104 protein-coding genes (1 of these 104 running past the window's edge) are annotated in these 115,343 nt (G+C 52.9%); 54 read left to right on the top strand and 50 right to left on the bottom strand.

The features are described 5' to 3' along the window. On the top strand, window positions 1-1,227 hold the 3' portion of the coding sequence (locus BMZ14_RS11825) for a DUF927 domain-containing protein (protein ID WP_074797916.1). The gene continues 540 nt to the left of window position 1, outside the view; the window shows 1,227 of its 1,767 coding nt (coding positions 541-1,767); its start codon lies off the left edge, out of view; the stop codon is at window positions 1,225-1,227. Window positions 1,228-1,894: 667 nt separating this feature from the next. Here BMZ14_RS11825 and BMZ14_RS11820 read toward each other — a convergent pair. From BMZ14_RS11820 to BMZ14_RS11805, 4 genes are all read right to left on the bottom strand, one after another. Next, complete coding sequence (locus tag BMZ14_RS11820) at window positions 1,895-4,198, bottom strand: hypothetical protein (RefSeq protein ID WP_143071981.1); 2,304 nt, start codon at window positions 4,196-4,198, stop codon at window positions 1,895-1,897. Continuing rightward, window positions 4,195-5,286: a hypothetical protein gene (locus tag BMZ14_RS11815; protein WP_143071980.1), complete on the bottom strand. Its 1,092-nt coding sequence runs from the start codon at window positions 5,284-5,286 to the stop codon at window positions 4,195-4,197. The genes BMZ14_RS11820 and BMZ14_RS11815 overlap by 4 nt, the downstream gene beginning before the upstream one ends. Before the next feature lie 214 nt (window positions 5,287-5,500). Further along, window positions 5,501-5,857 carry a hypothetical protein gene (locus tag BMZ14_RS11810; protein WP_143071979.1) on the bottom strand — a complete coding sequence of 119 codons (357 nt, stop codon included), beginning with the start codon at window positions 5,855-5,857 and terminating at the stop codon, window positions 5,501-5,503. Between the two features lie 325 nt (window positions 5,858-6,182). After that, window positions 6,183-6,407, bottom strand: coding sequence for a hypothetical protein (locus BMZ14_RS11805; protein ID WP_074797793.1), 225 nt, complete (start codon window positions 6,405-6,407; stop codon window positions 6,183-6,185). A 1,685-nt stretch (window positions 6,408-8,092) separates the two neighbouring features. On the opposite strand from BMZ14_RS11805, the gene BMZ14_RS11800 reads away from it, so the two are divergent. Continuing rightward, window positions 8,093-9,439 carry a cytochrome P450 gene (locus BMZ14_RS11800; RefSeq protein ID WP_074797790.1) on the top strand — a complete coding sequence of 449 codons (1,347 nt, stop codon included), beginning with the start codon at window positions 8,093-8,095 and terminating at the stop codon, window positions 9,437-9,439. Between the two features lie 211 nt (window positions 9,440-9,650). Here BMZ14_RS11800 and BMZ14_RS11795 read toward each other — a convergent pair whose 3' ends face one another. Together BMZ14_RS11795 and BMZ14_RS11790 are read right to left on the bottom strand one after the other, a co-directional pair. Next, on the bottom strand, window positions 9,651-11,294 hold the full coding sequence (locus BMZ14_RS11795; RefSeq protein ID WP_074797789.1) for an esterase/lipase family protein: 1,644 nt from the start codon (window positions 11,292-11,294) through the stop codon (window positions 9,651-9,653). An 836-nt stretch (window positions 11,295-12,130) separates the two neighbouring features. After that, window positions 12,131-13,123, bottom strand: coding sequence for an isoaspartyl peptidase/L-asparaginase family protein (locus tag BMZ14_RS11790; RefSeq protein ID WP_074797788.1), 993 nt, complete (start codon window positions 13,121-13,123; stop codon window positions 12,131-12,133). A 150-nt stretch (window positions 13,124-13,273) separates the two neighbouring features. Between BMZ14_RS11790 and BMZ14_RS11785 the strand changes: the two genes are divergently transcribed. Then, entirely contained in the window at window positions 13,274-14,611 is a 1,338-nt protein-coding gene (locus tag BMZ14_RS11785) for an amidohydrolase family protein (RefSeq protein ID WP_074797786.1), read from the top strand. 73 nt (window positions 14,612-14,684) lie between these two features. On the opposite strand, the gene BMZ14_RS11780 is transcribed toward BMZ14_RS11785, so the two are convergent. After that, window positions 14,685-15,368: a zinc metallopeptidase gene (locus BMZ14_RS11780; RefSeq protein WP_074797785.1), complete on the bottom strand. Its 684-nt coding sequence runs from the start codon at window positions 15,366-15,368 to the stop codon at window positions 14,685-14,687. 596 nt (window positions 15,369-15,964) lie between these two features. Between BMZ14_RS11780 and trbK the strand changes: the two genes are divergently transcribed. Then, window positions 15,965-16,153, top strand: a complete 189-nt coding sequence (trbK, locus tag BMZ14_RS11775) for an entry exclusion lipoprotein TrbK (RefSeq protein ID WP_074797783.1) — start codon at window positions 15,965-15,967, stop codon at window positions 16,151-16,153. A 220-nt stretch (window positions 16,154-16,373) separates the two neighbouring features. Beyond that, window positions 16,374-20,033 (top strand): trifunctional transcriptional regulator/proline dehydrogenase/L-glutamate gamma-semialdehyde dehydrogenase, encoded by a 3,660-nt coding sequence (gene putA / locus BMZ14_RS11770; RefSeq protein ID WP_218145030.1) that lies wholly within the window; start codon window positions 16,374-16,376, stop codon window positions 20,031-20,033. Between the two features lie 63 nt (window positions 20,034-20,096). Here putA and BMZ14_RS11765 read toward each other — a convergent pair whose 3' ends face one another. The 3 genes from BMZ14_RS11765 to BMZ14_RS11755 are packed head-to-tail and all read right to left on the bottom strand — an operon-like array spanning window position 20,097 to window position 21,096. Then, the gene (locus tag BMZ14_RS11765) at window positions 20,097-20,573 is read right to left on the bottom strand and encodes a putative molybdenum carrier protein (protein WP_074797779.1); all 477 of its coding nucleotides are present in this window, start codon (window positions 20,571-20,573) and stop codon (window positions 20,097-20,099) included. A gap of 42 nt (window positions 20,574-20,615) precedes the next feature. Next, window positions 20,616-20,837, bottom strand: a complete 222-nt coding sequence (locus BMZ14_RS11760; RefSeq protein ID WP_074797777.1) for an NUDIX hydrolase — start codon at window positions 20,835-20,837, stop codon at window positions 20,616-20,618. A gap of 1 nt (window position 20,838) precedes the next feature. After that, the gene (locus tag BMZ14_RS11755; protein ID WP_074797774.1) at window positions 20,839-21,096 is read right to left on the bottom strand and encodes a helix-turn-helix domain-containing protein; all 258 of its coding nucleotides are present in this window, start codon (window positions 21,094-21,096) and stop codon (window positions 20,839-20,841) included. A 149-nt stretch (window positions 21,097-21,245) separates the two neighbouring features. Here BMZ14_RS11755 and BMZ14_RS11750 point away from each other — a divergent pair, with 149 nt between their 5' ends. Next, window positions 21,246-21,551 carry a hypothetical protein gene (locus BMZ14_RS11750; protein WP_074797772.1) on the top strand — a complete coding sequence of 102 codons (306 nt, stop codon included), beginning with the start codon at window positions 21,246-21,248 and terminating at the stop codon, window positions 21,549-21,551. 194 nt (window positions 21,552-21,745) lie between these two features. Here the strand turns inward: BMZ14_RS11750 and BMZ14_RS11745 are convergent, their stop codons facing one another. Then, entirely contained in the window at window positions 21,746-22,018 is a 273-nt protein-coding gene (locus tag BMZ14_RS11745) for a DUF504 domain-containing protein (protein WP_074797769.1), read from the bottom strand. Between the two features lie 231 nt (window positions 22,019-22,249). Between BMZ14_RS11745 and rtcA the strand changes: the two genes are divergently transcribed. From rtcA to BMZ14_RS11715, 6 genes are all read left to right on the top strand, one after another. Beyond that, window positions 22,250-23,284 (top strand): RNA 3'-terminal phosphate cyclase, encoded by a 1,035-nt coding sequence (gene rtcA, locus BMZ14_RS11740; protein WP_074797767.1) that lies wholly within the window; start codon window positions 22,250-22,252, stop codon window positions 23,282-23,284. A gap of 125 nt (window positions 23,285-23,409) precedes the next feature. After that, complete coding sequence (locus BMZ14_RS11735) at window positions 23,410-23,682, top strand: hypothetical protein (RefSeq protein WP_074797765.1); 273 nt, start codon at window positions 23,410-23,412, stop codon at window positions 23,680-23,682. A gap of 1 nt (window position 23,683) precedes the next feature. Next, window positions 23,684-25,171, top strand: a complete 1,488-nt coding sequence (locus BMZ14_RS11730; RefSeq protein ID WP_074797763.1) for a DVUA0089 family protein — start codon at window positions 23,684-23,686, stop codon at window positions 25,169-25,171. A 35-nt stretch (window positions 25,172-25,206) separates the two neighbouring features. Then, window positions 25,207-25,515 (top strand): hypothetical protein, encoded by a 309-nt coding sequence (locus BMZ14_RS11725; RefSeq protein WP_074797761.1) that lies wholly within the window; start codon window positions 25,207-25,209, stop codon window positions 25,513-25,515. Window positions 25,516-25,742: 227 nt separating this feature from the next. After that, window positions 25,743-27,332 carry a hypothetical protein gene (locus BMZ14_RS11720; RefSeq protein ID WP_074797758.1) on the top strand — a complete coding sequence of 530 codons (1,590 nt, stop codon included), beginning with the start codon at window positions 25,743-25,745 and terminating at the stop codon, window positions 27,330-27,332. Between the two features lie 237 nt (window positions 27,333-27,569). Next, complete coding sequence (locus tag BMZ14_RS11715) at window positions 27,570-28,499, top strand: YihY/virulence factor BrkB family protein (RefSeq protein ID WP_074797756.1); 930 nt, start codon at window positions 27,570-27,572, stop codon at window positions 28,497-28,499. 4 nt (window positions 28,500-28,503) lie between these two features. On the opposite strand, the gene BMZ14_RS11710 is transcribed toward BMZ14_RS11715, so the two are convergent. From BMZ14_RS11710 to BMZ14_RS11700, 3 genes are read right to left on the bottom strand one after another with little or no spacing between them, the layout of a single operon-like run. Next, window positions 28,504-29,646: a glycosyltransferase family 4 protein gene (locus tag BMZ14_RS11710; protein WP_074797754.1), complete on the bottom strand. Its 1,143-nt coding sequence runs from the start codon at window positions 29,644-29,646 to the stop codon at window positions 28,504-28,506. 1 nt (window position 29,647) lies between these two features. Beyond that, the gene (locus BMZ14_RS11705) at window positions 29,648-30,451 is read right to left on the bottom strand and encodes an amidohydrolase family protein (RefSeq protein ID WP_074797753.1); all 804 of its coding nucleotides are present in this window, start codon (window positions 30,449-30,451) and stop codon (window positions 29,648-29,650) included. Between the two features lie 17 nt (window positions 30,452-30,468). Then, window positions 30,469-34,305: an NAD(P)-binding protein gene (locus tag BMZ14_RS11700; protein WP_074797751.1), complete on the bottom strand. Its 3,837-nt coding sequence runs from the start codon at window positions 34,303-34,305 to the stop codon at window positions 30,469-30,471. Between the two features lie 358 nt (window positions 34,306-34,663). Between BMZ14_RS11700 and BMZ14_RS11695 the strand changes: the two genes are divergently transcribed. From BMZ14_RS11695 to BMZ14_RS11680, 3 genes are all read left to right on the top strand, one after another. Further along, window positions 34,664-35,419 (top strand): SGNH/GDSL hydrolase family protein, encoded by a 756-nt coding sequence (locus BMZ14_RS11695; RefSeq protein WP_256208603.1) that lies wholly within the window; start codon window positions 34,664-34,666, stop codon window positions 35,417-35,419. Between the two features lie 961 nt (window positions 35,420-36,380). Beyond that, window positions 36,381-36,752 carry a KGG domain-containing protein gene (locus BMZ14_RS11685; protein WP_074797747.1) on the top strand — a complete coding sequence of 124 codons (372 nt, stop codon included), beginning with the start codon at window positions 36,381-36,383 and terminating at the stop codon, window positions 36,750-36,752. Between the two features lie 76 nt (window positions 36,753-36,828). After that, on the top strand, window positions 36,829-37,242 hold the full coding sequence (locus BMZ14_RS11680) for a hypothetical protein (protein ID WP_074797746.1): 414 nt from the start codon (window positions 36,829-36,831) through the stop codon (window positions 37,240-37,242). 278 nt (window positions 37,243-37,520) lie between these two features. Here BMZ14_RS11680 and BMZ14_RS11675 read toward each other — a convergent pair whose 3' ends face one another. The 5 genes from BMZ14_RS11675 to BMZ14_RS11655 all read right to left on the bottom strand — a co-directional run bounded on the left by BMZ14_RS11675 (window position 37,521) and on the right by BMZ14_RS11655 (window position 41,651). Beyond that, on the bottom strand, window positions 37,521-38,681 hold the full coding sequence (locus BMZ14_RS11675) for a zinc-dependent alcohol dehydrogenase (protein ID WP_074797745.1): 1,161 nt from the start codon (window positions 38,679-38,681) through the stop codon (window positions 37,521-37,523). A gap of 183 nt (window positions 38,682-38,864) precedes the next feature. Further along, window positions 38,865-39,068, bottom strand: a complete 204-nt coding sequence (locus BMZ14_RS11670) for a hypothetical protein (RefSeq protein WP_074797744.1) — start codon at window positions 39,066-39,068, stop codon at window positions 38,865-38,867. Window positions 39,069-39,318: 250 nt separating this feature from the next. Next, on the bottom strand, window positions 39,319-40,098 hold the full coding sequence (locus tag BMZ14_RS11665) for an inositol monophosphatase family protein (RefSeq protein ID WP_074797743.1): 780 nt from the start codon (window positions 40,096-40,098) through the stop codon (window positions 39,319-39,321). Between the two features lie 327 nt (window positions 40,099-40,425). After that, entirely contained in the window at window positions 40,426-40,959 is a 534-nt protein-coding gene (locus BMZ14_RS11660; RefSeq protein ID WP_074797740.1) for a DUF421 domain-containing protein, read from the bottom strand. Window positions 40,960-41,105: 146 nt separating this feature from the next. Next, window positions 41,106-41,651, bottom strand: coding sequence for a hypothetical protein (locus BMZ14_RS11655; protein ID WP_074797737.1), 546 nt, complete (start codon window positions 41,649-41,651; stop codon window positions 41,106-41,108). Between the two features lie 87 nt (window positions 41,652-41,738). Between BMZ14_RS11655 and BMZ14_RS11650 the strand changes: the two genes are divergently transcribed. The 4 genes from BMZ14_RS11650 to BMZ14_RS11635 all read left to right on the top strand — a co-directional run bounded on the left by BMZ14_RS11650 (window position 41,739) and on the right by BMZ14_RS11635 (window position 45,616). After that, complete coding sequence (locus BMZ14_RS11650) at window positions 41,739-43,031, top strand: SDR family oxidoreductase (protein ID WP_074797735.1); 1,293 nt, start codon at window positions 41,739-41,741, stop codon at window positions 43,029-43,031. A gap of 54 nt (window positions 43,032-43,085) precedes the next feature. Continuing rightward, window positions 43,086-43,550, top strand: a complete 465-nt coding sequence (locus tag BMZ14_RS11645; RefSeq protein WP_074797733.1) for a DUF2269 family protein — start codon at window positions 43,086-43,088, stop codon at window positions 43,548-43,550. 39 nt (window positions 43,551-43,589) lie between these two features. Beyond that, complete coding sequence (locus tag BMZ14_RS11640) at window positions 43,590-44,189, top strand: cysteine hydrolase family protein (RefSeq protein WP_074797731.1); 600 nt, start codon at window positions 43,590-43,592, stop codon at window positions 44,187-44,189. Window positions 44,190-44,452: 263 nt separating this feature from the next. Further along, complete coding sequence (locus tag BMZ14_RS11635; protein WP_074797729.1) at window positions 44,453-45,616, top strand: DesA family fatty acid desaturase; 1,164 nt, start codon at window positions 44,453-44,455, stop codon at window positions 45,614-45,616. 141 nt (window positions 45,617-45,757) lie between these two features. On the opposite strand, the gene rpmG is transcribed toward BMZ14_RS11635, so the two are convergent. The 3 genes from rpmG to radC all read right to left on the bottom strand — a co-directional run bounded on the left by rpmG (window position 45,758) and on the right by radC (window position 46,929). Continuing rightward, window positions 45,758-45,913, bottom strand: coding sequence for a 50S ribosomal protein L33 (rpmG, locus tag BMZ14_RS11630; protein WP_074797726.1), 156 nt, complete (start codon window positions 45,911-45,913; stop codon window positions 45,758-45,760). 43 nt (window positions 45,914-45,956) lie between these two features. Further along, window positions 45,957-46,193, bottom strand: a complete 237-nt coding sequence (gene rpmB, locus BMZ14_RS11625) for a 50S ribosomal protein L28 (protein ID WP_074797724.1) — start codon at window positions 46,191-46,193, stop codon at window positions 45,957-45,959. Between the two features lie 61 nt (window positions 46,194-46,254). Then, window positions 46,255-46,929: a RadC family protein gene (gene radC, locus BMZ14_RS11620; protein WP_074797722.1), complete on the bottom strand. Its 675-nt coding sequence runs from the start codon at window positions 46,927-46,929 to the stop codon at window positions 46,255-46,257. Window positions 46,930-47,061: 132 nt separating this feature from the next. Between radC and coaBC the strand changes: the two genes are divergently transcribed. Genes coaBC through BMZ14_RS11605 form a run of 3 tightly spaced genes read left to right on the top strand, consistent with a single transcriptional unit; the run spans window position 47,062 to window position 49,176 of the window. Then, the gene (gene coaBC, locus BMZ14_RS11615; RefSeq protein WP_256208601.1) at window positions 47,062-48,273 is read left to right on the top strand and encodes a bifunctional phosphopantothenoylcysteine decarboxylase/phosphopantothenate--cysteine ligase CoaBC; all 1,212 of its coding nucleotides are present in this window, start codon (window positions 47,062-47,064) and stop codon (window positions 48,271-48,273) included. 10 nt (window positions 48,274-48,283) lie between these two features. Beyond that, window positions 48,284-48,733: a dUTP diphosphatase gene (gene dut, locus BMZ14_RS11610; RefSeq protein ID WP_074797719.1), complete on the top strand. Its 450-nt coding sequence runs from the start codon at window positions 48,284-48,286 to the stop codon at window positions 48,731-48,733. After that, complete coding sequence (locus BMZ14_RS11605) at window positions 48,733-49,176, top strand: DUF192 domain-containing protein (protein ID WP_074797717.1); 444 nt, start codon at window positions 48,733-48,735, stop codon at window positions 49,174-49,176. The genes dut and BMZ14_RS11605 overlap by 1 nt, the downstream gene beginning before the upstream one ends. Window positions 49,177-49,232: 56 nt before the next feature. Here the strand turns inward: BMZ14_RS11605 and ffh are convergent, their stop codons facing one another. Further along, window positions 49,233-50,582 carry a signal recognition particle protein gene (gene ffh / locus BMZ14_RS11600; RefSeq protein ID WP_074797715.1) on the bottom strand — a complete coding sequence of 450 codons (1,350 nt, stop codon included), beginning with the start codon at window positions 50,580-50,582 and terminating at the stop codon, window positions 49,233-49,235. Between the two features lie 66 nt (window positions 50,583-50,648). Here ffh and BMZ14_RS11595 point away from each other — a divergent pair, with 66 nt between their 5' ends. The 6 genes from BMZ14_RS11595 to BMZ14_RS11570 all read left to right on the top strand — a co-directional run bounded on the left by BMZ14_RS11595 (window position 50,649) and on the right by BMZ14_RS11570 (window position 57,874). After that, a complete protein-coding gene (locus tag BMZ14_RS11595; protein ID WP_074797714.1) occupies window positions 50,649-51,476 on the top strand; it encodes a cytochrome C assembly family protein in 828 nt (275 codons plus the stop codon). A 129-nt stretch (window positions 51,477-51,605) separates the two neighbouring features. Continuing rightward, entirely contained in the window at window positions 51,606-52,907 is a 1,302-nt protein-coding gene (locus BMZ14_RS11590) for an HlyC/CorC family transporter (RefSeq protein ID WP_177186978.1), read from the top strand. 14 nt (window positions 52,908-52,921) lie between these two features. Further along, window positions 52,922-53,782 (top strand): prepilin peptidase, encoded by an 861-nt coding sequence (locus BMZ14_RS11585; RefSeq protein ID WP_074797710.1) that lies wholly within the window; start codon window positions 52,922-52,924, stop codon window positions 53,780-53,782. A gap of 7 nt (window positions 53,783-53,789) precedes the next feature. Next, window positions 53,790-54,395 carry a dephospho-CoA kinase gene (coaE, locus tag BMZ14_RS11580; RefSeq protein ID WP_074797708.1) on the top strand — a complete coding sequence of 202 codons (606 nt, stop codon included), beginning with the start codon at window positions 53,790-53,792 and terminating at the stop codon, window positions 54,393-54,395. A 106-nt stretch (window positions 54,396-54,501) separates the two neighbouring features. Then, complete coding sequence (gene zapD / locus BMZ14_RS11575) at window positions 54,502-55,257, top strand: cell division protein ZapD (RefSeq protein ID WP_074797704.1); 756 nt, start codon at window positions 54,502-54,504, stop codon at window positions 55,255-55,257. Between the two features lie 316 nt (window positions 55,258-55,573). Continuing rightward, on the top strand, window positions 55,574-57,874 hold the full coding sequence (locus BMZ14_RS11570) for a tetratricopeptide repeat protein (RefSeq protein ID WP_074797703.1): 2,301 nt from the start codon (window positions 55,574-55,576) through the stop codon (window positions 57,872-57,874). Window positions 57,875-59,412: 1,538 nt separating this feature from the next. Here BMZ14_RS11570 and BMZ14_RS11560 read toward each other — a convergent pair. Both BMZ14_RS11560 and BMZ14_RS11555 read right to left on the bottom strand, forming a co-directional pair. Beyond that, entirely contained in the window at window positions 59,413-62,793 is a 3,381-nt protein-coding gene (locus BMZ14_RS11560; protein ID WP_083396771.1) for a tetratricopeptide repeat protein, read from the bottom strand. 600 nt (window positions 62,794-63,393) lie between these two features. Continuing rightward, the gene (locus BMZ14_RS11555; RefSeq protein ID WP_074797701.1) at window positions 63,394-64,362 is read right to left on the bottom strand and encodes a sigma 54-interacting transcriptional regulator; all 969 of its coding nucleotides are present in this window, start codon (window positions 64,360-64,362) and stop codon (window positions 63,394-63,396) included. A gap of 313 nt (window positions 64,363-64,675) precedes the next feature. Between BMZ14_RS11555 and ispD the strand changes: the two genes are divergently transcribed. Genes ispD through thpR form a run of 3 tightly spaced genes read left to right on the top strand, consistent with a single transcriptional unit; the run spans window position 64,676 to window position 66,486 of the window. Continuing rightward, window positions 64,676-65,371: a 2-C-methyl-D-erythritol 4-phosphate cytidylyltransferase gene (gene ispD / locus BMZ14_RS11550; protein ID WP_074797700.1), complete on the top strand. Its 696-nt coding sequence runs from the start codon at window positions 64,676-64,678 to the stop codon at window positions 65,369-65,371. A gap of 58 nt (window positions 65,372-65,429) precedes the next feature. Beyond that, entirely contained in the window at window positions 65,430-65,927 is a 498-nt protein-coding gene (gene ispF, locus BMZ14_RS11545; RefSeq protein WP_074797699.1) for a 2-C-methyl-D-erythritol 2,4-cyclodiphosphate synthase, read from the top strand. Beyond that, entirely contained in the window at window positions 65,911-66,486 is a 576-nt protein-coding gene (thpR, locus tag BMZ14_RS11540) for an RNA 2',3'-cyclic phosphodiesterase (protein ID WP_256208598.1), read from the top strand. Before ispF ends, thpR begins: the two co-directional genes overlap by 17 nt. Before the next feature lie 4 nt (window positions 66,487-66,490). Here the strand turns inward: thpR and BMZ14_RS11535 are convergent, their stop codons facing one another. Further along, a complete protein-coding gene (locus BMZ14_RS11535; RefSeq protein ID WP_074797698.1) occupies window positions 66,491-66,928 on the bottom strand; it encodes a host attachment protein in 438 nt (145 codons plus the stop codon). Between the two features lie 217 nt (window positions 66,929-67,145). Here BMZ14_RS11535 and tsaB point away from each other — a divergent pair, with 217 nt between their 5' ends. The 6 genes from tsaB (at window position 67,146) to BMZ14_RS11505 (ending at window position 71,289) form a co-directional block, all read left to right on the top strand. Then, window positions 67,146-67,817, top strand: a complete 672-nt coding sequence (gene tsaB / locus BMZ14_RS11530) for a tRNA (adenosine(37)-N6)-threonylcarbamoyltransferase complex dimerization subunit type 1 TsaB (RefSeq protein ID WP_074797697.1) — start codon at window positions 67,146-67,148, stop codon at window positions 67,815-67,817. Further along, complete coding sequence (gene rimI, locus BMZ14_RS11525) at window positions 67,814-68,275, top strand: ribosomal protein S18-alanine N-acetyltransferase (RefSeq protein ID WP_074797696.1); 462 nt, start codon at window positions 67,814-67,816, stop codon at window positions 68,273-68,275. Before tsaB ends, rimI begins: the two co-directional genes overlap by 4 nt. Next, window positions 68,272-69,087, top strand: a complete 816-nt coding sequence (locus tag BMZ14_RS11520) for a uracil-DNA glycosylase (RefSeq protein ID WP_074797693.1) — start codon at window positions 68,272-68,274, stop codon at window positions 69,085-69,087. Before rimI ends, BMZ14_RS11520 begins: the two co-directional genes overlap by 4 nt. Window positions 69,088-69,142: 55 nt before the next feature. After that, window positions 69,143-69,736 carry a LemA family protein gene (locus tag BMZ14_RS11515; RefSeq protein ID WP_074797691.1) on the top strand — a complete coding sequence of 198 codons (594 nt, stop codon included), beginning with the start codon at window positions 69,143-69,145 and terminating at the stop codon, window positions 69,734-69,736. A 152-nt stretch (window positions 69,737-69,888) separates the two neighbouring features. Continuing rightward, entirely contained in the window at window positions 69,889-70,788 is a 900-nt protein-coding gene (locus BMZ14_RS11510; protein WP_074797689.1) for a TPM domain-containing protein, read from the top strand. After that, on the top strand, window positions 70,789-71,289 hold the full coding sequence (locus BMZ14_RS11505; RefSeq protein WP_074797687.1) for a TPM domain-containing protein: 501 nt from the start codon (window positions 70,789-70,791) through the stop codon (window positions 71,287-71,289). Window positions 71,290-71,302: 13 nt separating this feature from the next. Here BMZ14_RS11505 and lplT read toward each other — a convergent pair whose 3' ends face one another. Continuing rightward, complete coding sequence (gene lplT / locus BMZ14_RS11500; RefSeq protein ID WP_074797685.1) at window positions 71,303-72,577, bottom strand: lysophospholipid transporter LplT; 1,275 nt, start codon at window positions 72,575-72,577, stop codon at window positions 71,303-71,305. A gap of 142 nt (window positions 72,578-72,719) precedes the next feature. On the opposite strand from lplT, the gene alr reads away from it, so the two are divergent. Continuing rightward, window positions 72,720-73,793 (top strand): alanine racemase, encoded by a 1,074-nt coding sequence (gene alr, locus BMZ14_RS11495; RefSeq protein WP_074797683.1) that lies wholly within the window; start codon window positions 72,720-72,722, stop codon window positions 73,791-73,793. 77 nt (window positions 73,794-73,870) lie between these two features. On the opposite strand, the gene BMZ14_RS11490 is transcribed toward alr, so the two are convergent. From BMZ14_RS11490 to BMZ14_RS11425, 15 genes are all read right to left on the bottom strand, one after another. Further along, window positions 73,871-74,668, bottom strand: coding sequence for a peptidylprolyl isomerase (locus BMZ14_RS11490; protein ID WP_074797681.1), 798 nt, complete (start codon window positions 74,666-74,668; stop codon window positions 73,871-73,873). Between the two features lie 25 nt (window positions 74,669-74,693). Further along, window positions 74,694-74,957, bottom strand: a complete 264-nt coding sequence (locus BMZ14_RS11485) for a BolA family protein (RefSeq protein ID WP_074797679.1) — start codon at window positions 74,955-74,957, stop codon at window positions 74,694-74,696. An 11-nt stretch (window positions 74,958-74,968) separates the two neighbouring features. Next, window positions 74,969-75,271 (bottom strand): YciI family protein, encoded by a 303-nt coding sequence (locus BMZ14_RS11480; protein ID WP_074797900.1) that lies wholly within the window; start codon window positions 75,269-75,271, stop codon window positions 74,969-74,971. Next, complete coding sequence (locus BMZ14_RS11475; protein ID WP_074797677.1) at window positions 75,271-75,816, bottom strand: septation protein A; 546 nt, start codon at window positions 75,814-75,816, stop codon at window positions 75,271-75,273. Before BMZ14_RS11475 ends, BMZ14_RS11480 begins: the two co-directional genes overlap by 1 nt. A 259-nt stretch (window positions 75,817-76,075) precedes the next feature. After that, window positions 76,076-76,495, bottom strand: coding sequence for a peptide-methionine (R)-S-oxide reductase MsrB (msrB, locus tag BMZ14_RS11470; RefSeq protein WP_074797675.1), 420 nt, complete (start codon window positions 76,493-76,495; stop codon window positions 76,076-76,078). Window positions 76,496-76,563: 68 nt separating this feature from the next. Continuing rightward, complete coding sequence (locus tag BMZ14_RS11465; RefSeq protein ID WP_074797674.1) at window positions 76,564-77,775, bottom strand: DUF2863 family protein; 1,212 nt, start codon at window positions 77,773-77,775, stop codon at window positions 76,564-76,566. Window positions 77,776-77,917: 142 nt separating this feature from the next. Next, entirely contained in the window at window positions 77,918-81,133 is a 3,216-nt protein-coding gene (locus tag BMZ14_RS11460; RefSeq protein WP_074797671.1) for an efflux RND transporter permease subunit, read from the bottom strand. A gap of 61 nt (window positions 81,134-81,194) precedes the next feature. Continuing rightward, a complete protein-coding gene (locus BMZ14_RS11455; protein WP_074797670.1) occupies window positions 81,195-82,745 on the bottom strand; it encodes an efflux RND transporter periplasmic adaptor subunit in 1,551 nt (516 codons plus the stop codon). 3 nt (window positions 82,746-82,748) lie between these two features. After that, on the bottom strand, window positions 82,749-84,167 hold the full coding sequence (locus BMZ14_RS11450; protein ID WP_074797669.1) for a TolC family protein: 1,419 nt from the start codon (window positions 84,165-84,167) through the stop codon (window positions 82,749-82,751). A 200-nt stretch (window positions 84,168-84,367) separates the two neighbouring features. Further along, window positions 84,368-84,739, bottom strand: a complete 372-nt coding sequence (locus BMZ14_RS11445) for a hypothetical protein (RefSeq protein WP_074797896.1) — start codon at window positions 84,737-84,739, stop codon at window positions 84,368-84,370. Window positions 84,740-84,866: 127 nt separating this feature from the next. After that, window positions 84,867-85,028 carry a hypothetical protein gene (locus BMZ14_RS15160; protein WP_177186975.1) on the bottom strand — a complete coding sequence of 54 codons (162 nt, stop codon included), beginning with the start codon at window positions 85,026-85,028 and terminating at the stop codon, window positions 84,867-84,869. A 245-nt stretch (window positions 85,029-85,273) separates the two neighbouring features. Next, window positions 85,274-85,645, bottom strand: coding sequence for a cupin domain-containing protein (locus BMZ14_RS11440; RefSeq protein ID WP_074797668.1), 372 nt, complete (start codon window positions 85,643-85,645; stop codon window positions 85,274-85,276). Between the two features lie 130 nt (window positions 85,646-85,775). Continuing rightward, a complete protein-coding gene (chrA, locus tag BMZ14_RS11435; RefSeq protein WP_256208597.1) occupies window positions 85,776-86,984 on the bottom strand; it encodes a chromate efflux transporter in 1,209 nt (402 codons plus the stop codon). A gap of 66 nt (window positions 86,985-87,050) precedes the next feature. Further along, on the bottom strand, window positions 87,051-87,524 hold the full coding sequence (locus BMZ14_RS11430) for an ArsI/CadI family heavy metal resistance metalloenzyme (protein WP_074797666.1): 474 nt from the start codon (window positions 87,522-87,524) through the stop codon (window positions 87,051-87,053). A 19-nt stretch (window positions 87,525-87,543) separates the two neighbouring features. Continuing rightward, a complete protein-coding gene (locus BMZ14_RS11425) occupies window positions 87,544-87,900 on the bottom strand; it encodes an ArsR/SmtB family transcription factor (protein WP_074797664.1) in 357 nt (118 codons plus the stop codon). Window positions 87,901-88,220: 320 nt separating this feature from the next. Between BMZ14_RS11425 and lon the strand changes: the two genes are divergently transcribed. Beyond that, complete coding sequence (gene lon, locus BMZ14_RS11420; RefSeq protein ID WP_074797894.1) at window positions 88,221-90,608, top strand: endopeptidase La; 2,388 nt, start codon at window positions 88,221-88,223, stop codon at window positions 90,606-90,608. Window positions 90,609-90,635: 27 nt separating this feature from the next. On the opposite strand, the gene BMZ14_RS11415 is transcribed toward lon, so the two are convergent. From BMZ14_RS11415 to ppa, 3 genes are all read right to left on the bottom strand, one after another. Then, complete coding sequence (locus tag BMZ14_RS11415) at window positions 90,636-91,358, bottom strand: intradiol ring-cleavage dioxygenase (protein ID WP_256208593.1); 723 nt, start codon at window positions 91,356-91,358, stop codon at window positions 90,636-90,638. 132 nt (window positions 91,359-91,490) lie between these two features. Then, window positions 91,491-92,111 carry a GNAT family N-acetyltransferase gene (locus BMZ14_RS11410; RefSeq protein ID WP_074797662.1) on the bottom strand — a complete coding sequence of 207 codons (621 nt, stop codon included), beginning with the start codon at window positions 92,109-92,111 and terminating at the stop codon, window positions 91,491-91,493. A 140-nt stretch (window positions 92,112-92,251) separates the two neighbouring features. Next, a complete protein-coding gene (ppa, locus tag BMZ14_RS11405) occupies window positions 92,252-92,800 on the bottom strand; it encodes an inorganic diphosphatase (RefSeq protein ID WP_074797660.1) in 549 nt (182 codons plus the stop codon). A gap of 199 nt (window positions 92,801-92,999) precedes the next feature. On the opposite strand from ppa, the gene BMZ14_RS11400 reads away from it, so the two are divergent. Together BMZ14_RS11400 and BMZ14_RS15505 are read left to right on the top strand one after the other, a co-directional pair. Beyond that, complete coding sequence (locus tag BMZ14_RS11400) at window positions 93,000-93,839, top strand: alpha/beta hydrolase (protein WP_256208592.1); 840 nt, start codon at window positions 93,000-93,002, stop codon at window positions 93,837-93,839. A gap of 22 nt (window positions 93,840-93,861) precedes the next feature. Then, window positions 93,862-94,107: a glycerophosphodiester phosphodiesterase gene (locus BMZ14_RS15505; RefSeq protein WP_074797656.1), complete on the top strand. Its 246-nt coding sequence runs from the start codon at window positions 93,862-93,864 to the stop codon at window positions 94,105-94,107. A 145-nt stretch (window positions 94,108-94,252) separates the two neighbouring features. On the opposite strand, the gene BMZ14_RS15155 is transcribed toward BMZ14_RS15505, so the two are convergent. Both BMZ14_RS15155 and BMZ14_RS11390 read right to left on the bottom strand, forming a co-directional pair. Further along, window positions 94,253-94,423 (bottom strand): hypothetical protein, encoded by a 171-nt coding sequence (locus BMZ14_RS15155; protein WP_177186972.1) that lies wholly within the window; start codon window positions 94,421-94,423, stop codon window positions 94,253-94,255. A 648-nt stretch (window positions 94,424-95,071) separates the two neighbouring features. Further along, a complete protein-coding gene (locus BMZ14_RS11390; RefSeq protein ID WP_074797654.1) occupies window positions 95,072-95,584 on the bottom strand; it encodes an HPP family protein in 513 nt (170 codons plus the stop codon). Between the two features lie 305 nt (window positions 95,585-95,889). Between BMZ14_RS11390 and BMZ14_RS15645 the strand changes: the two genes are divergently transcribed. The 4 genes from BMZ14_RS15645 (at window position 95,890) to BMZ14_RS11370 (ending at window position 98,331) form a co-directional block, all read left to right on the top strand. Continuing rightward, the gene (locus BMZ14_RS15645; RefSeq protein ID WP_074797653.1) at window positions 95,890-96,279 is read left to right on the top strand and encodes a four-helix bundle copper-binding protein; all 390 of its coding nucleotides are present in this window, start codon (window positions 95,890-95,892) and stop codon (window positions 96,277-96,279) included. A 210-nt stretch (window positions 96,280-96,489) separates the two neighbouring features. Further along, entirely contained in the window at window positions 96,490-96,780 is a 291-nt protein-coding gene (locus BMZ14_RS11380; protein ID WP_074797652.1) for a hypothetical protein, read from the top strand. 65 nt (window positions 96,781-96,845) lie between these two features. Further along, a complete protein-coding gene (locus BMZ14_RS11375; protein WP_256208590.1) occupies window positions 96,846-97,223 on the top strand; it encodes a beta/gamma crystallin domain-containing protein in 378 nt (125 codons plus the stop codon). A 127-nt stretch (window positions 97,224-97,350) separates the two neighbouring features. Beyond that, complete coding sequence (locus BMZ14_RS11370; RefSeq protein ID WP_218145029.1) at window positions 97,351-98,331, top strand: mechanosensitive ion channel family protein; 981 nt, start codon at window positions 97,351-97,353, stop codon at window positions 98,329-98,331. 119 nt (window positions 98,332-98,450) lie between these two features. Here the strand turns inward: BMZ14_RS11370 and BMZ14_RS11365 are convergent, their stop codons facing one another. Together BMZ14_RS11365 and BMZ14_RS11360 are read right to left on the bottom strand one after the other, a co-directional pair. Beyond that, window positions 98,451-98,819 (bottom strand): hypothetical protein, encoded by a 369-nt coding sequence (locus BMZ14_RS11365; protein WP_074797646.1) that lies wholly within the window; start codon window positions 98,817-98,819, stop codon window positions 98,451-98,453. Between the two features lie 113 nt (window positions 98,820-98,932). Continuing rightward, complete coding sequence (locus tag BMZ14_RS11360) at window positions 98,933-100,261, bottom strand: DUF2254 domain-containing protein (RefSeq protein WP_074797645.1); 1,329 nt, start codon at window positions 100,259-100,261, stop codon at window positions 98,933-98,935. A gap of 1,208 nt (window positions 100,262-101,469) precedes the next feature. Between BMZ14_RS11360 and BMZ14_RS11355 the strand changes: the two genes are divergently transcribed. From BMZ14_RS11355 to BMZ14_RS11320, 7 genes are all read left to right on the top strand, one after another. After that, window positions 101,470-102,054: a cytochrome c oxidase assembly protein gene (locus BMZ14_RS11355; RefSeq protein WP_083396770.1), complete on the top strand. Its 585-nt coding sequence runs from the start codon at window positions 101,470-101,472 to the stop codon at window positions 102,052-102,054. Beyond that, entirely contained in the window at window positions 102,047-103,183 is a 1,137-nt protein-coding gene (locus BMZ14_RS11350; protein WP_074797644.1) for a c-type cytochrome, read from the top strand. The genes BMZ14_RS11355 and BMZ14_RS11350 overlap by 8 nt, the downstream gene beginning before the upstream one ends. Then, a complete protein-coding gene (locus BMZ14_RS11345; RefSeq protein ID WP_074797641.1) occupies window positions 103,180-104,175 on the top strand; it encodes a cytochrome c oxidase subunit II in 996 nt (331 codons plus the stop codon). Before BMZ14_RS11350 ends, BMZ14_RS11345 begins: the two co-directional genes overlap by 4 nt. Window positions 104,176-104,177: 2 nt before the next feature. Further along, complete coding sequence (locus BMZ14_RS11340; RefSeq protein ID WP_074797640.1) at window positions 104,178-105,239, top strand: sodium:calcium antiporter; 1,062 nt, start codon at window positions 104,178-104,180, stop codon at window positions 105,237-105,239. A 12-nt stretch (window positions 105,240-105,251) separates the two neighbouring features. After that, window positions 105,252-107,795 (top strand): cytochrome c oxidase subunit I, encoded by a 2,544-nt coding sequence (gene ctaD, locus BMZ14_RS11335; protein ID WP_074797638.1) that lies wholly within the window; start codon window positions 105,252-105,254, stop codon window positions 107,793-107,795. 5 nt (window positions 107,796-107,800) lie between these two features. Continuing rightward, window positions 107,801-108,184 carry a hypothetical protein gene (locus BMZ14_RS11330; protein ID WP_074797636.1) on the top strand — a complete coding sequence of 128 codons (384 nt, stop codon included), beginning with the start codon at window positions 107,801-107,803 and terminating at the stop codon, window positions 108,182-108,184. A 456-nt stretch (window positions 108,185-108,640) separates the two neighbouring features. Then, on the top strand, window positions 108,641-109,234 hold the full coding sequence (locus BMZ14_RS11320) for a hypothetical protein (protein ID WP_074797634.1): 594 nt from the start codon (window positions 108,641-108,643) through the stop codon (window positions 109,232-109,234). An 85-nt stretch (window positions 109,235-109,319) separates the two neighbouring features. On the opposite strand, the gene BMZ14_RS11315 is transcribed toward BMZ14_RS11320, so the two are convergent. Further along, the gene (locus tag BMZ14_RS11315; RefSeq protein WP_074797632.1) at window positions 109,320-112,793 is read right to left on the bottom strand and encodes a DUF748 domain-containing protein; all 3,474 of its coding nucleotides are present in this window, start codon (window positions 112,791-112,793) and stop codon (window positions 109,320-109,322) included. Between the two features lie 426 nt (window positions 112,794-113,219). On the opposite strand from BMZ14_RS11315, the gene BMZ14_RS11310 reads away from it, so the two are divergent. Together BMZ14_RS11310 and BMZ14_RS11305 are read left to right on the top strand one after the other, a co-directional pair. Next, complete coding sequence (locus BMZ14_RS11310) at window positions 113,220-114,197, top strand: mechanosensitive ion channel family protein (RefSeq protein ID WP_218145028.1); 978 nt, start codon at window positions 113,220-113,222, stop codon at window positions 114,195-114,197. Window positions 114,198-114,255: 58 nt separating this feature from the next. Further along, on the top strand, window positions 114,256-114,798 hold the full coding sequence (locus BMZ14_RS11305) for a DUF421 domain-containing protein (RefSeq protein WP_143071983.1): 543 nt from the start codon (window positions 114,256-114,258) through the stop codon (window positions 114,796-114,798). Window positions 114,799-115,343: the final 545 nt, after the last annotated feature.

Below are 115,343 nucleotides of genomic sequence, written 5' to 3'. Positions count from 1 at the left end.
TCAGGCACGGCAGACGAATGGCGTAACTCTGTCGCAGCTTTGGCGATAGGGAACACGCGGCTGGTATTTGCTCTTTCTGTGGCTTTTGCGGGCGCATTAGCTGAAATTGCAGGAGAAGATTCTGGCGGCTTTCATTTTCGCGGCGCTTCATCCTCTGGCAAATCCACTGCATTGAAGCTTGCCGCTTCTGTATGGGGTAACCCCTCAACTTATGTGCGTCTATGGCGCGGTACGGTCAATGGGTTAGAGGGATTAGCGACCTTGCACAATGATGGGCTGCTGATTCTGGATGAAATCGGTCAGATAGACCCGAATAGTGCCGGAGAGGCAGCATACCTTCTGGCGAATGGTCAAGGCAAGGCGAGGGCGTCACGCAATGGACTTGCCCGTTCAGCCCAACGCTGGCGACTGCTGTTCCTCAGTGCCGGCGAAGCCTCCCTTTCCGCTGTCATGGCGCAAGCGGGCAAACAATCGACTGCCGGACAGGAAATCCGCCTTGCGGACATAGAAGCTGATGCTGGCGCAGGCATGGGGATATTTGAGACATTGCATGGACATCCCAACGCCGCTGCGCTGGCGTTAGCAATCAAGGTTGCATCCGCCAAATATCATGGCACAACGGGTAAGGAATGGTTGCGCTACCTCGTAGCGAACCGGGCTAGCCTCAAAGACGTTATTCCGGAGCAAATCAAGCGATTGGCAACTGGAATAATACCGACGTATGCGGCAGGGCAAGTAGAGCGGGTAGCGCGGCGCTTTTCACTGGTTGGCGTGGCTGGAGAACTTGCGTCCCATTGTAAATTGACGGGCTGGGCGGAAGGTGAGGCTATTCATGCTGCCCGCAAATGCTTTGCCGTCTGGTTGGAAGCCTTTGGCGGTAGCGGCAACCGTGAAGAACGGGCAATACTCGCTCAGGTACGTGCTTTCTTCGAAACGCACGGTGCAAGCCGCTTTGAAGATATCAGCGCAACAATTGAGCAGCGCATCCAAAAAAGGGCGGGTTTTTATCGGAATGGGATAAAAGAGGGACGTGAGTTTCTAGTATTACCGGAAACATTCCGGCGGGAGGTTTGCCAAGGGTTTGATGAAAAGACGGTCAAGAACGTCTTGATAGCCGCTGGATTGCTGCTTCCCGGCAAAGATGGCAAACCGTCACAAGTCTTGAGGCTGCCTGGACTAGGTTCATCCAGAGTGTATGTTATACGGTACCGGGATGAGGAAGAGTAAGCGCAATTATCGATGTAAGGGCGGTAACACGGTAACACCCCATATTGGCTTAGTTCTTCGCATAATCCCAGGATTACCGGCTATACCCGCCGGTAACACGTCATCCGTTACAGAAATCTCCACTGCATCGGTTACCGTTACCGTTACAGGGAATCTTGACGCATTGCGGCCCTGTTACCGTTACAGGGATGCATCAAGCCGCTGTAACCGTAACTGTAACCGTAACTGTGATCGTAACCGTAACCGTGGCTGAGGGTATTTAAGGTATCTTGTGTCTGTTACCGTTACCGCCGTTACCGGATATATTCGAACCGGCACCATTTTGCGGTAACGCGGAATACCCTATGAATTGGGCGTTGCCCGTGTCTTATGCGAATTGTTACCGCTGTTACCGATTAAAGGATAGTTGTCCCCAGTCGTTCCACGTCAGATCCCCGCGACACGACATAACAAATCAAATGCAAAATCCCGAGAAAACTTATATTTGTCAATAACTGGTGGTCTCGATGGTCTGGCCCTGGCCCTAAACAACCGGTTAGTCCTTCCAAAAGCGGCCATTCAACGCTAAGAAAATAAATGCAATGAGTGGTGGATCATCTTAATCACTGCTCTAGAGAAGTCCAGAAATCAGAATACCGTTTGAGGCACTCATTGGGGAAGCGGTGAATTATGCTGGGATATCGGCAAACACTGGGCGCTGAATTTGAGCTTGCGAAGCAAGATATTTAGCGAAAAACTGGTAATGCGGCAAAAGGGCGCTTTGATTCTGAACCGCAGAGAATATCTCTTTTAAATGCTGGGAATGCAGCGTCAAACGTCCACTTGCTAGCGCCAGCAGAAATTCCATCAGTGCCTCCCCCTCCCCGGTGGGAATATTTTGGATATGTGAAACAATAAAATTTTTCATGCGACAGCTAATTTGTTCATCGCAATTCGCATAGGCTAATTCATATCCCCGCGCAGCGCGGAGCATTGCAGACTGAATGACACCATCATTAAAGCGCACAAAATTATCCGGAGACAAAATTGCTCGTTCATACGTTTTATAAGATAGCTTAGGCTTTCCAGCAGTTCCTTGTCGCAAATGATGTAGAACAGCAGAAATCACAATGAATACGTCCGCCTGAGACGGGAGTCTTGCTCCACCATCTGTATTAAGAAAAGTAAAATCAGGGCGCACTTGAAGTTGCTTGTCTCTAGAGTCAGGCCAAAACAATTTCTCTGAAATGCCTTTTGTCGGAGCCTCTAATTCTAAAAACCGAATTCTCTCCGTTACCAGCTGAGGTATTGCTAAATTTTCAAGATCGGCCCAATTCACGATTTCGTTGAGTATCTTTAACTCCGAATCCCAGCTGTGATTTCTGTCATCCTCGGGAAGATTGATATCTATCATGCTATAAAGGTTAAAAGTATTTACACCATTTTCACCAAAAGTAAGATTTGATTTAATTCGTGATCTTTCACGACTAGAGTCCGCACGGAATACGGGAGTAATGTAAGTAGTATTACCTTGTGGTTGATTAGATCGTAGATCCCGATTAATGGCCATCAGTTCATGAGAATCATCTATACACGAGACGACCACAAGGGTCGCTGTTCCAGGTGTCTTTATGGCTGAAAGCTGCAATTCTTGTGAGCTCAGCATAGGTGTAGAATTTGTTTGAAATGCCAGCACAATCCCATTTGCTGAATCAGCCATTTCCTTGGAGAAGGGATAGGCTGCAAATACGATTTGCTTGAGATTGACTGGCGCCCCGCGCAATACCATTCCCTTCCACTGTTTACTGAGACGCTCTAGTAAGTCACGAGTAGGCCTATATTCAGTTTGCGTTTGAAAAAGAGCCTGCACATCAAGATAGATTTCTAGACTACGGTCATTTATATTTCGATAGACCTTGAAGAAGTCTATTCCAGCTAGCTGATTAAATAGCGTTTGATGCTGATTCGGCAAATCAGAAAGCGCGACATGAATCTCTTCTACCTTAGGCGGCTCAAAAGTAAATTGATCGCCTCTTAGACTGACAGGATATGACTTGCGTTTGCAGTAGGGGCAATCGATTTCGCTATAATTATCAATAGGTTCCAGTCCGAGATAACCATCCACGGCTTCCTTTGTTAAATCGCAAAGGGTGTAATCTGCCTTTTGTGGTTCATTTCCGAGATAAAAAAGAGTGATGATGTTCTCTTGTTCTGCCCCAAGTTTTACGAGTTTATTCCTCAATCCTCCTGAAGTAGTCGCAGATATCAACAGCAGGGTTTCATTTGGTTGATCAATCGTAAGCCGATCAAGGCCGCCATAGGAATTGTGGGTCGAAACAATGGGAAGTTTTGTTAGGCCACGACGACAAATTGCCTCATAAGCCACTGTCAGGGCAATGTCTGAAATACCAGATGTGTCCACTACAATATGCTCAATACATCTCCCCCAAACATATGGGATGATCCAGAATGCAATCATACTTGCAGCCGCGCTATCCTCTAGTACGTTTGCGGTTCTCAAGAAGATGTTAACGTGTTTTTTAGATGGCTTAATGTAGTGGAATCCCTTCGGTGCCATTAGGTGACCGTTATTTGCAATAAAAAGCTCTTGGAGGGTGTATCTCCTATTAGCATCAATTACGCATTGCGTGTCAGCCGCTGGAGCTCCTCTAGAACATACGGCGGTATGCTTCCCTGTCTTCTCATCAAATGAAATTATTCTAGCGTTCTTATGCAAATCAACTACCACAAGATCAAGCCTTCCGCAAATACTGGAATCGCTTTTCAGCCATACTTGAGCTTGTTCGATACAATTTTCAAAACCAACAAAATGAATTGCATCAAATTGATTTCCGGAAGAGATAATCCTAGAAAGCTTGTCATCAAAGGAATTCTCTGATATCTCGGGTCTGAGCAAGTGAATAGATAAAACCTTTTTTGTTCTTCCCCCAGCATCAGGGAATTCGACAATGCGGATAGAGAATGGGGTCACAATTCTCCCAGCGGAAGCATTATGGATATTATTGTCCCATTTACCGATGGATATTCACTAGGCGAGGATGTGTACAGCTTCCGCCAATCATAAAATTTTTCTTTAGGAGTCTCGTGGCCATCTGCATGGCGTTCCATGTGTAATTTTTCTAATATCGCGTATTGCCGATATATGTGTACTCGGTTCGTTCGAATCCTTATGAACCCTTTGACTTTAATAAGCTCTTGCAACACACGCCACAAGCCAAACCCTCGTCCACGCGTGCTCGACGATGAATTTCCTTTGCTGAGACAGTGAATCACTGCGTCATATTGCTCTTTGGGATCACAGTTTGACACGTCGCGACCCTTCCACCTAGCGGCCATTCCTGGTCCAGCATCAAAAACCGATAGCTCAAGAAATCCTGATAAGTCACGTTTTGCGACTACCCTCGGTTGACTTATTGGCCCGGACTTCAAAATGTTATGAAAGTAGTGACCAAGTGCATCAGTTTCTTCCGGTAGTCCCTTTATTTCTTTGAAAGAACGGGCGATATCCTCGATAGGATAAAAGCGAGAATAAATGCCACGAACCGAATCGCTAATCACTGATCCGTCAACACCGATCCGAGCATGATCATGCGTATTTTTAAAGAGCTCAAAAAGAATAGAAGAAATATTATCCACTCGCCTCGAAATTTCACCACGAATCTTCGATTCTTCTACCACGGAATTGATTAGGTCATACACCAGCAAGCGGAAACCTTCCCAGTCAGTTACCTGGCCTCTTGATGGGTCAGCGTACAACTTGCGCGAAAGGCCGCCTTTTGGATAGGAATCTAAACAGACTAAGAAAGCCGAATTGGAAACTGCTAGGTCTGGCCAGTGGCTTTGATGGTCGATGAATTGCTTCCGGAATGTTGCAGCCAAGCGGCGGTTTACACCCTTTATCTTCCCTGAGGGTAATAATGCCAAAACAACTCCTGGGGCTGATGGGACCAGTTGTTTTAGTCGTTGATCTTCTCCCTCAAGTTGACCTATTTCAATTGAGTCACTACGCGCAGAGTGCCAGAGTGTCGAGATCCACTGAATAGTGGATGATTCAAGCATGGGAGTATCCCCTATTCGTAGGAGATTCACGGGATCAATTGAGATTACCAAGGATTTTCCCCGCCCAATCTCGGCTAGATCCTTATCTACATCACCGAGCGATACTGGAACCGATAACGTCTCCGCGGAACTTGAATTTTCTATACTCATTGAGGAAACGATATCAAAAGCTCGGCGCTGGCGGCTCGTTCATTTAACCCAGAGTTTGGAGACCTTACATTTTCCATATCATTTCGACAAGCTTTGCGAGTTGTTCGGGCTTCTCAATACCCTTTTCAATCAGCTTGACGATGATAGCCTTCAAAATATCTGAGGAAAAGGTTTGTAGCTTACTGAGAAGAGTATCCTTGTCCGCTTGCGGAATATTAGCTGCTTGAATTTTCTCAGATAGAAGCGCACGAAGCGTTTCTGCCTCGAATCGTACCGTAACGACGTTAAGAATTGCGCCCAACCCACCATCCGACTCAAGGAAATCTAGTCCGGATGCAGTTATTTTCGCCAAAAGCATTTGACGTGGAACGCCCATCGCCTCGCGCACTGCACTTGGTTCAATGAAGTTGTGTTCAGCCAAGTAGAACAGGTTGCCCTAAACATTCGGATCGTCGTGATTAAACCAGACCGAAATCTCACCAAAATCCGGGTATATACCTCGTAGGGTGAGTAGGATCTTGAGTTGAAGTTCCCGGTCTAGTTTCATGAGTAGGGCACCCTTAAACCTTCTAACGAGGCGGTAGAAAAAGGATTTTTAGGTGAGATACGCGTTTTCAACTCGTTGATTTTACTATTATAAAAATTGTTATAAATGGAGCTATTTTCGGTTTTTCTACACTCCCAACGTTCAAATTGAGGGTCGCGCTGCTTTTAGCGCATCCCTTTCGAAAGTAGAGTTAAGTTGGTTAAAGTTTTCCCTCTGGTGCATATAAACGGGCAACCTTGAGGGTAAGGGATAGCTCGAATTCCTCTCCATCATTAACGTAACGAAGTGGATCAAAGTCGCTCTGCTTAAACAGCGTCACATTGGCCTTAACATCTGTGTCAATTAACGCAGAGACTGCTTTGGCGATAGCATTTTCTATTTCTTCGATGCTAAATGCTTTTAGAGTTTTTGTTTCTTTTTTCATTGTATCTCCGAGGTTCCGATTCCAGTTTTCTACTTTCCAGCAACCTTGCCATGAACATGAAATTAACGGGGCATTTCAGAGTGTAGTTAGTTGCACCACTTCCATTGAAATTGATTGTAACTGCTGCACCAGCGGCTGATTTTATTTTTTATAGCGACGCGGTAGCATACACTTAGCACATCTGACTGTGCTGTTTTCAAGGAAAAATACCAATGGCCCGTTCTGGCACATTTCTACCTATGGCGAAATAGAAAACTTATCCTTAGCGTCACCTTGAAAATTCATTCAATCCAACATGATCTGACATTTCCTGCCAGTCAAGTCGAAGCTATTATAGGTATACTGATAGTATGACGGTAACTTTGACGGTAACGATAGTTGTTCCAACTGCACAGAGCCCATAAACATAAGCTTTACACGGCATTATTCGATTGACGCCGCCAGCCGAAATTTACCATTGCAAGGTAAATCTATAGAGCGAAGGAACTTCTTAATCTACCTACGAGTGATGCAGGAGTAGAAGAATGCCCTTCCAGCTGAAGCACATTCATCATTTTGCCCTGAACGGCTAGAAGAGCGATTAGTTGCGCATCCCGCCAAACCTGAAATAATTAATAATATAACTACAAAAATTTTCACACGCAAAATCAATAGCAAAATCTATAGGGTCATGCAAATGTCGGGCTTGCCGAGATTTTCTATGCGGAGGTGGATTATCGGCTATATCTTAATACAGCGGTTAGCCGGTAGAAAGCATGAAGGGCGGGGATAGGCGGCTGGAGCAATCAGGATCAATCTAGTCTGGCCGTTAATTTTCATGGACTGGCCTGGAATCCCATCACGTATCCCAAACAGATCATAAATCGCAATAAAACTTTCCTCTCATCTGTATCGTAGTCCTTCTGGGCTTCCTCATTTCCGAATCACTATCAGCTGATCTGCACGACCACTTTTTCCTTCACAACAGAGTGCATGTTCTTGTACGGAAAGTTAAAAAAACACCTTCTTCATGCCTTCGAATCAATCTCAACTGTTTTCCATAACTTGACAAATGTCAGTTATTCACATATTCTTCACAACATCATAACAAAAACTTCACAAACACCTTCAGGAAAGGCAGAGTAAGCCGTTATATGTGGGAGGGCTGAATAGGTGCAAAGTGGAAAGTTTTTATAACTGAATATTTTTTGAGGATAAAGATCAAATGGAAATTATGGAGTGGTTGCAGATGTTTCTTTTTGTTGTCCCGGTCGCGACAGTGCTTTTTGGAATTCGACAAATATGGGACGAGGAGCCTAATCAATCTTCGTAAGCGGTTTTTTAAGCAATCTACATACCTGGCTGGACCCATTGCCGCGCTAGTTGTTGTTGTCTTACCTAGGGTCCCGCCTCTTCTCCTCCCAAGGTAGCAGTTTTAAAAAAAGCTGTCCTTCCACTCTTAGACATTCGATTTTATTTAAATCAAGCTCGTAATTCCGGCCCTCCGCTTCATCTACCTCTTTTCATAGCCGCAACACCACTCCAATCCCCTCGCTCGCTTTACCTTTAAAAGTAATTTCCCTTTAACACAATCGCCCTCCCTGGCGAATTTTTATCCAAGATGTTGGGCCTACGGCGCTTGCTTAATACACACGCTGATTCAATAAACATGTATCGTCATTGAAACTTACAAACTGGTAGTGACGATGCCGCATTACAAAACGGTTCCGCAGGTCAAAGGCGATTTTCTGCTGGGTAACTTAAGCCAGATGATGGCAAATCCGTTTCAAGCCCTTTGTGACTGGCAGCGAGATTATGGTGACCTGGTCAGCTTCAGATTGGCTACCCGCGAATTTTATCTATTCAGTCATCCGAAATTGTTTGAACAAGCCCTGATCAAGCAAAGCGATATTTTCGTAAAAATCCACAATGCCGGAAAACCAACTGGCCTGGCATTGGTTTTGGGGCAGGGATTGGTAACAAGCCAGGGTGATTTATGGCAAAGGCAACGGCGGTTGATGCAGCCGGTTTTTCAGAGAAGCAACATAACCACGCTGCTGCCGCAAATCGCGATGGCTGGCGGCAATATGCTTGATAGATGGCGGCAGTTGGGAGAAGGTGCGGAGGTTGACCTGCCTCGTGAAATGATTCAGCTGACATTAGAGGTGATCACCCAGACCATGTTCAGCACCAGCGTCCTCGACAAAATAGAACATATCGCTCCATCTCTGGATACTTTACTCAAGTATGCCGCCAAAAGCCTCCTGAATCCCTTGACGCTTCCCTTGTATATACCCACCCCGGCCAATCAGGAGTTCAAACGGGCATTGGGAATAATCGATGAGGTCATTTACGGAATCATCGATCAGCGCCGCACCGCATCATCCGCCCATAACGACTTATTGGATATGCTGCTAAAAGCGTGCGATGACAGCAGTGGTGAAAAGATGACCGACAGGCAGGTTCGCGATGAAGTCATTACCATTTTTAGCGCAGGCCATGAAACCACCGCGAATTTATTGAGCTGGACCTTATATTTGCTGGCCCGGCATTCGGATGTGCTCGCTAAACTGCAAAGGGAACTTGACGGACTGCCTCAAGGAAAAATACCGAACGCCGAAGATTTGCAGCAGCTTGTTTATACCAGGGCTGTGCTGAATGAATCGATGCGCTTCCGTCCACCTGCTGGCATTTTGGTGCGTAAAGTCAGTAGGGATACCGAGGTCGACGGCTATTCTTTAAAGTCCGGCAGGCTTTCGATATTCAGTATCTTCAATCTTCATCATCATTCTGATTTTTGGCCACAACCGGAGCAGTTTGACCCTGATCGGTTTCTAATGCCCGAAAATCGAAGGTTTTCTTTTATGCCTTTCGGCACCGGTGAGCGTATCTGTATCGCTAATCATTTCGCCTTACTTGAAAGCCAGCTTTTGCTGAGCATGATAGTCCAGCACTGTGATTTACAGTTGCTGCGCACTGATGAAGTCGAGATTGAACTGGCGGTAACCCTGCGACCGAAAGGTGGAATTCCAGTCCGGATAAAGTGGCGATAAAATCAATCCTCAATTCCGTAACTCTGTTATCTACAAAAGCTATCGAGAGGATAGTCTTTGGCGATGGTGGTACGAACGGCAGGTTTTATCGAGAGCGAACCAATTTCCATGTACCCTGAATGGAGGGGTACTTGCGGCTTATGTAGGCTGCCGAGCAATTGAACACACCACTTTGATCAGTCCTAGACATTTGTTTGATCTGTTTTTCTTGTCATAACTGGTATTTCTTATCGCTTTTCATGCGCAAGGGGGGTTTAACTACTTTCTTATCGCCCGGGCAACCATCAGTCTGCGAGGAACCAGTTCGCGGTTCAGGCGCGACGGTAGCCCCGACGTTTGGCGCCAAAAAAGCCTTAATCTCATCGCGTACCGCAGACTCCAAAAAGTATCGGGTATGAGAGCACGCCAGGACAGGCTCCGCGCTCCCAAAGGCAAGCGCAGATGCAGTCGGTACGACTAAGTCATGACGGCGGTCACTTAAGGCGCCGAGGAGAGCTCCTTCCACAGCGGCACCGAACCCCGAGGTCCCACTTCCCACGTTGAAGTCGCTTCCCCACGTACGCGTATTGACCGGATCAACAAACATTTGAAGCATCGACACCTCCGGCGAGTCCTCCTGCATGGCGCTTATTCCTGGTGGAAGAGTGGGTACATTAACTGCATAACTGAAGCCCTTCACAAGGGAGGTCATAAGGGGGAGTGGTATGACCTCAGCGAAGTCCTCCCCCATCTTGTATAATAGGTTCAGCATCCTTTTTCCTATTGCAACGAGCGGTGTGCCAAGGTTCGGGGTACCGAAGGTATAGACCGTTACTTTGCCCGGATAGTTGTCTCTCCTCAGTTGGTAGGCGGCGAGTTTCGCCACCAATCCGCCACGCGAATGTGCAGCGAGCAATAGCTGTTTGGTATCGATGTGCTCCTTGATGAGTGCGACGAGCTCCTTGGCGTTGGCATCAAGTTTGAGAAAAGTGTCATGTTCAAAGCGGTAAACCGGCTCCGGTATTAGTTCCTCAGTCATTTGCGGAAAGAGATCTTTTAGCCCTTGGATCCCGCAGGATACAGTTCCATGGACAAATACCATCGCCCTCTCATGGGTAGCGACCTCTTTAATGGTCGAAAGATCGGGGCAACTCCTCGCGATCGCTGAGTATTTTCGTTCCATGCCTATTTGCCGCGGGCGGGCTGTGGGGTCCTCTTCCGGCGTTGGTTGCGGACGGGTGAGTCGGCGCAGCACTGTCCCGACAACGAAACCAGTAGTTCCGACAAAGGAGGCCACATAGCCCCTGCTGCCAGCGCGCATCATGGTCCACCCGTCGATAACGGCGCTGTTCATACCAAAGTATCCCCGCCAATCAACAAACGTTTCGAGGGAGTAGTCCTCATCGGGTGCATGGCGGAAACGAAGTCTTTCCACCCGATACTCGTCCTCGGGTTCAGCGATATACTCGAGGCGAAGTATAATTTGATGTCCCCGCATGGGGATGGGGATCAACACAGCGGCATGATCATGCCATGCTATAGTAATAAGTCTGTCATCCTGTGCGGAGGTAACTTGGGGTTTCGGAAATAGCGCCAAACCTTCCTCGATCGCTCTTAGCTTGGGCGAGCCTGCCCAGTCAAAGGTATCAGACTCCTTTTGGGCGTCTTGAGCCCAAAGTTCAATCGCATCGCGGGATAACTCTGGTCTTTCAGCCTCCGCCTCAAGATACTTGATGAGCTGACGTAAATCGCTTGGTACTTGCTGCGCCGCAGCTAAAGCTTGGCTGCTTCTGAATGGTCCTTGGTTGGTTTCTATTTCTACCGCGGGAGTCTCTTTCCATTCCCCATTCTCGTTTCGCAAAAAGACTTTCCACATGTGAACCTCCTAAATCCGTCTACAGTCTGGATGGGCGGCCATGGGTCCTTTTTGGTGACCGCTTTGATCACAAATCGTCGACTAAAGATATGTTGAGGATGAGCATTTTCCGTTATGCAACATTGTTCGTTTTTACATAGGGGCCTTTAAGATGGAACGCGACTTATCTCTCTTCGAAGGTGACGCAATGTTCGATGCCACCGAACAACCATTCGATGTAGGAGGACAGCCGTGATAGATCGGTAGCTTTGTGCAGTCGTGTCGTGCTCGAACGGGCTACCGTTCTGTTTGAGGGCGGGTATCAAATCCAGCCAAGGGGGAAGGCCCCAACCGAAGCTAAAGGGACAATTCCTTTTTTTATTTTTCATCAGGATACAGGGAAGCTCTTATCTTATTATTGACTACTGCTCGAATCCCGCCACAGTTTTTAATATAGACAAATATCGCGAAATCAACTGAAAAGTATTTTAAGAAATAGCATTGCGCTATACCGAAGGTTACCGAGAAGGAGCGCGTGATATGGTAAAAAAAAAAGCGCTCGGTGCGAGTTATCTAAAAATTCGTAAACATTTTTGCGAGAACGCGTCGCGAAGCATCGAGATGTTGGCAGCGGGAAGCCGGCATTCAATTCCGTTCTCCACGCTCTTCTTGAGGGCACGGGATGCGTGGCCCGTAATATTGATCCTCTGCGCCCTCGACGCCGCCCGCGTTCTTTTTTGGTTCCCTGTCCGTGCATTGCAGTGCGGGTACGAATGCAAGCCCTGCGCAGACCCATCGAAAACGATGGAGGCTGCGAGAGGGAACCGCTCGCATGGATCACGCTACCAGCAGGCTGGTTATGGATTTTTATCCGAGAAAATGCTCACCTGCGCGATGCCGTCGCCACCGATAGTGCCCCGGAACATGCCTCTGGTATTGAAACGCATTGCATGATTGCCTTTTGCATCCAGCACGATCAAACCGCCATCGCCGCCAATGTCAGCGATTTCCCCCAGCGTGTTATCCGCCGCTTCTGTAATTGGAAGGTGCTGTAATCGTACTTGTGCTGCGGTGTTGAACGCAGCCACAGTGCGTATGAATATTTCTCCCGTACCTGTCGCGGATACCGCGACCGAACGATTGTCCGCGTAGGTTCCAGCACCGATGACGGGCGAGTCTCCCACACGCCCGAACCGCTTGTTCGTTAGCCCGCCCGTTGATGTGCCGGCGGCGAGATTGCCGTGACGGTCCAGCGCCACGGCGCCGACCGTTCCACGCTTTTCATTCGTTTCAGGGTAGGGCGTATCGGGAACCACATCGTGATCTTGTTGCAGTCGTTCCTGTGCAATTGCTTTTTGCAACTGATTCCAGCGGAATTCGGTGTGGAAATAGGACGGGTCAACGATTTCCAGGCCTTTCTCGGCGGCGAAAGCATCCGCGCCCTGGCCCATCAGCATCACGTGCGAGCTATTCGTCATAACGGCATGCGCAGCGCGGATGGGGTTGCGAATTGTCGTAACCGCAGCAACAGAACCCGCCATGCGCGTGGCACCATCCATAATGGACGCGTCCAGTTCAGTGTTGCCGGCATTACTGAACACCGCGCCCTTGCCGGCATTGAATAAAGGCGAATCTTCCATCACCACAATTGCCGCAATAACAGCATCAATGCTGTTGCCGCCCGCTTCAAGCACTGCATGGCCAGCAGTAAGCGATTGCTCAAGCACCTGCGTATACGCCTGCTCGAGCTCGGCTTTCAGCTTGCTGCGCGTGATAGTACCGGCGCCGCCATGGATCACAAGCCGGGTGGGTGATTTAGCTGTCCCAGCGGTTTTTGTTCGTGCTGTCACTTGTCACAAAATCCAGGGACGAGGAAAGCTGCTTTGGAGTTTCTTCGTAAGGTTATGAGTGAAAATTTAGCTGGGGTAAAAGACCAGGACGCGCGATCATATCATGACAAGCTAAAATAAAATCTCCAGGGGTAAGCATCAGGAATGCTGATGATTAACGAATGGCAGCCGGCATTAGATTCCGTTCTCTGCGATGTCGTTGAACAATTGGACATGAAATTCCCGGATTTTGATATAAGTTGCAACCGACTGCGGCGGACCATCGCGCATGCGCTGCTCATTACTTTGCTCGCGATGATGGCGGGCTGTCACCTGCTGACGAATCAACTCGGCGGAGCGTTTGACGCCGTTCCTGAAGATCTTGAGACCGAACTGAGTCCCGAAGCCGCCGCATTGGTCGATAAAGCCTTCTCTGGCCTTGACCCATCGCGTCTTGCCGATGCGCACGTGCATCATATTTCCCGCGAGGTTCATCCCAGTTGGTTGTCGTGGTCGAATCCCGTTCGTAGGCTTCGCACCGATATCTTCCTGAGCGGAGCAGGTGTCGAGTGGGCGGACGATGTTGAACAGCGCTACATTGAGCGACTTGAGCGGCTGGCCTCGCACTTCCCCGAGGGAACGTCTTTCCTGCTCTACGCTCTCGATCGGACATACGACGCGCACGGCAACCCTCAGCCAGACCAGACGCCGATCTACGTCTCCAACGAGTCGGTGTGGGAAGTTTCGCAGCGGTCGCCCGCCAAATTCGTTCCGGTCGTCTCGATTCACCCCGCCCGGCCGAACGCAGTCGAGCAGCTTCGCTATTGGGGCAAGCGGGGGGTGCAGTACGTCAAGTGGCTGCCCAGCACGATGAAGATCGATCCCGCTGATTCAGCGCATGATAAGTTCTACGAGGCGATGCGTGAGCATGGAATGATTTTGCTCAGCCATACAGGCGATGAACACGCGGTAGAGACCGTAGATCAGGAACTTGGAAACCCGTTGCGCCTGCGCCGGCCGCTGGCGCGCGGCGTAACGGTGGTGGCGCTGCATGCAGCAAGCAACGGCTCATTTCGCGATCTCGACGCGCCAACTCATGCATCGAATTCGTTGTGGGGTTCAAACCAGGTGCCGGGTATCGACCTGTTGCTTCGCATGATGGACGATCCGGCGCATGAAGGAACCCTCTACGCAGAAATTTCGGCGATCACGTACTTTAACCATCTCGATGAACCCCTGCTGCGTCTGCTTGAGCGACCCGATCTTCACCATCGGCTCATCAACGGCAGTGATTACCCGCTTGGCGGTATCAATGTGGTAATCCAGACCCGGGCGCTGCAGCAGGATGGATTCATCACATCGAAGGAGCGGCGGTGGCTCAATGAAATTTACCGCAAGAATCCGCTACTCTTCGATTTTGTAGTCAAACGCACCGTGCGTCATCCGGAAACGGGGGAACAGTTCCGTCCTGAAGCCTTCCTGCTCCCCAAACAGTGGGTGCGCCAATGAACGAGCCGTGTTCCAGTAGTTACTCTCATATCGCTCAATCGCGGCAAGCCCATGTCCCCAAGCTTAATTTCAATTATCGGCGAAGAATCGCCAACCAACGCGCCACATTGAGGAGTGCCATCAAGGAGGCGGCAACATAAGTCCATGCCGCGGCATTAAGCAAACGCCGGGCGTGCGGCAAGTCCCCATCGATCAGATAACGCTCTCTCTCCAGAATTGGCAGAGCCCGGGCAAAACTCGCATTCAGTTCCATCGGCAAGGTTAGCGCGTGCACAAGCGCCGCGCTTCCCAGTGTCAGAATGCCACCGACAAGAAATAGCAATCCTGCCGCAGGAGAGCGCGATACCGCCATGATCACAGGAGACAACATCAGGATGCCCGCGCCCAGTTTCTCTGCGGGTGCAGCCCATTGCACCAGCGTGGTACGCAAGGCAAGAGGCGCGTAGTTATCCTGATCCTGGATCGCATGGCCGACTTCATGCGCTGCAACTGTTATGGCTGTCAGCGAGCGGCCATTAAACTTGTCCGGTGTGAGACGGACCACTTTTTCCAGCGGATCATAGTGGTCGCCCGATTCGGTTACCTCCACCCTGATATGTGGTAGATTGGCATGATCCAGCAAATTGCGAGCGAGTTGTGCTCCGGTGAATGAATAGCGATCCGCCGGTTCACTATATTTTTCCATGGTATGTTTGACCCAGTAGGAAGGCCCGACAACCAGGAGAGCGATAAAACAGACTAATATCAGATAAAGCATGGCGGAAAGTATTGGTAAAAGATAACTTTAATGGCAACTATTTAATAACGGCTTATCTGGCTCAGGTTGATCACTAGCTAAGCCCACTACGTTTGATCGATAATGTTCAAAATAATTTCGCCGAGGCAGGAAAAGATCGGTCACCGTTCAGGACGGTAGCCGGATTGCAGCTGGTATCACGAGAGCATATGTTTCGGATAGTATCTCCGGACAAACACGCGATCGAACTAATACGATATTAATGGGATATATCATGCTACACTGAAGCCGGACTGGGCACCCTGAGTAACCTGCCGAATCAGGGCTAACCAACACAAGCTACCGGCACTAAGGAACTTATTTTCTTGAACTGATGGGAGCCTGAGATTCCCGCCGCCGTCACCATTTAAAAGGCCACCCCAGCGGGTGGCCTTTTAAATGAGCTTCGTATGAGTCTGAAATACGAACTTGTCCGGTCCTGAACGTGACCAGGGTCGAGTTGGGGAAAGGTTTTCAACTCGGGGTGCCTGGTCCTGTTATCGCGCATCGCAATCTCCGTTATGCGCTTCGAACTTGAATCCACGTCATGTTAATGATTTTTAGAGAGGAAGAATTCAATGAGTTTTAAATATACTGTATTTACTATTGCCCTGAGTGTCGCCTTGGTTGGTTGTGGCAGCGAGGCTCCCGAAGTAAATTCAACGAATTGCTCCGGCATAGGAATGCAGGCTGTGCTTCCAACTTTCGACACCGAAGCTGAGCGGCAAGCGTTTATTGATAAATGCCACGCTATAGCAGAAAAATAAAGCGCGGCACTATCGAGTCGAGGGCGGCTGTTGTCACCGGATTGTCAACTAGCTCTGGTAGATAATTTTCGGGCTTGAGAAGAGTTGAACTGCCGAAGCGTTTGAAACAAGTGGCGGTGTAAAATGTGTTCGTCGTCAGGTGGCATTATTAACAGTTAACAGACGCCCGCTGCGCGAAAGTCATATCCCGAATTTGACAGTTGACCATTAATTTCCAGCTATGGTCCGCAATACCCCTCTCCGATACGAAGCCCGTGCTCCGCAAACGCCAATGCGCGCCGCGATTACCAATGCCTGTCGGCGAGATGAGGCGCAAAGCGTGGATGAGTTGGTGGGACAGATTGATCTGCCACCGGCGGACCGCGATCAGGTGCGGGAACGTGCACGGAAGCTGGTGAATGCAGTGCGCCGCAAACGCGCCCGCTGGGGCGGAACCGGTTCGCTGTTGCATGAATTCTCACTGTCCAGCCAGGAAGGCATTGCGCTGATGTGCCTGGCCGAGGCGTTGCTACGCATCCCCGACCGGGAAACCGCCGATCGCCTCATCCGCGACAAGATCGGCAAGGGGGATTGGCGCACCCATCTCGGGCATAGTTCATCGCTATTTGTGAATGCAGCGGCCTGGGGTCTGTTACTCGGTAGCAAGCTGGTGTCAACTCATAGCGAAAGCAGGTTGACGTCGGCGCTGACAAGCGTGGTCGAGAAGGGGGGCGAGCCACTGATCCGCAAGGGCGTCGATGTTGCAATGCGCATGCTGGGCCATCAGTTCGTGATCGGTGAGACCATAGCGAGGGCGCTGGATCGAAGCCGCGAGCAGGAGGCACTAGGCTATCGCTATTCCTACGATATGCTGGGGGAGGGTGCGCTTACTGCATCTGACGCCGAGCGCTACCATGCATCTTACGAGGCTGCAATTCATGCAATCGGCAGGGCGAGCGCTGGTCGCGGAATTTACGCAGGGCCGGGAATCTCGGTCAAGCTTTCCGCCTTGCATCCACGTTATGAGCGCGCCCAGCGCGACCGTGTCTTTGCCGAGTTGCTGCCGCGGCTGAAGTCACTGCTGCTGCTTGCAAGACATTATGACGTAGGACTGAACATCGATGCCGAGGAAGCTGACCGCCTCGAGCTTTCGATTGACCTGCTGGACGCGCTCGCATTTGATCCGGCGCTGGCTGGATGGAACGGCATCGGCTTTGTCGTCCAGGCTTACCAGAAGCGCTGTCCGTTCGTAATCGACTGGATCATCGATCTTTCGCGCCGCAGCCGGCATCGCATCATGGTCCGGCTCGTTAAAGGTGCGTATTGGGATGCGGAAATCAAGCGTGCACAGGTAGAGGGACTGGACAGTTACCCGGTTTATACGCGAAAAGTGCATACCGACGTTTGCTACCTCGCCTGTGCGCAACGATTGCTGCATGCGCCAGATGCGGTTTATCCCCAGTTCGCGACCCACAATGCGCAAACGCTATCCGCGGTCTACCAGATGGCGGCGGATGCGGGAATGGATGATTACGAGTTTCAGTGCCTGCACGGAATGGGTGAGACGCTGTACGACCAGGTGATCGGTTCAGACCAGCTCGGCAAGCCCTGCCGCATCTATGCGCCGGTCGGCAGCCATGAGACGCTGCTTTCCTACCTGGTGCGCCGCCTGCTCGAAAACGGCGCAAACTCGTCATTCGCCAACCAGATTGTCGATAAGGCGGTCAGCGTGGAAGAACTGATCGTTGATCCCATTACCCGGGTCCAACACGAGGGTTCGCGACCCCATCCCGCTATTCCGGCGCCACGTGACATATACGGCGAGCGCATGAACTCGTCCGGTGTTGATTTCAGCGATGAAAACGCGCTTGCCGCCTTGTCCGATGAGCTGGCTGCGCTGAGTGGCCGAGAATGGCTGGCTGCGCCCATACTCGCGAGCGGCGAACGCAATGAAGGCAAACGGACGCAGGTTTTGAATCCGGCCGATCGCACCGATCATATCGGGGCAGCGATCGAGGCAAGTGAAGCCGACGTCGAGGAAGCGCTCGCGGCTGCGCACGCGTTCGCGTCCGAATGGCAGGCAGTGCCGCGGATGGTTCGTGCAACGCTGCTCGAACAGGCAGCCGACGCGCTTGAGGCGAACCGGGCACCACTGATCGGGCTCGCAGTTCGCGAGGCCGGAAAGTCTCTGCCGAATGCGGTCGCCGAGGTGCGCGAGGCGGTCGACTTCTGCCGCTATTACGGGCAGCAGATGCGCACCCAATTTACTGCCGATGCTCAGCCCGAGGCGCTCGGGCCGGTGGTCTGCATCAGTCCATGGAATTTCCCGCTTGCAATATTCATCGGCGAGGTAAGCGCTGCGCTGGCGGCTGGCAATCCCGTGCTTGCAAAGCCCGCCGAGCAGACCCCGCTGATCGCTGCCGTGGCTGTAAGGTTGATGCATGAGGCCGGTATTCCGCGTGCAGCGCTACAGTTACTGCCAGGGTGCGGCGAGACGGTCGGGGTGCAGCTCATAAATGACTCGCGTGTGCGCGGCGTAATCTTTACCGGATCGACCGAGGTTGCGCAATACATCCATCGGGGGCTGGCGAAGCGCTCGCAGGATGAGGAGATCCCGCTGATAGCCGAAACGGGTGGCCAAAATGCAATGGTGGTCGATTCGTCTGCCCGGCTTGAACAGGTTGTGCAGGACGTGCTGGTGTCCGCGTTCGATAGTGCGGGGCAGCGCTGCTCGTCCGTGCGCGTGCTCTGCCTTCAGGAAGATATTGCCGACCGCGTGCTGGAGACATTGAAAGGCGCTATGAGGGAACTCGCACTGGGAGACCCGGGGCGGTTATCCACCGACGTTGGCCCAGTAATCGATGCCGAGGCGCAGCGCGCACTGCTCGTTCATATCAACGAGATGCGCGCGTCCGGCCATAGCGTGTTCCAGCTGCCGTTGCCGCCCGTTTGCGCGAACGGCACTTTTGTGCCGCCAACTTTGATCGAGATCGGGGACATTGGCGAACTGGAACGTGAGGTATTCGGTCCGGTGCTCCACGTCGTGCGCTTCGCGCGAGGCCAGTTGGACGACCTCGTTGGGCGCATCAATGCGACGGGCTACGGCCTCACCCTCGGCATTCACAGCCGTATCGACGAGACTATCGATTTCATCGCTTCCCGCGCGCATGTGGGTAATATCTATGTGAACCGCAGCATGATCGGCGCAGTTGTAGGCGTTCAACCGTTTGGCGGCGAGGGCAAATCCGGCACGGGGCCAAAGGCTGGCGGACCCCTGTATTTGCACCGCCTGCTGCGGCGAGCGCCATTATCGTTCCCACGCATGGGGGGCGAGCATTTGCCTGATGAACAGGACGCATTGGCGCCATTGCAAACTTTGGCCGGCTGGGCACAACAGATGGATCGCCGCGTGCTTGCCGAGCTCTGCATGGAGTACGCCATGAGTACGCCGCTCAGGTACAGGTTTCCCCTGCCGGGACCAACTGGCGAGAGCAACACGCTCGTGTTCGCACCGCGCGGCATGATCGCGTGCGTTGCGGACGACGAGGCCGCGTTGCTCGAGCAGGTTGCAGCGGTACTCGCAACCGGCAACCGCGTGCTGCTCGCGGGTGGACGGGTGTCGCGTGCGTTGCTTGATATGCTGCCGCGGGCGCTAAGCGGGCAATTGCAAATCGAGCCGGACTGGATTCATGCGCCGATCGCTGCAGCACTACATGCAGGCCCTTTGGAAAACGCAGCTCTGCTGCGAACCGAACTCGCTGCGCGCGATGGTGTGCGGATACTGCTGATCACAGCCCGCGGCAAAGATTTTCCGCTATACCGCCTGCTGGTGGAGCGTGTGGTGAGCGTGAACACAACTGCTGCCGGGGGCAATACCAACCTCATGACGCTAGGCATCTAGGCAAACGCGCATTGACGTCTGCCTTCGTCCCGTCTTGCCTTTCTTGCCTTACCCGGCCAATTTTTATAGGCCGGGCAGGTTTTCTCTACGCTTCATGAATGCTTCATCCAATACTTCATGAACAAATTGTTCAATACCTGCCGCGCTTGAACTACGCGGTCCCGCCACGTTCAGTACCCTGATTGCATTTGTCTTGAAGAAAGCGCTGATCCATTTACGCCATTCGAGGTAGGGGTAAACATGCAGGTACGGCCGGTGGATTTTCCTGGCCCACTCCTGTGTAAACAGCGATCCACCCGCCAGCTCCGGCGCTAGTGTGATGATCAGCGTGGCGTCGCTGTCGCGCACGTTCCGTTTTGTGCGCTGCTGGTAGTTGCGCCCCGGCGTTTCCTGCAAGCAATAGCAACCAGGAATAATGCCATCTTCCGCGCGCCGCCCTGCTGGGCACCATCCGCCATGCTGGATGTCGTTAGCTATGGCCCAGTCGAGTGCGGCGCGGTCAGCGCCGGTTTGTCCACCTGATATTATTTTCTGGATCACTGCCTGCTACAGAAGCCTCCGAACAAAACCCTGCCTCAAGTATCAACCTGTCTTGAGCTTGACTGAAAAATCTGCGATGCCTATCCTGAAGAGCAGTCTTGCTGCCGCATCAAGCGTTCTGAATTCGCGAGTTTCGCGTTTGGCTGTTTCCAGCGGTTGACCATCGATCACTACCATATAGCCCTCTGACATTACCGCGTAATGCACCTGGACCCGCTTTACGGCATTGGCGTTGAGCAGGATTTTCACCTCACGCTCTATCATTTTATCTATCCGCAGCAATAGCAGGGTCAGTTGCGTTCCATGGTTCAAACAAATCCTTCTGGTCGACCGTCATCAGCAGTTCGCCTGGCTTAACCTGCAGGAAGTTGCACAGTTTTTCCAATACTCGCCGATCGAAGCTGTTGACCCGATCGTAATAGTAGCGATCAAGCGTGGCGCGAGCGATACCGGTAGCCCGGCACACATCGGCGACCTTTATGCGCTTGGCGCCGAGAATGGCAGAAAGACGACAAATAATCATTGTTTGATATATGATTGATCGAGTTCGATGAAATAATACCACGAGGCAACTACATCGAGATAGCGGCTGCAATATTCATTACGGCTCGTTCCGCTTTGTCGCATGAAAAAGTCATGAGAGCTGCAACCCATACTTAGAGAGGAAATGTCATGAAATTTATTATCCCGTTCCTGCTTGCGGTTCTAATTTCGGGGACCTGTCAAGCTGATCCGCCACACCTTAGAGATAGGCAAACCGGCAAATACCTGGGCAATCTGAGTGCCAATCCATACGATCCCAATTCAGTGAGTAATCCGCATGGCCAGTACGGAAGCGAATACAGCCAGGACTCCATCAATAATCCCCATGGGCAATATGGCAGCCGTTACAGCAATGACAGCGTCAACAATCCGCATGCTACCAATCCCCCTGCAATATATGACAATAACGGATATGACACTCGTTACCGTTACTAGCAGTCTGCCCGACTTAAAGAATCGAAGCGAAAAAGTGACTGGGTGAGGGCAGATCTCGAGGATTTTGAAGGCCAATAGTTATTCTATTGGCCGAGAAAGCGACGAAATATGAACCAGCTAGACGCTTTTGCAGCCGATTTCCTTTAAGTCCTGCAGACTGCTAAAGGTCATTAAACAAACTATTTGCCGGGCTGCTATTGCTCCGCCTTGTCCTGGCCTTCCCTGTGCCAGATCAACTCTTTATTCTTATAAACTTCCCTGACCCGATGGAAGGGAATTTCGTGAGTACAGCCATCCGGATCGGTGATGTGAAAGAAAAAATGGTCGCCTTGAGTAAAGTGGATCTGGCTTAACGGGACCTGAATGACCATTTCGGCTACGCGATCGTAATATCCGATCACGAAATCCCCTTCTGCGAATGCGCCATCCCAGCGAATTCGGTTGAGTAATTCCTGAATGGGTACCATGACTCCTCCTCTGCACCTGGATAGCATCCATTTTTCTTGTACAGATAACGTAACACCGCGCAGTTACCTGCTCAACCATGTCCACAGCTATGTTGCCATGCTCTGCATCGTTTGGCACCGCCGGTCATCGAGAAAAACACTCATGTCTGGAATGCTCATTATTTAATGCTACATTAAATTTTTCGACCCAGGAATTGTTCTGCCGATAAAGATAAGAGGTGTAAGAGCGCCATGCGCGAAATCGACGGCTCCTATGGGGAAGGTGGCGGGCAACTGCTTCGTACATCGGTGGCACTTGCGGCGATCACCGGCCAAGCCGTTCATGTGTACAACGTTCGGGCCAAACGAGCCAACCCCGGCCTTGCACCGCAGCATCTTACCGCGGTCAAGGCCGTGGCAGCAATTTGTGGCGCTGAAGCGGAGGGACTGGAGGTCAAGTCCAGGGAAATCAAATTTTGGCCTGGTCCATTGCGCGGCGGCCACTTCGATTTTCCTGTCGGCACTGCGGGGAGTATCACGCTGGTGCTTCAGGCTGCGCTTCCCGTCGCCATTGCCTGTCGTGAAAAATTACGGATGACGATCACAGGAGGAACGGATGTTCGTGCTGCCCCGCCGCTCGATTATTTGCGCCACGTATTGCTGCCATTGTTATCCAGCATGGGCGCCAGGGCAAAAATCGATTTACTGGGACGAGGATATTATCCGCGCGGAGGAGGGCGCGTGGCCGTGGAAGTGGAACCCTCTCCGCCTCTTCGGCCTCTGGTCCTGGATGCATCGGGACCTCTCACTGAAATCCGCGGTTATGCCCATATTTCCGGCCTTCCGGCCCATATTGTTCAGCGAATGACGGATACAGCACTGGCGGAACTCTCCATTTTTCCACCGCCGATTATTGATCTTGCAGAAACAGGCGCGGATGAAGCGTTTGGTCCTGGCGGAGCAATCGTTCTGGTTGCGCAGACAGAACGCACCAGGCTGGGGGCTTCCGGAATCGCGCAGAGGGGAATCCGCGCTGAACAGCTTGGCTCGGAGGCGGGGCAGCGTCTGCGCGAGGAAATCTTGTCCGGGGCAACGCTGGATATCCATGCTGCGGACCAAATACTGATCTATCTTGCGCTGGCCGGGGGCAGTTCCTGCTTTCTCGCGAGAAGTCTTTCATCCCACGCCGCCACTACCAGCTGGCTGTTGGAGCAGTTCCTCCCGGTTCGCTTCGACATCAGCCAGACAGACCGGTTGATCCGTGTAAAGGCGGAACCGGCCATATGAGCTTATGAACGCTTGCCACTGCCACCTGGCATTTCCAGCGGGATGAGCTATATTGAGATTGACGCTACGCTAGCGCGTGCTGAAGTTTCAGACTTTGCCTCAAACATACATTTGCGAGGAAAAAAATGGCGGAGCAACGCGAGGTTTATAAGGGACGGGAGATCATTGTTCGATCAGGGGAGGAAGCTTTGGCGGCGCGAAGAGGTGCGCCGCCACTCCCTGGAGAAGGCGTACACAATGATTTGGAAGTCCCTGACCTGTACATCGACGGGGAGCGGATCTTCACTGTGCGGAATGCCGCGGGCGCATTTATTGCCTCTGGTTTTGCCTTCGATCCTCAACCTTTACTGATCGATTTAGGCAGGAAAATTATCGACTACAAAGAGGCGGGGAGATAGCATGGGAATCCGAAAGAATCAGTCCAGCCTGACAGTGTCTGAGAAAACCGCTTTTGTCGCCGCGGTAAAAGCGCTAAAAGCAAATGGCACTTACGATATATTCGTTGCCCAGCACCGCGCCGCTTTTCTTGCCGGCACCAACGATCCTGCGCATGGAGGCCCCGCTTTCCTTCCCTGGCACCGGGAATACCTTCGCCGGTTCGAGCGTGCTCTCCAGGAGATCGATGCCAGCGTTTCCCTGCCCTATTGGGATTGGACTGTCGACAGGACGCCCACGGCTTCGATCTGGAATGCGGACTTCATGGGTGGAAACGGAACGGGCGCTGCTCAGCGGGTCACCAGCGGTCCCTTCGCTTTTTCCACCGGGGAATGGAACCTTACCGTCAGGGACCCCGGCGATACAGCTCCGTTCCTTACTCGCGCCTTTGGCGCCATGGGTTCGCTACCAACTCAGGCGGGCGTCAATGCCGCGAAAAATGTGGTTCCATATGATTCTGCACCCTGGAATTCCGATAGCAGCATGAACACAAGCTTTCGAAACCGGCTGGAAGGAGTTATTCACAACCCCGGTCATATGTGGGTGGGCGGATCGATGATGGCGATGTCGTCTCCGAATGACCCAGTGTTTTGGCTGCACCATTGCAATATCGATCGGCTATGGGCTGAATGGCAAAGGGAAAATCCCGGCCAGAACTACCTGCCCCCCAGCGGCACGGCAAATGTTGTAGCGGGCCATGCTCTGGATGACCCGATGCCGCCTTGGGACGACGAGTCGCCGCCACCCACCCCAAGAAGCGTCCTCGATCACCATGCGCTCGATTACACCTACGATAATGAGGAGCCGGATACGGGGGAGATCGTGCCGCTTGCCATCGATGCGCCGCCCGTTCCAGCTTCTATAGCCCAGGCGGGCGAGGTGGATGTGTTCAGTTTCCCCGTAACAACATCGGGGAATTATGTAATTCAGACGCAAGGATCGACAGATGTGGTGGCGTCCCTGTATGGACCAAACGATATGGCAGCATTCATAACCGAAGACGACGACAGTGGGCCAGGCTCGAATTCGCGGATTGCAAGGGACCTGACGGCAGGCACATACTATGTTCGCGTGCGGCACTACAGCAACTCCTCGACTGGAAGCTATACTATCTCGGTGAGCGGATCGGGAGCGCAACCGGGCATTCAAACCATCCAGGTGAACGGTCCAGCAGTGCAGGGAACAATATCTGCGGCGAACGAGAGGGATATGTACAGGTTTACTGTCACCACCCCGGCCGTCCACACAATCGAGACCGCTGGCAGCACCGACTGCTTTCTGACATTATTTGGCCCGGACAACCCCGCCACATTCATCACCCAGGATGATGACAGCGGCCCCGGAACCAACTCAAGAATCGCGGTCAACCTAGGAGCCGGTGAGTATTATGCCCGTGTGCGGCACTACAGCCCAACCGGGACCGGTTCCTATAGCATTTCGGTTAGAACCTGAAATTTTTAGGCTGCCGTGGCGATCTGAAAAAAATAATGAAAAGTGCCCTGTCAGCCATCGTCCTTCTGACCGGATGCGGTTCCATTGCCGATGATTACAAACCCGTCAGGACGCAAGACGGGTCAACAGTCTACTCCATCACCAGCTTGTATGATGGAGGTGAAGGAGCAAGGGGGCAGGCTATCGAGTGGCTGGACATTAATGCAAGGAACCTGTGCCTGTCTGAATATGTACTTCTCTCGGAGGAAACTGTGCCAATCATGAATCGGCTTGGCGAAGTCATTTCCTCGCGCCTTATCTGGGAAATTGAGTGCATGGAACAAAGTGCCGCGCCTCCGTCCTAGCCTTGCTTTTATCTTTGCGATAGGCATCTGATTCCCCGCGAGCGATTAGTTCAACCTTCTGCTTTAACCTGACTCAAGGCTCAATATAACCATGACCGGGACAGCTGGAACCTGCATCAGGGGCTGAACCGACGTATTATGTCGCCGCGAAGTGAATAAGTCGAAAATCGGGAAACGTGCCAAAATGACGGTATTGTCATGCCTTCATTTAGCCAGCACCACCCGATTTGAGCATACCTCGAAACAACAAGCCGGTAACCCTCCAGATCTTTTCTATACTGCCAACGCTAGCGCTGGCCAGTTCCATCGTATTCGCCCTTTTCTTGTGGCAGGGGCACAAAGGCTTCAATTTATGGGATGAGGGCTATCTCTGGTACGGTGTTCAGCGTGTGATGCTGGGCGAAGTGCCTATCCGCGATTTCACGTCCTACGACCCCGGCCGTTATTACTGGTCGTCCGCGCTCATGAGCTTGAAGGGTGATAACGGGATAATGGCGCTTCGCGGCGCCGTGGCGGTTTTCCAGGCGATCGGATTATTCGCAGGCTTGCTGTTAATTGCGCGAAGCACGACTCAACGTTTCAAAAACTGGAGTTCTGTCTATTTATTGCTCTCGGCAGTTACGTTGACAGTATGGATGTTCCCGCGCCATAAACTCTTCGATATCTCTTTATCCATTCTTCTGATCGGCGCACTGGCTTTCCTGATTCAGAATCCTGCAAGGCTGCGTTATTTCATATGTGGAATGTGCGTGGGCCTGGCTGCAGTTTTCGGACGCAATCACGGCGTGTATGGAGTTGTGGGCAGCGTCGGAGTCATGGCCTGGTTGGCTATCAACCCGGGCAGGCGGGCGGGTGCGCCCAGGTTTATCGAGGGCACGGGACTCTGGGTTGCAGGTGTAGCGGTTGGCTTTACGCCAGTGCTTCTTATGATAGGGCTGGTACCGGATTTTGCTGGGAATTTCTGGGCAAGCATCCGCTTTCTGTTTGAAGTCAAGGCCACCAATCTTCCTTTGCCCATTCCGTGGCCGTGGAGGGCGCCTTTCGGCTCGGCACCCTTAGGGGAAACGATTCGCGGATTGTTGATCGGTCTGTTTTTTATTGCTACGGTTGTTTTTGGGGTCGTAGCAATTGCATGGGTGAGTTGGCAAAAATCCCGGAAAAAGGCGACTTCACCCATTCTGGTTGCTGCTGCATTCCTCGCCTTGCCTTATGCGCATTATGCTTATTCCCGTGCCGATGTCGGTCATCTTGCCCAGGGCATCTTTCCGTTATTGATAGGTTGTCTGGCGCTGCTGGCGGCACAACGCCCTAAAATCAAGTGGCCTTTGGCACTCTTGCTGTGTGGCGCAAGCCTGTGGGTGACGCACATTTCTCATCCAGGGTGGCAATGTGTTGCGAGCAAACAATGCGTAAGCATCGAAATTTCCGGAGACGAGCTCAGTGTCCCGCCGCATGTAGCGAATGATGTCCTTCTGCTTTGGAAACTGACTGATGAATATGCTCCCGGTGGACGGAGTTTCATCGCTACGCCTTTTTGGCCAGGCGCCTATGCACTGCTTGGGAAGAAGTCTCCGATGTGGGAAACCTATTCTCTGTTCCCGCGAAGTGAAGACTTTCAACGGGAAGAAATCGAACGTATCAAGATCACCAATCCCGGATTTATTCTGGTCTATGATTGGCCGCTTGATGGGCGCGAGGAGTTGCGTTTCCGTAATAGCCGCCCGCTGATCCATCGATATATCGTGGATAATTTCGAATTACTATCGCATTCGCCCAATCCCGCCTACCAGATATACAGGCCGAGGAAGCCAATGTAGTGACGAAAGCTGCGTCTTGAGGAAAGAAAAAAGACCATTTGCGCATTTCATTTCAATAATTTTCGAAATGGATTTTGCGTAACCGCTGCAAGTGGTATGTGCAATGCCGTACATACCAGTCACCTGGTTTCCCCTATCGTAATTCAATAGGAACATTGCTTCCCGCAATGAGATCTTGTGCCGTTCGTGCTTTTTATCGCCATCCCGTGACGATAACGGGAAAATGAGGACGACAACATGAATGTTACGCAGCTATGGGCCCTGATCAAAGAGTCTTTTTCATCCTGGCTTGACGATTATGCGCCAAGTATGGGCGCGGCGCTGGCGTACTACACCATGTTTTCGATCGCGCCGCTGTTGCTGATCGTTATCTCGACCGCCGGGCTCGTCTTTGGGGAAGAAGCGGTACGAGGTGAAATCTTCTACCAGTTGCGGGACTTGATGGGTGACCAGGGAGCACAGGCAGTGCAGGCTTTACTTGAAAGCGTTAGCGAACCGGAAGAGGGCGCGGCGGGTACGATTATTGGAACAATCTTGTTGCTGATCGGCGCCACGACGGTATTTGGGGAGCTGCAAGATGCTTTCGACCGTATCTGGCGCGCTCCGGGCAAAGATAAAAAGGGCGGAATATGGAAATTGATCAGGTCGCGATTGCTGTCGTTCGGAATAATACTGGGAATCGGTTTTTTGCTGATGGTTTCCCTCGTATTCAGCGCCGCGGTGGCTGCACTGGGAAAATGGTGGGGACCATTTTTTGCAAATCTTGAAATACTGGCAACCGCAATTAATTTTATCGTCAGCTTTGCCCTTATGACGGCAGTATTCGCAATGCTTTACAAATTCATGCCTCGGGTCAAAATCCAGTGGCAGGATGTGTGGGCGGGAGCCACCGTTACCGCCTTGCTGTTTACGGTGGGTAAGGTTCTGATCGGTATCTATATCGGAAAAAGCGCGGTGAGTTCGGGATTTGGCGCTGCTGGTTCGTTGGTGGTTGTGCTTGTATGGGTATATTACTCTGCCCAGATATTTTTACTCGGAGCGGAGTTTACCTGGGTCTATTCCCATGCTCATGGGTCGCGGAAAAATCACCTGCAATCGAATACTGAAGATAACGCTGGGCCTGCAAGAAGGAGTGTGGAAAACAAGGGGCGCAGTCTCTTTCAATAAAACTTCAGTAACGTCCGATACTTCGTTCGCTAACATTTCCGGGCTGGATAAGCGAACTCAATAATTCCGATGTTTGACTGGCACTGTCGCTCAGTTCAAACTTTTCTTCTGCCCGTTTTCGCGCTGCCTTTCCCATTTCTGCCCGCGCGGAATCATCCAGCATTAAAGTCACGATATTATTTGCAATTCCTTTCACGTCGTCGACGCTGTTCAGCAATCCCGTATGTCCCACCTCGACAATGTCGACTACGCCACCGACATTTGTCGCAATCACAGGTAAGCCCGATGCCATTGCTTCTATCATTGCGAGCGGCATTGCTTCCGAATATGAAGTGGATACGACGAGATCAAGGGAAGCGTAGACCTTGGGCATATCGTCTTGAAGGCCGGCGATGTGAACACAGTCACCAAGGCCGAGCTTATCGATTTCGTCCCTCAGCCTTCCACGCATGGGTCCTTCGCCCACCAATACAAAATGGCAATTCTTCAATTTTGCATGCGCTATGTTCGCGGCTTGTATAAATACTTCCGGGCCTTTTTCCGGGGAAAGCCGTCCTATGAATCCGACAAGCGGAGTTCCGGGCGCGATATTAACAATGGAATGGAGATAACCGGTCTTCGGACCCGGATGGAAAAGTTTTGTATCGACTCCATTTGCAATGTATCGCAGTTTACCGACGGGGATACCCAGGCTTAAAGCTTGAAAGTATGCGGTTTTGGCAACGACGCTGACGTATGTCTGCATCAGTCTGTGCACTTCGAAATCGCGTATGGTCAGGTAACGCCCGTGAATCGTCGCTAAGGCCGGCGTTTCGGTCATCCTGCTCAGGATGCCAGCCAGCAAGTGGGCATTTGGAAGGTGTGCATGTATTACGTCAATGGCGTCGGCACGGATAAGGCTAACGCCAAGCTGGATGGACTGCCAGTTAGGCTCATCGGTTATTGGGGTAACGTGGACGCTGCAACCGATATCACGCAGCCGCGCAGTAAAATGGCTCTCGCATACACATAGGCAAGTTACACGGAAATTATTTTGCGGCAGGCGCTGGAGCAACCGCAACACGTAGGTTTCCATTCCGCCTACGATGGCGCCCCCGATGATTTGCAGCAGGTTGATGGGGCGTTCCGCAGTCGAAATTATTTTCATGTCAACTTATGCCTAGCCAAGCTGCCGCTGTTCCCCCCATGATTCGTTCACGGCTGCGTTTGTCGATATCGAGACGTTCCAGTAGTTCGGAAACGTCATTGATCCGGCTCTTGATCAGCTCGCCGCTACAAGGCAAAAACACATCGCTGCCGAATTGCAATAATTCAGGCGTCAGCACGGCGATTGCCTTTCTCAGGACTTCAAAACGATAGACGGGTGGGGCCCCGAAGGATATGTCGAAGCGAAACTGGCTCTTATCGGGCGGCACTCCATTGATAAGGTCGATCAAACCGACGGCATTTGCTTCATCCGCCCACGGCCAACCCAGGTGGGCCAGCGTGACCCGTAAATTCGGATAATCCCTTATCACTTCGTAAAAGGCCGGGCGGCAGAAGCGGCCGGATTTTCCATCGATGAAAATGCCGCTGTGGAACAGGATTGGGATTTTCAGCACAGATGCCGCCTCGTAAATGCGATGTGCGCAATCATCATAGGGGTACCATCCGGCGGGTACCATTTTAAGACCGGAAAGGCCCAGGTCGTGCGCATGCCGCAGATCTTCAGACGCATTGCCAAGTGATGGGTTGACTACCGCAAATCCGATCAATCGATCAGTGTGATTAGCAATCAGCCGGGCCAGGTATTGGTTCGCCCCGCGCAGAGAGGCGCCGTCACCGAGCGTATAGTTTCCGGTCAAAAACGGCGCCAGCACGATTGCCTTATCTACCGCCGCCCCATCCAGTGCCTGTAGAACATCGTCTACTTTTTCGTCGCCTGAGCAATGGATGTGGGCGTCGATTATCATATTGGCCTCATTGAAGCTTATTCAGCCACGTACATTTTCTCTATGGGTTTCATTTGTTTTATCAGATCCGCCGCCTTCTTTCCCGCTAAAAATGCGTGGTCTGAATTGTAATATTCCCATTCGCTGTACCGCCCCGCCAGAATAATATCGCGTTCTGAAAGCCATCTTTTAACCATTTCGACGCTGTGCTTCCGGGCATGGTCGTACACCACGTACGCATAAGGCATATCCACGAGATTTGCGGTAATCAGCTTGTCCTCGGGCGTCAACAGGCCGACCTTGATACAATCCGCCATGCACTGATCGATCAAGTCCTGCCCGTCTTTAGGAAGAGGTTTGGCCGGTGAGTAGGATATTTCGCATGTGAGTCCGAATCCGCCTCGAGGGTTGCAACCGGGACTGGCATTTCCCTGAAGAAAGATCCGGTGAAAAATTGTATCTTCGGGATAGTAAATCCAGTGCTTGTCTGTAATGTTTTCCCGCCCGATGCCGAGATTGACGCAACGTACCGAGACGTGACGCAGTGCTGCCACCGCTTTCCTGATCGGATGAGGCGCTTCGTCCCCCATGCGGCGTATCAGCTCGGGCAGCGGCATCGTACTAATCAGATTCTCGTACCGATAACGCCGTCCATCACGCAGCGTAATCAAACGCTGGCCGGGTGATATATGCGCTACATCGGCATTCAGTTCAATTTTTCCTTTGATATGGGGTACGAAACCGGACATCATCGCTTGAAAACCCCCACGTAAAGGATAGCCAAAGCGCGCGTTGGGCCCCATCGGTTTGCCGACGGGCTGGAGTGCCCCTTCAATGATTTCTTCCAGGTCAGGTAAGGGTACGCGACCTCCAAGCCAGGAAGTTTCCATTTCCGTCAGCGGCACCGTCCACAGTTTCCTGTTGTAGGGTATTGCAAAATGCTTTGCTATGCCGGAGCCCCACATTCTGTAAATGAATTCCTCGAAATTTTCCGGCCTGTTTCTGGTGGCCGTCGTATCTTCGTGCAAACGCGTTGCGCCAGAGTCCGGCACGGTTCCATCAGCGCAACAGTCGGATAGAACGGCGGCCGCGCCGTCCACCCCCTGACAGGCTCCCCCGGTTGCTTTCGATTCCGGATTTTTCGACGCTCCGTAACGCGACTCTATCGCCCCGACAATGCATTCTTTGATTACATTCGGCGGCAGACCATAGAGCGCTCCCTGAAACGGATAACGCGTATGGACACCTTTACTGTAGACCCAGGCTTCACGGTTTTGCCAGTGGACGTTATTGCCAAGCAGAATCTTGTAGAGCTGCAGGACATAGGCATCATTTGAAAACATGATGTGACCGGCGTGATCAAATGTAAAACCCTTGTCCTCGATTGAGCGGCACCATCCGCCGACAGTGGAATTCTTGTCCAGTAAAAGTGTGTCCTCATCGAGATGATAGGCTGCGCTAAGTCCGGTCGGCCCCGCACCGATAATGACGGTTTTTTTATTTTCCGCCGGCACTGACTGAATTCCGCGCTGAATCGGCAGGTGTCGCTCCGCCCAAGGCCGTGCAATGCTTATCGATTCTTCTTTTTGTACGCTTGTAAGTTGCATCAATTCATGCATCTTTTCAGCCGTCGTGTTCCACGATGTCGCCGATACCAATTCCCTCATCTTGACGACGTTTCGTTTGTGCTCCTCGGGCGTTGTCAGCAAGGCATGCTCACAGGCCTTGATAAAAGCTTGTGGCGACTCTGCGATCGACACCACTTCACCATAGAGGTCCACAACGTCATTGACAGGCGTACTTACTATGGGTAATTCCGCTGCCATGTATTCAAGCGTTTTTGTCGGACTGATAAAGCGGGTCGATTCATTGACTGCAAACGGCAACAGACATACGTTCCAGCCTGCCAGAAAATGGGGTAACGCCTTATAAGGTTGCTGCCCCAGATAGTGGATGTTATGCCGCTGCGGCAAAGAGGCAGGATCTATTTTTACCACGGGTCCGACCAGAACGATCTGCCACCGCGGGTGCGCATCGGCAAGACGTGCGAGAAGTTCTGTATCAATTCGCTCATCAATTACACCATAGTAACCGAGCCGCGGTCCGGGTATATCCTCGTGTGCCGGGTGGGTATTGCTGCGGTCGAGCGCTTGCTCGAAGTGCACCAGATCGACGCTGCTGGGGAAGCAGTGGACATTTGCGTGGCGTTCCCGCTTTGCGTGATAAAGGCTGGGGCCTCCGGTGAAAACAAGATCGGCAACTTTCAGCAAACCATTTTCCCTTTGAAGCATTTGTTTTGGCGGGTTTTTGAAAGCGGCAAGTTCGTCCATGCAATCATAGATCACCAGGGCAGGCTGCAACTCCTGTAACAGCGGTAATGCCATGGGGGTGTAAAACCAGGCCATATGCTCTTCGTCGAGAACGACAAATTGCCGCATCAGTTTGATCAGATGCGGCAATTGCTCATCGTGAAAGCCCGGTGCGGCGACAGGCGTATACGGCTTGAGTACGGTGACGTTCGGCCCAGGAACAGATATCTCGAGGAAGCTGTCATGCTCATGAAAAACCGGTTCTTCAATGAAGACAATTTTGTAGTTTTCAGCCAATCGTGAGAGGAGATGTTGCGGCCGTTGATACACGAAGTCCCAACGGAGGTGGGAAAAAACAATAATGGTCGTCATTGCGGCTCCTTGAGAGGTGAGTGCGGCTTGAGTTGGAATATAGTTTGAAAAACGGGTTAAAAGGCGCTGAGCATCGCGTAATCCAGTAGCGTAGGGTTCCGATAAAACACGCTGGTAACGCTTTTCTCCAAGAATGTTCACATCCCACAAGCCGCTTTTATGCCATTGGTGAGGATCATCCCAATCAGGCCGGTCCACTATCGGGTACAGGCAGATTCCTTGAAGATCAACACCCAGCTGTTGAGTCAGTGCGGCCTGTTCAGCCACTTCCTTGATCCATGCACCTCTGCCACTTCCGACATGGCTGGTTTCAGACAGTAATATCGGGCGCTGGTATCGGCGATAAACTTCGGTGAGGAGGCTGTACAGGGGAAGGCGGCGAGGGTGGCCCAGATGCCAGTAAAGGCTGCTTCCCTCGATCTCCCATTGATTGCTGTGGTAGTAGTTGACTCCAATCAGGTCCAGAAAGTGTGGCGCGCCACCCAATTCCGGGTCCCTGTTTCCGCAGAGCATATCCCATGCCGCGAACTGGGATTCCCGATACATTACCGCGTGATCTTCAAGATCGGGCCGGTTGTGTGGAGCGACAACGTGTATCGTTGGATCGCAATGCAGAATGCGGGCGGAAGGATTGATGTCCCAAATCGCTTCGCAACTCCTGAGCGTGGCGCGCACCAGTTGACGTTTTAATTCCGTCCCGTCGTCTCCGCCAGAGTTCGGGCACATAAAGCGATTCCGGGCGAAGGCCCAGCTTGCAAAGGAAATCTCATTAATCGGCGAATAAATGGAAACGGTATTCGCTGTTGAAAATGATTCCAGGTAGTCCACTACACGACCGCAGTAATGGGAAAACCGCTCAACAAAATCAGGTGAATAGACATCGACATCGTCGGGCCAGCCATAATGGCATAAAGTCCAAATGACTTGTAACCCGAGTTCCCGGGCAGCGTGAGCGCGCGATTCGATGGATGAAAAATCGAAATGTCCGGCTTTTTCCACCGATCGCCAGCCTACGCTTTCGCGTACTGTCCCGATTTCAAAGTCCTTCAGCAGCAAATAATCGTCATAGGCGAGACTGGTATGCTGCGTGGCGTCATTCATGGACAAGTTCAGCCCTGCGCCATTGATGTGGTCGGCACCTTCATAACCAGCTTGCCAGTAGGAACGAAATATTCCTTTATCCGTCGAATTCATCTGAATGTTGTATGAAACGCTTTATTGTTGAGCTGCGTACCAGCATTATTACCAGGCTCCGGCATCGCTATCACATGCTTGGGCTAGAGATGGAAACGCTGCAATGATCGGAGTTTTCATGGAACGCCACTGTGCGATAACGAACATTCACTCTCCTTTCAACCTGATCCGCCTCGTAGCGAACTCACGCAAAGGTGGAGGCCGGGTGATACAAAAAGTCCTTGTGGATCACAACGCTATACTGAAAAATTAGTGGGTCAACTGCCGAATTCAGGTTCATGTGGTAATCGGACGTCTGGCGCCTCTGATGCCTTTACCATTGATCGGTGAGGGCGTTTCCTCATAGTGGAGGCATCTTGTGGCGGAAAAAACAGCGGTAAGAAGCAATCGGCTCAAGTCCCGTGGCCGGCGACGATACCTGCAGGCGCTCGTCGCCGGCAGCGCAGCCATGACGTTGAGCGCATCAGGCGCGGCTTTCTGGAATAGGCAATTTACTGTTCACACCTTCGGGGATTCGATCCTCGATTGCGCCCGGTATAACGTTTACGGTGTACATCCGGGACAACTCATCGTGCGAAATGACGATCGTCTATTCCCTGATTTCAAGGGTTGTGATCTGTCTTCGTTCCTGCCCGCTCAGCTTGACCACCGGGCACAGGATGGCGGCCGGGTTGAAGACCTTCCCCGGCAGGCACGAGGGCTTCAGGGGAGCGGGCCAGCAGTCGCTTTGGTAACGGTTGGCGGCAACGATCTCCTCACCGGACTTGCGGCGGATCGCCGAGAGGGCATCTTGCGCTTTCGAGAACTGCTGGCCGCGTTCCTGCATGCGCTTCCCGTGCGGCCCATCTTGCTCGGCAACGTTTATGACCCGACCTTCAGAGACGATTCCCGTAACTTTCTTGGTGTGGAGGCGCGCATTGCCAGAGGCAATTTGAACCGGATGAATGCCATGATCGGCGACTTGGCCCCGCGCTATGGGCAACTGGTCGACTTGCACGGTCATTTTCTGACCGGAGACCCCTCATGGTTCACGCGGACGATCGAGCCCAGCTTGCGGGGTGCGTCCGAAGTCCGCGCCGCTTTCCTCCCGGCGGTGCTCAAGGCGCTTGGATGACCATGCAGGCGGATGCGAGGGCGTCAGGACCGGGTAGCCGTTGTGTTGACAGAGATTTCGATTCACGATGGGCTCGTTCGCAAATACCCATTCCTAAACAACTTAAACCATCAGGCCGGTAGAGTTAGGCAGCGAGGATAAATTTCAGCGCCCGCAATTGGCGATCCTGCCCACGAGCAAATATACGTCCGTTGTCCGAAGGGTGCGGCGGATAATACGTACCCGCCGGATGCCCTTGCATGGTTATTCATCGAGTCCCGGAAGTGCTTGAGCCTTGAGAAGAGCTTGATCCGGTGCCTGTGGCTTTTCCGGTTGAGCCAGACCCCTGCTTTCTCGAATATTCCCAGGATGAGGGGTCGTCTTTATCAGACTTGCCTTGCCCCGCGGCAGAGCCGCCTTGATTGTTTTCCTTACCGGACGGGGATTGATCTGACATGGTCCCGCTCTGTCTCGACTCCTTTTCACCCTGCCCAGGCATTGACCCGCGATCTCCACCAGTAGCGTGAGCTATTCCCGATATGCTGAAAATGACGACGCTGGCGAGTACAGCGGGTCCAGCAATATTTTTTAAAATGGATGAATGTTTCATGTTGCACCTCAAGTGGATCAGCGAAATTGCTGGATTGAAATCCTACTCCGTCACCATTGTCGTTCAGTACGCTATCGCACGGAGCTGCTGGACTGTGAGCGCCCACTCGTGTCTATCCTTGCATCCCCATCCGCCCGCGTACCACGACCGTTCACTACCGCATCCCCCGCGTTTCCTGCATTCGAGGAGGCAGTACTACTACATGAGAGGGCATTAGCTATGTATGCTTCCGTACAGAGCGAAGTGATTTTGCCCCCTACGATGCACTCATTCTCTGGCTTTAATGCTGATGGATGGAGTTAAGAATCCCGGAGACATCGGCCAGCATGTGTTATCGGAAATATTTGGATATACCAGGACAGGAGGTACAACATGGCTTCGGATAGAGAGAGAAGTGGTAATGGCAGGAGCAGCGGACAGAGCAAACGTGGCTTTGCTTCAATGGATGAAGATAAGCAACGCGCGATAGCCAGCCAGGGCGGCAAGGCAGCTCACGAAAAAGGAACGGCACACGAATTTGATTCGGAAGAAGCTCGCAAGGCTGGCAGGAAAGGTGGCAAGGCGGCTCATGAAAAAGGCACGGCGCATGAGTTTGATACCGAAGAGGCCCGCGAGGCGGGCCGAAAAGGCGGAGAAGCCCGTGGAAGGAGCATTTCGCGCGATGATTCGTCATCTTCCAGCCAGACTGGAGCGGCTGTGAATCCCCCAAAACAGGGAGCGAAGGCGATAAAAACAAATAGTTGAGTTGTGGAAGGCAGGTAGGAGGCAGAAAACCGCGTTTTATGTTCTTTTCGCTTTGTTGATAATGAGGAACCGAAAAATGAAACACGCATTTGTCGCAAGTAAAAAAGCGGCTTGGGTAGTCTTTACTTCATTAGTTCTCGGATTGACCAGCCTTGCTGATGCCGAGAGCGGTACATCCGGGAAGGATACGTTAGCTGCATCCGGCACCGGAATCTTGGAAGACAACCCTACCAGGGGCGGTACCGAAAAAAGCCTGGGCAGCAGCAGGAGCGGCAGTTCGGGAAGTGGGGCGGCGGGTGATTCCAATAGTTCAACGCCACAGGGTAGTTCGCCGGGCGGGTCAACCGGAGATAAGGGTTTCAGCAATCTAAGGGAAAATAAAGGGGGCAGCGGCTCGCAGAGTACCTTGGGCGGTAGTACCGATTCAAAAGCGGGCGATGCTGGGACGGGTGGAGGAACAGGTGGGAGCAGCACGGGGGGTAGCAAATAGATATTGGTGTCTAACGGCGCCTGCCCGCCAGGCGCCTGCTTCTCCCTGGCTGAAGATTGACCCTCCACTGGGGGGCGAATAGCAGGTCAGGTACGCAATTACGTCTAATTTGCAAAGAGTACTGATCCATCGGGTGCCCGGGTGCCGGGATTTTGACCGACATTGTCCATTGTCTTTAGCGACCCCTCAATATTCCTTAGATAATGGATAGTGAACCACTTTGCTCAGATCGAAGCTCGATCTTGTAGAGGAACGGTGCATGTGGATCAGTTGACACACTATGGCGTCAGGACAACTTTGCGGCAGTCGTCTTCTTTCTTGTCGAAGATCCGGTAGGCAGAGGCCGCCTCGGCAAGCGGCATGCGGTGGGTGATGATGATATCGGGGTGCAGCCTTCCGGATTCTATATACTCCAGCAGTTCAGGCAGAAAACGTTGTACGTGAGTCTGGCCCATCCTGAACGTCAGGCCTTTCTCGAAGGCATCTCCGAAGAGGAATCCGTGTATGAAGCCCGCATAGACTCCGGGTACGCTGATAGTACCTCCCCGGCGGACTGCTGCAATGCACTGGCGAAGCGCCTTGCCACTGCTGCCTTCGAGCTTCAGGTTGGTCATTACGGTCTCGAGTGCGCTGCCTTTAGCTTCAAAACCTATCGCGTCAATAGCGGCGTCCACGCCTCTGAACGACGTATTTTCGATAATGACTTCGGCCGGGTCGACTTCATCAAAGTTAATGGGAAAAACGTCATACGTTTTACGAGCGAATTCGAGCCGATAAGGATGATGATCCACCATGAAAATTGTTTCCGCCCCCAGCATGCGGGCGCAGGCTGCCGTCATCAGGCCGACAGGCCCGGCGCCGAATATGGCGACGGTTGATCCGGGTCCGATGTCCGCATTAACCACCGCCTGATATCCCGTCGGCAAAATGTCGCTCAAAAACAGAACCTTTTCGTCCGAAAGCGTTTCGGGAACTTTGATGGGGCCTACGTTGGCTTTTGGCACTCGGACATATTCCGCCTGGCCGCCCGGTACGCCCCCATACAGGTGAGTATAGCCAAAGAATGCCGCACCCGAGCGTATGTCCTTTTTATTCATGATCGCGCCACGGTCCGGGTTTGTTGTCTCGCAAGCGGAAAATAACTGCCTCTCGCAAAAGAAACATTGTCCGCACGCTATGACAAACGGCACAACCACGCGGTCGCCTTTTTGCAGGTCAGTTACCCCGGATCCGGTATCAACAACGATGCCCATGAACTCATGACCCAGGATATCCCCATCTTTGAGCTCGGGAATCTTGCCCCGGTATAAGTGCAAATCCGAGCCACAGATTGCGGTAGCAGTAATTTTGAGAACGACGTCATCGGGTTCCTGAAGTATGGGGTCAGGTACCGTATCCACGCGGACATCGTAGCTTCCATGATACGTAAGCGCACGCATTCGGGTTCTCCTTTGTCATGTTTCCTGCCTGCTGTAGAACCACTTGGTCATTGGCCTTGCAGGGCAGGTCAGACTATCTCGGCAAGGGGGTCCCTGGCGGGATTCTGGTAGCTTCCTCCGGACTTATTCTGCCGTCCCGGTCGATATCCGCGGCGTCTCTTTTCGTCCGATCCAGTTTATCCCTCACCGGGTCGCTTCCACTTGTTGATCCAGTTCCCGGTTGACCGGGTTTGATGGGAGCGGTCTGCCCCGGCGCTGCTTGACCGGGCATGGAACCACTTTGTCCCGCGGGAGGTTGTCCAATGATTGAACCGCTTTGACCTGAACTGCCTTGTCCCGGCGGCTGGCCAACCATGGAGCCGCCTGGCCCAGGTGTGAGCTGGGCATGACTCGCTCCGGATGCCAGGAAGAAGACCCCCGCCAATAGCAATGGCTTTAATGGAAATATTAAAGAAAGTTTCATGGCCCCTCCACATTGGTTGAGCAAATCGTTCGATAAAACTGTAAAAAGTTTTACATGTCCACCTTCCCGTTTTCCGTGCGCAAACGCACGTTGGAGGTAAAAAAAGGGAAAGAAGGTCGTCTGGTGCGGAGGTTATCCAGCCGAAAAAAATGGTCCCCGAAAGCGTATTCTCTTTTACGAACTGCCTAGTACGCGGACGGCCGCGTCCAGTAGCGGTCTGCTGCCTGCGGCAACGACTCGGCCATTTGAATTCAAACCGAGCGGATTGCCTTTCCAGTCGGTCAGGCATCCGCCTGCGCCTTCGATAACCGGAACGAGCGGCAAGTAATCATAAGGCTCCAGACCCGTCTCTACTACCAGGTCGCAGTGCCCGGATGCGAGCAGGCCGTACGCATAGCAATCGCAAACAGGCATCGTTATTGAAACCTGCTCAATCAGCGCATGAATTCTGCAACGCTCATCAGTATGTGCACTACCGGGCGGCGTAGCGTACAGTCGCGCCTGCCCGATCGAATTGCAATTGCTGACTAGGGCTGCGCGAGCGTTGGCTCCGTCGTTGAAGGCTGTGTAGCGGCCATCCCCTGTCCATCGTTCTCCCAATGCGGGAAGATCGATCAGTCCGGCAACAGGCCCATCTTCGCGCAGTAAGCCGATAAGGGTTCCAAAGAGCGGATTTCCCATGACAAAACTTTTGGTGCCATCGATGGGGTCGAGAATCCAACGGTAGGTTTTGGCTGGCGTACGTTCGTATTCCTCACCGATAACGCCGTGATTGGGGTATTGTTCATGAATCAGCCGGCGGAGCACGCTTTCAATTTTTCGATCCGCGGCAGTTACAGGGCTCTTGTCAGCCTTTAGCGTAACTTCCTGGACAGTTCGAAAGTACCGGAGGGCAATTGGACGGGTAATATCAGCCAAGTGTTGAGCGAACACTAATGCCTGTTTTTCGTTCATGATCTATGCGACGGCAAGCCGAAGCGTTCTGCTACGAAGTGTTCTGCTATTCCCCGAATTCTTCTCCAATCTTTATTCTGATTGAGTTGCCTGCAGGGGGTTCGAGGCCGGTCTACCCGGAAAAGGGAAAAGAAGCACTCACCGGCAGAATGCGGCTCAGGCGAAAACAGCCTATCTCTCGTCATGCTTGAATTCGCTGCGACTGCCCTTCGGTGTGTCAATCATGATATTCACGAGGCCAGGCTCAGCCCTCGGTCAACTTGTCAAGAGATGGGCTCATGCTGTCTCCCTTCAAATTTTCAGTTTTACCGATAACAAACGGGTAGCTTACAGAACTTTCTTGTTATGCGATCCGCCAGTAGTCTGTTCCGGCTCCTTGCCGTCGTGGCGCAGCACGCTGATCTCGCCATCTTCTTCAAGATAAGCGATCTTTATTTCATCGAGATTTTCGATGCCTTGTTGGCGCAACTTCGAATTCAGTTCTTCCATGGTGATCAATTCCGCCCGCATCGCCTTGCGCTGAACCTTTCCATTCACCACCAGCGCTTGCGGAGGAGGCTGAATCAAACGGCGAATAACGGGGAAATGAAAGCTCATCGAGTCCAGCACGTAATTCCACCCCGCGAGGGTGGCAATAAGGATACATCCATCCGTTATCGAATCATAACCTCCGGACATGCCGTTGCTGGCGGCATCGGCGATAAGAACAAGCAGCATCACGTCCGCAATGCCAATAGCGCCAATATCGCGACGGAGCACCAATCTGAACAGCAAAAATATGAACCAGAAGATTGCCGTTCCTCGCACAATGATCTCGAGCGGATTTACTGAAAAGCCAAAAAGTTGGGACCAGTCAATCATGCCATTAGCTTGCGGAGGAGATTCAGGAGACGCTTTCTTGAGCCAACGTCTAGAGAGTGGCGTTGAACGGAAACAACAGCGGTCCGATTAAGCTGTTCAGTGCGATAACGTACGGTTTTGCCCGCATATCGTGAGTAATATAGAACTTAGCGAGTTGCGTGCAGCGAGCGATTTTTTTTGGTTTTGGAGATCCGGCGGGCTGTTCCGCGTGGCTTGCAATATCGATCGACTAAAACTGTCGCGGCCAGGCCAAGTGCGAAACTGCTGTACACCATTACCAGGGCGCGTTGTGACAGCCTGTTCTCAAACCCTGGTGTCAATCGTTGAGGCGTGAAGTGAAAGTCGACTGCGTAGGCCGCAGCGGCGGCTGCAACGGCGGGGGCCAGTACGGCGGGGACGTTTTTAGCCGGTGCTAAACGCTGGCGAAGCTTTTCATACCAGATTGCCCAAAAAACGGATGCGGCATGATGTATTGCATAACCAACAATCGTGTACCGGAGACTGAAGCGGTCCTGATATGGCGCATGTCTTCCCCAAATCCATTGGCTTGGACCATTAACGGGGGCAGCCGACTTGCCTAATTCAGCCTTGCCCAGGAGCGAAAGTGCAATAGTTGAAGCAACGCTCGCGACAGCACCTGAAACCAGGGCCTTGCGAACCACATGATTCCAGTTTTTTTGAAGGCGGGACATGACTGAAACTATACTGTATTTTTATCTTGTAATGCCATCCGGCTCAAGAAAATCACGCCTGGCAGGGCGAATTCGAACCATCGGATAATGCCGACCGTTTTGATTACGGGCGCAACCGGCTTCATAGGAAGTCATTTGGTCGAGGCATTGGCTGGCGCCGGATATAAGGTTGTATGCGCTGTAAAATCGCCTCCGCGGGAAGATTTCGGCCGGTTCCCCTTTATCAGGGTCGATTACACTCGTGACTTCGATATCGACGTCTGGAAGCCGCGGCTGGAGGGTGTCGAAGTTGTGATCAACGCGGTAGGCATAATACGGGAGCATGGGCGGCAAACTTTCACGGCGCTTCATGATCGCGCTCCCCGGGCGCTTTTTGCCGCTTGTGCCGCGGCGGATGTTAAAGTTGTGCAAATATCCGCGCTGGGGGCGGATGAGAATGCGCGAAGCCGCTATCATCTCAGCAAGAAAGCCGCGGATGATGCCTTGCTTGCATTGCAAAACAGGGCAGTGGTCGTGCAACCGTCACTCGTATATGGACCAGGTGGAACAAGCGCGAAGCTTTTTAACCTCATCGCGAGTTTGCCTGTTATTCCCTTGCCCGGATCTGGCAATCAGCAAATACAGCCGATTCATGTCGATGACCTGACCCAGGCCGTGGTCGCTTTGGTCGAAACCGATCGATATCTCGGTCAGCGTATACCTCTTGTCGGTCCGGAACCTCTTGCCTTGCAGCGTTATCTGAGTGAACTGCGCCGTCTTATGGGTTTCGGTCCCGCCACGTTTCTACACGTTCCCATCCCTCTCATTGATACTACCGCCCAGTTTGGCCAGCGGTTGGGGAAAGGCCTGCTGGATGTGGAGACATGGCAAATGCTTCAGCGGGGAAACACGGCGGACCCGGGACCGACCCGTGAGCTTTTGGGCCGCGAACCCCGGCCGGTCAAAGAATTCACCTCCCGATGGCAAGCGGAGGAACTCCGCATATCGGCGCTCTTGAGCTGGCTACAGCTTGTACTGCGCATGTCCCTCGCCGCAGTATGGCTGGTTGCCGGCATCGTATCGATGGGTGTTTATCCGGTAGACGAGAGCTATGCCATGCTTGCGCGCGTGGGAATTACCGGCAGCATTGCACCTGTAGCGCTTTATGGCGCCGCCGCGCTCGACTTTGCCTTCGGCCTCGGAACCTTGTTCCTGCAACGCCGGAGGTTGCTCTGGATAGCCCAGGCCACGCTTATTGGCGTTTATACAATCACCATTACTTTTTTCCTTCCCGAGTTCTGGCTGCACCCTTTTGGCCCGTTAATAAAAAATCTGCCTATCCTTGCGACCATTTTATTGCTGTATCAACTGGAGAAGCATGGCTCCAAGCCCGGCAGTTAACCCGCACCCCGAAAACCACTGTTTCTGCCCGCCCATCTGCTGGATTCAGGAATAATGGATTATATTACCGTTAAGTGGTTGCATATCCTTTCCTCAACAATACTCTTTGGCACGGGCATAGGCACAGCCTTTTACATGTTCTCTGCCAGCTTGACCAGGAATCCCCCGATTGTTGCCTCAGTCGGCAGGAATGTTGTTACGGCTGACTGGTTGTTTACCGCAACAACCATCATTATTCAACCCGTCACGGGTTTTTATCTCGTTTATCTGGCGGGTATTCCTTTGACGAGCCGCTGGATAATATGGTCGATTGCCTTATATCTCCTTGCCGCTGCTTGCTGGATTCCTGTGGTATGGCTGCAAATAAGAATGCAACATCTGGCAGCCGACGCCAGCAAGAACGAAAGTGGTCTGCCGGCTTTATATTGGCGCTACTTCCGATTGTGGGTCGGGCTTGGCATTCCCGCATTCATCGCACTGGTCATTGTGTTTTATCTAATGGTGGCCAAGCCGGTATGAGGAGGGTAATGAACGGTCCTGCCATTTGCCGGCAATGCCATGAACGATAATTGCGTACTTCACGAGTGCCCGGTCGCACTCCTTTTGATAGACGTGATCAATGACCTGGAATTTCATGAAGGTGAAAAACTTGTCGAGCACGCCATGCCCATGGCTCGCCATATCGCGCAACTTAAGCGTGAAGCAAAAAAAAGCGGTATTCCCTGCCTGTATGTGAACGATAATTTCGGACAATGGCAATCGGATTTCAAGCATCTGGTGGCGAGTTGCGCGGGAGACGAGGTGCGCGGGGCTCCGATCGCGAGGGAACTTGCTCCTCAGCAGGATGATTATTTCGTCCTCAAGCCCAGGCATTCCGGTTTCTTTCAAACACCTCTGGATCTTCTGCTTCAGAATCTGCGTGCGAAAAAATTGATTCTCTGTGGCCTTACCACCGACTCCTGCGTCTTGTTTACAGCAAATGACGCGTATCTGCGGGGTTTCGAAATTCTTGTTCCGGCTGATTGCTGTGCTGCTGTAGCCAAACACAGGCATCTTGGGGCGCTGGGACAGATGCGCAGGACATTGAAGGCCGATACGACGGCATCGGCTCAGATCGAACTTGAACAATTGTTCGAGAAAAACGGATCTCATGATTAGAAGACAGGTCAGGCCACGGCACTGGAGGGAGGCAAAATAGCCGCATAGAGAACCAATGGGGGCGGCATCGGTCATACCGGACTAAAGTGGTAAACGGCGGTTTCGCTGCACGACGCCCCAGCCGTTTTCCTCGTAATCGCCCATAATTCACATGATGACAATTTCTTGACTAAACCCTCATTTAGCTTTACATTGCGTTGTCCTCCCGCTTGGCAATTCATATCTTTTCTCTCCAGTACCCATTCTAAAAGGTCGCAAGCATTATGACTTTAGGTCTTATCGATTTACCCTGGTGGGGTTATATCGCGGTTACTCTCGGTCTCACCCATATAACCATCGCAAGCATAACTATATATCTCCATCGCCATCAGGCTCATCGCGCGTTGGAGTTGCATCCCCTGCCCAGCCATTTTTTTCGGTTCTGGCTATGGCTTACTACCGGCATGGTTACAAAGGAATGGACGGCAATACACCGTAAACATCACGCCAAGTGCGAGACTCCGGACGATCCCCATAGCCCCCAAGTGCTCGGTATCAAAAAAGTACTGAGGGAAGGCTCCGAGCTCTACCGGAAAGAAGCCAAGAATATGGAGACCTTGGAAAGGTATGGCCACGGTACTCCTGACGACTGGCTAGAGCACAATGTCTATTCCAGGCATAGCGCCAAGGGTATCGCGCTGATGCTGATCATCAATCTCGTTCTATTCGGCCCCATTGGGCTGACGATCTGGGCGATACAAATGGCATGGGCTCCCATCATGGCCGCGGGTATAATCAACGGCGTGGGACACTTCTGGGGTTACCGCAATTTCCAGGCGGAGGATGCCAGCCGCAATATCTCGCCCTGGGGGATTCTCATTGGTGGAGAGGAACTGCACAACAACCATCATGCCTATGCTACTTCGGCGCGGCTATCGAACAAGTGGTACGAATTCGACATCGGCTGGATGTATATATGCATCCTCAAAGGGATGGGTTTGGCTCAGGTGAAGAAAGTGGCGCCTAAATTGCGTCTTGATACTGCCAAGACAAAATGCGACCTTGATACGCTGCAAGCTGTCATTTCTCACCGCTACGAAGTGCTGGCAAAATATGCCCAATCTCTCAAGCATACGCTGGCGATGGAGATCGATCATCTCAAAGATACACATGTTGGTGTGGATCGCTCCACCCTTAAGCGATGGGTACTCGCCGACTCCAAGACCCTGCAGGAAGATGAGCGCGCCAAGCTTAATCTGGTGCTGAGCAAGACCAGTACGCTGGACAAGGTCTATAAGATGCGTGAAGAGCTTATGGCTGTATGGCAACGCTCGACTACTTCCAAAGATGAGCTGGTCAAACAGTTGGAAGACTGGTGCCATCGTGCCGAGGAAAGCGGCATTGAAGTACTGGAAAATTTTTCGCGCAGATTACGCTGTTACGCCTGAGAAAGAAATAAGCAGATCAAAACAAGAAACCCGCCGATGGCGGGTTTCTTGTTTTGATCTTGCATTTGTTTGCCTTAGACTTACTATGTTCCTTCTCGTATTTATTTCAAGGCTGCATGCCGTCGCGGCAAGCCTCCAACTCTATTTGAGCTTGGTTTCCTTGTATTTGACGTGCTTGCGCACAACCGGGTCAAACTTCAAAATTTCGAGTTTCTCCGGTTTGGTGCGCTTGTTCTTGGTGGTGGTGTAGAAGTGGCCAGTTCCCGCTGAAGATTCGAGCTTTATTTTCTCTCTCATGATAAGTCCTTATATTACCAAACCTGAATACAGTTTCAGGCTTTTAAATGTTGTTTCCACGCGCCCGCATATCGGCCAGCACCACGTCAATGCCATTCTTGTCTATGGTACGTAACGCAGCGTTGGATAGGCGCAAGCTGATCCAGCGGCGCTCGCTTTCAACCCAGAATCGGCGGCACTGCAAATTGGGCAGAAAACGCCTTTTTGTCTTGTTGTTAGCGTGGGAAACATGGTGGCCGGTCATAGGTTTTTTTCCGGTAACTTCACATACTCGTGCCATGGCGATCCACTCCAAAATCCAAAAACGAATATTATATCCCGAGTTCCGGTATTTCCTCAAATCAAATCAATCCCCGCTCCGCAAAGGACATGGCCGCCCCGTTACCGACGATAAAATGATCCAGGACTTTCACGTCCACCAGCGCAAGCGCCTGTTTTAGAGACTGAGTCAGAATTTCATCGGCGTGGCTGGGCTCCGCAATACCGGAGGGGTGATTATGAGCGAAGATAAGGGCCGCCGCATTGTGATGTAATGCTCTTTTCACTACTTCGCGCGGATATACGCTGGTTTGTGTGAGTGTACCCGTAAACAGTTCTTCCGCCGCAATCGAGCGATTCTGAGCATCAAGAAAAATTGCTACGAAGACCTCATGTTTCTTGCCCTGAAGAGTAAGCCGCAAATAGTCGCGTACCGAGTTCGGCGAACTCATGGTATCGCCACTTTTCAGTTTTTCCTCCAGCGCACGCCGCGCCATTTCCAATACCGCCTGTAACTGCACATATTTGGCGGGACCCATCCCCGGCATTTGGCAAAAGGCATTCTGATCGGCGGCAAACAGCCCAGTCAAGCTCTTGAAATGATTCAGCAGTTCACGCGCCAGATCCACTGCGCTTTTCCCTGCCATGCCCGTACGCAGGAATATGGCCAGTAGTTCCGCATCGGAAAGATGGTCTGCGCCATTTTTCAGCAGTTTTTCCCGTGGACGTTCCGATTCGGGCCAGTCTGTGATCGCCATTCAGGGGTGAAGTATCGAATAAAAGTTGAAGTTAAAAGGCATGCATTTCCAATGGTTAACGGCAGAGAGCGGCACTCCTGTAAAGAAATGCCGGTTTTAGGTTAAACTCCTGTTTTTATAAATTGATTAATAATGATGACCGAGATGGCCCCGCGAGGGTCCAGGCGATTGCTGCTGGGGCTGACCGGCGGAGTAGCCGCTTATAAAGCTGCGGAACTGGCGCGTCTCTTATTACGCGACGGTGTGGACGTGCAGGCGGTAATGACCCCGTCAGCCTGCCGCTTTGTTGGAACGGCAACGCTGCAGGCGTTGACCGGCAAACCTGTATTTACCGAACTCTGGGATGCCGGCGTTTCCAACGGTATGGCTCATATTGATCTTTCCCGCTCGGTGGACGCTATTCTGATTGCTCCCGCCAGCGCCGATTTTATTGCCAAACTCGCCCATGGCCTCGCCGATGACCTGCTCTCGACATTGTGCCTTGCGCGAGACTGTCCCTTGCTGATCGCACCGGCGATGAATCGCCAGATGTGGGAAAATCCGGCGACTCAGCGCAACCTGGCTGCTCTGCGAGGCGACGGTATTACCGTACTCGGCCCCGCCAGCGGCGTCCAGGCTTGCGGAGAGATCGGCGTGGGCCGCATGCTGGAAGCGCATGAACTCGCTGACGCAGTCCATGCATTTTTTCAACCCGGGGTGCTGCGAAGCAAGCGCGTGCTCATCACTGCCGGGCCAACCTATGAGGCGATCGATGCAGTTCGCGGAATCACTAATCTGAGTTCAGGGAAAATGGGTTATGCAGTAGCCCGCGCAGCACTCGAAACGGGAGCGGAGGTCATTCTCATTTCCGGTCCTGTTTGCCTGGACACCCCGCCGGTCGCGAAGGTTGTCAGGGTTACGAGCGCGCAAGATATGCTGGTGGCCGTGGAAAACGAGATTTCGCGGACCGACATTTTTATAAGTGTAGCCGCCGTAGCCGACTATCGCGCCAGAAACGCCAGCACGCAGAAGGCAAAGAAAACAAATGGTAATATCACGTTGGAACTCGCCCCGAACCCGGATATTCTCGAGTACGTAGCGGGTCTGCCCAACCCGCCCTTCTGTGTAGGGTTTGCCGCGGAGACTGAAAATCTTGAGGAGAATGCACAAGCCAAGCGGCAAAGGAAAAAACTGCCGCTCCTCGCCGCCAATCTGGCCCAGGACACCATCGGCGCCGAGGATTGTGTGTTGACGCTGTTCGACGATGCAGGTAAACATCTTTTATCAAAAGCGCCAAAGCTCGAGCAGGCGCGGCGCCTGATCAGGCACGCTTCATTGCTCTACGAAGAACGTCAAAAACGGTGACCGTCTGTAAATGCTGAAGATAGATATCAAGATTCTCGATCCACGTTTGGAAAAGCAGTTGCCGGCTTATGCGACTCCCGGCTCCGCCGGCCTTGATTTACGAGCCTGCATTGACCACCTAATGACGATTGAGCCTGGCGCGGCCCATCTCATTCCTACCGGCATCGCCATTCATCTTGCCGATCCCGGATTGGCTGCGATGGTGATCCCTCGTTCCGGGCTGGGCCACAAGCATGGCATCGTGATGGGAAATCTGGTCGGACTGATCGATTCGGATTACCAGGGGCAGGTATTCGTCTCCTGCTGGAACCGCGGGCATATCCCTTTCCTGCTGAATCCCCTGGAGCGCATCGCGCAACTCGTGGTGGTGCCCGTAGTACAGGTCGAGTTCAATGTCGTCGCTGACTTTGAGCAAAGCCACCGGGGTGCGAATGGCTTTGGCAGTACCGGAAAGCACTGATGCGTATCTTTACAGCCTTTTTGGCTTTGCTGCTATCGGCGCCCGCCGTTGCGCAGGCAAGCGCAGAAATGCCGGTACGCCAACTCAGGATTTCAAACCATGCGCTTTCAGTTGAAGTTGCTTATACGCACGCCACTCGTTCGCAGGGATTGATGTACCGGCAGTCATTGGGGGAAAACAGCGGGATGCTATTCGTATTTCCCCAGCCCGACCGCTATAGCATGTGGATGATGAACACGGATATACCCCTCAGTGTCGCTTTTCTCGATGAAGGGGGCGCCATTCTCAACATTGCCGACATGATGCCCCGTACTGCCACGGCGCATCGCTCCGCAGGCGCATCGAAATACGCCATTGAGATGAACCGTGGGTGGTTTGCAGCGAGAAATATTAAGCCAGGCGACCGGGTGACGGGGCTCGACAAACTGCCGGCAGCAGAATGACTTCAGTCCTTGGGCGAGATTCAATTGCCTGTACCTGACTCGCTCCCTTGCCCGCTTCATCGCATGCCTGGAAGCATCCCTTTCATGCTTCGCATCATTTTGGCCATTCCACCTTTGCTCATCATCTTCATCATTTTCTGTGCTTGCTCGAATTGTGCCAGCAAGCGATTGACTTCCTGTACCGTAACCCCGGCGCCGGTGGCGATACGGCGTTTACGCGACGCTTTCAGTATTTCCGGCTTGGCGCGTTCCTGGGGCGTCATGGCGTTAATGATACCTTCGGTACGGCCTATGACTTTATCGTCTACTTTTACGTTCTGGGCGGCCTGGCTCAACTGGCTAGGCAGTTTATCCATCAGGGCGTCCATGCCGCCCATGTTTCTCATCTGTTGAAATTGCATTTTGAAGTCGTTCAAATCGAAGCTTTTGCCCGATTTCATTTTTTTGGCAAGTTTTTCGGCCTCGTGCTGATCCACGCCCCGCTGGGCTTCCTCGATCAAGCCCAGTACATCCCCCATGCCGAGAATTCTTGATGCCATGCGGTCGGGATGAAATGCCTCCAGTCCCGTCAACTTTTCAGCTACACCCGCGAATTTTATCGGCTTGCCAGTAACATGCAGCACCGACAGCGCGGCGCCCCCGCGTGCATCGCCGTCAAGCTTCGTAAGGATGACTCCGGTCAGCGGCAAGGCATCGGCAAACGCCTTGGCCGTATTGACCGCATCCTGCCCTTGCATGGCATCCACCACGAACAATGTTTCGATCGGGTTCAACAGCGTTTCAAGCTCGCGGAGTTCCTCCATCATGGCTTCGTCAATGGCAAGTCTTCCGGCGGTATCGACTATCATTACATCGTGAAAGTGCCTGCGGGCAAAGTTCAACGCGCCGGCTGCTATTTCTTTCGGCTGCTGGCCTGCCTGAACAGGGAAAAACCCGGCCCCTGTTTGGCGGGCCAGCAGTTCCAGTTGTTGGATGGCGGCCGGGCGATATGTGTCACAGGAAACAAGCAATACTTTTTTCTTTTTTTGCTCCATCAGCCACTTCGCCAGCTTGCCGCTGCTGGTGGTTTTGCCAGCTCCCTGCAATCCCGCCATGAGGATGACCGCTGGCGGTACGGTAGAAAGATTGATGTCGGCCTTTTCACCTCCCATCAGGGCGACCAGTTCCTGATGCACGACACCCACCAGCGCCTGCCCTGGTGAAAGGCTGCCTATCACTTCCTGGCCGACAGCTTTTTCCTTGACGCGTGCAATGAATTCCTTGACCACCGGCAAAGCAACATCGGCCTCAAGAAGCGCCATGCGTACTTCGCGCAGCGCCTCCTGTATATTTGTTTCTGTCAGTCGTGCTTCACCTCGCAGGGTCTTGATAACGCCGGAAAGGCGGCTGGTAAGATTGTCGAACATGCAAAATGCCTCTCAAGAAAAATTGGTGTAGACTAATCGGACGTTCCGCTTTAATCTGCAATATCAATGTCCGGTATTCTAGCCTATCTCGTCGCCTTCCTGCTGTATGGACTAATCGGTTGGCACTTCTGGCGCACCCGATGGAACGCGCCCGTGACATGCGCGGGCGAAAGCGGCATCAGTTCGGGATGGGAACGGTACGCTCTTCTCGCACCCCTGGTGCTTCACGGTTACACGCTTTATGAATCGGTGTTCGCAAATGGCGCGTTAAGTTTCGGCGTAGGCAGCGCTGTCTCCTCTATTGTTTGGCTCACAGCGATGATTTACTGGCTGTCCGGGTTCTTCTACCGCCTGGAAGGCCTGCAAACTCTGGTTGCGCCGGTAGCGGCCGTAGCGGTACTGCTTCCGCTGGCGTTTCCCTCGCTGCGCCCTCTGGCCAACACTGAATTGCCGGCTTTCAAGGCTCACATTTCTATTGCAATGTTGGCATACAGCCTGCTGACCATCGCCGCGCTTCACGCACTGCTCATGGCAGTGGTCGAGCGTCGCCTGCATCACCCGGCAATGCCTTCGGTTCTGACGAATCTACCTCCGCTTCTGGCAATGGAAACGTTGCTGTTTCGCGTTATCTGGGTCGGATTCATATTGCTTACGCTGACGCTTATCAGCGGTATTGTTTTTTCAGAAGAGGTATTTGGCCAGCCACTGAAATTTACTCACAAATCCCTTTTCGGCTTCGTTTCCTGGGGCGTATTCGCCGCCCTGCTGGCCGGGAGGCAGTTCTACGGCTGGCGGGGACGTATTGCGATTCGCTGGACGCTGGCAGGGTTTATCTTTCTGCTGCTGGCCTATCTCGGCAGTAAATTTGTATTGGAAGTGATACTGCAGCGCTAACAGCACTGTGTGCTGGAAACGAATATCGCTGAGGCGCGGGGGCGTATCGATACAACAGTATTCCCTGACGCCGTCCTCTGCCGGTCCTGAATTTTTTCTACTTGCATAAAGGCGTTTCTATTGGAAGACATGCCGCTGTATGTGCTGCTGATAGCGCTGGCTGTTCTGTTGATTCTATCTGCGTTTTTTTCCCTTTCCGAAACCAGCATGATGGCGATCAACCGGTACCGGTTGAAGCATCTTGCAAAACAGGGACACCGCGGCGCCCGCTTGACCACCCGGCTTCTGAGGAATACCGACAGGCTTCTGGGCGTCATCCTGCTTGGCAATAATCTGTTGAATGCCGCAGCGGCGACGCTGGTGGCGGTGATTGTTTCCATTTCCTTCGGTCAAAGCGACCTGGCCTTGTTTTTTGGAACGGTAGGCGTCACTTTTGCCATTCTGGTGTTCAGCGAAATTACACCGAAGGTTATCGCGGCCGCCTACCCGGAGCAAATCGCGCTCGCGTCCAGCTATGTGCTGACACCGTTACTGAAACTTTTTTATCCGGTGGTATGGTTCGTCAATCTGTTCGTGCAGGCGCTGCTCATTATGCTGCGCTTGAAGCCCGCAGCGGATAACGGCACACAAAAAATCAGCATGGAAGAACTCAAGACGCTGGTGCTGGAAGCAGGACACTTCATTCGGAAAAAGCACCAGAGCATGTTACTGAATCTATTCGATCTCGAAACCTTTACCGTTGACGATGTCATGGTGCCCCGCGGCCAGATAGAAGCCATAGATCTCGACGACGACGATGAAACCATCCACAATCAGTTACTCACCTGTTACCACACGCGCCTTCCGGTGTATCGGGGAACGCTGGATAACGTGGCGGGCATTATTCACGTGCGGAAAGTGTTGAATCAGATGAGAAGCGGTGAAATCACCTCTGCGACATTGGAAAAAATCATGCGTACGCCATATTTTATTCCTTCCGGCACCCCGCTGTTTTCGCAACTGCAACTGTTCCAGGAAAATCGCGAAAGAGTGGGCCTTATAGTGGACGAGTACGGCGAATGGATGGGATTGGTAACGCTCGAGGATATCGTCGAAGAAATCATCGGCGAATTTACCACTCACGCGCCATCGCAAGTAGGTACATTTTTGAAACAGGAAGATGGCAGCCTGATAGTGGAAGGAAGCACGCTGCTCCGCGATCTCAACCGCAAGCTTGGCCTGGCACTGCCGCTGGGGGGGCCAAAAACCCTCAATGGCCTCATCCTGGAGCACTTCCAGGATATTCCTGAAGCAGGTACCAGCCTTAAAATTGCCGGCTATCCGATGGAAATCATCCAGACCCAGGATCGAGTGGTCAAGGTAGTACGAATCTTTGCCACTTCAGCGCCAACAGAGCAAGAAGGGCCACTGGGCGAGTACACCGAATCGTAGCTACGGCAGATCAGATGTCATTTATTCACCTGTTGCAAAACTCCCCGGCTTTCTTCATTTCGTTCTGTTCCATCATCGGTCTGGCAATGGGCAGTTTTTTAAATGTGGTTATTTATCGCCTGCCAAAAATGCTGGAGAGAGAATGGCAAGAGCAATGTGCCGAGTTGCGCGGCGAGCCGGTCGAGGTTCGGCAACCATATAATATCGTTGCCCCTCGTTCCGCCTGTCCTCATTGCGACCATAAAATAAGCGCACTTCAGAATATTCCCTTGATAAGTTACCTGGCGTTGAAAGGCCGTTGCTCCGTGTGCCGTGCAACCATCTCCCTGCGCTATCCTGCTATTGAAGCATTGACCGGCCTTATCAGCGGTTTTATTGCCTGGAATTTCGGCTTTGGTCTCGTAGCCTTCGCCGCCCTGGTTTTTGCCTGGGCGATGATTGCCCTGGCATTTATCGATATTGATACCCAACTGCTGCCCAACGACATTACCTTACCTCTTTTATGGACTGGATTGTTGGTCAATTCAGGCGAAGGTTTCACCGACGTCCGTTCTGCGGTGATTGGTGCAGTTGCCGGTTATCTCGCCTTATGGTCGGTATATTGGGGCTACAAGCTCATCACCGGCAAGGAAGGCATGGGTCAGGGCGACTTCAAATTGCTTGCCGTCATCGGCGCATGGCTCGGATGGCAAATGCTGCCGCTGGTCATTCTATTTTCTTCCCTGGTCGGTTCCATCGCCGGGCTCGGACTGATACTGATAGGAAAGCACGGACGTCACGTTCCCATCCCGTTCGGGCCGTATCTGGTCGGCGGGGGTTTCATCGCATTGTTCTGGGGAAATCAGATCAATCGCGCCTATTTTAATTTGGTCTAGCCCAACCATGCCCTTGATGATTGGTTTGACCGGGGGAATTGGCAGCGGTAAAACTACCGCTGCGAACTTCTTTTCCGATCTTGGAGTCGACATTATCGATACCGATGTGATTTCGCATGAGCTTACCGAGCCGCAAGGTGGTGCGATCGCTGCGATTCGCGAGGTTTTTACCAGCAAATTCATCACGGCGGAAGGCGCCCTGAAGCGAAAAGAAATGCGCGGCCTGATATTTTCCGATAGCAACGCACGTCAAAAGCTTGAAGCGATATTACACCCGCTCATCCGCGCTGAAGTGTCTCATCGTGTTGAGCTTGTCTCTTCCGTCTATGGAATAGTAGTGGTGCCGCTATTGCTTGAAACCGGCCAGTACCGGGATTTAATCGGGCGTGTGCTGGTGGTGGATTGCAGCGAGCATGATCAGATTGCCCGTGCTATGGCTCGCCCTGGGCTGGGTGAACAAACAGTGCGTGCCATCATGGCGACACAGTATTCGCGCGAGGAACGGCTGCAAAAAGCGGACGATGTGATCCTGAACACGTCGGATATGGCCCATCTGGAGCGTCAAATAAGTGTTTTGCACAGGAAATACATCGCTCTGGCAAGCAGAAGTTGACTCCCTGCCGGCATTTCACATTCATTACATATCGATTTGATTGTAAAATCATCTCTTATAGCGCAATATCGAATAACCCTTTTGCTATTCTGCTTCGTCGACCGCCGTGATTTGTTACGAACATCCCCTTAATGAGCGAATTCGCATGCTGCTGCGGCTTGAGGACTTGTTTGACAAGGTCGCCTTCTTTTCTGAAAAACAGGATGCTTTCGACCATCACTCCGCGCTGGTGACGCTGTTTGAAATTCTGGATGTGACGAGCCGTACCGACATGAAATCGGACTTGTTGCAGGAACTGGAACGACAGAAACAGGCACTGGAAATACTGCGCGGAAGCCCGAAGATTTCCGAAGGTGCCCTGAATCAGGTGTTGGGGAATATCCAGGTCGCCTCCCAGGGCATGCTGAGTATGCCGGGGAAAATCGGTGAGCACCTGCGCGATAACGAGTGGCTGATGAGTATCAAGCAGCGAGTCGGTATACCCGGTGGTGCCTGCGAATTCGACCTGCCCTCTTATCATTACTGGTTGCATCTGGATCACGCGACGCGGCGGAGTGATCTTGAGGAATGGCTGGGGCCTCTGCTGCCGATCGAGAGGGGCTTCAGCATTGTTTTGCACCTGTTACGAAACAGTGGAAAAAAGTTTCGACACACCGCTCAGCGAGGCGTATTCCAGCAGATGGGGCCGGGGCGTGTTGCCCATATGCTGTCCCTGAAAGTAGACGACAGCCTGCCCTGTGTCCCCGAAATCAGCGCGAATAAGTACGCGCTTAACATTCGTTTCGTCACATCGGGTGCGAGGCAAAAACCAAAAATACATGAAGAAGACGTAGAGTTTGAATTGACCTTCTGTAATTTATAAGCTTTCGGTTCGATTCAGCCATGACAATTGTTCTTGAACCCCGCTATCGCGGGGTTTTTTGTTTTTTGCCCTGGCAGGGACTATCATGACATTGGGGATTTTATATAGAGATAGCTGAAAACGTGAGCGTGAGGAACAGGCGATTTCTGAGCACATTCGATAAATGGAGAGATGAACATGGGCAAACAGATGATCCTGCACGGACGAGCCTGGATAAAGGCAGCTGCGGCGGGGTTAAATATTGATGCCCGTTGCGCGTAGGCATTAAAGGGAAATTGGATCATCTGAAGCCAACTTTGGTCGATCCACGGGATTAATGACGAGCATCTTCATCAGTTATCGGCGGGACGACAGCGCTGCTTCTGCTGGGCGCTTATATGATCGTCTGGCCCATCACTTCGGCAAAGAACAAGTTTTCCGCGATCTGGACGCCATTGCGCCCGGCGCCGTGTTTTTAGAGGTTATCGAAGATCGGATTGCTCAGTGCAATGTCCTGGTAGCTGTTATCGGCAAAAATTGGGTCAACATCAAGAATGTAGCTGGGCAACGCAGACTTGATGACCCAAAGGACGCCGTCAGAACCGAGATACGGGAAGCGCTCAATCAAAAGAAGCTTATCATCCCTACGTTGATAGGAGGCGCAGAGGTTCCAATACCTGAGGAGCTTCCGGAAGATATCGCCGCGCTTGTAGGCCGAAACGCGATAGAGATCACGGAATCCCGGTTTGATTACGATGCAGGCCGCGTGATCGAGGCAATAGAAAAGGCGGGGGTGACGTCCACGCAAAAGGAAATGCCTTCGCCAGCCCCCCAGGGGCCATGGGCCGTAATAAGTAACAGAACGAACCAACGCACCTGGAAGTTTATCGGTAGCGGTATTGCAGTCCTGGTTGGCGCAGTGTGGACACTTTACACTTACTTTTCCGATAAGGAACCTGCTCCAGCCAGGGGCCCGACTGTCACCGCATCAGGTGGAGGCATCGCCGCCGGCCGCGACGTACAGATCGCCGGCCGCGATATAAACATCGGTTTGTCCCCTCTGGAATTCGAGGAATGGCGCCGCAAGCTCAAGGAAGAAGCGCTCGCTGAACTTGGCAAAGAATTTGCGAAGGAAAGGCAGGCCGACCAGGAAAAGATCGCCGCCCTCGAGCTCAAGATCCAAAAAGCCAGCGCCGATCTGGAGTCTCCTGAAGAAGCCACGGCAAGATACAACGCCATCCTTGCGAGCGCCGACAAAAGCCTGCAGGAAATAGTGCCAGACGTTCCCGAATCGGTTCTTGGACAAGCACGTGAACTGCTCTTCAAAGGCGACACGGCAAAGGCCGAGCAGTTGTTCGAGCAAGCGTTGGGAACCGATACCAAGCGTGCCGCAGAAGCCGCATTCCAGTTGGGCGAACTGGCGTTGAGCAGGATCGACTACATCAGGGCACGGAAATATTATCTGGAAGCCGCACGGCTTCAACCGGAGAATGCCAACTACATCAACAAGGCAGGGAAGATCAACCATGAAATGGGCCGCTACTCCGAAGCGCTAGCATTCTATCAAAAAGCCCTTACCGTTCGAGAAAAGTCGCTTGGCCCCAACCACCCCGACGTAGGCGTAAGCCTGAACAATCTTGCAGGGTTGTATCACGACCTGGGGCTATACGCCAAGGCCGAGCCACTGCTTCGACGCTCATTGGAACTGATGACAAAGGCTCACGGTCCAGACCACCCGGATGTTGCCGTTTGCCTGAACAACCTTGCAACCCTCTACTACACTCAGGGCGAATACGCAAAGGCGGAGCCCTTGTATCAGCGTTCATTGAAGATCGGGGAAAAAACCTATGGTCCCGACCATCCCCATGTAGCGGTAAGGCTCAACAATCTGGCAAAGGTCTATTATGCCCTGGGCCAATACGTCAAGGCCGAACCGTTGTTTCTGGGATCACTGAAGATTTTTGAAAAAACACTGGGCCCGGACCATCCCCATGTGGCGACAAACCTCAGCAATTTGGCTGGGTTCTACTATACTCTCGGCGAATATGCAAAGGCCGAGCCCTTGTATCTGCGCGCGCTCAAGATTCGCGAGAAGGCCTTTGGCCCAGAGCATCCGGATGTGGCGGCAAGCCTCAACAATCTCGCCACTCTTCACTATGCCCAAGGCCATTACGCCATGGCCGAGCCGTTGTATCAGCGCTCGTTGCAGATTCTCGAAAAGGTCCTGGGCCCGGATCATCCTCACGTGGCAGCCAACCTCAACAATCTGGCGGAACTCTACCAGGAGCAAGGCCAATACGGCAAGGCTGAGCCGTTATATCAGCGGTCGTTGAAGATTTGGGAAAAAGCCCTCGGCCCCGAGCATCCCCACGTGGCCGTGAGCCTCAACAACCTTGCCGCCCTTTACTATAATCAACAGCAATACGCCAAGGCCGAGCCGTTGTTTCAACGGTCACTAAAAATATGGGAAAAAAGTTTGGGTCCCGATCACCCTGATGTCGCAAACGCCCTGAAAGCCTATGCTGACCTGCTCGATAGAATGGGACGCGCTAAGGAAGCAGCATCAAAGCGCGCCCGTGGGGAGGTGGTTCGGAAAAAACATGAGCTGACACATGTTACCGGTAATGCGAACAAGTAGAGCTAATAAACGACTGTTGCTTTAGTCAGGGGCATTTTGAAATATTCCTTTGGTCCCGACCACCGAGCTGTGGCGGTCTGCCCGAACAATACGAATCCTCGAATACCACAAAGCGAAGATGCGGCAAGGCGGAAACCTGTGCTCTTATGCTAGCTAACCTTAGTCTCGTCGGTTTCATTGCTCGTTGTAGAAAACAAAATGCTTAATCTGAGGTAAGCCAGCAGCTTCGAATAACCCGTCCTAGGAGGGTAGCGCCGTCTAACAATGCCTTGCAGGCTGACCGTCGCCTGTATAGCGCTTGGGCGTGGTAAGCGCTTACGGCAGGTGTGAAACGAAAATTTATTCGCACCACCTAATAGTGAGTGCGCAGTGCCTGCCGGTAGTAGAGAATCTGCTTGATGTAAAGCTTGAAGCGACTGCATCCCAATCAGGCTTGGGTATCAGATATTATCCTTTGGCATCAGCCCAAGGCTGATTTTATTTGATTGGCATATGGCGAACGTGCATGTATGCCCGATATAGTCGTTATTGCCGGCGTTTGCGTAGCTGAGAAACCCAAAATGGCTTTTCTCGCCTTTCTGGCCCCATCTAGGGGTCGGCGATCTGCGTTTCGATGCAGCGAGTTGAAGTGCGATTAATGCCATTCCCATGCTACCAGTATGCTCTCGTCTTCGTTGATCTTGAGTGCACCGGTAGCAGTCAGCTCACTAACAGGATGAACAATCGTTACACTCACTTACGTTTAATGGGTTATAACAATGGGCCGATAGGGGGTCGCCGTGGCCATCAACACCCGCAGGACACCAAGCGCATGGAGGATGATCCTTGCATATCCCTTCCCCATCCCTCGTTAAACTCGAACAGCAGGATGAGCAATCTTTACACTCTTTGGGCCTGGACGGGTTGTAACAATGTGCTGGTTTGGAGTCGCCGTTGCGATCAACACCCTCGGGACACCAAGCGCAATGAAGATAGTGTTTGCATGCCCCTTCCCTTGTTAAATGTGAACACCAGCTTGGTTTGTAACCAGCCCTGTAACCAGCACCGTAATCAGCACTGACACTACGAGCACGGGATAACTTCGTCAATAGAACTCCAGCAAGAAGAATGTTAATGCCGTAATAGATTATCTTGGGATCAATTTTTTTGCGTATATCGTCTATTGAAGGGCGCGTTACTCTATTAGTAGAGTAGGCAAGTTTTTGTATCAGTTTCTCTTTGGCCTGATCTAATTCAGGCTGTGATAAAGTAGGCACGCGTCGGATGAAATCGTCCAATTCCGCCCTTAGGTCCGCGATCTTTTTCCGCGGGGCTGCGCGCCGCCGTTTGCCGACCGTTTTAGTATCTGGTTTCATTTGAGACTCCTTCAGTTTTAGCGGGAAATGGGCGTTTCTGATGCCTCAATTGCGATATTAATTTCGGTGTGTCTACAACAAATTGTTATGCTTATCCCGCTTAAGTGAATAAACCCACTAGCCTTAGTGTCCGTTGAACTTAATTAGAATTGTCCGATGTATATACAGCATAGATTGGTTCCTTTAAAAGTTTAATGTAAGCCTCAGAAAAAATGTTCGACTTGGGATGAAACGTGGGGCTGTAATTTCGTTGGATTGAAAATTGGTGCTCTTGAAAAAGAAATCCTGATCAAGAAGGTTTCTGCCCTCGAGACTTACAATACCTCTACGATTAGGAAAGCGATAGCCAAGAACTGCGTCGAGCAGCACGAAATTATCATCTACAGTTCTCTGTACCGATGACTCCGTTCGTCTCAACTCTTGCCTGACATATGTCGTCGTGAACGTAGCAAATATTCCTGATGGATTGAAGTAGTTAAAACTTACTGGTGCGCTTAAGGTTTCAATCCGATTAGGGTCAGCGACGCCCAGCTCAGCCGGAGCGCGCATGAATTTCTCAAATCGGGGCTCGCCCCGGATTGCCCAGTATGGGTGAGGAACCCAGTAGAGGTAAGCGTAGTAAAGCCGCTCTTCTTGCTTCTGCTCCCTCGCGGGTTCATCGCCGATGAATTGGGGAACCATAAGATCACGTGCGGATACCTCAAGGCCGCCGTACAGGTTAGCCGCGACACGAGCATCCAGCCCGATCCCCTTGCGCCGAGCTTTAGTACCATTAACGTCATCGAACAGTTGGTTAAAACCCGCCACTTGAGTTGGTTCGATGGTCTGATTTGCAATCAAAAATGATTTTACCGTCTCGAACCATGCCAGCCGGAGGCGCAGACTATCGGTAATATTCCATTGCATGCCAAGTTTGGGATTAAACTTATTGACTTCGAAGTCTGCTCGACCTTTTAAGGAGTCATAGCCTAAGCCGAGAGTCCAGCTTAAGTTTTTGATCGGACTAAAGTTCATATAAAAATAACCAGTATTCCGCCAGTTTTTAAAATGAATATCGCTGGTTAAGCCAGAATTTCGAAGTATTTGATCATCAACCCCAAACTGAAAAGTACCAGCCCCGGCAAGTAAGTTAACGCGGTCGCCTCGGAACAAATATTGAGTTTCAACTTGATAGCCCGAGTCCTTCGTTCGATTCACGCGGTTCGGGTTAGGAGATATGTCGGTCCTACGGTCGTTATACATAGCTGAAACAATAAAATCCTGCCTTGGCGACAACGAGACTCGCGCTCCTACACGGGCCGTGTCCTGAGTTAATTCTCGCCGATCGTCAGGGTCGAAGGGTTGATCGAACTTAAGCAACAGGTCGCCATTTTCGGTTTTGCGGGTACGCACCTCTGCCTGAACGTTGAACCTAGGCGTTACCGCGTACTGGAAGAAGGCGTTGTATACGTTGTGCTTCTGATCGTTATTGTCACGAAAGCCGCTAGTGTTGTAATGAAACTGACCAACACTGACTGAAGCGCGGCCATAAAGTGCCGAGAGCACAGCTTCGTCCCCTATCGTGCCATGGTTTCCTACGATCCCTGAGGCTACGAGTTGAGGTTTATTGCGCTCAACTAGTGGCGTGAATTCGTTGAAGCCGGCTACTGCCGGTCCGCTACTTGTGATGATATTAAGATCGGCTACAGTAAGATGAGGTTGGACGGGGTTGACGTTTATCGGTTGCAGCAGTTGAGCTTGCAACAACTCGCTTGCACGAGCGATTTCGTGCCAGGGAACATTACGGTAGGCATCAGAAAGAAACCGATGGGACGAGTGACTGCCCGGATCAAGGCTTAGGGATTTTGCGGTTTCCATGAATGCGCGCTTTTCGAACCCCAGATTGTCGTAAATACGCGCCAAGCTGGACCCGCGGGCTGCCTGATCGCGATCCAATAGCAGCTTTGAGCGGTAAACTGCCCGGTTCTCGTTGAGTTCGATGGATTTTTGCAAGTCCCAGAGCGCTTCCACTGGCCGGTTCTGCGTCTGCTTCTGGATTGCATCATAAAACCAGGGCGTGGGGTCGTTGGGATCGAGTGCCTTCGCCATATCGAACTGCGCCTCAGCAAGGTTGTAGCGCTTCTCCTCAAAATACGCCTTGCCCAGATAGCTTCGTATCAGCGAGTTCATTGGATCGAGAGCCGCTGCAATCTCCATTTCCATGCGCCCCGCTTCGACATCTCCCTCGCGTAATTTCGCGAGGCCCATACCGAGCCTCGGCATGGGATCTGCCTGATCCAGTTCGATTGCGTTGGTGAAAGCCGCTTTGGCTGCTTCGGTATCGATTCGGGTCAAATGAGCAAATCCCAGCACCATTTGTACCTTTGAGAGATTGGGATTCAATTCGACTGCGCGTTGGGCTGCTTCCAGCGCGCGATCCAGATAACCAGTCGACATATGCAGTTCAGACAAGCGCGCCCAGATGAGTGCATTTTTCGGTTCCAGCTCCGCGGCCTTCTGGACGCTCTCAAGTGCTGCCTCAATCTGGAAGTGCGCTTGCTGCGCATAGGATAGCGCCAGCCGAGCACCGGAGGATTCCTGATCGAGCTCGACTGCCTTTGTCGCCAGGGCTAGTGCTTGCTCCTTATTGTTTTGCACCACCGCAATGATTGCTTGCAGCGCGTAGGCGTCACTGTTGCCGGGTTCCAGCTTGAGCGCTTGTGCGATATCTGCTCTTGCTTCCTCCACCCGCCCGACTGAGAGTAAAAGGCCTGCTCGGTAGGTCAAGAAGCGGGGAGAATGTGCACTTTCAAGTACGCCACCCAGCGCAGCCAGCGCCTCGCGCAGCTTACCCTGTTGGTACAATTCAATAGAGGAGCGCAATGTTTGTGCAGCCGCTTCATCGGGCAACTTCTCATCCAGGCGGTAACTGATGATGGTGGGGTAATGCAAGGCCCATTGAACCGCATCTGTAGGACGGATAATCTCTGCCTTTCGGGGCGACTGATTTCCGACAACAGAAGCTGCTTCATTGCTGACCAGACTGATGCTCCCTTGTTCGTTGCTGGCGGATACCGTGCCCTCGTAGATCACCAGCCTTGCGCTGTTCTGATTGGTGCCAATAAAGAATTCGGTCCCTTCGATATCGGCTGTAACAAGGCGTGTTTTAACCCTGAATGGCTTGGGTGTACGGGTGATGACGAAGAGGGCGCCTGTGACCAATTCCACCAGTGCAGCCTTATCCGGACCTTGTGCGGCGAGCGTGAGGACGGTCTTCTGATCGAGCCGCAGCGTGCTCTCGTTGCTGAGGCGCAATGCCGCCCGACTGTGCTCCCTGACACGGACCGTATCGCCAGCGCAAAGGGCAATGTTCAGTTTCGCTGGTTGCCAACTGACCTCCTTGACGCGCCGAAGTTCGACAGCTCCTTGCACTGACACGACCATGGCCATCGCGGGCGTGCAGAGTTCAGCGGCTTGAACATCGAGCGCCATATTTAATATTGCCACTACGACAACCAACAAGGCCGCAGCCGGAGATTTCCACATATGCTGTGGTTGGTGTGAGCTTCGCGGATTATCTTTCATCTTCTCCGCCCGGAGCCAGGGAATGCCTTTTTCTTACATCAATAGAGGACATATTTCTTGGGTCTATATAGGTATAAAAAATCTTTTTTTAGGCTCGCACTTCAGTAATGTGAACCCGAGCCTTTCCAAGCGCTACGCCTTCGTTGTAATGCCCCCGATTTCATTGTTGTTTCGAGCAATATCAATGCCAAGGTTCGCGCTGATATAAAAGCACAGAAAATTCAAGCTCCTGCGACAAACAGCTTCCGCAATGTAGGGGTTATTTTATTCATATCATAGCAATCAGTTGGAAGACAAATGCATATCAGTACGCATTAACTTCAGATCTATCAGTACGTTATATGATTGGGTAAAGATTGACCCGGGGCTGGGTTGAAATTAACCCGGAATGGATAAGTCATGTCTGTGAAACATGCATGATTGCTCAGCCTGTGGCTGGAGCACCGGCAATAGCACGACGATGATGGAGGGATTTTGCAAAAACGATGATTTGATTCAAATCATGCGATGTGAGGATATGTTGCCGAGCTATACCCGGACAGGTTTAAGGAATGGCGGAGTGAACAGTCCAGAAGTATCTGGAGATAGAGGAAGTAACGCTTACATGTCACGAATATTCTTGTCCATACTGTGCTTTTTTAACAGCTTCCCAAACGCACGCCGGTCTTTTCCCACCAAGCTCGCAGCCTTGGTCACGTTACCATGGGCCTTGGTCAAGGCTTCAGCAAGATAATATTGCTCGAATTTCGCAATCGCATCATTTTTTGCCTTGGTAAAATTCAAACAGCTTAAGTCGGGACGGCGCCGGTCGAACTTGTGCCGGCGTTCCACCATTACCGGTTCAAGTGGCGCAATATTGAGAATTGGCTCATCAGCGAGCAGATATTCGCGATAAATCAGATTTTCCAGTTCGCGAATATTGCCCGGCCAGCTATATTTACCAAACCAGGCAATAGTATCGGCGTGTAGCGTTTTGGCGCCGCGATTAAAGCGTGCCGCACACTCTTGCAGAAAGTGGGTTGCCAAAAGTGCCGCATCGTCTTGGCGCTCACGAAGCGGCGGCAATGTAAGATGCATGATCTTGAGACGAAAAAAGAGATCGAGCCGAAATTCACCCATTTCTGCCAACTGGGTCAAATTCCTGTTACTGGCAACAATCACCCTTACATCTGCAGAGCGCGCTACGCCCCCTCCCAGTGGAAAATACTGCTGATCCTGAAAAAATCGGAGCAGGGTAACCTGCGCTTTCGGAGTCAGCGCATCGACTTCATCGAGGAAAAGCGTTCCGGATTGGGCATGGGCGATAAGGCCGTTTCGCTTCGACTGGGCACCTGTATAAGCGCCGCGCTCGTGGCCGAACAGCTCATTCTCGACCAACGTGTCGGGGATGGCGCCGCAATTTACTGGAATAAAGGGATGGCCGGTCCTTGTCCCGCCATCGTGAATTGCCCGTGCTGCCAATTCTTTCCCAGTGCCGGTTTCACCCTCGATGAGCACGGGCGCGTCACAACGCGCGATTTTGTCAATTAGCTGAGTAATTTTTACGAAAGCGAGCGACTGTCCGATCATATTTTCCTGAAAATTAAGCAATTCGATAACAACGTTATTTCATGGGGAGTTCTAAATACCCACTTGCAAATTACTTTTCGCTTTCGCATTAGAAGACAAGATCAAGCACCGGGATAGCTGTAAAATTTTACAGGTAGCGACTATTGCCCGAATCATGCATCTCCATGCAGATCGCGCAAGTCCTTTTGCTTTTGATTTGGCTAATAAGATAAACTTCCGGCCTGTCTATCTATAACAACAGTCCAGCCACAATCTGTCAGGGCCTTTTACTTAGGCTCATGAAAGTTGATAACCTGAGCTGCTTCCACTACCAATGCCCAATTTTTTTGCCCTGATTCCCGCGGCAGGCTCCGGCTCACGCATGGGAGATGAGCTTCCCAAGCAATTTTTGCCTTTGGCCGGCAAGCCCATGATTTACTATACGTTGCGGGCGCTGTGCGCCTCGCCGCGGATCAGTTGCGTGTTCGTGGTGCTTGCCCCACACGATGGGGAGTGGATGCGTCATGACTGGTCGGAATTCTCGGGTAAGCTGATAGTGCTCGAATGCGGCGGCGCGACGCGCGCAGAAAGCGTGCTGAATGGCCTGAAATCGGCACGCGTTACCTCATCCATAAGCGATAACGACTGGGTATTGGTGCATGATGCTGCGCGGCCCTGCCTGGGGAAGGCACAACTAGAAAAATTGATGGATGAACTGGCTGATGACGAGGTGGGCGGATTGCTTGCCGTACCGGTTGCGGATACGTTGAAGCGCAGCGATACCGGCAACCGGGTTGAACGCACCGAATCCAGGGACAAGCTATGGCAGGCGCAAACGCCTCAGATGTTTCGTTATGGCTTGCTGGTGGAAGCCTTGAGCAGAACCGGTGGCATTGGCATGACCGATGACGCAGGTGCGATTGAGGCGCTGGGCCTGCGCCCTAGGCTGATACTGAGCGATGCTCGCAATCTGAAAGTGACTTATCCTGCCGACCTGTCGTTGGCCGAGCTGATACTTAGAAATCTTTAAATGGTATTGCGACGCAGCCGATCATTGATTGGCTGCGGATAGAGTAGAGAGGGGCAAGGTGAGTAATTTCAGAATCGGCCAAGGCTTCGACGTCCATCAGCTTGTTGAAGGCCGAAAACTTATTATCGGAGGCGTGACTATTCCTTATGAGAAAGGCCTGCTCGGCCATTCCGATGCAGACGTGTTACTGCACGCCGTTTGCGATGCACTCCTGGGCGCAGCGGCGCTGGGGGATATAGGCAGGCATTTTTCGGATACCGATCCGCGTTACAAGAATATTGACAGCCGGGTACTGCTGCATAACGTTTATCGCTTGCTGGCGGAGCACCATTACAAGGTGGTGAATATAGATGCGACAATCATAGCCCAGGCGCCGAAAATGGCGCCCTATATTCCCGCCATGGTTATCAATATTACGCAGGATCTGCGGATGCGGGCGGGAGATGTAAATGTCAAGGCCAAGACTGCGGAGCGGCTTGGCCCGGTGGGCAGAGGCGAGGGGATAGAGGCGGAGGCAGTATGTCTGATTGCCTTGTTGGATGATGCGGGCAATTAACGAGAATGCCGGAATGGAGCAACGTTTCGTCCGGTTTTTTTTTGCGCTATGGCCGGATGACAGGGTACAAAAGCAACTAAGCGATGCGGTAGAACGGTCGCGGTTGGAGCCGCTCTGCGGCGGACGAAAAACGAAAACAGAAAACATCCATCTCACGCTGGTATTCGTGGGAGAAGTGAACCCTGGCAAACTGGAAGCCCTATGCCAGATCGCTGACCGAGTCAAAGGCTCTGGGGCACGTGCTTTCGATCTTGTTGTCGAGAGAATGGGCTATTGGAAACACAACAAGATTGTGTATGCGGCAATCGCTAAAATTCCTCAAGAACTGACGGATTTGGCCTCTGCTTTGCAAGATGCGCTATCCACGGCGGGGTTCTCGTTGGAACAGCGAGCGTATAAACCTCACATAACGCTGATGAGAAATGCTTCATGCCGGACTTTGCCTGAATTGGCGGAACCCATAGCGTGGCGGGTGCGGGAATGGATGCTGGTCAAGTCTGAACAGACCAGCAGCGGATCGAATTATGTCCCGGTTGGCCGCTGGTCTCTGGATTCCTGAACGTTTAAAGATAAATACAGCTTTCCAGATGCCTCGTCAGATTTTTCTCGCTGGCTCTCGTGTAATCCTTTTCAAAAGTGTCGCTCACCAGGTTACGTACGTGGTTCCCCAAGTTGCTGTTGATCAAGCCCAGGAAAGGAGTTGACACGACCAGGATCAACCGCTGATAGCTATTGGCCGTGCGCCCCTGTTCCAGTTCCCTCACTAAACGACAGGCGAAGTGATGTGCTTCGTTTTGTTTCGGATCGGTGGCAGGTATATACGAACCACGGCCATTGCCATTGCCGTGGTTGTGCCCGGGTCGGTCCGAAACTAATGCCACGCGTTTTTCCCTGCTGGCATCATGTCTGAATTCCTTAAGTTTCTGTAGTCCTTTTTTTGGCCCGTAATTTACATAAAGGTATGCAGCACTTGCGTTTGCGACGAGAATCCACGTGATCATGACTCCTCCGTGATGGTGGTAGGTAAAACTGTATGATTACTGCTCGATGGCACTGAGTTTCCAGCCGAATCTCTGGACGAAGACGGTTGATTCATTTGAATCGGTCCCGTTAGTGGAATCACCAGGACGGTGATGTCTGGTTATTATTACAATTGAAAAGTGAACGGTCAACCGCAGATTGAGAATCATATAATCCTCGCATTCATTCGATTTTATTTTGAAAATACTTGCTCTCGATACATCTACGGAATACTGCTCCGTAGCGCTAATGCTGGATGGCGAAATATGGAATCAGGAGGTTCTTGCGGGGCAGCAACACTCTGCACTGATCTTGCCCATGGTGAACCAGGCGCTAGGCGAAACCGGGCTGACGTTATCGCAGCTGGATGGCATTGCTTTCGGCGCAGGCCCCGGGTCGTTTACGGGCCTGCGCATTGCGTGCGGAGTAACTCAGGGACTGGCTTTAGGCGCGGACCTACCGGTAATGGGCATAAGCACACTGGAATCACTGGCACAGGAGACAGATAACAAGCGGGTAATTTCGGTACTCGACGCCCGCATGAAGGAGATTTATCATGCCGCTTACGAGAAATCAACGGAGGGGTGGCAGGAGGTGAGCACGCCGTTTCTGTGTTTGCCCCGTGACGCGCCGCCTGTTCCAGGAGACGGCTGGACAGGTTGCGGTAGCGGTTTCGATATTTATCACGAAGCGCTGCGAGCCCGCTACGATGGCCGCATTACCCACGTAGTCGGGGGCTTGAGGCCCAATGCCCGGGCAATGGTCTGCTTAGCCGTGCCACGGTTTGCGCAGGGGCGGGGCATAGACCCTGCTGATGCGGCACCGCTTTATATCCGTAACAAGGTGGCGCTGAAGGAGAAGGAGCGATGAGCGCCCAATTACAGGAAATGCTGCACATCAGACAAATGATTCCGGCGGACCTGGATGCGGTGGTGGCGATCGAACGGGAAGTTTTTCTATTTCCCTGGACGCGCGGCAATTTCGCCGATTCCATCGAATCGGGATACCATTGTCTGGTATTGGAGCAGGGCCGGGAAGTTTTTGGATATGGCGTAATGTCAATTGGCGCGGAAGAAGCTCATTTGTTGACTCTCAGCATTGCCGCCAAGTCGCAACGGAAGGGCTGGGGCGAAGAATTGCTGCGGCATTTCATTGAAATCGCGAGGGAGCAGCGCGCCCTGACGATGTTCCTGGATGTGCGGGAATCCAACCGGGGCGCCGCAAGGCTATATGAGCGCATCGGGTTCAGGCAGATCGCCAAACGCAGGGATTACTACCCTGCAATGGGCGGACGCGAAGATTCTTTGGTAATGGAATTGGTATTATGACTGCGGACGGGAATGCAAGGCATGCCAGGCGCAACGAGATACTTAAAGAATTGGGTTTAACGCCACTGTGGCGTACCAGAGCAGCCAGCACGCCCGGCACGTCCCAGCCCTCGGAACTGCCGCAGGAGCGCCAGCCAGTTCCGGTGCCCCTTGCCAGTCCCGAAATGCGGTCTGAGTCCGGGGAGCAGATTTGCAGCCATTTGGCCTCCGATGTGCTGAAAGACCGGCAGGTAAAGATCTCGGAGATGAATTGGGGCGAGCTTGAGACAAGCATAGCGGGTTGTACCGCATGCGGTTTATGCCAGTCCCGTACCCGCACAGTATCCGGCGTGGGGGATCAAAATGCAGACTGGCTATATATAGGCGAGGGACCGGGTGCGCAGGAAGACCTCATCGGCGAGCCTTTTGTTGGACAGGCCGGCAAACTGCTGGATAATATGTTGACGGCAATCGATCTGAAGCGCGGCCGGCGTGTGTTTATTACCAATATCGTAAAGTGCCGCCCGCCTGCCAACCGCGAACCCCTCCCTGAGGAGGCGCAGTGTTGCCAGCCCTATCTTGCGCGGCAAATCGAGTTGATCAAACCTAAACTGATTATTGCGCTGGGCAAGGTCGCTGCACAGAATCTGCTGGGTACCGATGCCAGCCTTGGCAGTCTTCGTGGCAGGTTACACCAGCATTCGGGCATTCCTGTTATTGTCACCTATCATCCGGCCTATCTGTTACGCACTTTGCCGGCAAAAGCAAAGGCCTGGGAGGACCTGTGTTTTGCCAGAAGTACAATGGAAACGCTATTGCAATCGGGTAATTAATCCCCATTTACCTATTCAGATGACGCGTGAGCAACATTTTTTCAGGAAGAATTCCATGAACAAACTGCTGCGGTCCCTGTTACTTCTTCTTGCCATTACCTTGAGCGGATGTGGCTACAACACCTTGCAGTCAACCGACGAGCAGATCAAAGCGAGTTGGGGGGAAGTCTTGAATCAGTATCAGCGACGCGCTGACCTGATTCCCAATCTCGTAAATGTAGTGAAGGGCTTTGCCGCGCAGGAAAAAGAGGTGTTGTTGGGTGTAACCAATGCCCGCGCCAGGGTTGGCAGCATCCAGGCTACGCCCGAGCTTATCAATGACCCCGAGGCATTCGCAAAGTTTCAGAGCGCGCAAGGAGAACTATCCAGCGCGCTCTCGCGCTTGCTTGTGGTGGCCGAGAATTACCCGCAACTTAAATCAGACGCCAATTTTCGTGAGCTACAGGCACAACTGGAAGGCACGGAAAACCGTATTACCGTGGCACGCAACCGCTACATCAAGGCCGTCCAAGAATACAACGTAGTAGTGCGCTCATTCCCCAGCAATCTCACGGCAATGATATTCGGTTATCAGGTGAAGCCTGGTCTCACTGTTGAAAACGAGAAGGCGATTTCCACTGCGCCCAAGGTGGATTTCAGCAAACCGTAGGTGATTCAGACTGGCACTTAGCACTCGCAGGATTGGTGGAGGCTGCACGCCGTAACCCTTCGTATCAATTGCCGACGGGTTGCGCTACGCTCCATCCATCCGACGGCTACAACCGGCGTCGAACCGGGATTGGTTCACAGGCACATTTATTTATGATTCAAGCCGGGAGAAAAATCCTCGCACTCATCGTTCTGCTTTTTTCCGTCTCTTTGATGGCGGACGTGGCGATCCCGCCCCTTGTGTCCCGTGTCACCGATCTGACTGGCACCCTTTCCGCGAATGAGGCCGCGCAACTGGAGCATAAGCTGAGGGAATTCGAAACCAGGAAAGGCAGCCAGATTGCGGTACTGATCGTTCCCACCACTCATCCTGAAACCATCGAACAATATTCAATTCGCGTCGTCGAGGCCTGGAAGCTGGGACGCAAGGGCGTCGATGACGGTGTCCTGCTGCTGATCGCCAAGCAGGACAGGACGGTACGGCTGGAAGTCGGCTATGGCTTGGAAGGGGTGCTGCCAGATGCCATCGCAAAGCGCATAACCGATGAAACAATTATTCCCGAGCTCAAGCGGGGAAATTTCGCAGGGGCCATTGATGCCGGAATCGAGCGAATAGCGCGTGTGATAGAGGGGGAAGCGCTGCCTCCGCCCCGCACCAGGCATGCCAGGGGCGATGGTACCGGCGCGGTTGCCGATGTTTTCCTGAACAATATTATTTTCGTTTTCATAATACTCATCGTCATCGCCAGGATATTGCAGTCCTTCGTAGGACGTTTTATTGGCGCCACCCTGACGAGCGCTGCGGCTGGTTTTATAGGCTGGCTGATTTTCTCTTCCCTGCTCATCGGCATAGTTGCCGCAGTTTCTGCCTTTTTCATAAGCTTGTTCGGGTATCCCGGCGGAGGAGTTTCCAGGGGAGGCCGCGGTGTTTGGCCTGGAGGCTTTGGCGGCATGGGCGGTAGAGGCGGTTTCGGGGGTGGTGGCTTTGGCGGTGGTGGCTTTAGCGGCGGCGGCGGTGGCTTCGGTGGTGGTGGCGCATCGGGCAGATGGTAAATGAATTTCTCTCGTATACTTCGACATCTTTTCACTGGCCCTCGGGCGGTACGGCGCATATTTCCTGATACTGCCCTTGCGGCGATCGAAAAAGCCATCCGGCAATCCGAGATCAGCAACGACGGAGAAATCGTGTTCGCGGTGGAGGCGGCGCTTGATACGCTGCCTCTAATGGCAGATCAGCCGGCGCGCGAGCGCGCGATAGAGGTATTTTCCCAACTCCGCGTCTGGGATACCGAACATAACAACGGCGTGCTCATTTACCTGCTGCTCGCCGATCATGACGTTGAAATCATAGCTGATCGTGGAATTGCCAGCAGGGTCGGCAATGAGGCTTGGGAAGCGATATGCCGCCAAATGGAAACGGCTTTTCGTGAGGGGCAATTTGAATCAGGTGTCATTACGGGAATAGGTGCTATTGGCACCCATTTGCAGGAGTACTTCGCGACGGAACGGAAGGCTGGAGAAAATGAACTGCCTGATAGACCTGTTATCCTGTAGCACACAGGACGCTTCAATGTCCCTTATGGGCGCCAATCAAATGTAAAGAGTCTTCAATACTCTGGTTGCGCAGGTGCCATTGCCGTATCAAGGCCATGATCACTGCGACAAATAGACCGAATAGAACAATAACGGTATAAACATGGACGTCGAAGCTCACCAATACTGCATATAACCCCAGCATGGTGAGAATGCTGAGGTTCTCGTTGAAATTTTGTACTGCAATGGAGTGGCCCGCGCCCATCAGGATATGCCCGCGGTGCTGCAATAACGCGTTCATCGGTACGACAAAAAACCCCGCCAATCCGCCTATCAGCATTAAAAGCGGAATCGCAATCCACAGGTTTTGCGCAAGAATCATGGCCATCACCACAATACCCATGGCAATGCCGAGAGGAATGACTTTTACGGAATTGCGGAGCGACACCACTCGGGCTGCAATAATCGCGCCGATCGCAATCCCGACGGCGACCACACCTTGTAGCTGTGCCGCTTTGCTTAACGGATAACCCAGCGCAGCATCCGCCCATTTCAGCACAATAAATTGCAGCGTCGCGCCGGCGCCCCAAAACAGTGTTGTAACCGCCAGCGAAATCTGTCCCAGTTTGTCTTTCCATAGCAGGTTCAGGCAATGCCCGAACTCATGCATAAGGAATAGCGGGTTTTTCTTGAGAATGCGATGGTCGACTCCAGTGTTGGGAATGTATAGATTGAATATGGCGGCAGTAGTATAAAATATGGCGATGAGAAGGATGCTGGCTTCCGGTACGGTGTCCACACCCGTGTCTATGAGCGGAAAATCAAACGCCAGAAGTACTGCCGAGATTGCGGGTGAGATAAGCAACCCGCCAAAGACGGTTCCCAATATGATGGAAGCTACCGTTAAGCCCTCGATCCAGCCGTTGGCAATGACAAGCTTTTCGGGGGGAAGCAGTTCAGTCAGTATTCCATACTTCGCCGGGGAATAGGCGGCAGCGCCGAGTCCGACGACTGCATAGGCGGCCAGAGCGAAGTACTGGTGCGCTGCCAGAAAAAGCAGGCTGCAGCCAATGATCTTGATGGCGTTACTGATGAACATTACCCGTCCCTTTGCCATCGAGTCCGCAAAAGCCCCAACGAAAGGAGCGAGAATCACATAGAACAGGACGAATACAAATTTGAGCATGGGTGTGAGATAAGCGGGAGCGTGCAGCTCTAGCAGAAGCGCGATGGCAATCACCAGCAGCGCATTGTCCGCCAGCGAAGAAAAAAACTGGGCTGCCATAATGGTATAAAATCCGCGTTTCAAACTATTCTCCTTGCTGGAACTTGTCCTTGCTCAGGCACGGAATTATACAATGCTCATCCAGGCTATATCATCAAAACGCTCATGCCGGCCAGTTGAAATCCACCTGCTCCGGCGCCCAATGATTAAATCTTCCTGAACACCGATGCCGCGTCCTATCCAGGCGCTGATTGATCTGTCAGCGCTCGAACATAATCTGTCGGTCGTTCGCCGTCATGCTCCCCATTCGCGTGTAATGGCCGTTATCAAAGCGGACGCGTATGGTCACGGCTTGCTGCGCGCAGCAGAGGCGCTGGCACGTGCCGACGGGTTCGCCATGCTCGAACTGGATGCTGCCGTACGCCTGCGGGAAGCAGGATATCGCCAGGTCATTTTGCTGCTCGAAGGTTTTTTTGATCCAGATGAACTGGCGCTGATCGAGCAATACCATTTGAGCGCGGTAATTCATCACAGTGAACAACTTGCCATGCTATCTGCATCAAGGCTGCGCGGGGAATTGAGCGTATTCTTGAAGCTCAATACCGGCATGAACCGCCTGGGATTCACGCCTGAGGAATTTCCCGCTGTATTGGAAACGCTCAAGGCCCATCCTGCAGTGAAACAGATCACGCTTATGACTCATTTCGCCAGTGCCGATGAACCTTGCAGGAACGATAGCATTGGTGTGCAGTTACAGCGTTTCAATGCGGTCGCCAACGGACGGCATCTACCGCGGTCATTGGCAAATTCCGCCGCCATTCTACGTTTTCCCGAAACGCATGCAGACTGGGTACGTCCCGGCATCATGCTTTATGGCGCGTCGCCATTTATGGATACCGCTGCCAGCGAATTGGATCTGCTTCCGGCAATGACGGTATTGAGCAAGATCATTGCGGTGCAAACGCTAAAAGCGGGGGACGGCGTGGGATACGGACATACTTTTCGCACCAGTCGATCTATGCGCGTTGGAGTTGTCGCCGGCGGTTACGCCGATGGCTACCCTCGCCATGCACCCACCGGTACCCCTGTAATGGTGAACGGAAAACGTACCCGTGTCGTCGGGCGTATATCGATGGATATGTTGCATGTCGATCTGAGCGAAATAGGGGATGCCGGAGTGGGTAGTCCGGTAACCCTCTGGGGAAAAGGAATGCCTGTAGACGAGGTGGCACAATCGGCGGGTACGGTAAGCTATGAGCTCCTTTGTGCGTTGGCGCCGAGGATGCAAAAATTAACATAGTTCGATCAGGTCCTGGAAATGGGGCGAAAAAAAAGGCAGCCGAGACTGCCTTTTTTCAATGCTACTGACTTTCAAGACTATTCGACTTTCGCCTTGCCGCGCAGATCGCCGACTGATGCTGCGAACTCCCGTTGCAATACACGTTGCGCCAGATTTTGCTTTATTTCCTCGAATGGGGGGACCTTCAGTGGCCGCACGTCATCCAGCCGGATTACATGCCAGCCAAAGGGGGTTTTGACCGGCTGCTGGGTAAGCTGTCCTTTGGTCATTTTGGTCAAGGCTTCCGCGAAGGGCTGGACATAACTTGCAGCGGGACTCCAGTCGAGTTCGCCACCCTTATTTTTGCTGCCTGTATCGAGGGATTTTTCCTCGGCGATCTTCTCAAGCTTGGTGCCTTTTTTGATATTGGCAATGATATCCTTGGCTTCCTCTTCGGTAGCAACCAGAATATGGTGCGCCTTGTATTCCTTATCACCCATCTGGGTCTTTACCGCTTCATATTCCTTGCGCAGTTCTTCATCGCTGACCGGATGTTTTTTAATGTAATCTATCTGGTACGCCCGGACGAGCGCTGTCTGGCGCGCCATTTCCATCTGGGTTATGAAATCGGGGTCTTTATCCAATCCTTTTTTCTTCGCTTCCTGAGCTATCACCTCCTCGGTGATGAGATCTTCGCGCAGGGCTTTCCGTGTTTCAGGAGTGTCGGGCTGACCCTGGGCGGTACGTGCCTTCAAGATGAGTTCGAGGCGCGACTGAGGAATCGCCACGCCGTTCACCTTCGCCATGGTTGAGCCGGACTGAGCGTGAACAGCGGTTACGGCAATCAGCCCAGAAATACCCAGCGCGGTTAGTTGAGAAAATTTCAAAAAATGCATGGGGCTTCCTTGTCAGTAGATCAAATTAAATTTCTTCGGGAGTATACGCCTTTACACTCAACGCGTGAATATTCTTGTGCATCATCTCCTGAAGCGCCGTATATATCAGACGGTGCCGCTCCAATGCCGACTTGCCGGCAAATTTCGGGGAGACTATGGTAAGCAGATAATGCCCTCCTCCGCTTTTGGCGCCCGCATGGCCCGCATGCCTTGGGCTTTCATCCAGAATTTCAATCTTTACGGGCTCAAGCACGGAAAGCTTCTCCCTGATCAGTTCCATCGTGCTCATCGGCTTATTATTTATGGGGGCAAAACTTTTTTGAATGGCCTGATCATCAGTTTGCCATACACGCCAGAAGTGGAATAGGGATCGGCTTCCGCCCAGGCTCGCGCGGCTTCGAGCGATTCAAATTCGGCCACGATCAGACTGCCGGAAAATCCGGCGGGACCGGGGTCCGGGCTGTCAATTGCCGGGTATGGACCCGCCAGGACAAGACGGCCCTCTTCCTGCAATGCCTTGACACGTTCCAGGTGCGCGGGACGCACGGCCAGCCGCTTTTCCAGGCTATCGGGAACATCTTCCCCGCTTATCGCGTAGAGCATCATGTCTCTTTATCGTCGTTGCTCTCCATATACTTTCCGAGCATCAAACCTTGTAACAGGACAAAAGCCAGCATCAGGCCCATAAATCCGAACAGCTTGAAGTTGACCCAGGTTTCGGTGGAGTAATTGAAGGCCACGTAAAGATTGGCGGCGCCCATCAATGCAAAAAAGGCGGCCCAACTGGCGTTCAGACGGCCCCAAACCGGTTCGGGCAGGGTAATCTGTTCTTTCATCATCGCGCGAATCAAATTCTTCTTGAAAATCGCATGGGCCAGCAATAATGCGACGGCGAAAAGCCAGTAAAGCACTGATGGTTTCCACTTGATGAAAGTCTCATCCTGCAGAATCAGTGTTGCACTACCGAAGACAACAATGAGAACGAGGCTCACCCACAGCATTTTGTCCACCTTGCCGTGACGGAACCACACCCAGCCGATTTGCACAAAAGTGGCGGCAATGGCTACAGCAGTAGCGGCGTAAATACCATAGATCTTGAAAGTAATGAAAAACAGGATTACAGGAAAAAGATCAAAAAGAAATTTCATGATATGGAGCAAGCCGACAATAATTGCCTGATGAGCCAATTATCGCGGTTACAAAGGGAAAAATCTATCGAATATATTGATTGATTTAGACGATAGGCGTTTGATATCGTGACTTTGATCTCGCGGAGCATAATTGGCATTACTGCCGTTTCAACCAACGAACCGGATTCGAACAAGTAATAACGGCTGGAGCGATCCTCCCCCAGGTATGCCAACAGCCGAAGCGCATCGCACTATATCCGGTTCTGCCCTTACGTTATTAACCGCCAGGCCGCTGATCAGCGGAGCCGCGATCGAGCTTGAGGGACGCGGAATTGATGCAGTAGCGCAATCCGGTAGGGGCGGGGCCATCCTCAAACACATGGCCGAGATGCGCGTCGCAGTGAGCACACAACACTTCTGTCCTGCGCATGAAAAAGCTGTGATCTTTCTCCGCCACGATGTTTGTCTGGTCGATGGGTTGCCAGAATGAAGGCCAACCTGTACCGGAATCGAATTTGGTATTCGCGTCGAACAAGGCGGTTCCACAACAGACGCAACGATATATGCCGGAGTCGTGGCAGTCCCAGTATTCGCCGGTAAAGGCGGATTCAGTGCCTTTTTCGCGGCTGACATGATACTGCTGAGGCGTGAGCTGCGTTTTCCATTCCTGTTCGGATTTTCTGATTTTTTCGCTCATGCTCCTTCTCCACAAAAAATTTACGCTGCGGACTTCGTATATTCGAAGACCATATCCGAAGCTTGGAATCAGTGTAAGTGTATTGGGGCAACTTCACCCTCTTCCGGAAACTCGGCGTGCACCACTTCTCCTTCAGGATTCGGAAACAGCGGTGCGCCGCATTCTTCGCAGTACTCCAGAAGGAAGCGATTCTGCAACAGGGTGGTATGTGCTATGCCGCATTCCCGCAATGTTGTCTCGATTTGTCCCACAATATCGCTGTTTTCGTCTTCATCCCCGACTAGTGCCCAGACTATGCCGTAGAGTACGTCGTCGCGCTCCTTGAGCGTAAAACTTATGCGATATTCCTCCAGCCACTGGTCATAAAAGGGCGCGACTACCGCCCGGAGCCTGCTTGCGGAAATATTCAGGGTGGTTTGCAAAAAATCAACCGTGGCATGCATGGAATAGGGCCGCGCCAGGCGGTCGGCCATGCGCCATGCCGAAAAAAAGCCATCGGGTACCAGCAATTCGAACGCGCAGCCCTGGAATAGAATTCGCAGCGCTTCGCCGCCATGCGTCTGCCATGCTTGCACGATTTCTTTTTTTGAAAACTTTGGAGCAGCCGGATTGCCACCTCTTGTCTCGCTTCCCTCCGCCTGCCAGCGGAACATGGGCTTTCCCTGCGGCACTGCAATCGCGCCGAGAAGATAGCGGGTGTCGGAAAGAAAACGCCCGGTTTCGGCCAGTTGGCGTGGATTCATATGAAAACAGCGTTCTCCTGCGACTGCGGCAGCCCATAACTTCCCTGCCAGCTCATGTGTAAGGTGATAACCGCGCGGCAATTGGTCGGGGCTGAACAGGCAGTCCGCAAGCACGAACTGAACATTCTCCGCCAGCACATGTGTTTGCAACTGCGTTCTCAAATTCTCGAGCATCGGTTCTGCTATTGGCCCCGAAGGAATCGAAAAGCGCGACCAGGTCAGTACCGGCACGGCAATCATCAGCACATCATAGCGGCGATCATCGTGTGTAAATATGCTGCACTCTATTGCTGCCTCTATGGCGTAAATAAATTCGCTGTAACCCGAAGGATCACTGTCATAAAGGTGATCCAGCGCGGCCTCGAGATTCTGGTCGTCACCCGTGCGCAACTGGGCGTGTATCTTCGCCGCTAGCCGGTTTTCCCAAAATGCGTCCTCTATGCGGCTCCCCGATGCGGCAAGCCCAGCCGCCAGGCGAGACAGTTCCTGAACTACGCGTGGTGATTTGGTGCGGTGAGGGACGCGGGTTTTTTTCATGAAGTGGCGCCCTAAAGGTCAAAAAAATATTTTAACCCAAATTCGTCCCTTATACGGCGCTCACCAGCCCTGAGTGAAATCCGGGCGTGAAGGGCTTTGGCGCGAATATCGTGGAATGGGGCGGTGTTAGCGCTGGCGGGATTCACGGTAACCCTTGAAATTGCGAGCTCCCATCAGAGGACGCGGCCCCAGAAGCATCCCGGCTATGGGCAAGCCGATACAAGACCGGCAACACCAGCAGAGTCAGCGCGGTGGACGACAAGACACCTCCGATTACCACCGTTGCTAAAGGGCGTTGCACTTCCGCGCCTATGCTTGTAGCGAGGGCCATCGGAACGAACCCGAGGGCCGCGACCAGCGCCGTCATGAGCACCGGACGCAAGCGGCTGAGGGCACCGTTGGTTATTGCGTCGTCCAGCGACTGGCCCTGCCCACGCAAATGCCGGATAAAAGACAGCATGACCAGACCGTTCAGCACTGCCACACCCGACAGGGCGATGAATCCCACGCCGGCGGAAATGGACAGGGGTATATCGCGCAACCACAAGGCCAATACACCGCCGCTTAGCGCGAACGGGACGCCCGTAAACATCAGCAGGCCGTCCCGATAGTTTCCGAACATGGCATAAAGCAACATCAGTATCAGCCCCAGGGCCAGAGGAATAGCTACCTGGAGCCGCTCGGCAGCGGAAATCATCTGCTCGAATTGGCCACCCCATGTCAGCCAGTATCCGGGCGGAATCTGTACTCTCTCTCCAACGAGCTTTTCCGCTTCCTCGACGAAGGAACCCAGGTCCCGGCCACGCACGTTTGCAGTAACGACCGCTCTTCGCTTGCCATTTTCCCGGCTCACCTGATTGGGTTCCTGGACAACCTCGAGGCTGGCCACCTCGTCCAATCGAACGTAAGCAGGCAAGCTGCCTGAAGGAGCATTTGGAGCATCTTGAACGTTTGCCCCGGCGCGCGTGCCTGAAGCGGGCAGGCCGATCGGCAAACGCTTGAGTGCCTCGATGTCGCTGCGCTGTTGTTCGGGGAGCCGGACCTGCAATTCGAAGCGGCGGTCCCCCTCGAAGATAGTACCGGCATTCTGTCCGCCGACCGCAACGGCTACCGCGTCCTGTACGTCAGCTACATTCAAGCCGTAACGCGCAAGTTTTGCGCGATCGGATTTAACCGTGAGCACCGGCAAGCCGGTAAGTTGCTCGATTTTCACATCCGCTGCTCCAGGAACTGTTTCCAGGAGCTTCTCTATCTGTCCGGCGACGGTGAATAGCGTGTCCATATCATCACCGAACACTTTTACTGCAACATCGGCGCGCACGCCCGACAGTAATTCGTTAAAACGCATTTGTATGGGCTGCGTGAACTCGTAGTTATTGCCCGGCACTTTCCGGACTGCTTGTTCCAGCGCGGTAATCAGTTCTGCCTTTGTCCGGTACTGTTCCCGCCATTCCGATTCAGGTTTAAGCATGACAAAAGTATCCGCGACACTTGGCGGCATGGGGTCGGTCGCAATCTCCGCGGTTCCTATCTTGGCGAAAACCAGTTCCACTTCGGGAAACGTCTTGATTGTTTTTTCCAGTTCATCTTGCATTTCGATAGCCGTCGTCAGGCTTGTGCCGGGAATACGGATCGCGTGGAGCGCGATATCACCCTCGTTGAGGCTGGGCACAAACTCACTACCCATCCTTGTCGTCAGCAGGCCGGATAGTGTCACGATCACCACGGCTATCGTCACCGTCAGGCCCTTGTTGCGCATTGCCGCGCCCAACGCGGGTACATAAGCTTTTTTTGCCCATACAACCGCCGCGCTCTCCTTTTCCGCCACTTTGCCTGAGAGAAAGAGCGCGATCGCCGCCGGGACGAATGTTACGGAGAGAATCATCGCACCCAGCAGGGCCGTTACCACTGTGATAGCCATCGGATGAAACATTTTTCCTTCCACTCCCGACAGCGTGAAGATGGGAAAGTAAACGACCATGATAATAAGCTCGCCATAGATGAGCACCCGTCGTGCTTCCCTGGTGGCGTCGAATACCGCCGCCATGCGCTCGGTGGGAGTCAACTCCCGCCCGAGCCGTATCTGTTCATGAGCCAGGCGGCGCATACTGTTCTCGACGATGACGATGGCGCCGTCCACGATGAGGCCGAAATCAAGTGCGCCCAGACTCATCAGATTGGCGCTGACGTTGCTGACCACCATACCGCTGAAGGTGAACAGCATAGAGAGCGGAATGACGAGCGAAGCAATGATCGCCGCGCGCAGATTACCCAGAAACAGGAATAGCACGACGATTACCAGCACAGCGCCTTCGAACAGATTGGTTGCCACTGTCCGGATGGTTTTGTCCACCAGGATAGTGCGATCATAAACAGGAGTGGCACCCACGCCTTCAGGCAACGTGCGATTGATATCCGCAAGTTTTTCTGCCGTTGCTTGAGCAACGGCACGGCTATTTTCACCGATCAGCATATGCGCTGTGCCGAGAACCACTTCACCACCGTTCTGGGTAGCTGCGCCGGTGCGCAACTCCTTGCCTATCAGAATGTCCGCCACGTCGCTGATGCGTATGGGTATTCCCAGCCGTGAACCGAGCAGGATGTTACCGATCTCGTCCAGGTTGGTTACCTGCCCGGGCAAGCGAACCAGATGCTGTTCGCCGCTTTTTTCAATATAACCTGCTCCGACATTGAGGTTGTTGCGTTCCAGTGCGGTAACCACATCCTGCAGGGTTAATCCCAAAGAGATCAGCTTTTCGGGGTAGGGTGCTACATGAAACTGTTTGACATAACCACCGATGGAGTTGATTTCCGTGACGCCTGGCACCAGGCGTAGTTGCGGCCGGATGATCCAGTCCTGAATTTCACGCAGGTCGGTTGGGGTATATGCCGAGCCATCAGGTTTGGCCGCTCCCTTTTCGGCGTCAACCGACCACATGAAGATCTCACCCAGTCCCGTGGAGATAGGACCCATTGTTGGCTCGACGCCAGCGGGTAGCCGGTCTTTTGCCTCCTCAATTCGTTGACCCACTAACTGGCGAGCAAGGTAGATATCGGTCCCATCCTTGAAAATAACAGTGACCTGCGACAATTCGTAGCGTGAGAGCGAACGCGTATACTCAAGATTGGGGAGTCCGGCCATGATAATCTCGATCGGAAACGTTACACGCTGCTCTGCCTCGACAGGAGAGTAACCCGGCGCGTGCGTGTTGATTTGTACCTGCACGTTGGTAATATCCGGCACCGCATCGATGGGTAGTTTCTGATAGCTGTAGAATCCCAGCATGGCCATTCCTGTTACCGCCATGAGGACCAGGCCGCGTTGCTGGATCGATATTCGTAGAATATGTTCAATCATGATATGAGTTCGGGCCGGTCTTTTCGCCCCTGGAACGGTGAGATTCTCGGGTAGTCATTGGTCAGTGGTCGTGAGTTGCGCCTGATTTGCCCAGCTCAGCCTTGATCGCAAAACTGTTGCCCCCTGCGTATTGTTCTCCTGCGCGAAATCCCTCCAGCACCTCTACCATGTTGCCGTCGCTGCGGCCCAGTTCCAGCAGACGTGCTTCGAAGTATTGGCCGTAGCGGCCGAACACCACCGTCCACTCATTGAATGTTTGAATAGCGGTTGTGGATACCGCAACGGGAACCTGGATTTCTTCGGTCACCAATTCCGCATTTACAAACATGCCAGGACGCCATTTGCCGTCCTTGTTTTCGAGCTCGATCCGCGCAGTGGCGTTGCGCGTTTGCCCGCCCACCAAGGCTGTTATGAAGGTGACGGCGCCTTGTCCCTTGATATCCGATGCAGTCGCTTTGACTATCGCTTTTTGACCGACCTTGACCGCCGCTACATCTCGCGGGTAAACCGTTATTGCCGTCCACACTGTCGATACATCGGCAATGGTGAAGATATTGCTGTCTTCCTTGAGTGTTTGTCCCAATGCGATGGATTTTTCAATGACGAGCCCGGAGATAGGTGCGCGGATTTCATAGCGCGCCAAGGTGCTTCCGTATGAATCCGATTCGGGCTGTACGCCCAGTGCGGCAAGCTTTACCGAAGCAAGGTCCAGTGCTATCTCCGCCTCATTCCACAACGTTTGTGCCATGAGATAGTCCTGTTTGGCGGAAATTTTCTCCTCCCAGAGCCGCTTCTCTCGCTCATAGGTAGTGCGTGCCAGTGCCAATCGCTTTCGGGCCACACGATATTGGCTGCGCAGCTCAGCGAGTGCCTGGCTCTCGATGACCGCAAGAACATCTCCCTTCTTTACTTGCTGACCATGATGACGCTCGACGGACGTGACGATTCCCGGCAAGCGAGGTACTACCTGCACAATAGCGTGTTCATTGAAGATGATCTCGCCGGGCAGCTTGAGCGTCTGTTTGATGATCGCCGGCCCGGCCGTCAGTATTTCGACGCCAATGCTTTTCAGCATTTCGTCGGGCATTTCCACGCGGGCTTCGACCTGGCTATATTTCCAGTGAAAGGTTTTTCCCTTCCACTCGGCGGCAATTGCGGCATCGAACGAATGAGGCTCCTCTACTATTTGGTCGCCCACCAGGTAATCGACCTCAGGCTTGAACTTGTATACCTGAGCAGGGGCGCCAAGCCGTGACAGTGTTACGGTAACTTTGGCGGCAGAAGGGGGTAGCGGCTTGCCATTTTCATACAGATAAAGCCGGAACCGCGGCAGGACGCCCTTTTCGAAAATGGTCACTTCCAGGCCGAGTTCATCTGTTGTGAACAGTTTGCCTCCTTTTGGGCCTGCGCGGTATCGAGAGTCAGTGTCGCCCTTTGAGGATCCACGTTTATCGGCAGAATCCTCGACGTCGGCCGCTTCAGCTCCGGCATCGGTTTCAGACCCGGTTGAGGTAGGTTGCGCTGTTTTATCCAGTGTGAGAATAAGACCGCCCAGTGCTATTCCTATGGCGATCACGGCAATGATTGGAATGAGTCGTTTTTTGTTCTCCACCGTCTACTCCTTGTATTCCAGGTCGGCGCGTCCATCGGTCGGCGCACTGGGAATGCCGTCAATCGGCGCCGCGGTCAGGCGTTCTATTTCATTTACCAGGCGATGGTGATTTGCGAGTGCGCGCACATACAGGACCTGATTCTGGAACAGGGTGCGTTGCGCATCGAGCACCTCCAGAAAGCCGAATTTGCCGAGTTCATAACCCTTGTTGGTAACTTCGAAAGCACTCTTTGCCGCAGGCAATATTTCGCTGCGCAATATCGTGATTTCGTTCTGTACGGCCGATAAAGTCTCGTAAGCCTGCACTAGCTCGGTCTTGAGCCGCAAGTCGGTGGCGGCCTGTTCATCAAGCGCTTTATTCAGACGTTCATGCGCTTCCCGTACATTTCCCTGGTTCCGGTCGAAAATCTGCAGGGGCATGGAGATTCCGACCACGCCCGTCGTTCCGCCCGATTCCCAATGTTTGATCATGCCGCCGCCGATCGTGATGTTTGGCACGCGGCGTGTCTGTTCCACCTCCAGCAGCGCCTTGCGGTGCTCTATCCCTTTCCTGGCACGACCCGCCATCGGGCTCGCCAGGACACTCTCGGAAAGTGCTTCGAAATTTGGCAAAGTGGTGAGTAATTCGAGGTTTCCCAAGACCCTTCCAAATCGAGGCGAAGCGTCGCCCCATAGCAGAGCCAGCCGTTGGCGGGCAGCTGCCAGTTCCCGCCGCGCCTGTCCCAAGGCAATCTGCGTGGTGGAAAAGGCGACTCCTGCCTTGGTCTCCTCGATGGGAGGCACTTTTCCCGCCAGAACTCGCCTCTTTACGGTATCCACCACTTTCTGTGCCAGTTGCTGGCTCTCTTCCGCCAGCCGCAATTGCTCCTGACCAGCCAGCACTTCCATGAATGTGTTTGCTACCCGGGCGATGAGTTCCAGCCGTTTAGTTTCAAAATCCTTGCCTGCCAATTCCTGTCCGAGCGATGCGGCATATGCCCGAGCTGCGCGTTTTCCGCCAAGCTCGATCAGTTGGCTGATGCGAAAGATCAAATCCTGCTGTTCGACGTTTTCCTTGATGGTCGCGCCTGGTGGTGCGCCGCGCCCCTGACTGACCCCCATATTTCCAACATTGTCGATATTCAGGGATACGTCTGGATTTCGCAGCAGACCCGCTTGCAAGGTTGCCCCTTCCAGAGCGCGTACTTCCTTGTCGAAAGAGGCCAGTTCAGGATTTTGCTGTAGCGCGAGGCGTACGGCATTTTTCATGGTGAGATCGCTTTCTGCCTCAAGCGGGTGCCCCATTGAGAAGTTTATGTCTTTGCCCGGGACGCCACCGGGAAAACTGTTTTCTGCAATTGCTGAAGGGCAAGTCAGCGCGAGAATAAGCCATCCACATGGCGCCATGCATCGTGACGCCGTGAACAACCGGTCAAAGTTCATGGAAATCCTCCGCAAGCATTGTGCGAAACACTCAACTGCCACTTGATTACGCATCTACGCCATGTCATCGCCACAGGACCATGCTGGCGCCCGTCAAGTAAGTCTCGCCAGACAGGGCAATGCATGACGCCTGTTTTCGTACAGCGGCATACACCCAAATTGCATAAACAATCCGGGCTCAAGTAACTCGACGGCTTAACTTAAGAAATGCTTCGAGGAGGATGCAGAGGTGAATCTGGAATGGATTCCGGGATGATGCCGGAGACAAATAAGGCCAAGACTTCAATACCGACGGAAGCAGGGACGATCAAGGGAGCAGTCAGGAAAAAGGGCTGATATTGCCCGGCTGCGTGGAGACACAGGTGAGTCGCCGCATCCATATGGCCGTCCTCGTTAATACCGGCATGTTGGTGTGCCTCAAGGTGCGCAGCGGGATCAAGAGAAAGAACATGATGTTCATGATCAAGCTCATGAGCAAATACCTCGCCATTGAACGCCCAGCCAAACGCATTTGTCAGTATGCAGACAAATAATACAAGCATGGTGGAGCGAATATGGCGGCGCTTGTTCATGGCGTTCAGATTGTATCCCCTATAGAGACTAATGCCAATTTTTTGTTTCCGTGCATCTCGCCAACGCGTCCAGCATGCTACAGGATGACCGGATGATTCGAACACTTCGCCTAATTGGACGGGACGGTCAACAAGTTCTCCTGGCCTGCTCGATGGTAAAATTATCCAGACCGTGCAGTTGCTCGATGTAATCGCCGGTTCGCGTGAACACAAATGGCACGCTCTGCTCGACATTGGTGAAATTTACCGCCATCAGGCTCACCGCAGCGGCATTCTCGCTATCCGGCATAGATCCGGTGCTGCATCGAAGGATACAGGCTGAATTGCCTGGATAAACTGTCGCGTTCGTGATGATTTTCACGAACAAACGATTACCATTCGCCGCCGAGATTCACGGTAACAGGATTGCCAAATTTAAAACGCCGGGCATGGCTTCGTGTGGCCGAACCGGATCAAAGGAAGATTTTTCATCGCCTGATACCCTCTAAGGAAGGGCGGTCCTGCTGTTGGAAAATCTATCGTGAAGCAGCAAATTCATGGATAAAAGCTGTCTCCTTCGCTGCTCTTTTCTCCTCCCTTTGGTCCCCAGAATACCACCCATGTTCCAAAATCGCCGGAGAAATTCTCGAACCGGTGCTCAACGAGAGCAGGGACGAAAAGGCAATCACCGGCGTTGAATGAATGGCGATCGCCGCTGATGACAAGTTCCCCCGTTCCTCTGTGGATGAAGTAAACCTCATCCTGTTCATGCGGAGTTTGCGGGTCGTGATCAATTGGCGCGTAGTACTCGATAGACATCGTGCCGTGAGCAAGGGCGACGGCAAATCGCTCTCCCATCGGCCACTCCGCGGTGACAGGACCGGGAATGCGGGACAGTACTTCTTCAAAGGTGGCTTTAACTTTCATTGAGGCTCCTGATGCGCAGATTGCGTAGTGTAATAGGAAAGGCATTGATAACAGGTTCGTCGCCGGATGCTGGCCCATACAGTGTTCATCAAATGTGCCAGAAGAGACGCAAGAAATCGAGAGGTATTTCTTATAGTAGAGATAGGCCCATGCCGGCGAGCGCGGTCAGCAAAACCACCTTCCAAGGTGAAACTTTCCAGGCAATCAGCAGGGTGAATGCCGCGAGTGCGACCGCAAAGTCTGGAGGGGCAAGGATTGCACCGGTCCAAACCGGGTGGTAGAGAGCCGAGGCTAAAATCCCGACGACAGCTGCATTAGCGCCCGCCATGCCCGCTTGGGCCCCCCTTATTTTACGAAGATCATCCCAGAATGGCAGCACGCCTGCCAGCAGCAACATTCCGGGTAAAAATATCGCGATCAGGCAGATGATCGCTCCCAAAATTCCGTTTGGCTCCGGTGCGACTACGGCACCAAGATAGGCAGCAAAGGTAAACAACGGTCCAGGCACAGCCTGCACTACGCCGTATCCTGCAAGAAAACTGTCCGCATTGACCCAGCCGGTTTCGACCACGCTTGCTTCAAGTAATGGCAGAACTACATGACCCCCACCAAATACCAACGCGCCTGCCCGATAAAACGCCTCGAACAGTGCGACGGTTTGCGAGGAAGATGTCGCGGCAATAAACGGCAAGGCGATGAGCAGGATGAAGAAGCTCAGCAATGCAAAAACTGCTATCGTCTTCGGAAGCCGTACGCTCAGATGCCCGGCGTTTGCTAATGGCAAATTTTTACAAAACCAAAGCCCACAAATGGTGCCCGAGATGATGGCCCCGATCTGTCCGAGTGTTGTGGGCAAGAAGACCGCCATCAGTACTGCGCCGACTGCAATGCTGGCGCGCTCCCGATCAGGGCAAAGATTGCGCGCCATGCCCCAGACAGCTTGCGCAACGACGGCTACGGCCACAAGCTTCAAGCCATGGATAAAGCCCTGGCCTAGCGGCCCCCCAAGCGCAAACGCGCTAGAGGCGAAGACCAGCAGGAACAGAACAGAAGGCAGCGTAAAGGCAGCCCAGGCAATCATGGCGCCTACGAATCCACCTCTTGACAGCCCTAGCGCGAAGCCTACCTGACTGCTGGCAGGACCGGGTACAAACTGGCATAACGCGACGAGATCAGCATAGGCCGTTTCGCTCATCCACCGGCGGCGAGTGACCAATTCATCCCGAAAATATCCCAGGTGAGCTATCGGTCCTCCAAAGGAGGTGAGTCCCAGCTTTAGAAAGGCGCTGAAGATCTCTTCCCAGTTCTGGTTTTTACGGACACGCAAGGTTTTTTGCAAGGGCAATCCTTTTACCTCAATTCAGGTGGCATCCCCCTTCTTTACTTGAACTGCTGCTATTGGCAGCTAGCAGCACTTCGCAACGGCTTTACGGTCTTCGGCCTTGACAGTCTTTGATGGCGGGGCGCAGCACGCAGCTGCCTCACCTGCTTTCGTCGCGCTATCCGCGCCGTATATCTCAGCCTCGCCTAGCGTGTGGTAGGTCTCCCAGGCAATCCCCTGCGGGTCAGTGATCCAGTATTTGTCAGAGCGCGCGTAGCAGCAGCTTGCATCCGGCTGCTCATGCCGGCTGATCTCCGCAGCAGCCACCTGGCTGCGCAACGCCTTTAGTTCTTCGTCTGTATCCACCTGGAGCCCGAGATGGTCCAGGCCTGCCTTTGCACCCCGCTGCGAAATGGCGAAGTTGATGCGCGGGTCCTCCATCATCCACTTTGCGTAGTCGGGCTTGAGCACAGAAGGCCCAGCGCCGAATACCGCCGAATAAAATCGGATGTTTGCGTTGAGGTCATCAACCGCCACATGCACATGAAAGCGTTTCATGATTTGCTCCTTTCAAGGTTTAGGTTTGGCTTGAAGTCGGCGCACAGCAGCCCGCAAGCGCCGTTTCCATCACTGCCAGGCACTCCTGCGGCATGCCCTTGCAGCAGTTCCGGGTAAGAAACGTCATCAGCGCCGCCATTTGCGCGAAGTCGGCCATGTAGTAGATGAAACGGCTTTCCTGGCGCGATGTCACCAGACCCGCATGGCTGAGTTCCTTCAGGTGAAAGGACAAGGTCGCAGGGGCTACACCCAGTTTTTCGCCGATGCTGCCCACTGACATGCCTTCGGGACCCGCTTGAACGAGCAGGCGGAAAACCGAGAGGCGTGTTTCCTGGGCGAGTGCTGCGAGTGCGGTTACGGCTTCTTTAGTTTCCATGATTCAACAATAATAGAAACATGGAATAAAGTCAAATCTTTTGAGGGGCGCTCAGAGTGGCCAGGGGCGAGGTACATGAGTCGGAGGCAGCGCCGCGGGTTTCCTCTGCTGGTCAAGGAAGTCTTGTCCGTTTGAGACCGATACAAGTTGACGCTCGACCGAGCAATGCTAGACTAGGAACGTGCACGCGTGAATTTCAGCTTTTCACCCTGTTTTGTCACCACAGGGCGCTTGTGCATCCCGCGCCGGTCAAGTCGCGTAAGGCTCAGGCCCATCTGCGTGCAACTGGTGAACATCCGCTCATTGCCGAGGGAGCCGTTATGGAACAGTCTGCCGTAATCAGCCTCGAATTACCCCAGAATGTGATCGCGCTGGTACCCATGCGTAACATCGTATTGTTTCCCCATGTATTGACGGCTGTCACCGTTGGTCGTGCCAGATCGATTGCTGCAGTTGAGCATGCTCTGCAAGCTAAAGGCCCGTTGGGCATCGTTCTGCAAAAGGATGCGGGTGTCGATGAGCCGGGAGTCGAAGCGTTATTCAACATGGGCACGGTAGTCAGCATCGTCCGGCATATCACTTCGGCCGACGGACTGCGTCATGCGGTTTGCCAGGGTTTGGAGCGGTTTTGCATCGAGGAGCTGGTTGAGGGCTATCCATTTTTGGCGGCCCGCGTAAGACGTATCGGCGAGCCTGTGGAAGTATCAACAGAGGCCGAGGCGCTTGCCGTGCAATTGCGCGAGCGCACTATAGAAATCCTGTCCCTGTTGCCAGGTGTGCCGGCGGAACTGGCGCACGCGCTACAGGCTACGCGTGCGCCATCGCATCTGGCGGACATTGCCGCCAGCCTGCTCGACACGGAAGTGGCCGAGAAGCAAATGTTGCTCGAGACCGTCAGCACGGAGGAAAGGCTGCGAAAGGTGCTCCAGATCCTGTCGCGCCGCATTGAAGTGCTCAGGCTGTCGCAGGAGATTGGTGAACGTACCAAGGAGCACCTGGAGGACAGGGAACGCAAATTTCTGTTGCGCGAGCAATTGAAAACGATCCAGAAGGAACTGGGCGAAACGGAAGGCGACGACCAGGAGATTGCAGAGCTGGATGAGGCCATTGCCAAGGCAGGCATGCCTCAGGAAGTCGAGACACAGGCAAGAAAGGAATTGCAGCGGCTGAAGCGTATGCCATCAGCCTCAAGCGAATATTCCATGCTCCATACTTATCTCGAATGGATGACGGAATTGCCCTGGCGGTTACCGGATGATCCGCCGATAGACTTGAATGCCGCACGCAAGATTCTTGAAGCCGATCACTTCGGGCTTGAACGCGTGAAGCAACGCATTCTCGAATTTCTGGCTGTTCAAAAATTAAAACCTCAGGGCCGTGCGCCGATTCTATGTTTTGTCGGCCCGCCCGGAGTGGGCAAGACTTCGCTCGGCCAAAGCATCGCCCGCGCATTGCAGCGCCCATTCGTGCGCGTGTCGTTAGGCGGCGTGCATGACGAAGCCGAAATGCGCGGCCACCGCCGTACTTATATCGGCGCCATGCCGGGAACCATTGTGCAGAGCCTTCGCAAGGCAGGTGCGCGCAACTGCGTCATGATGCTGGATGAAGTCGACAAGATGTCGGCTAGCCTTCACGGCGATCCGTCGGCGGCGCTACTTGAAGTGCTGGATCCGGAACAAAACGCGACCTTCAGGGATAATTACCTCGGCGCGCCCTTTGATTTGAGCCGCGTCGTCTTCATTGCCACCGCTAATGTGATTGACAACGTGCCGCCCCCGGTGCGGGACCGCATGGAAATTATCGATCTCCCGGGTTATACGAGGGAGGAAAAACTCCAGATCGGGCTGCGTTATCTTGTTGCACGTCAACGCGAGGCAAATGGCCTGAACGAAGAGCAGTATGAAATAACGGTCGAAGCCCTGAACAGCATTATTGCGAATTACACGCGTGAGGCCGGGGTAAGGCAATTCGAACGTGAGATCGGGCGTGTGATGCGCCATGCAGCCATGCGCATTGCCGATGGCATTGCTGATGGCGAGCAGCCTAAGGTGCGTGTGGAGGCCAAGGATTTGGACGCCATTCTTGGCCCCGCAAAGTTCGAGCACGAAATAGGATTGCGCGCCAGCCTTCCCGGGGTGGCGACCGGTCTGGCATGGACGCCCGTTGGCGGGGATATTCTGTTCATCGAAGTGACACGGGTGAGCGGGCGAGGGCAACTTATTCTGACGGGTCAGCTAGGCGGGGTAATGAAAGAAAGTGCTCAGGCGGCGCTCACCCTGGTAAAGGCGAGCGCCGGTGATTTAAGAATTCCGGCGGCAATGTTTGATGGCATCGACGTGCATGTGCACGTGCCTGCAGGCGCTATTCCAAAAGACGGTCCAAGCGCCGGGGTCGCCATGTTTGTTGCGCTCGCTTCGCTTTTTACCGATAGGCCCGTGCATCACGATGTGGCGATGACCGGCGAGATCAGCTTGCGTGGACTGGTATTGCCGGTGGGGGGTATCAAGGAGAAGGTACTGGCCGCACAACGGGCCGGTTTGCGCGTAGTACTACTGCCGGCGCGTAACGAGAAGGATTTGCGCGAGGTACCCGAAGCGACGCGTTCCACATTGCAATTCGTTTTTCTTGAAACGGTGGATGACGCTATCCAGGCCTCGCTCGGCCAGCGGGGCGCCGGTCGTCCCGAGTCTGAGTTCAAGCTCGTCTAAGCATGACGAATATCTGGACAAACTCCTTCAGGCATTTTCAAGCCCGACGTCAAAAGTGGCAGCATAACCCTCATCCATCTTGACGAGCTTCAGTATCAGACGCTCACCACCCTTGCGGTATATGCTGTCGTCTTCGTTTCTCACTCTCGTCAGGTAAGAGCCCTTTCTGGCGTATGCCGGATGCTGCACATATACGGAATCGGTGATCGAGTCATCGAAGTAGAATTGCGATGTAAACTCAAGAGGCCGCATATATTTTGAATCGGTACGAATCTTGAAATGGATATGAACCGTTCTGCCGGGATACCAGCCAGGATAAATGGTGATAAATCTGACGCCTCCATTTTTATCGCTTACTTGATAGCCGCGCAGGAATTTTTTTCCGACCGTATTAAAATCGCGATCCGTGACATCAGAATAGATTCCCTGGGCGTCGCAATGCCAGATATCCACAAAAGCGCCTTCTATCGGTTTGCAATCGGAAACGTCGCCTCTTGGTGCGGAGAAAACGCGAATCTCGAGTGCGAGCCGCAATCCTTCTTTTATCGAGCCGTCAGAAGGGTCGGCTCGAATATCCGACCGACGCAAACGCTCATCAACAAAATAGGGCCCTTCGGTCTGCTCGGGGGTGACAACGCACGATAGCTTCCTTCGGATCAACTCCGTTGCGCTGGAATTCGCCGAAGAATGTCTACCAAGCACGTTTGCTCCTGTTAGCCCGAGTAGCGCAAGCATTTTCCGTCGATTCATAAACCATCCCCGGCAATAATCCGCACTCATGCTGCCTTCCCTGAATTTTCGTATCGGCAGCATGCCGATTGTCATTACTTTGATGACTTTATCGCTTTCGAAGTTCCTGAGGCATCGTAGTCAGGCAATACGTCAGGGATGAATTTCCTCTTGAGGGTTGCGACCATCGTTGAGCAAAAGCTTGCCCACCAGGTTGCTTTTTACCGCCGGCCATTCATGCTTAAGTATCGAATAAACGACCGTGTCTCGAACTGAGCCATCGCGCATTATCTGATGACTGCGCAAAACTCCATCATGTTTCGCCCCCAGCCGTTCAATCGCGGCTCTTGAGACATGGTTGAAATAGTGGGTTCTGAATTCTACCGCGATCGCCTCCTTTTGCTCAAAGACATGTTGAAGCAACAGCAGCTTGCATTCCGTATTCACGCTCGTTTTACAAACGGATTTTGCGTACCAGGTATAGCCCAGCATGGGCCGCCTGTTCAAATTGTCTACATTATAAAAACGCGTGGCGCCCACGATCCGGTTCGTGCGGTTGAGCCTGACAGCAAAGGCAATATTTCCTTTTTCAGCATTTTCTACAGCCCGAATCACATAACTTTCCATTTGATCCGGTGGCGGTACATTGGCATACCAGAGCTTCCAGAATTCCCCGTCCATTACCGCGGCCTTTAGAGGCCCCACGTGGCTGATGTCAAGAGGATCAAGGGTGACGATCTGCCCCTTCAATTCCAGAGGTTCAAGCCAGCTCATTTTCTCTGTGTGCTATTCCGCCGTTTACCATTCATGCGATGAAAAAATATTACGAGCGTCATTCGGGCCTGGAATTCGATTCAAACCAGTAGCGACAACATTCTGCATTGACAGGGACTTCTGCAACGCGCAGGGGGACCTTAAAACATTGGCTTTTCCTTCGCAGAGGCATAGCGTTTTACTCCACTTGTAATTTCCACTTCAGCTTCCGTAACCCCGGCCCAGCCATCTATTTTGACCCACTTGCCGGGTTCCAGATCTTTGTAGTGTTCAAAAAAATGTGCAATCTGCGACCGTGCCAGTTCGGAGAGATCCGCATGGGATTTCACATTACGGTAGAGGCCGCACAGCTTGTCGATCGGAACCGCCAGAACCTTTGCATCTCCGCCGGCTTCATCGATCATTTTCAGCATGCCCAACGGTCTGCAACGCACTACTACACCGCAAATGAGCGGAACCGGCGAAATCACCAGCACATCCACCGGATCGCCGTCTTCCGACAGAGTGTGGGGAATATAACCATAGTTGCAAGGATAATGCATTGACGTTGACATGAAACGATCCACGAACATGGCCCCTGTGGCCTTGTCCACTTCATATTTTATGGGATCGGCATTCATCGGTATTTCTATTATTACGTTGAAGTCACTGGGCACGTCATTGCCTGAACTAACCCTGTCTAGATTCATTGCGTTCCTGTTGCTGATGGCTGAAAGCAGCTATTATAACTGCCGGAGCCTGAGGGATTAAATAATTCAAGCCGAACCCTTAACCGACAGTGAACTTTCCACGATAGTGATGGTTGAGGGATGCAAAGAAAAACCGCTGCGGCTCCCGGTGGTACACTAAAAAACGAACGGTTAACACTGCCGGGTTCAGGTTCAATCCATGTCACCAATGCGTATGTTTTTTGGTTTGGGCATTATGGTTGCTATTGCCTATATCGTTTTCGCGGTCGGGATATTTTTTGTCCAGCCCAATCTTGTCTATTATCCGGAGTATAAGCGAGACATTACCGGAACACCGGATGACGTGGGGATCGCCTACGAGACCGTGGAACTTGCTACCGACGATGGCGAAACGCTGCATAGCTGGTTCGTGCCCGCGCCCGATGCAACGGCAACCGTACTGTTTTTTCATGGCAATGCCGGCAACCTTTCGCACCGCATGGGCTATCTTTCGATGTTTTACCGCCTGGGCTACAACACATTCATTATCGATTATCGCGGCTATGGCCAAAGTAGCGGAGTCCCCTCGGAATCCGGCACTTACCGCGATGCCCAGGCTGCGTGGCAATACGTGACGGTAAAAAAAGGGATCGCACCATCCAGTATCGTGTTATTCGGCGAATCCCTTGGCGGCGCTGTTGCTGCCTGGCTTGCTACCCGCAAGGAACCAGGCTTGCTGGTACTGGCTTCGGCGTTCACCTCCGTACCCGCTATGGGGGCCAAGCTTTACCCTTTTCTGCCGGTGCGGCTGCTGTCCCGTTTCGACTACGATACCCTCGAGTATTTGCAGTCTGTTACATGCCCTGTGTTCGTCGCTCATAGCCCGCAGGATGAAATCGTGCCGTTTACACAAGGCCAGGCGCTATATGAAGCTGCGCCCGGTCCAAAGCAATTCCTTGAATTGCAGGGCGGCCACAACAATGGATTCATTTACATGCAGGAAGACTGGGTGAAAGCGCTTGGAGACTTTATTGATGGGAATTTACCCCCGCCGGCATAGTTATTGGGTGAATTGAAATAACATGTTGGTAATAGCTCACCGCGGTTATCACACCGCAGTCCCGGAAAATACCCTTTCGGCTTTCGAAGCCGCTGTAATGGTGGGTGCAAGCGGAATTGAAACAGATGTGCGCATTAGTCGTGATGCCCTGCCGGTGCTGATTCATGACCGCGTGACCGCGTCCGGACAAGCGGTCGCTGATCTTACCCGCCGGGAGATTGAACAAAACGTAGGTCACGAAGTGCCGACTCTGGATGAAGCGCTGTAGCACTTCCCCGACATCCTGTGGAATGTAGAGATCAAGAGCATGGACGCATTGCGCGCGACGAGGGATGTTCTCGAAAAGCACCAGGCCGGCTATCGCATTCTTGTCACCTCGTTTCGCCACGACCTGATGGCAATCTGTGCGTCTGTTATAGAAGTTGGTCGTTAAGTTTACCAGACAGAACCCAGTCGGCACCTTCAGCGGTATCCATCAATTTTTGTAGGCGACTTGCAGGACTAAGGTTCGAATATTCTCCGTACAAGATATCGCGAAAAAGAGGGTAGAGGTCGAAATGCTCTTCGGTGAATCGCTTCTTCATGTCCAATCTCCTTTGCGTAAGATTGGACTCCAAACTCAGCCGCTACTCAAGTTCGGGGGGACGTCGGCAGCAGCATGTCGGTAAGTGCTCGAATTCCATTGTTGTGCCTAGCTCCCCCTGAGTCAGCGGTTACAAGCTTTAACTCTACACTGATCTATTCTTAGCTTATGATCGAATCAGAAATGAATATTAAGTGTGCTCTTCAACCTTCGCTATGCATTTAACTGTTCGGATCTATCCTTTGGAGCGTGGGAATCCTTGTTGAAATATAGTTGTCAGAGTTCATTTTGAAAATGCAGGGCATTCAAATGTCACCGCCGGATATAAATTGACACAGGGCAGCGATTGAAAACTGATACACCGTTTTGAGAAGATAGCCGCATTTGGAAGCGGCGGACGAGTTGTATGTGGAGATCGAATACTGAGGAAGCAAGGCTTGAGGCCTGTGATAGCAGGAAGTGGGATTAAGGAGAATTTTTCGCGCCGCAGGCTGTGAAAAAAAACTCGTCTCACAGATTCCGTCGCTCCTGCAGGGCAAGGCTCAAATAAGTTTCGGGATGAGCAAATTCATGAGCTTAGATTACAGTTGATAACATACGTTATCAACTGTAAAAGTTTGCATTGGAATAAAGCAAACAATGCTTTGCTTTATTCATCCCAGCCCCCCCAGAACAAGGATGGGGGTGATTGGTCAAACCAGGAAACAGGATAGTGCGAGAGGCCTGGATAAAGGCGACTCCAAATAGCCGCAACGATAGCCAAGCTAAACACCCCAATGAAAACCGGCTCCCAAAGCGCAGTTAGACTGGAGTGAGCGTAAATCATAATCATCGGATTGGCTCCGGCTGGAGGATGTACTGTTCTGGTGAGGAGCATATACCACAAGGCAAGTACCTGAGCGAGCGCATAGACCCATAGCGAATCGCCGAAGAGCTGATAGCAGACGATACCAATGAGAGCACCCCCAAGGTGACCGCCAAAGAGCGCGCGTGGCTGCGCTGCTGGCGCGCGAGTAAGGCCAAATAGAAATACTGCAGAGCCACCTAGCGAGGCAAAAAAGAATGGTGAAAAAGGCGGCGAAGCAAGGAACAAGGCTACTGCGACACCGACCGCAGCGCCAAGTCCGCACCACAACAGACGAGCTATAGCCGAACGTTGCACTGTTGTTTATGTCCGTTCAAAAGTAAATCACCATTCGCTCTGGGGATCACCCTAAATATAAAAGATCAAGGGGAAATTAAGAATACTGATTTGATCGGTTTATTCGGCCCAGACTTATCCCGACAATCGAACTCCTAAAAATCTATCCCCTATCTCGGATCGGTCCTGATCCATTGGTTAACACGTGTACTGCTTGTTCCAGCAACTAACCCCTGCTGCGTCCGTTTGTCACCGTACGGACTTTTCCATAGCAACAGGGCCATGAGTTAGGTTGCTTTGCTTACCCACTTAAAGGAGGCTCCGCTATGACTCATCCTACCGATCCGAAAATGCAATCATGCATCGACGCGTGTAATCGATGCCGTCAAACTTGCCTGCACGAAGCGATGACCCACTGCCTGGAGTCAGGCGGTAAACACATTTCCCCAGACCATATGCGGCTTATGTTGAATTGTGCCGAGATCTGTCAAACATCGACCAATTTCATGCTGAGCAATTCCACTTTAAGCAGCCAGCTCTGTGGAGTCTGCGCCGAAGCCTGCGAAGCCTGTGCCAAAAGTTGCGAGCAGCTGGACGGCATGGAAGAGTGCGCCAAAGCTTGCCGCGAGTGTGCCGAGAGCTGCCGTCAAATGGCTGGTTCCTACGCTAAGCAAGCCACCGGGGCTCAGGAACGCGTTCCCGCAGACGAATTGTAGCAAGCCCGGTTCCTTCTTTCCTCAGAGAGGAGAGAGACTCGTGCTGATAAGCGTAGTCACCTTTGCAAATAACCCAGAGCGGGAAGCCTCAATCTTGTACCTTGCTGTCAAAAAGAGGGGTATAGAATTATTATTCCGCCATGAAACCACTCCACCCATCCAACCACAGGTTCAGCCTAAAGGTGAAGATATGAAGCCAGGTGCGGTCAATTGAGCGTCCCTCTTTGGAGCATTGTTCTCGCGTGGATTGCGACGGTTTCGATATTTGGACTGGTTCTTGTAATTTTTGCCAGGAGCGAGAAAGAGATCACGCAGCGTGTTGGCCACCTTTACAGCATAACCGACCCGCAGTTTTTACGTTCCATGAGCGGTCTTCTTGGTCCCGCATTGATCTCCGGCAACCGCGTTGAGACATTGCTTAACGGAGACGAAATTTTTCCGGCGATGTTGAAAGCGATCCGTGCAGCAGAAAAAACCATTACAAGTCAGACAGGCCGATAATGAATGAGCCACCTCGTTCCGGCGATAATAAGAGCGCAGCTCAAACCGGGAGCAGGGATGGAACAATGACGGTTCCGGTGCCGATATTGATGATGGTTCCCGTCGAGGTTTCCACCGACGCGGAAAAAAAGGGATGCTGGGTAAAACTTTACGATAAGAAGAATTATGAAGGCGACAGCCTGATGCTGACAGGGCCGATCAGCCTTGGCCGGATGGTGGGGCCTTTCGGTTTCGACTGGGAAAACAAGGTACGTAGCTTGCGGATGGGGCCAAAAACCAACCTTACCATTTTCGACAACCGGGATTTTCGGGACCAGGATAAATTCATTACTGCCGGACAAAGCGTTGCGGATATGTCGGAAAAGATGGGGTTCTTTGACAATTTCCGCTCGATGATGGTCAGTTGCCCTGGCGCGCAAGGGGATCCCAAACGAAATAAGTAACCACGCCCTGTCTGCAAGGACAGGGTCAACGTCCCTTCCGCGACGCATGTATCAAACAGACTACCGCAATTAATCCTTCTGCTCTGCGCAAGCTTCAAGCCCCGTTTTCCCATTACCGAGGACAGCTTTGGAAAAGTTCATCACCTTGGTAGGACCTAATCGTGCGGTAGAGATTCTGGGAGTCCGACTTATGGGCGTCAATGCCGAGAACGGCATGAAGCTTCTCTTTACGCTTGCCTTTATCACACTTGTGCTTCTTGTTGTGCGGGTCGTCAAACGCTACACGATACGTGCTCTTAAAGGCAAGGATGAGCATTTTGTATTCTGGGTTCGGCAAGGGATTGCGCTCGGCACAGGCCTCTTTCTAATCCTGGGCCTGGTTTCCATCTGGTTCGATGATCCAACACGATTGGCCACTGGCATCGGACTTGTCACTGCGGGTCTCGCATTCGCGCTACAGAAGGTTGTTACTGCTGTGGCTGGCTATTTCATTATTCTGCGTGGCAAAACTTTTAACGTCGGCGATCGCATAACGATGGGCGGAGTGCGGAGCGACGTCATCGCCGTGGATTTTACGCAAACGACGATCATGGAAATGGGCCAGCCACCCCCAGTACAACACGCTGAACCGGCCATGTGGGTTCAAAGTCGGCAGTACACCGGACGTATCGTCACAGTCAGTAACGCGCGTATCTTTGATGAGCCGGTATACAACTACACACGGGAGTTTCCATATCTTTGGGAGGAAATGAGCGTGCCGATCAAGTTTAACGCGGACCACGATCGAGCGGAACGTGTTTTGCTGGAAGTTGCTGGTCATCGAACTGTTTCCATCAGCTCTCTCGGCGAGGAGGCTCTCCAGGAGATGGAGCGCCGGTATTTCATGAAGCCGGCAGATATGAAACCCAAGGTCTACTACCGCCTGACGGACAACTGGCTCGAATTAACAGTTCGCTTTATCGCCCGCGATTTCGGGATTCGGGAATTGAAGGATCAGATGAGCCGCGACATTTTAAAGGCCATGACTGAAGCGAACATCAGTATTGCTTCTACCAGCTACGAAATCGTTGGCTTGCCGCCGGTTAGATTGGAACGAGTTCCACTCTAACCCATTGTCGATGAGTGGTGAAGTTAACGCGGATTTTCCGTCCGCGGCTATGAGCGAGAGTCATTCGGGAGCGGCGAAATTTGCATCCCCATTCATCTACGCTGGAGGACCCACGAGGGCTAGTTCGGCCCGATCGGTCCGCCCTGAATATCGCTAGGGTCCTCCGTCACCACCCCTTTTTCATTCTTGCGCACAGGGGGCGGAAGAGAAGGATCAGTACCTTTGTTCCGGTCTACTCTTATCTTTTGATCTACCTGTCCCGACTCCATTCCTTCGTGAAGGATGCCATGCCCGGCCACGCCGGAAGGGTTCTTGGGCTTTGGCTGGCTGGAATTTCCGCCAGAGCCGCTTTGACTGGACGAACTACTCTGGTTAGGCATGTTGTTATCCGCTTTTGCGCAGGTCATGCCTGCTGCCCAAATGATTGGGACGCTACACACAACCACCGTTGTTGCCAATGAGCGGTTTATTAAACCCGGGAACGCCATGATTGTCTCCTGTTTCCCATTAACGAATGCCAAAGGTTACTCCTGATCTAATAGGGGTTCCGTGCGTTATCACACGTGACCTGTAAATCGTCCGGGCCCAGCTAATGGCAGCTCTACGACGTAGCCGGTTTCTTGTCCAGCGCAACGCATAAACTTTCCAAGCGAGCACGAATTGTTGCAAGGTCAGTTGGAGACTCGACACTGCGGTCTGCTAACTCGGCAATGCTCTTTGCTTGCTTGCTTAACGCCTCTTTACGGGGAACGACGGACGTTCTTGTTCCGATCAGTTGCAGAGCGTCGAGCATGGAAACGATCACCCTGGTATTCCTGCTCGCGTTGCGGCGGATTTCGTCGAAGGATGCGCCCAGGAGAGCTTCAAAGGTTGCCTGGACGCTGATAAGCCGCGGTTCTTCTTTATCGTAATGGATTTGGAGAGGAAAGCTCCGCGAAACGAGATAGCACAGTATGGAGGTGAGATAGTTTATGCAGGTCACAGCAGTGGTTGTGTCGTTAACGCCCGGCGAAAGCGCTTTCACGGCCATATCCACGATCTGCCGGATCCCGAAATCAGGATCCTGCTCGATGGTGCGCCGGCTACCGATACTGTAAAAAGATCGCACCTCGCGCACTATCCTTTCTTCGGGTAAGTCTCGGCGGACCATAGATGCCACTGCCATTCCCTTCACCACAAAATCCCCGATTCCATAGTTAATCTTTATGATGGTGCCTCGTTTTCCCGCAAGGTCTCTAAGGGCGTCGTAGTCTATCGTCTGGACATAGCCACTCGCTTCTGCGCAGATGTCTTCCCAGTGATTGGCTGCGATTAATAGATGCATGCGTCGGTTTTCCTCTTCTTCCGAAAGGTCGTTGGCATGTTGCGGAAATACTCGCTTGATCGCAGCTAAGGTTTCCTCGGCTACCGAACATATGATGTTAGATGCTTGGATCGAAGTTGCGATATGGTGAATGAAAAGAATGAGCACGCCGACTCCTGCCAGCGCGAGCACGACGCCCAGGAACACGGCAAGACCCGGCACGAAGGCGGTCTCGCCGTTATCACGTATTGTCCTAAGTACGACCAGACAGTAGGTAAAGATACCTGCGAAGACCCCGAGCACAACCTGTGTAGTTCGGCTTCGCATGAAGCTGCCAAGGACGCGCGATGTGTATTGGCTGGAGGCCAGTGCCAATGTTACGAGGGTCATGGAAAAAGTCACGCCCACAACCGTCATCATCGAACTGGCAATGGTTGACAGCATCTGTCGGGCTCCCTCGGCTCCGACACCGAACAAACGCGGCCAACGGGCCAGGATTTCGCTCTCAATTGCCGAGTCTACATTGATCGCTGCTGTAGCAAGCACAATGCTGATTGCGACAATTAGAGAAGGCATGAACCAGAAGCTCGATCTAAGATAAAGCCAGACCTGTTGGGGTTTCTTCATGCTCGTCCCTCTACCGTTTGAAAGGTCGCCCTACTCATGCAGTAATAGCTTTGCCGTTCATCACTGCTCTTTCGCTGGAGAATTTGTCGTCAGTCAATCAGTCCATTCCGCAATGCCCGCTGGAAGCGAAAATTCAAAATGGCCACGCCAACCTCTATTTTACGGACGGCCAATTCGTGCTATTGGGCTAGTGATGAATTGCTCCGCCCCAGGCTCGCTAGAGCATAGACAGGATAATCCGGCTCCTGCGATTTAAATATAGATGAGCGAGAGATAAAGTAATGGAAGTTTATCTGTCGATGCTCCAGATGCACTCTCACTAGGCCTAGCCCTAGTGAGAGATCGTTTAACCCCCTAAAAGCCTATCAATAGACTCCGCTCTGATTTTTGATTGATCATCTATCACAGCATTTTTAATGTGTGTGAGATGCAAATGATCTTTGCTTTTTCTACACGCATTAATCCAAGGTTTTTCTCTTCGCAAGCCTCACTAGGTGTCCGGTAACCCCAGGTTTTCCCGATGAATTCCACCTTGAGTAAACTCAGACGTGAGGATCAGGTCGCCCCGCCCTACTCGCTCAAGCAGCTCCCCGAGCCGACGGCTTCGCCTATCCGCAGAAACCTGATTAATGCGTTTAACGAATGCGTTATACATCTATTTAAGATGCATTAAATATAGCAAGACGCTACCGTTTATACCGTCGTTTTAATAGATGCAGAAGCTATTTTTGGGGGACATCAAACAGGGGAAAAACCTACTTCCGAACTGTCTACTTGACGGGGAAGCTTACGGAAACAGCTCTAATCTTTTATTACATTAAGAAAAAGCTTGGATTCTGATCTATAAAGAAGTGGCCTACCGGAAGAAGGAAAAGGAGAAACAGCGGGATTTTCTGAAGACGACCTTGGCCCTAGTACTGGGTATTTTGATGCAAGTAGCAATTGCGATGGAGCGCCGCTATGCGGATGGGTGCGCTCGAACGTACGGTCCCAGTCCCACAGCACGAAGTAATTGTGCACTGTGCTCTCGACGCGGCAGGGTCCTTGCGAGCGCCTGTTACTGACGGCCGGTCGATAATACGTAGAAGATGGCGTCCACTCTCAATTTTTTGAAATCGGCTCTTCCCAATTTATCTATTGAACTTGCACGCCCGTGACGCCTCCCAGTTCGACAGGCGCTGCGTTTGGGCCTGCCTTTAGAATCAATAATGGAGATCGGTTCATTGATAGGGACGATAGTTGATATGTCGATCGGACAGTTGAGCGAACTAATGCTCCAGCATATGGTGCTTATGAATCTGGTCGTGCCCGGTCTCATTTATATGCTGCGCCCCAAAGTGTCTCCTACAGTCTCCCGGAACTGGCACTTGGCCACAGCAACCCAATTGGCCCTGCTCTGGGGGTGGCATTCGCCGCCGGCACTCGGGGCGGCGATGTCCAATCCAATCATGATGCTTACCATGAACGCAAGCTTGACCGCAGCGGCTGCATGGTTCTGGCTGGCAATTTATGCAACGCGGGCAACCGGGCGCTGGCGCGCGATCTTTGCCCTGCTGGTCACAGGAAAGCTCTTCTGCCTGCTCGGTGCCCTGCTGGTCTTCGCCCCGCGCTCGTTATTTGGCGTCATGGTGCGCGGACTTGATGTTGTCCCCATGTCTGAAAGCCTCGCCGACCAGCAACTGGCGGGACTGGTGATGCTGGTGGTGTGCCCCCTGATCTATATCACAGCCGGTCTCGTATTGGCATCGCGTTGGTTTCTGACAATGGAAGCCGAGAGCCGTAGCGATGGCTGACGTTAAAACAGCGAAGGGGCACCGATCTGAGCGTCTGCGGCGGCTAGGTTCGGCGCTGCTTGTAGTTGTAGGGACACTGAGCGTCGGCGGCGCGATTTTCGTTGTTTCAGGAGTCTACAATGTTGCTGCCAGACGCGACCATTTGTCCATAACCAATTGGCTGCTTACCGTGGTGCGGGACCGCTCTATTGCGGCGGCCGCAAGCGGTATATCCGTTCCCGATCTAGTGGACGATAATCTGGCCGACCTCGGCGCCGAACACTATCGGGGTGCTTGTGCCGCATGCCATGGGGTGCCGGGGCAGGGCCCGCGTGTTGTTTATCAAAACATGCTGCCTACCCCGCCCGACCTGATCTCAGCGTACGAAGACTACAATTCCAGAGAGCTGTTTTGGATTATCTATAACGGACTCAAATTCACCGGCATGCCAGCGTGGCCGGGTGACGGGCGAAGTGATGAGGTCTGGACTTTGGTCGCCTTTCTCGACCGGCTGCGCCGGGAAGGCGCGGATAGTTATACCCAGAGCGAACGATCAAGAGTTTTGCCCATGAAGCTCGAAGTCGCCGGTGTGGCGATTCAACCGCTCGAAAACTGCGTGCGCTGTCATGGCGATGCACAATCCCCTCCTGTCAGCGACCGAGTACCGCGCCTTCACGGTCAATCGGAAGCCTATCTGACACGCGCCATTGAAAATTATTCGGATGGAATCCGTGAGAGCGGCATCATGGAGCCAATCGCCTTGGAAATGTCCACAGAGGAAACTGCGGCCTTGGCCCGTTATTACGCGTCCTTGCCATCGCCCCACATAGTGGCATCGGAAGACCCCAAAGCAGTAGTACGCGGACGGCGGATTGCAACTGAGGGATTGGCCGAAGGCGGCATCCCGCCGTGTTCGAGCTGTCACAAGGGGGACAATCCGCAGTTTCCCAGACTTGCTGGGCAATCCGCTACTTATCTCCGTGGACAACTGGAGCTTTGGCGCAGGGGGCTGCGGGACCGGTCGGGCTACGGCGCCATCATGGCCGTGGTCGCTAACCGTCTGAACGACGCGCAAATCCACGATGTCACCGCCTTCTATGCAAGCCAGCCCGCAGAGCTGGGCCGGGAGTCCGAGGTGCCCATCCGATGAGCAAAGGCCGGTTTCGGACGACCGTTGGCGCGGGCCTCCTGGTGCTGCTGGCCGCATGCAATCAGGAGCAATCAGCCTTCGCCCCCACTGGTGCAGAGGCGGAGAGAATCAACGTCCTGTTCTGGGTCATGACCATCGCCGGCGGCTTGATTCTCGTTGGTGTGATTGTGCTGAGCGCCGTGGCCATCTGTGGGCGCGAGACGTTGCGCGCGCGGCTTTCCGGCGAGCGCTTCATCAGGGGTGCCGGGATAGCTTTTCCAGTAGTCGTTCTAAGCATGCTACTGGTTTACGGCTTTGTGATCCTGGGCGCCGGCGCCAGCGCGCCCCCGTCGGATAATGAAATGCGCTTCGCCATTAGAGGTGAGCAGTGGTGGTGGCGTGTCACCTACTTCGATGCAGATGGCAACAGTTTCGAGAGCGCAAACGAGCTGCATGTCCCTGTCGGCCAGCCGGTGCGCCTGGAACTGACTACCGCAGACGTCATCCATTCGTTTTGGGCTCCCCGCCTTGCAGGCAAGCTTGACATGATCCCCGGACGAATCAATGTTCTCACCATAACCGCGACTGAGGAGGGGATTAGCCGCGGCCAGTGCGCCGAATATTGCGGCGGCGCCCACGCCTTTATGTCGTTCCATGTCGTGGCGCAAACTCCCGAAGATTTCGAGGAGTGGATGGCAAAGGAATCGGGACCCGCGGTCAAAAACGAGAATGAACGCGCCGCGCGGGGCCGAGAGTTGTTTCTTGATGCCGGTTGCGGAGGCTGCCACACGATCCGCGGAACTGCGGCGGCTGGCGCCATTGGCCCCGATCTCACCCACGTTGGAGGCCGCCACTCCCTCGCTGCAGCGACCCTTCCCAACGGCGCCGCAGCCTTTGCAGACTGGATCAGCAATAATCAGCACATCAAGCCGGAAAACAAGATGCCGCCATACAACATCTTCACTCAGTCCCAACTTGAAGACCTTGCCCTCTATCTGGAGAGCCTGAAGTAGCTATGTTCGACTTCGCCGAAGCCAATATACTCGTTAACCTCTCCATCTTCTCAGTTGCGGCGGTCATCGTCTGGTTTGCAGGCGCCCGCATCACCGGATATGCCAGTGCGATCAGTTCCAAAACTGGAATCCGACAGTCAACCATAGGCCTTCTGCTGCTTGGGGGCATCACCTCTTTGCCTGAGATCGGCGTGACGGTGACATCAACTGCAACCGGCGCGGCGGATATGGCGATCAACAATCTCTTTGGTTCAATCGCCGCGCAGATCGCCATTCTGGCAATTGTCGACCAGTTTATCGGACGCAGCGCACTGACCTCGGCTCTTCCCGATCTCACCGTCATACTTCAAGGCGGATTGAGCATCCTGTTGCTTTCCATCGTCGCGGCGGGGATGGTTGCGGGCGACACTTCCTTCCTGGGCGTTGGTGTCTGGGCCTGGGCGAGTGCCGCAGCGTACACCTTCAGTATCTATATTCTTTCCAAGTCGCAGAGCCGGAAGGCCTGGAAGCCTGCGAAGCGAGGCGAGGGCGATAAACGGCGCGACAAGCAACAGGCCGAGGCCGGAGAAGCCAACAAGGAGCTTACGGGTCGTTCGCTGCGCAACCTTATTGCCTGGATCGCCGGGTTGGGTCTCGTCATCCTGGTTGCCGGTTATCTGCTGTCACTGACCGGAGACGCGCTTTCAGAGCAAACGGGGCTGGGCGGAAGTTTCGTGGGGTTTGTGCTGCTGGCCTTTGCAACCTCTCTGCCCGAGCTAAGCACGGCGGTGACCGCTGCCCGCGCCGGTCTATATACCCTCGCGGTTTCCGATATTCTGGGCACCAACCTTATCAATGTTGGCCTGATCTTTGTCATTGATCTCATAGGCACGGGAGAGCCGATCCTGAATCAGACCGGAACCTTCGGTGTTTTCGGAGCCCTGCTCGGGATTGCGCTCACTGCGCTTTACATCATCGGCATGGCCGAACGCGGCGATCAGACTATCTTGCGCATGGGGCTCGACTCCGCCGCCGTGCTCGTTTGTTATTTCGCCGGACTGATCGTCCTATACTTCCTGCGTTGATCGAGAGCCCTTATGAATCAACAATACCCAGCAGAGCTGCCGAACAAGGGTCCACGTCCCAAAGAGGAAGTCGAGGAGCTCGAGCGGATATGGGCAACTCCGAAAGGCTTCAAACTGCTGACGGTGGTGAACAACACCGTCGTCGGCACGATTTATATCGGCGCAGCATTCCTGTTTTTTGTTCTGGCGGGAATTCTGGCGCTGCTGATGCGTACACAATTGGCGGTTGCGGACAACAATTTTCTCAGCCAGGACCTTTATAACCAGATCTTCACCGTCCATGGCACGACGATGATGTTTCTTTTCGCGGTCCCTATAGTCGAGGCCCTGGGGGTGATGCTGCTTCCCCAGATGCTTGCGGCCCGCGACTTGCCCTTCCCCCGCCTCAGCGCCTTTGCAATGTGGGCTTATATCATCGGCGGCCTGGTGTTCTTCTCCACGATCTTTTACGACATGGCACCCAAGGGCGGCTGGTTCATGTATCCGCCGCTGACCCTCACCGAGTATTCGCCGGGCAATAATGCCGATTTCTGGCTGCTCGGAATCGGCTTTATTGAAATATCGGCTATTGCGGGAGCCATAGAAATCATCGTTGGCGTTCTACGCACACGCCCACCCGGCATGACGCTGGCAAAGATGCCCATTTTTGCCTGGGCCATGCTGATCTTCGCCGCGATGATCGTGTTTGCCTTTCCTGCGGTCATTCTCGCCACCATGCTGCTGGAACTCGAACGCTCCTTCGGCTGGCCCTTCTTTACCGCCGCGCTTGGCGGTGATGCCTTGCTCTGGCAGCATCTGTTCTGGTTCTTTGGCCACCCGGAGGTCTACATCATTTTCCTGCCCGCGGCAGGCCTGGTTTCAATGATGATCCCAACCCTGGCGCAGACGCCGTTGATTGGCTACCGCCTGATTGTCGTCGCGCTGATCGCCACAGGCTTTTTCAGCTTCGGGCTGTGGGTGCACCACATGTTCACCACCGGTATTCCGGGGCTGAGCCTGGCATTTTTTTCAGCCGCAAGCATGGCGGTCGCCATTCCGTCCGGTATCCAGGTATTCTCGTGGATCGCCACTATCGCTGCTGGCAAAAGGCCGTTTCGCATTAATGTCCCGTCCCTGTTTATCCTGGGTTTCCTGTTTATCTTTGTACTTGGCGGATTGACTGGTGTGATGGTTGCGGTTGTGCCGTTCGATTTTCAGGCTCATGACACCTATTTCATTGTCGCCCACCTGCATTACGTGCTTGTGGGGGGCATGGTGTTCCCGCTGTTTGCCACCTTTTACTATTGGGCGCCTATGGTCAGCCGCAAGATGTTATCGGAACGGTTGGGCCGCTGGGCGTTCTGGCTGATGTTCATCGGCTTCAACACCGCATTTTTTCCCATGCATATAACCGGCCTTGCCGGAATGCCCCGCCGCGTCTGGACCTATTCGGGCTATCTCGGCTGGGATCTGCTTAACTCGATTTCGACAGCCGGCGCTTTCATCATGGCCACCGGGGTTCTGATTTTCATCATCGACCTCATACGCAATTTCCGCTTTGGCGGGGGTGGACCGGAAAATCCATGGAATGCGGGGACGCTTGAGTTTCTTCCCAACGATGTTTATTCGACCCGCTCGGTCCCCCACGTGACCAGCCGGGAGCCACTATGGGATCAGCCAGACCTGGCCCAGCAGGTGCGCGAAGGGCTGCACTATCTTCCCAATGCGCCCACCGGGGGGCGTGAAACCATCATCACCTCGGTCATAGAGGCCAAGCCGCAATACTTGATGCAGATGGCTGGTTCGAGCTGGACCCATGTGGCTGCCGCTGTCTTCACTGCAGGGTTCTTTTTACTGCTGACCATCAAGGCAGTTGCCATTGCCCTGATCAGCGGGGTGCTAGCCATCGTCTCCTTCATCGTATGGGGGTGGCAATTGGACAAGCCGGATCAAGGAGAGGTTGATATTGGCGGTGGGATCAGGCTGCCAACCTACATGACAGGCCCATCATCTCATAGCTGGTGGGCCATGGTGATCGTGATGCTGGTCGCGGCATCACTCTTTGTTTCTTACATCTTCTCCTATCTCTATCTCTGGATAGTTTCGCCGGAGGTCTGGGCGCCAGCCGGTTCTCCGGCGTTGCCCCCACTGACCTACCCGGTCAACTCCGCGATTCTCCTGGTTTTTGGCAGCGTACTGGTCTACAGGGCTGGAAAGCGGCTTCCCGCAGCGGGCCAGTTGCACTTGCCCCTGCTGACGCCTGCCATGCTGATACTGGCCGCCGCGTTTCTCGCTGGCTCGGTCGGTGTGGAGGTGCTTGGGCATTTGCGGACGGGACTCGACCCGTCCGCAAATTCGTACAGCGCCATGGTATACATGGGTTCATTTCTTACAGGACAGGCTGCTTTCGCCACGATTATACTTTGCGCCTTCGCCTGTGGCAGGCTTGTCTCCAAGCGGCTGTACCAGAAGCGCAGTGTCACGTTCGACAATGCGGCCCTTCTCTACTGGTACACCGCGGGACAAGGCCTGTGCGGTCTCGTCCTCATCCATGGCTTCCCGAGGGTGATCGGATGAGGCGCATGGGACCCAGGTCCAATCTCCAGGGCATGGGCACGCTGGTCTTCATTCTGGTTGGTCCCATTGTCTGGTCCGTGCATCTGACCGTGATCTATGGCAGCCAATCCCTGCTATGCGCGTTAAACCTGAGTGAAGACAGATCAGCGGGAAATGCCGCCGTCGTCACCATCATTCTGTTCGCAACCGCGGTGTGCATTGCGGCCGTTGGCTTTAGCGCTGTCCGTATCCGTTTCGTCCACGCCCTGATCGCGCGAGGCGACCCCCCTGCGGACCAGATGGGGTTTATCGTGACCATCATGCGCATTCTGGCTGGGCTTTCGATTCTGGCAATGTTTTATGTGGGTCTAGGCGCCGTCATCCTGCCCGCCTGTGACCAGTTGCGCTGAGTGCCAACCCTATCATCATGATTTATGCCCATTGCAGTCTATCTGCACTTTGGCAACCCGTTTTTGTCGGAGTACTTAGCTTGGCAGTGGTGGCAGCGATATGAAGCCGTCTTTATCCAGGTCTTTCGTACTACCCTGTTGCCTGGCTTGACTAATCGCCCCCCTCCTTGTTCTGGGGAGGCTGGAACGAATAGCTGCGATTCCACTCGGGATCGCTCCGCCCTTTGACCTGGGCGGACAGCATTTCCCGCGCACGTACGCGGAAGATGGGGCCCGCGTACCCCGTGTTGCCGGCCCTGCCAATTGTTCCTCTTCCAGCTTAGTCCATACAAGCGTCACAGCAAAGCACGCAGGTTATTCAGGACCTCCGGTTAATGTTGTATATCGCACGGAGTAGGGCCCGAACATCCCCTAGGGTTGGCTTTTGGTCAAAAAAACCTACCTAAGGAGCTTGATATGGACCAGTTTGAAAACAATAGTACTGCCGCCAGCAACTCCAGAGGTATGAGCCGAGAGCGAAAAATTATGCTGGGCCTGGTTGTTGCCCTGTTGATTGTAGCCGTAGGCATGTATGGCTGGAAAGTAGCCGCTGTGGAGGCGGTGGAGAATAGACTGGCCCAAGTCGAGGCGCAACAGGCAGAAGCGCACGCTCAACTGATAGGACAAGCAAAGCAGTTGGATGACCGCCGCGCCGAGGAAGCATTAAATCTGTTCAGCATCCCCTTCGCCTGGGCCGTTCGTCGGGAGCTTATAGCAGGTAACTTGAACCAGGTGGATCAGTATTTTGGCCAACTGGTTCAAATGAGGGGCTTCAAATCCGCCGTCCTGGCCAAGCCGGACGGCAAGGTGATCGTTGCCAGCGACCGCAAGAAGCTTGCCGAGACCTTCTCCAGCCTTTATCCCGATGTCGATCCGAATTCCAATGAAATCAAGTTAGAAAAAGTCGGCAATGAAATTTTTCGTGCAATTATTCCCATACTCGGCCTGAACAAGCATCTGGGCCTGGTGGTACTGGAATACATGCCGCCCGCCGCTCATCCACCGCAATAAGCAGCGATAGGCAAGCCGGCAAGCAATAAAAGCTTAACTGTAAACATTAAAAGACGACGGGAAAAGCAAGCTTTTTTTACAATCCTCATCGTCCGTTTTCGACAGGTGCTGTACTTAGTGACAGCTCCGCTACGATGGCCTCTCCTGGCTTGCCGGTGACAGCCTCTATGTCTCCGATGGTAACTTGCTTGGTGTCCACACCAGCTCTTCGCAGGGCCTCGGTGATCGATCTCGCGCGGCTTGCTCCTAGCGCTTCCAACTCGCCCCCAGGTAATGGCTCGAGTTCGACCAGGCGATCGAACATGGCCTCGTAGAACTCTCGGTCCTTGCTGCCCCGACCAAACAACCCGAGGAGCGGATTAACCCGATCAGGTTCCCTCCCTGTCCGTTTCTCGTATGTTTCAGAGAATTCAGCAGCACCACCTTCTGACCGCCTGGCAAGCAATTTCTCCAGGGCCTTTTGTATATCGGCGTTTCCAAAAGCAATGAAGTCCGGGTCTTCGCCCGCCTCGATGAGGATATCCGCCTCGGCCAAAACGTCTCGACGCACATACTGGCGCCGCAGACTTCTTCCATCGAGCTTGACATCATATGGCCCGTGTACCACTAGCGAGACTTCAGGCCGTTGTTTAATCGCCTCGGCAAGGATATCCAGTTGCTCGCGCTGGGAGGGTTCTATATCATCTCTGCCAGGCTCGAACTCCACTCTTCTCAGTTCCTCCGTATCCTCCGAACCCGCGAGACGTGCAAGGAGCCGGAATGGAGAAGTAACGATGCGGCGCACCGTGGTTGCCAGTGCAGTACGTATAACCAAGCCATAATCAAAACTGGGACTACCCACATCCCCTCTCACAGGCACCGCAAGGTTTATCCTGTCATTTGGCCCCTTCAATAGCGCAATTGCAAGGTCAAGGGGGAGGTCGAGTGCTTCGGATGCCTCCACCCGCTCGCCCAGCTTGAAATCTGCGAGCATTATCTTGTTCTCGCCCAGCAGCCTGCCCTTCGCAATCTTGTAATGCAGCGTAAGCCAAAGCTTGCCCGCTGCGATCCTACGTCCGGCAAAGGTGGCGGAGTATGGCGAAAGGGGAGGCATTTTTATATTTTCAAAATTTGCCTCAATATCCAGGAATTTTTTGGGGTCTCTTGTTAATAGCGTTCCTGCAGCCTTCGCTTCCCCATAGTCCTCTACCTGCCCGCTTAATCTGATTTCCGCACGGCTTTGGGGTGCGGTTGAAATTCCTGCGACAATACCTTCGAGCCTGGTTACATGAGTCGAGAAAGGCAAAATAAGGCTCTTGTCAGCGAAGTCGAGCGAGCCCTGCTCAATCCGCACCTGGGCGATTTCTGCGGGAAACAAGATGTCCTTCTGGTTTCTTCCTGCCGTCTCTGGCAGCACTTCACGTGTCTGGCCTTTAGATGGATGCTTCGCCTCGGCATTGTTTTTCAGCACTTGGGCAAGATTCATATTCATTTCCTCGTCAATGGCCACCTTCACGGCGGGTTCGTGAAGGTGGACTTCCCTGATCGAAAGACGGTTCGGACCAAGGCTCAGGTTGAACTTCTGGGCCATGAGCGCTTTCCATGCGATCAGCCGCTCGTTGGTGTCAGTCTCATTTAACTGAAAGTCCTGAATGCTCGCGCTACCTGCTGCCGTTATTTCCGGAGCGGCGCCAGCGTGATAATCAATCTCGGTCGCGGCGACGAGGCGGCCGGATGCAAGGCTGGCCGCCGCATAGCGCGCCACCACTCCCCGCAAAGGTTCAAGCGGCACATTGGCATCGAGTTTGACACTCGCTTGCTTGAAATCCTGTTGAGCGCTACCGCTGCCGTTGATGACTCCTTTGCCATTGACTTGCATTTTGGCGGTAAAAACGACAGGTTTTTCAACAGAGTTATCAATATTTTCTGCCGCCACAGAGATAGCGTCGACATCATAGGCGACCGCAGGCTTGTAAGTCTCGTCGGTAAGCTGCGCGCTGAATTGCTTCAGTTCCAGGGAGCCAATCCGGTATTTCCAGGCGCGCCCCACGCTTTCTGTGAAGGCGGGGTCCATGGAAGAATGGGATTGCGAATTTTTTTTTGGCCCTTCGACCGCCACTAGGCGTAACAAGCCGTCGGGACCGTCGAAGCCCCGGGTTAATGTGATGCCCCCTCCGCTTACGTTAATGCTCTCAGCCATGATGTTCTGGGCTTCAGTATTAAGGCTGCCACCGCTCAATTCGAAAGTTCCCAACGTTGCGAGTGGGGCAGCATCACTGGAAACGGACAAAATTGCGACATCCTCGATTGATAGTTGAACGGCTTGTGCCGCCACTTGTGGAGCCTCCATTACATTGCTCACGTCCAGCGTAAATTTGCTGCCCAGGTTGCCAACCCTAAAAGCCAGTGGTGGCGACAGGGTGTGATCTGCGTAAGCAAGCGCAACGTTTTTAAGATCCACGTGCTCAATATGCATTTTCCATGGCAAGATGTGCCTCCCAGCCAAATCAGAATCACTGGCATGATCACTGCGGGAGTCGGTACCTGGGTCCACTGTCGCTGGCGGTTTTTTCAGCGCGCTTTGCCAACTCATCTGCCCATCGCTTGCACGACTGGCACTCATCCTTCCGTCGGAAAGGCCAAAAACCGGGATCGTAATTTCCTTGTCGTCAAGGGAAAAACGAGCATCATCAATGTGTACGCTGCGCAGCTCAATCAGCGACTGGCGACTGTCCGTCTGAGTGACGGCGAGGTTGGACAGCTGTATCGTAATCTTGCTCAAGTCGAGCGAGGCCTTTTCCTGCTTGTAGGAAAAATCGTAACTTGCCTTGATACCCATTTCTCCCAGCGGCTTGGCTATTTGCAATTTCTCGCGAAAAAACTGCCATATATCGGCCAGCTTGAGTTCATGCAGCGCCAAGTGGCCGCTTGAAGCCAATGGATACAAGGTAATGTTCCCCTTCCATGCGAGAGAACTACCGCTCCCCGATTTTGCTTGCAGGACATACTGTCCTTCCTGATCCGGAATGGTGCTCAAGCCAGTGAGAACCATGTTGATTGGGGAAAGGACTGTATCTACCGGTTTCTCGCCCGAAAAGTCACTGAGGCTTATCGCCGCATTGCTTATCACCAAATGCTCGAAAAGAATCCTCGTCGGCGTTTGCGGAGGCTCCTCAGGGCTCTCCAGACGTTCGATAAGCTCCGTTACATTTAGCCTGCCCTCGCGGTCAATTTCGAGTGCCAGGTCGAGTCCTTCGGTGCGGATGTCGGCGAATCTCCAGTCCCGGGTGAAAATGCTCGATAACTCGAAGTCAATATAAAGCCGCCTAAACTTCACCAAGGCGTTCTTGGCGGTTTCCCCAAGCTTAAAGTCGGATATCTCAACAGTGAATAGATAGGGATTGATGCGGATATCGCCCACCCTTGCATCCTGTCCCACACGCTGTTCCAGATAATTCGGAAGGGCACGTTCGAGCCAATATGGCAAAGCAAGAAAACCAGCCAAGGTGTAAACAAACAGCAAAACGGAAGCAACCCCTACTGATCTTCGGAAAGCGGTGTGAGCAATAATCCTTTTCATATGCGGGATTAAATCCAAATTACTCGGAAATAATAGAATGACTCAAAGGAGGAGCAGCTTCCGATGATTCCTCAAGCTCGCATCGTAAGAGGGTGACGGCGATCAGGCGACAAGCAAGCAAAGGTGGTCGGGGCTGAGCCAAAGCTGGGAGGAAAGAGCTCGAGGCATAAGTTTTTGTTATCCTAGACCTGCCAACAGCCGGGGTCTGTTCGATAGGGAACAGAAACAGTAACGCGCAAGGGCCCTAGCATTACTCCTGTATCGGGCATTCAGAGTAGACGGCAAGACGCTTGCAATAACTGAAAATACTGATAATTTTTTTGATGTTATAGTATCTAGTGTCTCAGGCGATGACGTAGATGCGGTGCATCAATCAAGGCAATAACTTGCGTTACTAGAGCATTATCCGCGCTGAAGGATACGCTTTTGGAAAACATTATCAGGTTGGTCGGGCCTAACCGCGCGGTGGAGATACTCGGCGTCCGCCTGGTTGGAGTCAATGCCGAGAACGGCATAAAGCTCCTCTTTACCCTCGTTTTTATCGCGCTCATACTTCTCCTCGGAAAGCTCCTCCGAAGCTTCATATCTCATGCTTTGCATGGCCGGGATGAGCGCTTGACGTTCTGGATTCGACAAGGCATTGCGCTCGGCACAGGCTTGCTCCTCATCCTTGGCCTTGTTTCCATCTGGTTCGATGACCCGACGCGACTGGCGACCGGGATCGGACTTGTTACCGCCGGTTTGGCGTTCGCTTTGCAAAAGGCGGTTACTGCCGTGGCTGGCTATTTCATCATCCTGCGCGGAAAAACTTTTAACGTCGGCGACCGCATCACAATGGGCGGGGTGCGCGGGGACGTCATCGCTTTGGGGTTTATGCAAACCACAATCATGGAAATGGGTCAGCCACCACCCGTACAAAAGGCTGATCCCGCGATGTGGGTTCAAAGCCGCCAGTATACGGGCCGCGTCGTCACCGTCAGTAACGCACGTATTTTCGATGAGCCGGTTTACAACTACACCAGGGAATTTCCGTATCTTTGGGAAGAAATGAGTGTTCCGATCAGGTTTAATGCGGATCGTGACCGTGCCGAACGCATTCTGCTGGACGTGGCCGACAGGCGAACCGTTTCCCTCAGCTCTCTTGGCCAGGAGGCGCTCCAGGAGATGCAACGGCGCTATTTTATGAAGTCGGCAGACATGAAACCGAAGGTATATTATCGCTTGACAGATAATTGGCTGGAACTAACCGTTCGCTTCATCGCCGAGGATCATGGCATTCGAGAATTAAAGGATCAGATGAGCAGGGACATTTTGAGGGCGTTGGAGGAGGCGGGCATTGACATCGCCTCGTCGACGTATGAAATCGTCGGTTCGCCGCTGGTTCGTATCAAGCAACAAACTTAGTCTCGTGGTGCAGGCAAGAATCGCGGTCGAAGCTGATCTGCTAGAAGGGAAAGAGGCAATGACTGAAATCAAGCTGGAGCATCTCTTCTTCCACGGATGGGATAACTTGAGTCGCACGCTAATCGTCGGAGTGCTGGCTTATGTCACGCTGGTCATCTTCTTGCGGATATCGGGAAAGCGCACGTTATCGAAGATGAATGCGTTTGACTTGGTTGTGACTGTTGCCCTTGGCTCGACTCTGGCAACCATCCTGCTCAACAAGGATGTTGCGCTGGCCGAGGGTGCGCTCGCCTTTGCCTTACTGATCGGGATGCAATTCATCGTCACCTGGTCTAGCGTAAGGGTGCGTTGGGTGCGCAGACTAGCCACCGGGGAACCTCACGTACTGCTTCTCCGCGGCAGGTTTCTTGCGGCGGCGTTACGGTATGCTCGCGTTACAGAGGATGAAGTTCGAGCAGCAGTCCGGGCGGCCGGATTTCGTGACCTGGAAGCTGTAGAAGCGGTTGTGCTGGAAACGGATGGATCATTCAGTGTCGTGGGGAAAGATGCCCGGAGTGTTTCTTCCCCCAGCCTTACAGATGTAAAAGCGGCAGGCAAATAGTCAATAGTCAGGCCTCTATTGCATTACTGCGTCGCGAAACTCAATAACCGTACTGGATCAAAAAGCCATCGGGTATCTATTGAATGCCAACCTGCGTGAAGAAAAGTAGTTGCCGGCATAAACCGGTTCTCCTCATCGAGGGCGAATGATATGGTGCGGAAATGCTTTTAATTACTGCGTTTGCGAGCCAAGCTATGAGCCGGGGCAACTGACCATCATCGAGCGAAAATTATCAAAGAATCCCATTTTCTCGGACATATCCGACGCTTTTCCCGGCCGCAATAAATTTATTCTGGTCTCGAAAATTCTGGTTGTCGAAAATGGTAGGGTTAGTTTTCGGCCCTGTCTTTAGACTCTGTATCCTGTTTTCACAATCGAAGCCGAAAGGCCCCACCATTCGGCCAAGGCTAATTGGGCCAGTCAGCATCAGGCTGTCGCCTTAATCGCTCCGCCTTGAATATTGCTTGGATCCTCCGGTAATCCCCTGACCCTACCCCAATAAACAGCATCGTTTAAAAGTAGAATTTCCGGCATGATTTTCACCT

It is taken from the genome of Nitrosospira briensis (assembly GCF_900115125.1).
In the GTDB taxonomy this organism is placed as follows: Bacteria; Pseudomonadota; Gammaproteobacteria; order Burkholderiales; family Nitrosomonadaceae; genus Nitrosospira; species Nitrosospira briensis_A.
Note: the sequence above shows the minus strand (reverse complement) of the source record. Positions and strands in the feature narration are given on the sequence as shown.

What these genes read in the sequence shown, in the direction of transcription:
- BMZ14_RS11815 (WP_143071980.1), bottom strand. Translation starts at nt 5,286, where the DNA reads ATGCTTGAATCATCCACTATTCAGTGGATCTCGACACTCTGGCACTCT.
- BMZ14_RS11805 (WP_074797793.1), bottom strand. Translation starts at nt 6,407, where the DNA reads ATGAAAAAAGAAACAAAAACTCTAAAAGCATTTAGCATCGAAGAAATA.
- BMZ14_RS11800 (WP_074797790.1), top strand. Translation starts at nt 8,093, where the DNA reads ATGCCGCATTACAAAACGGTTCCGCAGGTCAAAGGCGATTTTCTGCTG.
- BMZ14_RS11795 (WP_074797789.1), bottom strand. Translation starts at nt 11,294, where the DNA reads ATGTGGAAAGTCTTTTTGCGAAACGAGAATGGGGAATGGAAAGAGACT.
- BMZ14_RS11785 (WP_074797786.1), top strand. Translation starts at nt 13,274, where the DNA reads ATGATTAACGAATGGCAGCCGGCATTAGATTCCGTTCTCTGCGATGTC.
- BMZ14_RS11780 (WP_074797785.1), bottom strand. Translation starts at nt 15,368, where the DNA reads ATGCTTTATCTGATATTAGTCTGTTTTATCGCTCTCCTGGTTGTCGGG.
- trbK (WP_074797783.1), top strand. Translation starts at nt 15,965, where the DNA reads ATGAGTTTTAAATATACTGTATTTACTATTGCCCTGAGTGTCGCCTTG.
- putA (WP_218145030.1), top strand. Translation starts at nt 16,374, where the DNA reads ATGGTCCGCAATACCCCTCTCCGATACGAAGCCCGTGCTCCGCAAACG.
- BMZ14_RS11760 (WP_074797777.1), bottom strand. Translation starts at nt 20,837, where the DNA reads ATGATAGAGCGTGAGGTGAAAATCCTGCTCAACGCCAATGCCGTAAAG.
- BMZ14_RS11755 (WP_074797774.1), bottom strand. Translation starts at nt 21,096, where the DNA reads ATGATTATTTGTCGTCTTTCTGCCATTCTCGGCGCCAAGCGCATAAAG.
- BMZ14_RS11750 (WP_074797772.1), top strand. Translation starts at nt 21,246, where the DNA reads ATGAAATTTATTATCCCGTTCCTGCTTGCGGTTCTAATTTCGGGGACC.
- BMZ14_RS11745 (WP_074797769.1), bottom strand. Translation starts at nt 22,018, where the DNA reads ATGGTACCCATTCAGGAATTACTCAACCGAATTCGCTGGGATGGCGCA.
- rtcA (WP_074797767.1), top strand. Translation starts at nt 22,250, where the DNA reads ATGCGCGAAATCGACGGCTCCTATGGGGAAGGTGGCGGGCAACTGCTT.
- BMZ14_RS11735 (WP_074797765.1), top strand. Translation starts at nt 23,410, where the DNA reads ATGGCGGAGCAACGCGAGGTTTATAAGGGACGGGAGATCATTGTTCGA.
- BMZ14_RS11730 (WP_074797763.1), top strand. Translation starts at nt 23,684, where the DNA reads ATGGGAATCCGAAAGAATCAGTCCAGCCTGACAGTGTCTGAGAAAACC.
- BMZ14_RS11725 (WP_074797761.1), top strand. Translation starts at nt 25,207, where the DNA reads ATGAAAAGTGCCCTGTCAGCCATCGTCCTTCTGACCGGATGCGGTTCC.
- BMZ14_RS11715 (WP_074797756.1), top strand. Translation starts at nt 27,570, where the DNA reads ATGAATGTTACGCAGCTATGGGCCCTGATCAAAGAGTCTTTTTCATCC.
- BMZ14_RS11710 (WP_074797754.1), bottom strand. Translation starts at nt 29,646, where the DNA reads ATGAAAATAATTTCGACTGCGGAACGCCCCATCAACCTGCTGCAAATC.
- BMZ14_RS11705 (WP_074797753.1), bottom strand. Translation starts at nt 30,451, where the DNA reads ATGATAATCGACGCCCACATCCATTGCTCAGGCGACGAAAAAGTAGAC.
- BMZ14_RS11700 (WP_074797751.1), bottom strand. Translation starts at nt 34,305, where the DNA reads ATGAATTCGACGGATAAAGGAATATTTCGTTCCTACTGGCAAGCTGGT.
- BMZ14_RS11685 (WP_074797747.1), top strand. Translation starts at nt 36,381, where the DNA reads ATGGCTTCGGATAGAGAGAGAAGTGGTAATGGCAGGAGCAGCGGACAG.
- BMZ14_RS11680 (WP_074797746.1), top strand. Translation starts at nt 36,829, where the DNA reads ATGAAACACGCATTTGTCGCAAGTAAAAAAGCGGCTTGGGTAGTCTTT.
- BMZ14_RS11675 (WP_074797745.1), bottom strand. Translation starts at nt 38,681, where the DNA reads ATGCGTGCGCTTACGTATCATGGAAGCTACGATGTCCGCGTGGATACG.
- BMZ14_RS11670 (WP_074797744.1), bottom strand. Translation starts at nt 39,068, where the DNA reads ATGCCCAGCTCACACCTGGGCCAGGCGGCTCCATGGTTGGCCAGCCGC.
- BMZ14_RS11665 (WP_074797743.1), bottom strand. Translation starts at nt 40,098, where the DNA reads ATGAACGAAAAACAGGCATTAGTGTTCGCTCAACACTTGGCTGATATT.
- BMZ14_RS11660 (WP_074797740.1), bottom strand. Translation starts at nt 40,959, where the DNA reads ATGATTGACTGGTCCCAACTTTTTGGCTTTTCAGTAAATCCGCTCGAG.
- BMZ14_RS11655 (WP_074797737.1), bottom strand. Translation starts at nt 41,651, where the DNA reads ATGTCCCGCCTTCAAAAAAACTGGAATCATGTGGTTCGCAAGGCCCTG.
- BMZ14_RS11650 (WP_074797735.1), top strand. Translation starts at nt 41,739, where the DNA reads ATGCCGACCGTTTTGATTACGGGCGCAACCGGCTTCATAGGAAGTCAT.
- BMZ14_RS11645 (WP_074797733.1), top strand. Translation starts at nt 43,086, where the DNA reads ATGGATTATATTACCGTTAAGTGGTTGCATATCCTTTCCTCAACAATA.
- BMZ14_RS11640 (WP_074797731.1), top strand. Translation starts at nt 43,590, where the DNA reads ATGAACGATAATTGCGTACTTCACGAGTGCCCGGTCGCACTCCTTTTG.
- BMZ14_RS11635 (WP_074797729.1), top strand. Translation starts at nt 44,453, where the DNA reads ATGACTTTAGGTCTTATCGATTTACCCTGGTGGGGTTATATCGCGGTT.
- rpmG (WP_074797726.1), bottom strand. Translation starts at nt 45,913, where the DNA reads ATGAGAGAGAAAATAAAGCTCGAATCTTCAGCGGGAACTGGCCACTTC.
- rpmB (WP_074797724.1), bottom strand. Translation starts at nt 46,193, where the DNA reads ATGGCACGAGTATGTGAAGTTACCGGAAAAAAACCTATGACCGGCCAC.
- radC (WP_074797722.1), bottom strand. Translation starts at nt 46,929, where the DNA reads ATGGCGATCACAGACTGGCCCGAATCGGAACGTCCACGGGAAAAACTG.
- coaBC (WP_256208601.1), top strand. Translation starts at nt 47,062, where the DNA reads ATGATGACCGAGATGGCCCCGCGAGGGTCCAGGCGATTGCTGCTGGGG.
- dut (WP_074797719.1), top strand. Translation starts at nt 48,284, where the DNA reads ATGCTGAAGATAGATATCAAGATTCTCGATCCACGTTTGGAAAAGCAG.
- BMZ14_RS11605 (WP_074797717.1), top strand. Translation starts at nt 48,733, where the DNA reads ATGCGTATCTTTACAGCCTTTTTGGCTTTGCTGCTATCGGCGCCCGCC.
- ffh (WP_074797715.1), bottom strand. Translation starts at nt 50,582, where the DNA reads ATGTTCGACAATCTTACCAGCCGCCTTTCCGGCGTTATCAAGACCCTG.
- BMZ14_RS11595 (WP_074797714.1), top strand. Translation starts at nt 50,649, where the DNA reads ATGTCCGGTATTCTAGCCTATCTCGTCGCCTTCCTGCTGTATGGACTA.
- BMZ14_RS11590 (WP_177186978.1), top strand. Translation starts at nt 51,606, where the DNA reads ATGCCGCTGTATGTGCTGCTGATAGCGCTGGCTGTTCTGTTGATTCTA.
- BMZ14_RS11585 (WP_074797710.1), top strand. Translation starts at nt 52,922, where the DNA reads ATGTCATTTATTCACCTGTTGCAAAACTCCCCGGCTTTCTTCATTTCG.
- coaE (WP_074797708.1), top strand. Translation starts at nt 53,790, where the DNA reads ATGCCCTTGATGATTGGTTTGACCGGGGGAATTGGCAGCGGTAAAACT.
- BMZ14_RS11570 (WP_074797703.1), top strand. Translation starts at nt 55,574, where the DNA reads ATGACGAGCATCTTCATCAGTTATCGGCGGGACGACAGCGCTGCTTCT.
- BMZ14_RS11560 (WP_083396771.1), bottom strand. Translation starts at nt 62,793, where the DNA reads ATGAAAGATAATCCGCGAAGCTCACACCAACCACAGCATATGTGGAAA.
- BMZ14_RS11555 (WP_074797701.1), bottom strand. Translation starts at nt 64,362, where the DNA reads ATGATCGGACAGTCGCTCGCTTTCGTAAAAATTACTCAGCTAATTGAC.
- ispD (WP_074797700.1), top strand. Translation starts at nt 64,676, where the DNA reads ATGCCCAATTTTTTTGCCCTGATTCCCGCGGCAGGCTCCGGCTCACGC.
- thpR (WP_256208598.1), top strand. Translation starts at nt 65,911, where the DNA reads ATGATGCGGGCAATTAACGAGAATGCCGGAATGGAGCAACGTTTCGTC.
- BMZ14_RS11535 (WP_074797698.1), bottom strand. Translation starts at nt 66,928, where the DNA reads ATGATCACGTGGATTCTCGTCGCAAACGCAAGTGCTGCATACCTTTAT.
- rimI (WP_074797696.1), top strand. Translation starts at nt 67,814, where the DNA reads ATGAGCGCCCAATTACAGGAAATGCTGCACATCAGACAAATGATTCCG.
- BMZ14_RS11520 (WP_074797693.1), top strand. Translation starts at nt 68,272, where the DNA reads ATGACTGCGGACGGGAATGCAAGGCATGCCAGGCGCAACGAGATACTT.
- BMZ14_RS11515 (WP_074797691.1), top strand. Translation starts at nt 69,143, where the DNA reads ATGAACAAACTGCTGCGGTCCCTGTTACTTCTTCTTGCCATTACCTTG.
- BMZ14_RS11510 (WP_074797689.1), top strand. Translation starts at nt 69,889, where the DNA reads ATGATTCAAGCCGGGAGAAAAATCCTCGCACTCATCGTTCTGCTTTTT.
- BMZ14_RS11505 (WP_074797687.1), top strand. Translation starts at nt 70,789, where the DNA reads ATGAATTTCTCTCGTATACTTCGACATCTTTTCACTGGCCCTCGGGCG.
- alr (WP_074797683.1), top strand. Translation starts at nt 72,720, where the DNA reads ATGCCGCGTCCTATCCAGGCGCTGATTGATCTGTCAGCGCTCGAACAT.
- BMZ14_RS11490 (WP_074797681.1), bottom strand. Translation starts at nt 74,668, where the DNA reads ATGCATTTTTTGAAATTTTCTCAACTAACCGCGCTGGGTATTTCTGGG.
- BMZ14_RS11485 (WP_074797679.1), bottom strand. Translation starts at nt 74,957, where the DNA reads ATGAGCACGATGGAACTGATCAGGGAGAAGCTTTCCGTGCTTGAGCCC.
- BMZ14_RS11480 (WP_074797900.1), bottom strand. Translation starts at nt 75,271, where the DNA reads ATGCTCTACGCGATAAGCGGGGAAGATGTTCCCGATAGCCTGGAAAAG.
- BMZ14_RS11475 (WP_074797677.1), bottom strand. Translation starts at nt 75,816, where the DNA reads ATGAAATTTCTTTTTGATCTTTTTCCTGTAATCCTGTTTTTCATTACT.
- msrB (WP_074797675.1), bottom strand. Translation starts at nt 76,495, where the DNA reads ATGAGCGAAAAAATCAGAAAATCCGAACAGGAATGGAAAACGCAGCTC.
- BMZ14_RS11465 (WP_074797674.1), bottom strand. Translation starts at nt 77,775, where the DNA reads ATGAAAAAAACCCGCGTCCCTCACCGCACCAAATCACCACGCGTAGTT.
- BMZ14_RS11460 (WP_074797671.1), bottom strand. Translation starts at nt 81,133, where the DNA reads ATGATTGAACATATTCTACGAATATCGATCCAGCAACGCGGCCTGGTC.
- BMZ14_RS11450 (WP_074797669.1), bottom strand. Translation starts at nt 84,167, where the DNA reads ATGAACTTTGACCGGTTGTTCACGGCGTCACGATGCATGGCGCCATGT.
- BMZ14_RS11445 (WP_074797896.1), bottom strand. Translation starts at nt 84,739, where the DNA reads ATGAACAAGCGCCGCCATATTCGCTCCACCATGCTTGTATTATTTGTC.
- BMZ14_RS15160 (WP_177186975.1), bottom strand. Translation starts at nt 85,028, where the DNA reads ATGCCGGATAGCGAGAATGCCGCTGCGGTGAGCCTGATGGCGGTAAAT.
- BMZ14_RS11440 (WP_074797668.1), bottom strand. Translation starts at nt 85,645, where the DNA reads ATGAAAGTTAAAGCCACCTTTGAAGAAGTACTGTCCCGCATTCCCGGT.
- BMZ14_RS11430 (WP_074797666.1), bottom strand. Translation starts at nt 87,524, where the DNA reads ATGAAACGCTTTCATGTGCATGTGGCGGTTGATGACCTCAACGCAAAC.
- BMZ14_RS11425 (WP_074797664.1), bottom strand. Translation starts at nt 87,900, where the DNA reads ATGGAAACTAAAGAAGCCGTAACCGCACTCGCAGCACTCGCCCAGGAA.
- lon (WP_074797894.1), top strand. Translation starts at nt 88,221, where the DNA reads ATGGAACAGTCTGCCGTAATCAGCCTCGAATTACCCCAGAATGTGATC.
- BMZ14_RS11415 (WP_256208593.1), bottom strand. Translation starts at nt 91,358, where the DNA reads ATGAATCGACGGAAAATGCTTGCGCTACTCGGGCTAACAGGAGCAAAC.
- BMZ14_RS11410 (WP_074797662.1), bottom strand. Translation starts at nt 92,111, where the DNA reads ATGAGCTGGCTTGAACCTCTGGAATTGAAGGGGCAGATCGTCACCCTT.
- ppa (WP_074797660.1), bottom strand. Translation starts at nt 92,800, where the DNA reads ATGAATCTAGACAGGGTTAGTTCAGGCAATGACGTGCCCAGTGACTTC.
- BMZ14_RS11400 (WP_256208592.1), top strand. Translation starts at nt 93,000, where the DNA reads ATGTCACCAATGCGTATGTTTTTTGGTTTGGGCATTATGGTTGCTATT.
- BMZ14_RS15505 (WP_074797656.1), top strand. Translation starts at nt 93,862, where the DNA reads ATGTTGGTAATAGCTCACCGCGGTTATCACACCGCAGTCCCGGAAAAT.
- BMZ14_RS15155 (WP_177186972.1), bottom strand. Translation starts at nt 94,423, where the DNA reads ATGAAGAAGCGATTCACCGAAGAGCATTTCGACCTCTACCCTCTTTTT.
- BMZ14_RS15645 (WP_074797653.1), top strand. Translation starts at nt 95,890, where the DNA reads ATGACTCATCCTACCGATCCGAAAATGCAATCATGCATCGACGCGTGT.
- BMZ14_RS11375 (WP_256208590.1), top strand. Translation starts at nt 96,846, where the DNA reads ATGACGGTTCCGGTGCCGATATTGATGATGGTTCCCGTCGAGGTTTCC.
- BMZ14_RS11365 (WP_074797646.1), bottom strand. Translation starts at nt 98,819, where the DNA reads ATGGCGTTCCCGGGTTTAATAAACCGCTCATTGGCAACAACGGTGGTT.
- BMZ14_RS11360 (WP_074797645.1), bottom strand. Translation starts at nt 100,261, where the DNA reads ATGAAGAAACCCCAACAGGTCTGGCTTTATCTTAGATCGAGCTTCTGG.
- BMZ14_RS11355 (WP_083396770.1), top strand. Translation starts at nt 101,470, where the DNA reads ATGGAGATCGGTTCATTGATAGGGACGATAGTTGATATGTCGATCGGA.
- BMZ14_RS11350 (WP_074797644.1), top strand. Translation starts at nt 102,047, where the DNA reads ATGGCTGACGTTAAAACAGCGAAGGGGCACCGATCTGAGCGTCTGCGG.
- BMZ14_RS11345 (WP_074797641.1), top strand. Translation starts at nt 103,180, where the DNA reads ATGAGCAAAGGCCGGTTTCGGACGACCGTTGGCGCGGGCCTCCTGGTG.
- BMZ14_RS11340 (WP_074797640.1), top strand. Translation starts at nt 104,178, where the DNA reads ATGTTCGACTTCGCCGAAGCCAATATACTCGTTAACCTCTCCATCTTC.
- ctaD (WP_074797638.1), top strand. Translation starts at nt 105,252, where the DNA reads ATGAATCAACAATACCCAGCAGAGCTGCCGAACAAGGGTCCACGTCCC.
- BMZ14_RS11330 (WP_074797636.1), top strand. Translation starts at nt 107,801, where the DNA reads ATGGGACCCAGGTCCAATCTCCAGGGCATGGGCACGCTGGTCTTCATT.
- BMZ14_RS11320 (WP_074797634.1), top strand. Translation starts at nt 108,641, where the DNA reads ATGGACCAGTTTGAAAACAATAGTACTGCCGCCAGCAACTCCAGAGGT.
- BMZ14_RS11315 (WP_074797632.1), bottom strand. Translation starts at nt 112,793, where the DNA reads ATGAAAAGGATTATTGCTCACACCGCTTTCCGAAGATCAGTAGGGGTT.
- BMZ14_RS11305 (WP_143071983.1), top strand. Translation starts at nt 114,256, where the DNA reads ATGACTGAAATCAAGCTGGAGCATCTCTTCTTCCACGGATGGGATAAC.